The organism is Zoogloea sp. LCSB751 (assembly GCF_002028455.1).
Taxonomy (GTDB): Bacteria; Pseudomonadota; Gammaproteobacteria; order Burkholderiales; family Rhodocyclaceae; genus Zoogloea.
The window spans coordinates 57672-170885 of sequence record NZ_MWUM01000005.1 but is presented as its reverse complement, the minus strand read 5'-3'; the positions used below and the strand labels follow the sequence as shown (position 1 = coordinate 170885).

Annotated in this window: 110 protein-coding genes, 1 tRNA gene, 1 other RNA gene and 1 pseudogene (2 of these 113 running past the window's edge); 84 read left to right on the top strand and 29 right to left on the bottom strand. The window is 65.5% G+C overall.

The window, feature by feature from the left end:
- The 8 genes in view from B4920_RS07945 to B4920_RS07910 are tightly spaced (at most 31 nt apart) and all read left to right on the top strand, a layout consistent with a single transcriptional unit that may run on beyond the window.
- Positions 1–573, top strand: the final stretch of a protein-coding gene (locus B4920_RS07945) for a flagellar hook-length control protein FliK (protein WP_079434083.1). It extends 642 nt beyond the left edge of the window; the window shows 573 of its 1215 coding nt (coding positions 643–1215); the start codon falls outside the window, past its left edge; it ends in the stop codon at positions 571–573.
- A 5-nt stretch (positions 574–578) separates the two neighbouring features.
- Positions 579–1037, top strand: a complete 459-nt coding sequence (locus tag B4920_RS07940) for a flagellar basal body-associated FliL family protein (protein ID WP_216819805.1) — start codon at positions 579–581, stop codon at positions 1035–1037.
- Between the two features lie 5 nt (positions 1038–1042).
- A complete protein-coding gene (locus B4920_RS07935; protein WP_079434082.1) occupies positions 1043–1738 on the top strand; it encodes a FliA/WhiG family RNA polymerase sigma factor in 696 nt (231 codons plus the stop codon).
- A gap of 25 nt (positions 1739–1763) precedes the next feature.
- Positions 1764–2672: a flagellar motor stator protein MotA gene (gene motA, locus B4920_RS07930; RefSeq protein WP_079434081.1), complete on the top strand. Its 909-nt coding sequence runs from the start codon at positions 1764–1766 to the stop codon at positions 2670–2672.
- Complete coding sequence (locus B4920_RS07925) at positions 2665–3648, top strand: flagellar motor protein MotB (protein WP_079434080.1); 984 nt, start codon at positions 2665–2667, stop codon at positions 3646–3648. The genes motA and B4920_RS07925 overlap by 8 nt, the downstream gene beginning before the upstream one ends.
- Before the next feature lie 31 nt (positions 3649–3679).
- Positions 3680–3964 (top strand): flagellar biosynthesis anti-sigma factor FlgM, encoded by a 285-nt coding sequence (gene flgM, locus B4920_RS07920; protein ID WP_079434079.1) that lies wholly within the window; start codon positions 3680–3682, stop codon positions 3962–3964.
- Positions 3964–4410, top strand: a complete 447-nt coding sequence (locus tag B4920_RS07915) for a flagellar export chaperone FlgN (RefSeq protein ID WP_079434078.1) — start codon at positions 3964–3966, stop codon at positions 4408–4410. The genes flgM and B4920_RS07915 overlap by 1 nt, the downstream gene beginning before the upstream one ends.
- Positions 4397–5134 carry a glycoside hydrolase family 73 protein gene (locus B4920_RS07910; RefSeq protein ID WP_216819803.1) on the top strand — a complete coding sequence of 246 codons (738 nt, stop codon included), beginning with the start codon at positions 4397–4399 and terminating at the stop codon, positions 5132–5134. Before B4920_RS07915 ends, B4920_RS07910 begins: the two co-directional genes overlap by 14 nt.
- Here B4920_RS07910 and flgA read toward each other — a convergent pair.
- Positions 5119–5841, bottom strand: coding sequence for a flagellar basal body P-ring formation chaperone FlgA (gene flgA / locus B4920_RS07905; protein WP_161493260.1), 723 nt, complete (start codon positions 5839–5841; stop codon positions 5119–5121). The genes B4920_RS07910 and flgA overlap by 16 nt on opposite strands.
- Between flgA and flgB the strand changes: the two genes are divergently transcribed.
- The 14 genes from flgB to B4920_RS07835 all read left to right on the top strand — a co-directional run bounded on the left by flgB (position 5840) and on the right by B4920_RS07835 (position 17365).
- Positions 5840–6199: a flagellar basal body rod protein FlgB gene (gene flgB, locus B4920_RS07900; protein WP_079434186.1), complete on the top strand. Its 360-nt coding sequence runs from the start codon at positions 5840–5842 to the stop codon at positions 6197–6199. The genes flgA and flgB overlap by 2 nt on opposite strands.
- Before the next feature lie 3 nt (positions 6200–6202).
- Positions 6203–6622, top strand: a complete 420-nt coding sequence (gene flgC, locus B4920_RS07895) for a flagellar basal body rod protein FlgC (RefSeq protein WP_079434075.1) — start codon at positions 6203–6205, stop codon at positions 6620–6622.
- 1 nt (position 6623) lies between these two features.
- The gene (locus B4920_RS07890) at positions 6624–7283 is read left to right on the top strand and encodes a flagellar hook capping FlgD N-terminal domain-containing protein (RefSeq protein ID WP_079434074.1); all 660 of its coding nucleotides are present in this window, start codon (positions 6624–6626) and stop codon (positions 7281–7283) included.
- A 47-nt stretch (positions 7284–7330) separates the two neighbouring features.
- Positions 7331–8518, top strand: a complete 1188-nt coding sequence (locus B4920_RS07885) for a flagellar hook protein FlgE (RefSeq protein WP_079434073.1) — start codon at positions 7331–7333, stop codon at positions 8516–8518.
- A 3-nt stretch (positions 8519–8521) separates the two neighbouring features.
- Positions 8522–9247 carry a flagellar basal body rod protein FlgF gene (locus tag B4920_RS07880; protein ID WP_079434072.1) on the top strand — a complete coding sequence of 242 codons (726 nt, stop codon included), beginning with the start codon at positions 8522–8524 and terminating at the stop codon, positions 9245–9247.
- An 11-nt stretch (positions 9248–9258) separates the two neighbouring features.
- Entirely contained in the window at positions 9259–10050 is a 792-nt protein-coding gene (gene flgG, locus B4920_RS07875) for a flagellar basal-body rod protein FlgG (protein ID WP_173862652.1), read from the top strand.
- Position 10051: 1 nt separating this feature from the next.
- Complete coding sequence (gene flgH, locus B4920_RS07870) at positions 10052–10741, top strand: flagellar basal body L-ring protein FlgH (protein ID WP_079434071.1); 690 nt, start codon at positions 10052–10054, stop codon at positions 10739–10741.
- Between the two features lie 10 nt (positions 10742–10751).
- Entirely contained in the window at positions 10752–11858 is a 1107-nt protein-coding gene (locus B4920_RS07865) for a flagellar basal body P-ring protein FlgI (RefSeq protein ID WP_079434070.1), read from the top strand.
- Positions 11859–11867: 9 nt separating this feature from the next.
- Positions 11868–12290, top strand: a complete 423-nt coding sequence (locus B4920_RS07860; protein ID WP_088179413.1) for a flagellar biosynthesis protein FlgJ — start codon at positions 11868–11870, stop codon at positions 12288–12290.
- A gap of 68 nt (positions 12291–12358) precedes the next feature.
- Positions 12359–13735 carry a flagellar hook-associated protein FlgK gene (gene flgK / locus B4920_RS07855; protein ID WP_079434069.1) on the top strand — a complete coding sequence of 459 codons (1377 nt, stop codon included), beginning with the start codon at positions 12359–12361 and terminating at the stop codon, positions 13733–13735.
- A 3-nt stretch (positions 13736–13738) separates the two neighbouring features.
- Positions 13739–14203, top strand: coding sequence for a PilZ domain-containing protein (locus B4920_RS07850; RefSeq protein ID WP_079434068.1), 465 nt, complete (start codon positions 13739–13741; stop codon positions 14201–14203).
- A gap of 8 nt (positions 14204–14211) precedes the next feature.
- On the top strand, positions 14212–15123 hold the full coding sequence (flgL, locus tag B4920_RS07845) for a flagellar hook-associated protein FlgL (protein ID WP_079434067.1): 912 nt from the start codon (positions 14212–14214) through the stop codon (positions 15121–15123).
- Positions 15124–15138: 15 nt separating this feature from the next.
- Positions 15139–16161 carry a hypothetical protein gene (locus tag B4920_RS07840; RefSeq protein WP_139379452.1) on the top strand — a complete coding sequence of 341 codons (1023 nt, stop codon included), beginning with the start codon at positions 15139–15141 and terminating at the stop codon, positions 16159–16161.
- A 292-nt stretch (positions 16162–16453) separates the two neighbouring features.
- Positions 16454–17365 carry a flagellin gene (locus tag B4920_RS07835; protein ID WP_079434065.1) on the top strand — a complete coding sequence of 304 codons (912 nt, stop codon included), beginning with the start codon at positions 16454–16456 and terminating at the stop codon, positions 17363–17365.
- Positions 17366–17472: 107 nt separating this feature from the next.
- Here the strand turns inward: B4920_RS07835 and B4920_RS07830 are convergent, their stop codons facing one another.
- A complete protein-coding gene (locus tag B4920_RS07830) occupies positions 17473–17970 on the bottom strand; it encodes a hypothetical protein (RefSeq protein ID WP_079434064.1) in 498 nt (165 codons plus the stop codon).
- Between the two features lie 166 nt (positions 17971–18136).
- Between B4920_RS07830 and B4920_RS07825 the strand changes: the two genes are divergently transcribed.
- Complete coding sequence (locus B4920_RS07825) at positions 18137–18550, top strand: hypothetical protein (protein ID WP_079434063.1); 414 nt, start codon at positions 18137–18139, stop codon at positions 18548–18550.
- Positions 18551–18656: 106 nt separating this feature from the next.
- On the opposite strand, the gene B4920_RS07820 is transcribed toward B4920_RS07825, so the two are convergent.
- From B4920_RS07820 to B4920_RS28715, 7 genes are all read right to left on the bottom strand, one after another.
- Positions 18657–19298: a redoxin domain-containing protein gene (locus B4920_RS07820; protein WP_079434062.1), complete on the bottom strand. Its 642-nt coding sequence runs from the start codon at positions 19296–19298 to the stop codon at positions 18657–18659.
- A gap of 5 nt (positions 19299–19303) precedes the next feature.
- A complete protein-coding gene (locus B4920_RS07815; protein WP_216819801.1) occupies positions 19304–21472 on the bottom strand; it encodes a protein-disulfide reductase DsbD in 2169 nt (722 codons plus the stop codon).
- 62 nt (positions 21473–21534) lie between these two features.
- A complete protein-coding gene (locus B4920_RS30830; protein WP_079434060.1) occupies positions 21535–22221 on the bottom strand; it encodes a lectin in 687 nt (228 codons plus the stop codon).
- A gap of 34 nt (positions 22222–22255) precedes the next feature.
- Positions 22256–23836 (bottom strand): PepSY domain-containing protein, encoded by a 1581-nt coding sequence (locus B4920_RS07805; protein ID WP_216819799.1) that lies wholly within the window; start codon positions 23834–23836, stop codon positions 22256–22258.
- Positions 23837–24097: 261 nt separating this feature from the next.
- Positions 24098–26914 carry a TonB-dependent receptor gene (locus tag B4920_RS07800; RefSeq protein WP_079434059.1) on the bottom strand — a complete coding sequence of 939 codons (2817 nt, stop codon included), beginning with the start codon at positions 26912–26914 and terminating at the stop codon, positions 24098–24100.
- Positions 26915–27223: 309 nt separating this feature from the next.
- Positions 27224–30088, bottom strand: coding sequence for a TonB-dependent receptor (locus tag B4920_RS07795; protein ID WP_079434058.1), 2865 nt, complete (start codon positions 30086–30088; stop codon positions 27224–27226).
- 231 nt (positions 30089–30319) lie between these two features.
- Positions 30320–30550, bottom strand: a complete 231-nt coding sequence (locus tag B4920_RS28715) for a hypothetical protein (protein WP_139379451.1) — start codon at positions 30548–30550, stop codon at positions 30320–30322.
- Positions 30551–30866: 316 nt separating this feature from the next.
- Between B4920_RS28715 and B4920_RS07790 the strand changes: the two genes are divergently transcribed.
- The 14 genes from B4920_RS07790 (at position 30867) to B4920_RS07730 (ending at position 45683) form a co-directional block, all read left to right on the top strand.
- A complete protein-coding gene (locus tag B4920_RS07790; protein WP_216819798.1) occupies positions 30867–33098 on the top strand; it encodes a DUF1549 and DUF1553 domain-containing protein in 2232 nt (743 codons plus the stop codon).
- Positions 33099–33133: 35 nt separating this feature from the next.
- Positions 33134–34588 carry a DUF1501 domain-containing protein gene (locus B4920_RS07785; protein WP_173862651.1) on the top strand — a complete coding sequence of 485 codons (1455 nt, stop codon included), beginning with the start codon at positions 33134–33136 and terminating at the stop codon, positions 34586–34588.
- Positions 34589–34704: 116 nt separating this feature from the next.
- Positions 34705–35289, top strand: coding sequence for a peroxiredoxin (locus tag B4920_RS07780; protein WP_079434056.1), 585 nt, complete (start codon positions 34705–34707; stop codon positions 35287–35289).
- Between the two features lie 10 nt (positions 35290–35299).
- Positions 35300–36037 carry a c-type cytochrome gene (locus B4920_RS07775; RefSeq protein WP_216819796.1) on the top strand — a complete coding sequence of 246 codons (738 nt, stop codon included), beginning with the start codon at positions 35300–35302 and terminating at the stop codon, positions 36035–36037.
- A 215-nt stretch (positions 36038–36252) separates the two neighbouring features.
- Positions 36253–36396 carry a hypothetical protein gene (locus B4920_RS29475; protein ID WP_161493259.1) on the top strand — a complete coding sequence of 48 codons (144 nt, stop codon included), beginning with the start codon at positions 36253–36255 and terminating at the stop codon, positions 36394–36396.
- A 66-nt stretch (positions 36397–36462) separates the two neighbouring features.
- Positions 36463–38928 carry a DUF1549 and DUF1553 domain-containing protein gene (locus B4920_RS07770; protein WP_216819794.1) on the top strand — a complete coding sequence of 822 codons (2466 nt, stop codon included), beginning with the start codon at positions 36463–36465 and terminating at the stop codon, positions 38926–38928.
- Between the two features lie 36 nt (positions 38929–38964).
- Complete coding sequence (locus B4920_RS07765; protein ID WP_079434054.1) at positions 38965–40410, top strand: DUF1501 domain-containing protein; 1446 nt, start codon at positions 38965–38967, stop codon at positions 40408–40410.
- A 67-nt stretch (positions 40411–40477) separates the two neighbouring features.
- Positions 40478–40861, top strand: coding sequence for a cytochrome c (locus B4920_RS07760; protein WP_079434053.1), 384 nt, complete (start codon positions 40478–40480; stop codon positions 40859–40861).
- 4 nt (positions 40862–40865) lie between these two features.
- Positions 40866–41444 carry a peroxiredoxin gene (locus B4920_RS07755; protein WP_079434052.1) on the top strand — a complete coding sequence of 193 codons (579 nt, stop codon included), beginning with the start codon at positions 40866–40868 and terminating at the stop codon, positions 41442–41444.
- Positions 41441–41851, top strand: coding sequence for a hypothetical protein (locus B4920_RS07750; RefSeq protein ID WP_079434051.1), 411 nt, complete (start codon positions 41441–41443; stop codon positions 41849–41851). Before B4920_RS07755 ends, B4920_RS07750 begins: the two co-directional genes overlap by 4 nt.
- Positions 41852–41856: 5 nt before the next feature.
- Entirely contained in the window at positions 41857–42492 is a 636-nt protein-coding gene (locus B4920_RS07745) for a cytochrome c (protein ID WP_079434050.1), read from the top strand.
- Positions 42493–42526: 34 nt separating this feature from the next.
- Positions 42527–43009, top strand: a complete 483-nt coding sequence (locus B4920_RS07740; RefSeq protein ID WP_079434049.1) for a (2Fe-2S)-binding protein — start codon at positions 42527–42529, stop codon at positions 43007–43009.
- Between the two features lie 8 nt (positions 43010–43017).
- Complete coding sequence (locus tag B4920_RS07735; RefSeq protein ID WP_079434048.1) at positions 43018–45264, top strand: molybdopterin cofactor-binding domain-containing protein; 2247 nt, start codon at positions 43018–43020, stop codon at positions 45262–45264.
- Positions 45265–45299: 35 nt separating this feature from the next.
- Positions 45300–45683, top strand: a complete 384-nt coding sequence (locus B4920_RS07730) for a DUF6491 family protein (protein ID WP_079434047.1) — start codon at positions 45300–45302, stop codon at positions 45681–45683.
- A 68-nt stretch (positions 45684–45751) separates the two neighbouring features.
- Here the strand turns inward: B4920_RS07730 and B4920_RS07725 are convergent, their stop codons facing one another.
- The gene (locus B4920_RS07725) at positions 45752–46453 is read right to left on the bottom strand and encodes a PEP-CTERM sorting domain-containing protein (RefSeq protein WP_079434046.1); all 702 of its coding nucleotides are present in this window, start codon (positions 46451–46453) and stop codon (positions 45752–45754) included.
- Between the two features lie 12 nt (positions 46454–46465).
- Positions 46466–49519: an ExeM/NucH family extracellular endonuclease gene (locus B4920_RS07720; RefSeq protein ID WP_079434045.1), complete on the bottom strand. Its 3054-nt coding sequence runs from the start codon at positions 49517–49519 to the stop codon at positions 46466–46468.
- 221 nt (positions 49520–49740) lie between these two features.
- Between B4920_RS07720 and gspG the strand changes: the two genes are divergently transcribed.
- Genes gspG through B4920_RS07665 form a run of 12 tightly spaced genes read left to right on the top strand, consistent with a single transcriptional unit; the run spans position 49741 to position 59490 of the window.
- A complete protein-coding gene (gspG, locus tag B4920_RS07715) occupies positions 49741–50187 on the top strand; it encodes a type II secretion system major pseudopilin GspG (protein ID WP_079434044.1) in 447 nt (148 codons plus the stop codon).
- A gap of 3 nt (positions 50188–50190) precedes the next feature.
- Positions 50191–51366, top strand: a complete 1176-nt coding sequence (locus B4920_RS30380; protein ID WP_079434043.1) for a type II secretion system F family protein — start codon at positions 50191–50193, stop codon at positions 51364–51366.
- On the top strand, positions 51363–52889 hold the full coding sequence (locus tag B4920_RS07705) for a GspE/PulE family protein (protein ID WP_254050872.1): 1527 nt from the start codon (positions 51363–51365) through the stop codon (positions 52887–52889). Before B4920_RS30380 ends, B4920_RS07705 begins: the two co-directional genes overlap by 4 nt.
- The gene (locus tag B4920_RS28395; RefSeq protein WP_088179411.1) at positions 52870–53577 is read left to right on the top strand and encodes a hypothetical protein; all 708 of its coding nucleotides are present in this window, start codon (positions 52870–52872) and stop codon (positions 53575–53577) included. The genes B4920_RS07705 and B4920_RS28395 overlap by 20 nt, the downstream gene beginning before the upstream one ends.
- Positions 53574–54119 carry a PilN domain-containing protein gene (locus B4920_RS07700; protein ID WP_079434041.1) on the top strand — a complete coding sequence of 182 codons (546 nt, stop codon included), beginning with the start codon at positions 53574–53576 and terminating at the stop codon, positions 54117–54119. The genes B4920_RS28395 and B4920_RS07700 overlap by 4 nt, the downstream gene beginning before the upstream one ends.
- A complete protein-coding gene (locus B4920_RS07695) occupies positions 54116–54682 on the top strand; it encodes a hypothetical protein (protein WP_079434040.1) in 567 nt (188 codons plus the stop codon). Before B4920_RS07700 ends, B4920_RS07695 begins: the two co-directional genes overlap by 4 nt.
- Positions 54679–55152 carry a hypothetical protein gene (locus B4920_RS07690; protein WP_079434039.1) on the top strand — a complete coding sequence of 158 codons (474 nt, stop codon included), beginning with the start codon at positions 54679–54681 and terminating at the stop codon, positions 55150–55152. The genes B4920_RS07695 and B4920_RS07690 overlap by 4 nt, the downstream gene beginning before the upstream one ends.
- Positions 55149–57386: a secretin N-terminal domain-containing protein gene (locus B4920_RS07685; protein WP_079434038.1), complete on the top strand. Its 2238-nt coding sequence runs from the start codon at positions 55149–55151 to the stop codon at positions 57384–57386. Before B4920_RS07690 ends, B4920_RS07685 begins: the two co-directional genes overlap by 4 nt.
- Before the next feature lie 23 nt (positions 57387–57409).
- Positions 57410–57877 (top strand): prepilin-type N-terminal cleavage/methylation domain-containing protein, encoded by a 468-nt coding sequence (locus B4920_RS07680; protein ID WP_173862650.1) that lies wholly within the window; start codon positions 57410–57412, stop codon positions 57875–57877.
- 5 nt (positions 57878–57882) lie between these two features.
- Positions 57883–58257 (top strand): type II secretion system protein, encoded by a 375-nt coding sequence (locus tag B4920_RS07675; RefSeq protein ID WP_079434180.1) that lies wholly within the window; start codon positions 57883–57885, stop codon positions 58255–58257.
- Positions 58254–58760 (top strand): type II secretion system protein, encoded by a 507-nt coding sequence (locus B4920_RS07670; protein WP_079434036.1) that lies wholly within the window; start codon positions 58254–58256, stop codon positions 58758–58760. The genes B4920_RS07675 and B4920_RS07670 overlap by 4 nt, the downstream gene beginning before the upstream one ends.
- A 10-nt stretch (positions 58761–58770) precedes the next feature.
- Positions 58771–59490, top strand: coding sequence for a LuxR C-terminal-related transcriptional regulator (locus tag B4920_RS07665; protein ID WP_079434035.1), 720 nt, complete (start codon positions 58771–58773; stop codon positions 59488–59490).
- Between the two features lie 20 nt (positions 59491–59510).
- On the opposite strand, the pseudogene B4920_RS07660 reads toward B4920_RS07665, so the two are convergent.
- The 6 genes and pseudogenes from B4920_RS07660 to B4920_RS07635 form a co-directional block, all read right to left on the bottom strand.
- Positions 59511–59945, bottom strand: a pseudogene (locus B4920_RS07660) (Wadjet anti-phage system protein JetD domain-containing protein); the annotation flags it as partial.
- A gap of 751 nt (positions 59946–60696) precedes the next feature.
- Positions 60697–61060: a transfer-messenger RNA gene (ssrA, locus tag B4920_RS07655) on the bottom strand.
- Between the two features lie 59 nt (positions 61061–61119).
- Positions 61120–61776 carry a phosphoglycolate phosphatase gene (gene gph, locus B4920_RS07650; protein ID WP_079434033.1) on the bottom strand — a complete coding sequence of 219 codons (657 nt, stop codon included), beginning with the start codon at positions 61774–61776 and terminating at the stop codon, positions 61120–61122.
- Positions 61769–62476 carry a bifunctional 2-polyprenyl-6-hydroxyphenol methylase/3-demethylubiquinol 3-O-methyltransferase UbiG gene (ubiG, locus tag B4920_RS07645; protein ID WP_079434032.1) on the bottom strand — a complete coding sequence of 236 codons (708 nt, stop codon included), beginning with the start codon at positions 62474–62476 and terminating at the stop codon, positions 61769–61771. The genes gph and ubiG overlap by 8 nt, the downstream gene beginning before the upstream one ends.
- A 119-nt stretch (positions 62477–62595) precedes the next feature.
- Positions 62596–63330: an OmpA family protein gene (locus B4920_RS07640; RefSeq protein WP_079434031.1), complete on the bottom strand. Its 735-nt coding sequence runs from the start codon at positions 63328–63330 to the stop codon at positions 62596–62598.
- Between the two features lie 89 nt (positions 63331–63419).
- Positions 63420–64739: a TRZ/ATZ family hydrolase gene (locus tag B4920_RS07635; RefSeq protein WP_079434030.1), complete on the bottom strand. Its 1320-nt coding sequence runs from the start codon at positions 64737–64739 to the stop codon at positions 63420–63422.
- Positions 64740–64946: 207 nt separating this feature from the next.
- On the opposite strand from B4920_RS07635, the gene gyrA reads away from it, so the two are divergent.
- From gyrA to B4920_RS07520, 23 genes are all read left to right on the top strand, one after another.
- Positions 64947–67538: a DNA gyrase subunit A gene (gene gyrA, locus B4920_RS07630; protein ID WP_079434029.1), complete on the top strand. Its 2592-nt coding sequence runs from the start codon at positions 64947–64949 to the stop codon at positions 67536–67538.
- Positions 67539–67562: 24 nt separating this feature from the next.
- Positions 67563–68645: a 3-phosphoserine/phosphohydroxythreonine transaminase gene (gene serC, locus B4920_RS07625; RefSeq protein WP_079434028.1), complete on the top strand. Its 1083-nt coding sequence runs from the start codon at positions 67563–67565 to the stop codon at positions 68643–68645.
- A 22-nt stretch (positions 68646–68667) separates the two neighbouring features.
- Positions 68668–69759 (top strand): prephenate dehydratase, encoded by a 1092-nt coding sequence (pheA, locus tag B4920_RS07620; RefSeq protein WP_079434027.1) that lies wholly within the window; start codon positions 68668–68670, stop codon positions 69757–69759.
- A gap of 16 nt (positions 69760–69775) precedes the next feature.
- Positions 69776–70873 carry a histidinol-phosphate transaminase gene (gene hisC / locus B4920_RS07615; protein ID WP_079434026.1) on the top strand — a complete coding sequence of 366 codons (1098 nt, stop codon included), beginning with the start codon at positions 69776–69778 and terminating at the stop codon, positions 70871–70873.
- A 13-nt stretch (positions 70874–70886) separates the two neighbouring features.
- Complete coding sequence (locus B4920_RS07610) at positions 70887–71780, top strand: prephenate dehydrogenase/arogenate dehydrogenase family protein (RefSeq protein WP_088179419.1); 894 nt, start codon at positions 70887–70889, stop codon at positions 71778–71780.
- Positions 71781–71795: 15 nt separating this feature from the next.
- Entirely contained in the window at positions 71796–73757 is a 1962-nt protein-coding gene (locus B4920_RS07605; RefSeq protein WP_079434024.1) for a bifunctional 3-phosphoshikimate 1-carboxyvinyltransferase/cytidylate kinase, read from the top strand.
- 96 nt (positions 73758–73853) lie between these two features.
- Positions 73854–75560: a 30S ribosomal protein S1 gene (rpsA, locus tag B4920_RS07600; protein ID WP_079434023.1), complete on the top strand. Its 1707-nt coding sequence runs from the start codon at positions 73854–73856 to the stop codon at positions 75558–75560.
- A gap of 11 nt (positions 75561–75571) precedes the next feature.
- A complete protein-coding gene (locus tag B4920_RS07595) occupies positions 75572–75856 on the top strand; it encodes an integration host factor subunit beta (RefSeq protein WP_079434022.1) in 285 nt (94 codons plus the stop codon).
- Between the two features lie 101 nt (positions 75857–75957).
- Positions 75958–76266 (top strand): lipopolysaccharide assembly protein LapA domain-containing protein, encoded by a 309-nt coding sequence (locus B4920_RS07590; protein ID WP_079434021.1) that lies wholly within the window; start codon positions 75958–75960, stop codon positions 76264–76266.
- A 5-nt stretch (positions 76267–76271) separates the two neighbouring features.
- A complete protein-coding gene (gene lapB, locus B4920_RS07585; RefSeq protein ID WP_079434020.1) occupies positions 76272–77447 on the top strand; it encodes a lipopolysaccharide assembly protein LapB in 1176 nt (391 codons plus the stop codon).
- A 57-nt stretch (positions 77448–77504) separates the two neighbouring features.
- The gene (locus B4920_RS07580; protein WP_079434019.1) at positions 77505–78827 is read left to right on the top strand and encodes a UDP-glucose/GDP-mannose dehydrogenase family protein; all 1323 of its coding nucleotides are present in this window, start codon (positions 77505–77507) and stop codon (positions 78825–78827) included.
- Between the two features lie 170 nt (positions 78828–78997).
- Positions 78998–79888 (top strand): cysteine synthase CysM, encoded by an 891-nt coding sequence (gene cysM / locus B4920_RS07575; protein WP_079434018.1) that lies wholly within the window; start codon positions 78998–79000, stop codon positions 79886–79888.
- A gap of 8 nt (positions 79889–79896) precedes the next feature.
- Positions 79897–80700, top strand: coding sequence for a 3'-5' exonuclease (locus B4920_RS07570; protein ID WP_079434179.1), 804 nt, complete (start codon positions 79897–79899; stop codon positions 80698–80700).
- A 47-nt stretch (positions 80701–80747) separates the two neighbouring features.
- Positions 80748–80824, top strand: a tRNA-Val gene (locus B4920_RS07565).
- Positions 80825–80974: 150 nt separating this feature from the next.
- Positions 80975–82891 carry a threonine--tRNA ligase gene (thrS, locus tag B4920_RS07560; protein WP_079434017.1) on the top strand — a complete coding sequence of 639 codons (1917 nt, stop codon included), beginning with the start codon at positions 80975–80977 and terminating at the stop codon, positions 82889–82891.
- Positions 82892–82920: 29 nt separating this feature from the next.
- Positions 82921–83442, top strand: a complete 522-nt coding sequence (gene infC / locus B4920_RS07555; RefSeq protein ID WP_079434016.1) for a translation initiation factor IF-3 — start codon at positions 82921–82923, stop codon at positions 83440–83442.
- A gap of 131 nt (positions 83443–83573) precedes the next feature.
- Positions 83574–83771 carry a 50S ribosomal protein L35 gene (rpmI, locus tag B4920_RS07550; RefSeq protein ID WP_079434015.1) on the top strand — a complete coding sequence of 66 codons (198 nt, stop codon included), beginning with the start codon at positions 83574–83576 and terminating at the stop codon, positions 83769–83771.
- Positions 83772–83785: 14 nt separating this feature from the next.
- The gene (gene rplT / locus B4920_RS07545) at positions 83786–84145 is read left to right on the top strand and encodes a 50S ribosomal protein L20 (RefSeq protein ID WP_079434014.1); all 360 of its coding nucleotides are present in this window, start codon (positions 83786–83788) and stop codon (positions 84143–84145) included.
- A gap of 71 nt (positions 84146–84216) precedes the next feature.
- Positions 84217–85248: a phenylalanine--tRNA ligase subunit alpha gene (gene pheS / locus B4920_RS07540; RefSeq protein WP_079434013.1), complete on the top strand. Its 1032-nt coding sequence runs from the start codon at positions 84217–84219 to the stop codon at positions 85246–85248.
- A 3-nt stretch (positions 85249–85251) separates the two neighbouring features.
- Positions 85252–87630 (top strand): phenylalanine--tRNA ligase subunit beta, encoded by a 2379-nt coding sequence (pheT, locus tag B4920_RS07535; protein ID WP_079434012.1) that lies wholly within the window; start codon positions 85252–85254, stop codon positions 87628–87630.
- A 6-nt stretch (positions 87631–87636) separates the two neighbouring features.
- Complete coding sequence (locus B4920_RS07530; RefSeq protein WP_173862649.1) at positions 87637–87942, top strand: integration host factor subunit alpha; 306 nt, start codon at positions 87637–87639, stop codon at positions 87940–87942.
- The gene (locus tag B4920_RS07525) at positions 87929–88306 is read left to right on the top strand and encodes a MerR family transcriptional regulator (protein WP_079434011.1); all 378 of its coding nucleotides are present in this window, start codon (positions 87929–87931) and stop codon (positions 88304–88306) included. Before B4920_RS07530 ends, B4920_RS07525 begins: the two co-directional genes overlap by 14 nt.
- A gap of 90 nt (positions 88307–88396) precedes the next feature.
- A complete protein-coding gene (locus tag B4920_RS07520) occupies positions 88397–89158 on the top strand; it encodes a proteasome-type protease (RefSeq protein WP_079434010.1) in 762 nt (253 codons plus the stop codon).
- A 13-nt stretch (positions 89159–89171) separates the two neighbouring features.
- Here B4920_RS07520 and rsgA read toward each other — a convergent pair whose 3' ends face one another.
- On the bottom strand, positions 89172–90065 hold the full coding sequence (rsgA, locus tag B4920_RS07515) for a ribosome small subunit-dependent GTPase A (protein WP_079434009.1): 894 nt from the start codon (positions 90063–90065) through the stop codon (positions 89172–89174).
- Positions 90062–91318 (bottom strand): M48 family metallopeptidase, encoded by a 1257-nt coding sequence (locus B4920_RS07510; protein ID WP_079434008.1) that lies wholly within the window; start codon positions 91316–91318, stop codon positions 90062–90064. Before B4920_RS07510 ends, rsgA begins: the two co-directional genes overlap by 4 nt.
- 84 nt (positions 91319–91402) lie before the next feature.
- On the opposite strand from B4920_RS07510, the gene orn reads away from it, so the two are divergent.
- On the top strand, positions 91403–91948 hold the full coding sequence (orn, locus tag B4920_RS07505) for an oligoribonuclease (RefSeq protein ID WP_079434007.1): 546 nt from the start codon (positions 91403–91405) through the stop codon (positions 91946–91948).
- Between the two features lie 86 nt (positions 91949–92034).
- Here orn and B4920_RS07500 read toward each other — a convergent pair whose 3' ends face one another.
- Positions 92035–92799, bottom strand: a complete 765-nt coding sequence (locus tag B4920_RS07500; protein ID WP_161493258.1) for a sulfite exporter TauE/SafE family protein — start codon at positions 92797–92799, stop codon at positions 92035–92037.
- A gap of 107 nt (positions 92800–92906) precedes the next feature.
- Between B4920_RS07500 and B4920_RS07495 the strand changes: the two genes are divergently transcribed.
- Positions 92907–93818, top strand: a complete 912-nt coding sequence (locus tag B4920_RS07495; RefSeq protein WP_079434005.1) for a LysR family transcriptional regulator — start codon at positions 92907–92909, stop codon at positions 93816–93818.
- A gap of 4 nt (positions 93819–93822) precedes the next feature.
- Here the strand turns inward: B4920_RS07495 and B4920_RS07490 are convergent, their stop codons facing one another.
- Both B4920_RS07490 and B4920_RS07485 read right to left on the bottom strand, forming a co-directional pair.
- Positions 93823–94458 (bottom strand): hypothetical protein, encoded by a 636-nt coding sequence (locus B4920_RS07490; RefSeq protein ID WP_079434004.1) that lies wholly within the window; start codon positions 94456–94458, stop codon positions 93823–93825.
- The gene (locus tag B4920_RS07485; protein WP_079434003.1) at positions 94455–96365 is read right to left on the bottom strand and encodes a DUF294 nucleotidyltransferase-like domain-containing protein; all 1911 of its coding nucleotides are present in this window, start codon (positions 96363–96365) and stop codon (positions 94455–94457) included. Before B4920_RS07485 ends, B4920_RS07490 begins: the two co-directional genes overlap by 4 nt.
- Positions 96366–96536: 171 nt before the next feature.
- Here B4920_RS07485 and B4920_RS07480 point away from each other — a divergent pair, with 171 nt between their 5' ends.
- On the top strand, positions 96537–97214 hold the full coding sequence (locus tag B4920_RS07480) for an alpha/beta hydrolase (RefSeq protein WP_079434002.1): 678 nt from the start codon (positions 96537–96539) through the stop codon (positions 97212–97214).
- A gap of 9 nt (positions 97215–97223) precedes the next feature.
- On the opposite strand, the gene B4920_RS07475 is transcribed toward B4920_RS07480, so the two are convergent.
- Positions 97224–98120 carry a LysR substrate-binding domain-containing protein gene (locus B4920_RS07475; protein WP_079434001.1) on the bottom strand — a complete coding sequence of 299 codons (897 nt, stop codon included), beginning with the start codon at positions 98118–98120 and terminating at the stop codon, positions 97224–97226.
- Between the two features lie 131 nt (positions 98121–98251).
- On the opposite strand from B4920_RS07475, the gene B4920_RS07470 reads away from it, so the two are divergent.
- Positions 98252–99766: an acetyl-CoA hydrolase/transferase family protein gene (locus tag B4920_RS07470; protein ID WP_079434000.1), complete on the top strand. Its 1515-nt coding sequence runs from the start codon at positions 98252–98254 to the stop codon at positions 99764–99766.
- A 167-nt stretch (positions 99767–99933) separates the two neighbouring features.
- Here the strand turns inward: B4920_RS07470 and B4920_RS07465 are convergent, their stop codons facing one another.
- The gene (locus B4920_RS07465) at positions 99934–101424 is read right to left on the bottom strand and encodes a PLP-dependent aminotransferase family protein (RefSeq protein WP_079433999.1); all 1491 of its coding nucleotides are present in this window, start codon (positions 101422–101424) and stop codon (positions 99934–99936) included.
- Between the two features lie 110 nt (positions 101425–101534).
- Here B4920_RS07465 and B4920_RS07460 point away from each other — a divergent pair, with 110 nt between their 5' ends.
- Together B4920_RS07460 and B4920_RS29895 are read left to right on the top strand one after the other, a co-directional pair.
- Complete coding sequence (locus tag B4920_RS07460) at positions 101535–102785, top strand: benzoate/H(+) symporter BenE family transporter (protein WP_079433998.1); 1251 nt, start codon at positions 101535–101537, stop codon at positions 102783–102785.
- A complete protein-coding gene (locus tag B4920_RS29895; protein ID WP_216819793.1) occupies positions 102785–103030 on the top strand; it encodes a hypothetical protein in 246 nt (81 codons plus the stop codon). The genes B4920_RS07460 and B4920_RS29895 overlap by 1 nt, the downstream gene beginning before the upstream one ends.
- A 57-nt stretch (positions 103031–103087) precedes the next feature.
- Here B4920_RS29895 and selD read toward each other — a convergent pair whose 3' ends face one another.
- Positions 103088–104137, bottom strand: coding sequence for a selenide, water dikinase SelD (selD, locus tag B4920_RS07450; RefSeq protein WP_079433997.1), 1050 nt, complete (start codon positions 104135–104137; stop codon positions 103088–103090).
- Between the two features lie 33 nt (positions 104138–104170).
- Here selD and mnmH point away from each other — a divergent pair, with 33 nt between their 5' ends.
- Entirely contained in the window at positions 104171–105256 is a 1086-nt protein-coding gene (gene mnmH / locus B4920_RS07445) for a tRNA 2-selenouridine(34) synthase MnmH (RefSeq protein ID WP_079433996.1), read from the top strand.
- A gap of 24 nt (positions 105257–105280) precedes the next feature.
- On the opposite strand, the gene B4920_RS07440 is transcribed toward mnmH, so the two are convergent.
- The 4 genes from B4920_RS07440 to B4920_RS07425 all read right to left on the bottom strand — a co-directional run bounded on the left by B4920_RS07440 (position 105281) and on the right by B4920_RS07425 (position 108523).
- Entirely contained in the window at positions 105281–106033 is a 753-nt protein-coding gene (locus B4920_RS07440) for a response regulator (RefSeq protein ID WP_079433995.1), read from the bottom strand.
- A gap of 104 nt (positions 106034–106137) precedes the next feature.
- Positions 106138–107556: a PhoH family protein gene (locus tag B4920_RS07435; RefSeq protein WP_079433994.1), complete on the bottom strand. Its 1419-nt coding sequence runs from the start codon at positions 107554–107556 to the stop codon at positions 106138–106140.
- Positions 107557–107604: 48 nt separating this feature from the next.
- The gene (locus B4920_RS07430) at positions 107605–108060 is read right to left on the bottom strand and encodes a peroxiredoxin (RefSeq protein WP_079433993.1); all 456 of its coding nucleotides are present in this window, start codon (positions 108058–108060) and stop codon (positions 107605–107607) included.
- An 85-nt stretch (positions 108061–108145) separates the two neighbouring features.
- On the bottom strand, positions 108146–108523 hold the full coding sequence (locus tag B4920_RS07425; RefSeq protein WP_079433992.1) for an Mth938-like domain-containing protein: 378 nt from the start codon (positions 108521–108523) through the stop codon (positions 108146–108148).
- 217 nt (positions 108524–108740) lie between these two features.
- On the opposite strand from B4920_RS07425, the gene B4920_RS07420 reads away from it, so the two are divergent.
- From B4920_RS07420 to B4920_RS07400, 5 genes are all read left to right on the top strand, one after another.
- Entirely contained in the window at positions 108741–109967 is a 1227-nt protein-coding gene (locus tag B4920_RS07420; RefSeq protein ID WP_173862648.1) for a pyridoxal phosphate-dependent aminotransferase, read from the top strand.
- Positions 109968–110064: 97 nt separating this feature from the next.
- Complete coding sequence (locus B4920_RS07415; protein ID WP_079433990.1) at positions 110065–111372, top strand: homoserine dehydrogenase; 1308 nt, start codon at positions 110065–110067, stop codon at positions 111370–111372.
- A 100-nt stretch (positions 111373–111472) separates the two neighbouring features.
- Positions 111473–112360, top strand: a complete 888-nt coding sequence (locus tag B4920_RS07410) for a M23 family metallopeptidase (RefSeq protein ID WP_139379450.1) — start codon at positions 111473–111475, stop codon at positions 112358–112360.
- The gene (locus B4920_RS07405; protein WP_139379449.1) at positions 112357–112854 is read left to right on the top strand and encodes a hypothetical protein; all 498 of its coding nucleotides are present in this window, start codon (positions 112357–112359) and stop codon (positions 112852–112854) included. Before B4920_RS07410 ends, B4920_RS07405 begins: the two co-directional genes overlap by 4 nt.
- Before the next feature lie 180 nt (positions 112855–113034).
- Positions 113035–113214, top strand: the beginning of a protein-coding gene (locus tag B4920_RS07400) for a hypothetical protein (protein WP_079433987.1). It continues 966 nt past the right edge of the window; 180 of the gene's 1146 nt are visible here — the first part of the coding sequence; its start codon is at positions 113035–113037; its stop codon lies off the right edge, out of view.

Below are 113214 nucleotides of genomic sequence, written 5' to 3'. Positions count from 1 at the left end.
GCCGTGGCGGGCGTCGTGGGCGGAGACGCCGGGCGCCAGCCGCCGGCCGACGGGGCGGATCGACAAGTCCTGGCGGCAGCGCTGCCCGTCGCTCCGGCCGATGCCGGTGCGGCGCCGCGCAGCCCGGATGCGCCGCTGCGGCTACCCAACGGGGACGCGGGCCAGTGGCGCCAGCCCCTCATGCAAGCCCTCGGCGAGCGTCTGCAGTTCGCCTCCGAACGGGGCATCGACAGCGCCGTGATCCGCCTCGAGCCGCCGCGCATGGGCAGCATCGAGATCGCCATCCGCCAGCAGGACGGCGCCCTGCAGGTCAATCTCAGCGCCACCCACAACGAGGTGCTGCGCCAGTTGCAGGACATCGGCGACAGCCTGCGCCACAGCCTCGGCCAGCGCCATGCCGGCGACGTGTCGGTGCAGGTCGCCGACACGGTGGCATCCCGCCCGGGGCAGGGCGACGGGGAACGCCAGCGGCAGCGCCAGCCGCAGTCCGAACAGGCCCCCGGCCGCGGGCTCGGCGATGCCGAGGCTGACGGCGGCAATCAGGGCTTCCGCCTGGCCCGGAATGAGGAATGAATGAGATGAGCAAACTGAATCGATCGCTCCTGCTGGTCGGTGCGCTGCTGCTGACGGCAGGTATCGGCGCCGGCGCGGCATGGTGGACCCTGCGCCCGCAGGACAGCACCGCGGCCGCCGCCGCAGCGCCGGCCGCCGATCCGCAGGATTACCGCTACATCAACCTGGAGAAGGTGATCGTCATGCTGCGCGGCAACGCCGGCGAGCCGATGAGCCACTACCTGGCGATGGACCTGGTCTTCAAGACCCCGCTCAAGAGCGAGAAGAGCACCAAGGAGCACCTGCCGCTGTTGCGCAGCGTGGCGGTGATGGAGCTGTCCCGCTACTCCCACGAGAAGGCGTCGACGATGACCCTCGAGGAATTCGCCGCCAACATCAACCGCGCCTTCAACGACCGTTACGCCCGTGAGCACGGCGACAAGCCCTTCGTCGAGGCGATGGTCAGCAAGCTGATCATCGAGTAGCAGCCATGGACATGTACGTGGGCTACGCCGAGCTGCACAGCGGCGCCGTCGAGCAGCACTACCTGCTGCAGTACGTGCCGCTGGTGAAGCGCATCGTGCGCCAGCTGCGCTCCCAGGTCGGGGCGGCGATGGAGCGCGAGGACATGGAGCAGATCGGTCTGCTCGGCCTGCTCGACTGCCTGCGCCGCTACGGCACGCCCGACGAGAAATTCGCGGCCTATGCATCGATGCGGGTGCGCGGCGCGATCCTCGACGAGCTGCGCCGCCAGGACTGGCGGCCGCGCAGCGTGCGCCAGGAAAGTCACCGCCTGCGCGACGGGATCCGCGCCCTGTACCGCCGTATCGGGCGCGAGCCGACCGACGCGGAGGTGATGCAGGCCCTCGAGCTGACGCCGGAGGCCTACCAGGAATTCCTGCTCGCCGAGAACGCCGAGGTGCTGGTCAGCTTCGACGAGGTGCTGCAGGAGATGGGCAGCCTGTCCGCCGACGGGCCGTCGCCGGAGGCCCAGCTGGTGCGCCGGCGCAGCATCGAGCAGGCGCTGCGGACCCTCGACGAGCGCGAGCAGCGGGTGATCCAGCTGTACTACGAATTCGACCTCAGCCTGAAGGAAATCGCAGCCGTGCTCGACCTCACCGAAGCACGGGTCTGCCAGATCAACAAGGGTGCGCTCCGCAAGATGCGGGTGTGCCTGCAACACTGAACGCCAGCCCGGCGGAGCGACGCACATGCAACAACTCATCGGAATCGCCATCGTTCTCGGCACCGTCTTCGGGGGCTTCGTGCTCGGCGGCGGCCTCCTGCAGGTCATCTGGCAACCGGTCGAACTGCTGATCATCGGCGGTGCGGCCTTCGGCGCCCTGGTGCTCGGCAACCCGCGCCACGTGCTGGCCGAGACCTGGCTGCAGATCCGCCAGATCGTCACCAGCCGCAAGCAGGGGCGGGAGTTCCAGCGCCAGCTGCTGCTGCTCATGTACGAGCTGCTGCAGACGGCGGCCGGCGGCCTCAAGGCCCTCGACGCCCACGTCGAGGAGCCCCACAACAGCCCGCTGTTCCGCAACTACCCGCTGATCCTCGAAGAGCCCAAGCTGCTGGCCTTCATCGTGGACAACTTCCGCCTGATGGCGATGGGCAAGATCAACGCCCACGAGCTGGAGGGCGTGCTCGAACAGGAGCTGGAATCCATCCACGACGAACTCGGCCAGCCGGCCAAGTCCCTGTCGAAGATCGCCGAGGCGATGCCGGGCTTCGGCATCCTGGCCGCGGTGCTGGGCATCGTGATGGCGATGAACACCGTCGGTGAGGGCGCCAACTCGGCCGAGATCGCCGAGCGCGTGGCGGCGGCGATGGTCGGCACCTTCATCGGCATCTTCTTCTGCTACGGCCTGCTCGACCCTATTGCCAACATGATGAAGCAGGTCGTCACGCGGGAGCTGTCGGCCCTCGAATGCGTCAAGGTGGTGCTGGTCACCCACGTGTCCGGCAAGCCGGCCCTGTTGTCCATCGACGCCGGCCGGCGTCTGGTGCAGCTCAACATCAAGCCGAGCTTTGCCGAACTGGAGAGCTGGATCACGGCCCTCAGCGGCGATCCGGACGCGGTGATGCAGCGTCGCGGCGGAGCGCGCGCGAATGCCTAGCCTGGCCGACAAGAAGCACGGCGAAGCCGTCGTCAAGCGGGTCTCCCGCAAGCACGACGAGGAAGCCCATGGCAGCGCCTGGAAAGTCGCCTTCGCCGACTTTTGCCTGGCGCTGATGTGCCTGTTCCTGGTGCTGTGGGTGATGGCCGCGCGCAATGCCGAGCAGCTGGCGGACATCACGCGCACGGCCACCGGCGAACTCCTGGAGGAGGGCGCCGGCCGCCGCCCGGAGGCGGTGGGCGGGCCGCGCGGCAGCCTGATCGAGCGCATGCCGATCCCCGACCATGGGGACGATCCCAAAGGCAAGCTGCGCTCCACCGGTGACGGCAAGCTCGGGCGGGAGGTCCCATTGTCGAAGACCCGTTTCGAGACTGCCTCCGACATGCAGGAGCTGGCCGAGGTGGTGAAGCGTCTGAGCGCCGAGACCGGCCTGGCCGGCAACCTGCTCACCGAGGTCACCCAGCAAGGCCTGCGTGTGATGCTGCACGACACCGACCAGCGCGGCATGTTCGCTCGCGGTTCGGCGCTGCCCAGCGAACCCTTCCGTGCGCTGCTGCGCAAGATGGGGCCGCTGTTCGCGCGCATCGAGAACCAGATGCTGATCCTCGGCCACACGGACGCCATGCCGTATGCCGAGGTGGGGCCGTCGGCCTATTCCAACTGGACCCTGTCCAACGAGCGGGCCATGCGTGCGCGCCTCAACCTGCTGGCCGGCGGCATGCGCCAGGACAGCGTGCTGCAGGTGGTGGGCATGGCCGACCGTGCTCCCCTCGACCCGAGCAATCCCCGCGCGGCGGTAAACCGCCGCATCGAACTGCTGATCCTGAGCAGCGAACAGGCCCGCAGCCTGTCCGCCACCTTCGGCATGCCTGCCGCAGTGGCGCCCCTGATCGACGGCGTCAATGTCGGCCTGCCCCGCGCCGCCGCCCGCGAGGGCGCCGATGCCCGCAGCCTGCTCGACGGCGCCGCCCGCTAAGCCCATGCGAACCAAACCCAGAGAGTCCCGTATGAAGATATCCGGTCCTTCCGTCCCCATGACCTCCGCCGCGGCGACTTCCGAAGTCGCGCCGGTCAGCAACGTGCCGGCCGTCACGCCTGCGGCCAGCGCTGCCGAGCAGGCCCCGCTGCAGTCGGCCGGCCTGCTGCAGGCCAAGGCGGCCCTGCAGTCCCTGCCCGAGATCGACCAGGCCAAGGTGGACGCCCTGCGCGAAGCCCTGGCCAAGGGCGAGCTGCCCTTCGACGCGGGCAAGCTGGCCGGCCTGATCGACCGCTACCACGGCAGCCGCTCGTGATGCAGCGCGTCACGCTCGCCCAGACCCTGGTCCGCCTCGCCGCCGGTGTGCGGGCGGACATGGCCGACTACGGGCTGCTGCAGGAGCGGCTCGAGGCCCAGTTCGACGCGGCCCTGCACCACGATACCGGACGGCTGGCCCGGCTCGCCGACGAGATCGTCGCGCTGTGCGGGACGCTCGACGCGCGGCGCGGGGAGCGCACCCGGCTGATCGGCGTCTTCGCCAGCGCCCTGAAGGGCACGCCGGCGGCGGACGCGGTTCCGGCCCTGCTGGCCCATCTGCCGGAGGGCCAGCGCGGTGCGGCCGCGGCCGACTGGGCCGACCTGTGCCTGCTGGTACGCGAGTGCAAGGCCCTCAATGTGCGCAATTGCCGGCTGCTGATGGACCAGCACGACATCATGCAGCGGGTGCTCAACGATGGAGACGGCATCTATGCTCCGGCCTGACGCCGCTTTCCAGGCCGGCGCGGCCGGCCTGTCCGGTTTCGCCGATGACATCGCACTGCCCACCGGCGGTGCCGGTCAGGGCGATTTCGCGGCGCTGATGCGCGACGTGAACCGGGAGGTGACGGACTTCATCGAGAACGGCGGCGGCGACAGCGCCGCCGTCGCCGGCCTGAATGCGGCGGCCCGCGCCTACCTGGCCCGTCAGGGCATGGCAACGGCCGCCGAGCCGGCAAGCGCGGCGGTTCAGGAGGAGGGGCTGCCGGCGGACAGCCGCGCCTTCCTCAGCGCCATCGCCCCGCTGGCGGCAGAGACCGGGCGCCGCCTCGGCGTGTCGCCGGACATCCTGGCCGCCCAGGCGGCGCTGGAGTCCGGCTGGGGCCAGCGGCCGATCCGCCAGTCCGACGGCCGCGACAGCCACAACCTGTTCGGCATCAAGGCCGGCGGGGCTTGGCAGGGCGACAGCGCGAGCGTCGTGACGATCGAGTACGAAGGCGGCGCGAAGCTGACCCGGACCGAGCGCTTCCGCAGTTACGCCAATCCGGGCGAGGCCTTCCGCGACTTCGGCCGCCTGCTGCTCGACAACCCCCGCTACAAGGGTGCCCTCAACGCTGGCGGCGACGTCGCCGCCTACGCCCGCGGCCTGGCCCAGGGCGGCTACGCGACCGATCCCCAGTACGGGGCCAAGCTGGCGCGCATCGCCAGCCGGCTTCAGTCGGGAGAGTGAACGATGCCGACCGGCTCCACCTCGTTCGCACCCGTCACCCGCGCCCGGATCACCCGGCCGGTGGCGCTGTTGCGCACGCCGATGACGTCGTCGCGCCGTCCGGTCTCGGTGGCTTCGCCGGTCGAGCTGACCAGGATGCCCTGGTTGCGCGCCACGATGGTGACGGTGGCGCCGCGGCGCACCAGCACCGCCGGGGCCAGCGCGCGGCGGTCCACCAGCTGTCCCGGCCGCAGCGTGCGCCGGCTGGCCATGCCGACGAGTGCTGCCGGGTCGGACAGCGCGTCCTGCAGGTTCATCAGCGTGCGCCGCTCCAGCCGCAGGTCGTCCGCGACGATGGGCTGGCCGCTGTTGAGCTGGCTGGCGGCGACCACCACCTGGGCGCTGACTTCGGCGCGCAGCGTGTATGTCTCGCTCCAGCCGGCCGTCGCACAGCTGGCGACGAAGCGCATGCGCGACGGGAACTGGGTGTCGGCGGGTTCGACGTTGACGGGTTTGGGGCAGGGCTGGGCCTTCGCCGGGCTGCCGCTCACCTCGACGGTGAATTGCGCTTCCACCAGCCCGGCCCGTGCCGCTTCGGCAGCCAGGAACTGGCGCGCCGCGCGCAGCACGTCGCCGGCCGTGTCGGCCCGGGCCGGCAAGCTGCCGGCGGCCAGCGCGGCGGCCAGCAGGGAATTGATTACGGATCTAATTGTGGGGGGAAAACGCATGGGTATCGATTTCGACAAGGCTCTCGGAGTCCACGCCGACACGCTGAAGCTGCGTGCCGAGCGGACGAGGATTCTGGCATCCAACATCGCCAATGAAAACACACCGGGCTACCAGGCGCGGGACATCGACTTCTCGTCCAGCCTCCGCGAGGCCCTCACGGGGCAGGGCGGCGTGCCGGGCGGAGAGGGCGCCGATCTGCGCTACCGGGTGCCCAACCAGGCCACCGCCGACGGCAACACCGTCGAGCTGGGCGTCGAGCAGGCGGCGTTCTCCCAGAACGCGTCGGATTTCCAGACCAGCCTGAGCTTTATCAACATGAAACTCAAGGGCCTGGCCCGAGTCATCGAGGGGCAATAAGACATGTCGTTCAGAAGCATTGCGCAGATCGCCGGGGCGGCCATGACCGCCCAGAGCCTGCGCCTCAACACGGTGGCCAGCAACCTGGCCAACGCCCAGACCGCCGCGGCCAGCGAGGACAAGACCTACCACGCCCGCAAGCCGGTCTTCGCCACCCTCTACCAGGGCGGCATGGACGGCCAGCCGGCGTCCGCCGGCGTGCGCGTGCTCGACGTGGTGCAGAGCAGCGAGCCGGTGCGCAAGGTGTACGAGCCGGGCAATCCCCAGGCCAACGAGGACGGCATGGTGTTCTATCCCAACGTCAATTCGGTGGCCGAGATGACCGACATGATGGAGGCCTCCCGCGCCTTCGAGACCAACGTGGAAGTGCTCGGCCGCGTGAAGGGCATGCAGCAGGCCCTGCTGCGCATGGGGGAGAGCTGAGATGAGCGCCGTTTTCAATGCCTCCACCGGCGCGACCGGCGCCTCCGCCGACAGCACCGCCGTCAAGAGCAACGGCCTCGGTGTGAGCGACGACATGTTCATGACCCTGCTGGTGGCCCAGATCAAGAACCAGGATCCGCTCAATCCGCAGGACGCCTCCCAGTTCGTGACCCAGCTGAGCCAGCTCAGCCAGACCTCCGCGCTGCAATCTCTGGTCAGTCAGGGCAAGAGCGCCGCGACGCAGATGGACAGCCTGCAGACCCTGCTGCTCGGCGCCCGCGTCGGCAGCGACGTGGCGGTGCGCAGCGACAGCGTGGAGCTCGGCGCACAGACGCTCAACGGACGCTTCGAGCTGGCCAGCGGCAGCAGCGCGACGAACCTGGTGCTGACCGACTCGCTGGGCCAGACGCACAGCGTGGCCCTCGGCAGCCGCGGCGTGGGCATCAACACCTTCAGCCTCGATCCGGCCAGCCTGGGCCTGGCGCCCGGCCGCTACGCAATTGCCGTCAAGACCGACGGCGGTGAGACGCCGGCGGTGGACATCACCGGCAAGCTCGAAAGCGTCCGCGTTTCCGGCAGCGCGGGCGTGGTCCTGAAGGTCGCCAACGTCGGCGAGATCGGCTCGTCGGCGATCACCGGTTTCAACAGTCCCACGGGTTGAGTTTTCCGACCGAGCCCACCGAATAGCCCTGTCACAAGGAATCCATCATGAGCTTCGAAATCGCCCTGTCCGGCATCAACGCGGTCAATACCCAGCTGGACACCATCAGTAACAACATCGCCAACTCGGGCACTTACGGCTTCAAGTCCAGCCGTGCCAACTTCGCGTCGGAGTACGCCGGCTCCCAGTCCACCGGCACCACCGTTTCGTCCCAGACCCAGAGCATCAACGTCGGTGGCGGCGTACTGAGCACCGGACGCGGCATGGACGCGGCAATCCTCGGGCGCGGCTTCTTCGTCAGCAAGGACGTCTCCGGCCAGTCCGTCTATAGCCGCGTCGGCGTCTTCTCGGTGAACAAGGACGGCTACGTGGTCGACGGTTCGGGGCGCCGCGTACAGGGCTATGCGGCCATCGCCGGCAGCGCCACGCTGGGCGCCATGGGTGACCTGCAGGTGCCGGCCGGCCAGGTGGCGGCGAAGGCCACCGACAAGCTGCAATACGTGGCCAACATGTCAGCCGACTGGAGCACGCCGGCCGTGGCGCCCTTCGACCCGACCGACCCCCAGTCCTTCAATGGTTCCATGGTGTCGGTGGTGTATGACTCCCTCGGCACCCAGCACAGCGTGACCCAGTATTTCGTCAAGTTGGCCACCAACCAGGTGGTCGTCCATTACGGCTTCGACGGCACCGTGCAGCCCACCACCACGACGCTGCAGTTCGACCCCGCCGGCCAGCTCACCAGCCCGGCCGCCGCCGTTGCGCTGCCCCTCGGCACGCCCACCGGTGCGGCGCCGCTGACGGTGAACATCGATTACGCCGGCACCACCCAGTTCGCCGGCGAGGCCACCACCACGGCCAACGCCGCCAACGGCTACGCCTCCGGCACGCTGACCAGCGTCCAGATCGCCGACGACGGCGGCATCATGGTCCAGTACAGCAACGGCCAGAAGCAGCGCACCGGCACCCTCGCGCTGGCGACCTTCCCCGACGAAGGGGCGCTGACGCCGGCCGGCGGCACCAGCTGGGCGATGTCCAACGATTCCGGCACGCCGCTGTTCTTCACCCCCGGCAGCGGCATGGCCGGCAAGTTGACGTCCGGCGCGCTGGAGCAGTCCAACGTCGAGCTGACCGGCGAGCTGGTCAACCTAATGACCGCCCAGCGCAACTACCAGGCCAACACCAAGGTGATCTCGGCGCAGAGCCAGATGATGCAGAACCTGATGCAGGCGATCTAAGCCATGGATGCGCTGATCTACACCATCATGAGCGGCGCCGAGCGCGCCCTGCACGCCCAGCAGGTGCGCGCCAACAATCTGGCCAATGCCGACACCAGCGGCTTCCGCGCCGACCTGGAGCTGGCCACCAGCCAGGCGGTGCCCGGCTTCGGCTACGACAGCCGCCACTTCAGCCAGCTGCAGGCCAACAGCCTCACCATGCGCGGCGGTGGCGTACGCGAAACCGGCCGCGACCTCGACGTGGCGATCGGCGGCGACGGCCTGCTGGCGGTGCGCTGGCAGGGCGGCGAGGCCTACACCCGCGCCGGCAATCTGGCCATCGACGGCGAGGGGGCGCTGAGCGTGAATGGCCACCCGGTGCTCGGCGACGGCGGCCCGATCGTGCTGCCGCCGCACAGCCAGGTGGAGATCGGCAAGGACGGCACGATCTCGGTGCTGTCGCCCGGCCAGCGCGACCTGCAGCCGGTGGACCGCCTGAAGCTGGTGCGTGCCGACGCCGCCCAGCTCACCAAGAACGAGGCCGGCCTGATCGTCGCCCGCAACGGCGCCGCCTTGCCGGCCGACGAGGCGGTGACGGTGAGCAGCGGCCACCTGGAAAGCAGCAACGTCTCCGCGGTGGAGGAAATGGTCGCCACCATGAGCCTCAACCGGGAGTTCGAAATCCAGATGCGCCTGCTCAAGTCGGCCGATTCGATGGCCGCCAGCGGTAATCACCTGATCTCGGAATAAAGGAAGAAACCATGAATCCCGCCATGTGGATCAGCAAGACCGGCGTGCAGGCCCAGGATGCCAAGCTGCAGGCCATCGCCAACAACATCGCCAACGTGAACACGGTCGGCTTCAAGCGCGACCGGGTGGTCATGGAAGACATGTTCTACCAGGTGGACCGCCAGCCCGGCACCCAGGGCAACAATGCCGCGGCGAGTTCGCCGGTGGGCGTGCAACTGGGCAACGGCACGCGCCTGGTCGGCACCCAGAAGGTGTTCACCACCGGCAACCTGCAGACCACCAGCCAGTCGCTGGATGTGGCCATCCTCGGCAAGGGCTTCTTCCGCGTGCTGCAGCCCAGCGGCGAGATCGGCTACACCCGTGCCGGCCAGCTGCAGGTCAATGCCGAAGGCCTGCTGGTGAATGCCCAGGGTCGCCCGCTGCAGCCCGAGATCACCATTCCCGCCGACGCCACCTCGGTGACCATCGGCGACACCGGCACGGTCTCCATCACCCAGTCCGGCTCTTCCACCGCCAGGGAAGTCGGGCAGATCACCCTGTCCAACTTCGTCAATCCGGCCGGCTTGCTGGCCCTTGGCGAGAACCTCTACCAGGAGACCACCGCCAGCGGTGCGCCGACCGAGGCCAACCCCGGCGAGGAGGGTCTCGGCAAGCTCAAGCAGGGCGCGCTGGAAGGTTCCAACGTGCAGGTCGTCGAGGAAATGGTGGATATGATCGCCGCACAGCGGACCTACGAGATGAACACCAAGGTTCTGTCCGCGGCCGACAACATGATGCAGTACCTGTCCCAGGCGACCCGCTGAGATGGCCGCCGCCCGCGCTCCGTCCTGCCTCCGGAACGGACTGGCCGCCTGTGCCGCCGGCCTGCTGGCCGCGTGCGCGGCGATCCAGCCGGCGCAGATTCCGCCCCTCGACGACGACGCCCGCCCCAACATTCCGGCGCCGATGCCGCGCAAGGCGCGGGCCGGCGGGGTCTTCTCCAGCGAGCTGCCGTGGGCCATCACCGCCGACAGCCGGGCCTTCCGTCCCGGCGACCTGCTGACCGTGCAGCTGGAGGAAACCACCCAGGCCAGCAAGTCGGCGGATACCGCCATCGACAAGAAGAGCGGGGCGACGGTGGCGCCAATGACCCTGTTCGGCAAGGCAGTCAAGAGCACCGGCCTCGGTTTCGACGCCAACCGCAATTTCGCCGGCAACGCCTCGAGCCGCCAGCAGAACACTCTGCAGGGGGCGATCACCGTCATCGTGCAGGAGGTGCTGCCGAATGGCCTGTTGCGCGTCAGCGGCGAGAAGAGCCTCTATCTGAACCAGGGCGAGGAGCTGGTCCGCCTGGCCGGCTACGTGCGGGCGTCGGACATCGACACCGAGAACCGGGTCTCGTCCCTGCGCATCGCCAACGCGCGCATCGCCTACTCGGGGCGCGGCACGCTGGCCGACGCCAACGAGCCGGGCTGGCTGACCCGCTTCTTCTACAGCCCCTGGAGTCCTTTCTGAAAGCCCGCCCATGAATGCCTGTCTGCGCCTGCTCGGCCTTGCCGCCGCGCTGCTCCTTCCCGTTTCTGCGGTGCATGCCGCCCAGGCCCTCGGCCAGCTGGTCAGCGTCGAGGGTGTGCGCGAGAACCAGTTGCTCGGCTATGGCCTCGTCGTCGGCCTGCAGGGCAGCGGCGACAGTACCCAGGTCAAGTTTTCCGGCCAGTCGGTGAGCAACATGCTCAAGCAGTTCGGCATCAAGCCGCCGGAGGGCAACGCCTCGCGGCTGAAGAACGTGGCGACGGTGATGGTCAGCGCGGTCTTCCCGCCCGGCTACCGCCGCGGCCAGCAGCTCGACATCACGGTGTCGTCGATGGGCGACGCCAAGAGCCTGCGCGGCGGCATGCTGTTGCTGACGCCGCTGCGCGCCGCCGACGGCGAGATCTACGCGCTGGCCCAGGGCCAGCTGGTGGTCGGCGGGGTGACGGCGCAGGGCGCCAGCGGCTCCAGCGTGACGGTCAACAGCCCGACTTCCGGGCGCATTCCCAACGGGGCCACCGTCGAGCGGGAGATCGAGACCGATTTCGACACCCAGCCGACGATCCGCCTGAGCCTCAAGCGCCCCCATTTCCGCACCGCGACCAACATCGTCGAAGCCATCAACCGCCGCTACGGTCAGCTCGCGACGACCCGTGACGCGACCAGTGTGGACGTCATCGCACCGCCCGACCCGACCCGCCGGGTGGCTTTCGTGGCCGACCTGGAGGTGCTGCCGGTGGACATCGGCGAGAGTCGCCCGAAGGTCATCTTCAACTCGCGCACCGGCACCGTGGTGATCTCGGAAGGGGTGCGTGTGCGCGCCGCGGCGATCTCCCATGGATCGCTGAAGGTCATCATCTCGGAGATGCCGCAGGTCAGCCAGCCGGGCCCCTTCGGCCGTGGCCAGACGACGGTGGTGCCCCAGTCCCAGGTGAAGGTGGAGCAGAGCGGCGGGCACATGTTCAAGTGGCCGTCGGGCGTCAGCCTGCAGGCCATCATCGACACGGTGAACAGCATCGGCGCCAACCCCGACGACGTGATGGCGATCCTGCAGGCCCTCGACCAGGCCGGCGCCATCGACGGCGAACTGATCGTCATCTAGGAGAGGCCCGTGAAACTCGATCCAGCCAATTTTTCGTCTGCCGCCCCGACGGCCTCCGAGCGTGTCCTCGACATGCCGCGTGGCGCCGGTGGGGAAGACGCCGAGCGCGCCCGCGTGGTGGCCGCCGCCGAGAAGTTCGAGTCCTTCTTCATTGCCGACATGCTCAAGCAGATGCGTAGCGTGACGCGGGAGATGGCCGACGAGGACAGCCTGTTCCAGAACCGCATCAACCAGGACATGCTGGAAATCGCCGACGGCAAGCTGGCCGATGTGCTGGCCGGGCAGCGCGCCTTCGGCGTTGCCGACGCGATCCTCGCCCAGCTGCTGCCCGAGGCACGCAGCCCGGCGGCGGGTGGCCGGGCAGGGGCGTCGTCCGCCGCCGCTCCGGCGCCGGCCGCTACGCCCGCGACCCCGTTTAAGTCGCGGCCCTGAGGGGTCGCCTTTCCGTCAGGAAGGGGGCTGTCGCATTCCCGGCACCCCGATACAGGAAAAACCTGCCCATGAGCATCATCAACAACGCACTGTCCGGCAGCCTGGCCGCCCAGGTCGCGCTCAATGCGACCAGCCAGAACGTCGCCAATGTCATGACGCCCGGCTACACCCGGCAGGGTGCGCTGCTGGCCTCCATCAAGCCGGCCAACAGCGGCCTGTCCGCCGGCAACGGCGTGGCGGTGTCGGCGCTGACGCGCTTCGCCGACAGCTACAAGAGCCAGCAGATGTGGCGGGCGGCGTCCGGCCTCGGCCAGTACAACGTGGCCCAGCCCTACCTGACCCAGCTGGAACAGGTGATGGGGGACGAGACCTCCGGTCTCAACAGCGGGCTGGACGCCTTCTTCAGCGCCCTCAACGCGGCCAGCGTGGACCCCACGTCGAGTCCGTTGCGCCAGCAGGTGATCACCACCGGCGAGGCGTTGGCCCAGCGTTTCAACAGCCTCAACCAGGTCCTGTCCAACCAGCGGGCGTCGGTGCAGCAGCAGCGCACAGCGGCGGTGGGCCAGATCAACACCCTGTCGATGGACGTGGCCGCGCTGAACAAGCAGATCGCCGCCGCCAGGGCGACCGGGGTTAACGCCTCCGGCCTGATCGACGAGCGGGATCTGAAGATCGACTCGCTGGCCGATCTGGTGGGCGTGCAGGTGGTGGACCAGAACGACGGTACGCGCAGCGTGTCGCTGCGCTCCGGCCAGCCGCTGGTCGTCGGCGCCCTTGCCGCCACGCTGGGTGTGGCGTCGCTCGCCAACGGTTCGCAGGTCATGAGCCTGAGCTTCGCGCGGGAGAGCTTCAAGCTGCCCGGCAGCGGCCTGGGCGGGCAGCTCGGCGGCCTTGAGGAGCTGGAGCGCGGTGTGCTGGTGCCGACCATGCAGTCGGTCACCGACATGGCCGGCCAGATGGCGACGGCCTTCAACACCCAGCTGACGGCCGGCTACGCCATGAACGGCAGTCCGGGCACGCCCCTGTTCATCTTCGATGCGAGCAGCGTGACCGGCATGCTGCGGGTGGATCCCAGCGTGGTTGGCCAGGATCTCGGTTTCTCCAGCGATGCCAGCCTGCCGGGCGACAGCGCCAACCTGAAGATGCTGATCGCCGTCCAGCAGGCGCCGCTGACATTGGCCTCGCTGGGAACGGTGAGCCTCGGCGATGCGGCGACGCAGCTGGTCGGCAAACTGGGCATGGTCAGCCAGCAGAACCAGACCTCCCTCAAGACGGCCCAGACGGTGCGCAGCCAGAGCGAGGACAGCTGGGCGTCCACCAGCGGTGTGAACCAGGACGAAGAGGCGATGAACCTGGTCCAGTACCAGCAGATGTACAAGTCGAACATGAAGGTCATCGCGGTGGCCAACGAGCTGTTCGACGCGACGTTGTCGATGCTGGGCTGAGCGATGGCCGGGCTTGCCCCTTTGCCCGCCGATGCGGAGGCCGGCCCGGGCCTCGGCGACGAGGCCTTCATCCAGCGGCGCCGCTATGCACGCGTGCATGCGCCGGTCGGCCTGCCCTTCATGGCCGAGTTCAGCCTGGGCGGGCGGCTCCGCGTCCTGGGCGTGGACAATATCGCCCGGGGCGGCATCGGCCTGCGCGCTTCGCCGACGCAGGCCGCGCTGCTCTACGTCGGGCGGCGCCTGCCGCGGGTGTGGCTGGAGCTCGGTGCGGGGCGCGGTTTCCTGGCCGCGCTCGAAGTCCGTTCGCGGCGGGTTCTGCAGACTTTCCTGCTCGGCCAGCAATACGTGGTCGGGTGCCGCTTTACGGGTCTGTCGGCGCCGGCGGAAGCCATCGTCGAGCATGCTCTCGCCGAGCTGGAGCGCCGCCAGGGCGCGGCGGAGAAGACCGGATCCCTTGAAAACCAGTGAGGCCAGCGATGCGCATTTCCACCACCCAGTACCACAGCACGATGAGCAGCACGCTGCAGACGGCTTCGTCCCGGCTCGAAACGATCATGCAGCAGATGTCCACGGGGAAGAAGCTGCTGCGCCCCTCCGACGATCCGATCACCGACGTCCGCCTGTCCCGGCTGAACCGGGAGGAGGCTGCGGTCAAGCAGTACCGGGACAACATCGGCGCGCTGAAGGTGCGTCTGCGCCAGAACGAAACCAGCCTGGACAGCATGAACGCCGACCTTCAGGATGCCCGCGACCTGATGGTGTGGGCCCTTGACGGCTCGAACACCTCGGAAGACGTGGCCGCCATGTCCGCCTCGCTGAAGGCCATCGGCGACAGCCTGTTCTACGGCGCCAACGCCAAGGATCAGGAAGGGCGCTATCTGTTCTCCGGAACCAAGACCGCCACCCAGCCGATCGCCTACGACCCGACCCAGCCCGTGGGCACGCGCTACAGCTACCAGGGCAATCTCGGGCAGCAGCAGGTGGTGGTCGGCAACGGTGTGACGCAGGACGTCAATGTGACGGTGCAGGAGATGGCCGGCACGCTGAACCAGCTCGACCAGGCGGTCGGCCTGCTGGCCACGCCGGGTGTCAGCGTCAACGATCCGGCGACGCGGGCCCAATTGACGGCCACCCTGGGGGCCATCGACGATACGAAGGCGAAGTTCGGCAGCAAGATCGCCCACCTGGGCGGCATGCAGAACATTCTCGAGACCCTGGACGGCAATTTCGCCAATGTCAGCCTTTCCAACCAGCAGGCGCTGATCGATCTGGGCCAGCTCGACTACGGCGACGCGGTGATCAAGCTCAACGGCTACACGGAGGCCGCCCAGGCGACCCAGAAGGCCTATGCGCGGGTCAGCCAGCTGTCCCTCTTCGACGCGATCTGATCGATGCCGGCAGCCATGCAGATTTCCGCTGTACAGACCCGCGGCGCGACGGCGGCCGGCTCCGCCATCGGTGCCGCCGCACGCCCGGCCAGCGCCGCGACGGCGGGGCGGGACGTGCGGCTGCGGTCGGCCGCGCTGTCGTCCACGCCGCCCGGCGGCGGGCTTGAACTACGCGACGGCTTCAACCGGCAGGCCTCGGCCCTGCAGCAGAGCAAGGCATTCGCCGGCCGCGCGCAGGCGCAGCTCGGCGAGCTGAAGCGCGGCCTGGGGGATGCGCTGGCCGGACAGCAGCTCGCCGACTCCCGGCTGCAGCAGGTATTGCGGCGCTTCACCGACTTCTGGCAAACCCGCCCAGCCGCCACCGCCGGCAGCGTGGACGGCGCCCTGCGCCTGGTCGAGGCCGGCCAGGCCCGTCAGGGCTTCCGGCTGCGCGGGCTCGATACGCCGGCGCTGGCCGTGGGCGAGGCGGAGAAGCTGCAGTTTTCCGTGCGCGGCCGCCTGTCGCCCCCGGTGTCCATCGAGCCCGGCCTGTCGCCGGTGACGCTCGGCCGGCGCCTCGATCTGGCCCTGGCGCCGCTGGGCGTGCGCGTGGCCGCCGATGCCGACGCTGTGCTGCAGTTCAGCGCTCCCGAGGCGGACTGGCCGGCGGTGCGCGACAGCCTGCAGGTCAAGGGCGAAGGGCGGCGCTACCCGACCGGCCAGTTCAGCCGCGTGCGTATCGACGCCGACGCGGCGGCGATCCGGCTCGACAGCTGGAAGACCGACAGCCCGGCGGCCCTGCGCCAGACCCTGCGTGACGTGGTGCTGGCCGGGCAGCAGCTGGAGGCGCTGCAGCGCAGCGCCGACACGGCCCTGGATCGCCTGGCGACCCAGGCCGGAAGTCCGGCGGCGGCCGAACAGGCCCAGCGCGCCGAAGGCCTGGCCGTGCATTTCGAGGCGCAGGCCCGGACGGCCTCCTTCGCCGTCCTGGCCGATGTGCTGCCGGCTACCCGCGGCCTCACCCGCGAACGCGTCACGGCCCTGCTGGGTCTGGACTGAATCCTTCCCTGCCGGCCGCGGCGCCCGTCGCGGCCCATCCCCTCCAGCCCGTTCGGGCAGATCCATTCCCGACCCGTTGGGGCGAATTCATTCGCCCGCAGTCGGTCGATCAAAGTCCGCGGGCGAATGAATTCGCCCCAATGGTTTTGATATGGCCGCGGGCGTTTTTTCTTTCACGATCGAAAAAAATTTTCCAGATTGATTTAAGGACCCGCGCAGCGAGGTCGCCTTTGACTGGTGAGGGCGCAGGAAACGGTGCCCGGAATGAACAACCTCAATTAGGAGTCTTGCCATGCTCAGCCTGAACACCAACCTTGCCTCCCTGACTTCGCAAAGTGCTCTCAGCGCGACGCAGAAGAACCTGTCCACCTCGATGGCCCGCCTGGGTACCGGCTACCGCATCAATTCCGCGATGGACGACGCTGCCGGCCTGCAGATCGCCACCCGTCTGGACGCCCAGACCCGCGGCATGGCGGTGGCTCAGCGCAACGCGCAGAACGGCATCTCGCTGATGCAGACCGCCGAAGGCGCCTTCAAGGAAGTCACCGACATCCTGATGCGCATGAAGGACCTGGCGACCCAGGCTGCTGACGCGACCTCCAGCGCCGCCGACAAGACGTCCATGCAGTCCGAGTACGATGCGCTGGGCCGCGAACTCACCAATGTCATGAAGAACACCACTTTCGGTGGTCAGAAGCTGTTCGATGTGGGTACCAATGCCGCTGCGGTTACCGGCGGCACCAGCATGTTCGGCAAGACCGGTGGCGTGACCTTCCAGATCGGCGCCAGCGCCTCTGAAACGATGAACACCGATATGTCCGCGGCAGTGTCCCAGCTGACCAACGATGCGGGCGATCTGGGCTCCGTCAGTGCAGCCTACAAGACCACCGCGACTGCTGCGACGGTCGGCACTGAGCTGACCGCCAGCGCCAACGCGACGATCACCGGTCTGGATACCGCTCTGGCTTCGGTCAGCACCGTGCGTTCCGCCCTCGGCGCGGCCTCCAACCGCCTCGACCACGTTTATAACAACCTGGCCAACATGAGCACCAACACCTCGGCTGCCAAGGGCCGCATCATGGACGTGGATTACGCGACCGAAACCGCCAACATGACCTCCAAGCAGATGCTGATGCAAGCCGGCACCTCGATGCTGAAGCAGTCCAACAGCATGTCCCAGATGGTCATGTCGCTGATGCAGTAAGCATCCGGAACAGGATGACGGAGGCCCCCGCCTGGCGGGGGCGATGCACGACCCGATGGCGGCAGTCCGGCGCCATCGGGTTTTTTTGCGTGTCGGTGCGGGGCTCGTCAGTCGGTGGCGAGCTGCCAGCCAGGGTGCTGGAAGTAGACGCCGTAGGATTGCAGGGCCTGGCGCAGGCGCGCTGCGCCGGCATGCCGCCGGAGCGGGCTCTTGCCGCGCATCATCTCGGCGCCGCCGAGCAGGTCGGCGATGACGACGTGCAACACTTCATCGGCTTCCGGTGCCAGCCGGCAGTGCTCGACGGCGTAGGCGACCTTCTGCTCGACGCTGGCGGCGAGGGCCGCGTAGTCGCGCTTGCTGAAGCGCTCCCGGTGAATGGCCGGCAGCGCCTGGGCCAGGGATCGATTGATGTCGTCCATCGCCTGGCGCAGTGTGGCGTCCGTTTCCCATTGGCTGCCGGCATTCAGATGCAGCCCGGCGGCCGGTGCGGCGCTGCCATGGTGGTCGTGGTGGTGATGGGCGTCGGCGGCGAAGGACGCCTGGCCTGGGGCGGCCAGCAGTGTGAGGGCGCTGATTGCCAGGGTGAGCCACGGTCGGGTCTGCATGTCTTTTCTTCCACTTGGTCGGGCGAGGTTTCGGCATTGTCGGCCAGACTGGCGACCAGGGCTTTAACCGGTATCAAGGGTGGCCCGGATCCCGCGTCATCGCGCCTTGCCGGCCCGGCATTGCTATAGTTCGGGCCCGAACATGCATCAATCAGTGAGACGAGAAATGGCCCAGCAGGTGAGCAAGGTTTTCCAACACATCGACTTCGCGATCTGGCACGTGCCCCAGGCCGGCGGCTACGTGTATGAGGCCGCCGGCGTGGAGCTCGACGACGACAGCTATCAGGACAGCCCTTTCGAGGACAGCTACGAAGCCGCGCTGGAGGCGGCCTGCGAACTCTACGACGTGGAGATCGGCAGCCTGGGCGCCGAGCTGCCGGTGGTGTATGCCAACCGTCTGTTCAGCGTGTATGCGACGCCGGATGGGGAGTTCCTGTTCCACTTCGCTAGTGAAGACAGTGAGGCGCCGACGCTGGCCAGCTACGCCGGCCTGCCGGGGCCGCTGTTCGAGACGCGCGAAGAGGCCATCATCGCCGCCTTCGAGCAGGATCTGGAGCGCCGCAGCGAGCGGGCGGACTGAGCGTTCCGCGAGCTGATTCCCGTTGTGGCGGAGTCAGGTGCTGAACGGAAGAGGGGCGGGGCGCCGGGTGGTCGGCGGCCCGCCCCTTTTTTTGCTGGAGCGTGGCTCAGTCGGCGTATTTCACCGAGCAGCCGTAGGGCTTGGTGCTGGCGTGGGCCACCGGGCGGCCGGCGCCGAGGTCGGCGAGGGCCAGCTTGACGTAGTTGTCGGCCTTGGCAATGTCATCCTTGCGGGTGGACGGAATGCTGTCGATGCCGCCCTTGTACACCAGCTTGCCGGCCGGATCGACGATGAACAGGTGCGGCGTGGTCTGGGCGCCATAGAGCTTGCCGAGCTTGCCGTCCGGGTCGAGCACCACGGCGCTTGGCGCGGCGTTGCGGAAGCCGTTGATCTTGATCGCCGAGGCGCCTTCGACGTGGCCCTGCTTGCCGGGCGCGGAGGAGATCACCTGCAGCCACACCACGCCCTTGCCGGTGGCGTCCTTCTGCAGTTGCGGGATGTTGCCACTCTCGTAGTGCTTCACGACGAAGGGACAATCGTGATTGCTCCATTCGAGCACCACCGTCTTGCCCTTGTAGGCGGCCAGGCTGACCGGCTTGCCGTCGGCGCCCTGGGCGGTGAAGGCCGGGGCCGGCTGGCCGATTTCGGCGTTGGCGTGGGCACTGCCGACGGCGGCCAGCGGCAGGGTGGCGACGGCGAGCTTGAACAGGCTGCGGCGGGAGAGCGTGCGGGCGAGGGCGAAGGGCATCGTGATTACTCCTTGGCGAGTTTGGGGGAAGCGGTGGCCGGCCCGGCCGCGGCGATGGCGGACAGGACCGTGCTGGGGGTGAGCAGCTGGGGCAGCACTTGCGGCGCGCTGCCAGCGCCGGCCGGGTAGAGCAGGTACAGCGGCACGCCGCTGCGCCCGAACTCGGCCAGGTGGGCGGAGATCTGTGGATCCTGGTTGGTCCAGTCGCCCTTCAGGTAGGTGATGCCGGCCTGCCGGAAGGCGTCCGTCACGCTGGCGTCGCTGAGGGCGACCTTCTCGTTGGCCAGGCAGGTGATGCACCAGGCGGCGGTGAAATTGACGAACACCGGCTTGCCGGCGGCGCGCAGTTCGTCGAAGCGGGCTTTGCTGTAGGGTTCCCAGGCGTGCTTGCCGGCCGTGGCGGTGGCCGGGGCGGCCGCATTGGCGACGCTCGACTGAACGCCGGCGTAGCCGCCGCCCAGTGCCGCCACCAGCGTCAGCAGGGCCACCCCGGTGCCGCCGTGGCGGGCGAACACGTGGGCGTTGCGGCTGCTGTCGTAGAGCCAGGCGGCGAAGGCGATGGCCAGCATGCCGCCCAGCGCGATGGCGATGGCGTTGGGGCCGGCCTGCTGGGCCAGCACCCACACCAGCCACACGGCGGCGGCGTACATCGGGAAGGCCAGCGCCTGCTTGACCCGCTCCATCCACACGCCGGGGCGCGGCAGCGCACGCTGCAGCGCCGGCCAGAAGCACAGCAGCAGGTAGGGCAGGGCGAGGCCCAGGCCGAGGCTCAGGAACACCGCCAGCAGCACCGGCGCCGACTGGCCCAGCGCAAAGCCGAGGGCGGCGCCCATGAAGGGGGCGGTGCACGGGGTGGCGACCACGGTGGCCAGCACGCCGGTGAAGAAGCTGCCGGCATAGCCCGGCTTGTCGGCCAGGGAGGTGCCGATGCCGGCCGCCGAACTGCCCAGCGTGAATACGCCGGACAGGCTGAGGCCGACGGTGAACATCAGGTAGGCCACCGCCAGCACGAAAGGCGGCGACTGGAACTGGAAGCCCCAGCCGACCTGGGCGCCGCCGGCCTTGAGGGCGATCAGCACGGCGCCGAGGGCGGCAAAGCTGGACAGCACACCGGCGGTATAGGCGAGGCCCTGCAGGCGGACCTGGGCACGGTCGTGGCCGGCATGGCGCAGTACGGACAAGGCCTTGATGGAGAGCACCGGGAAGACGCAGGGCATCAGGTTGAGGATCAGCCCGCCGGCGAGGGCCAGCAGCACGGCCATGCCGACGCCCAGGTCGGCACTCTCGGCGGTTTGCGGCGCCGCCGCGATGGCGCCTGCCGCCGCAGAAACCGGCGTTGCGACGCGATAACCCTGAACACGGCCGTTGCCGTCACGGATGCTCAGCACGCCGCTGAGGGTTTCGGCGTCCTTGAGGGGTTCGTCGCCGGGCTTGATGCGGATTTCAATGGCGTTGCCGACGACGGTGACCGGCTGCGGCGCGTCGTGGGCGGTCTTGCCCCACTGGTCGGCATAGAACCACAGCTCGCCCGGAGGATGGGCGGCGAGGGCGGCAGCAGCGATGCGCAGCGTGATGGCGTCCTTGCCGGCGCGGGCTTCGATGGGCCACGGGCTCTCGATGGGGAGGCTGGTGCGGGCCTGTTCAATGAGCGGGCTGCCGGGGCCGACGCTGCTGCCTGCAGCCTGCACGGGGAGTGTCAGCTCCAGCTCGACCTGTTGCGGGATGCAGGTTTCCTGGCACACCAGCCAGTCCACCGTGGCCTTCACCGGGAAGCGTCCGCCGGCCTGAAGATCGGCTGGTGCCTTGACGGTGGCGAGCAGCGTGACTTCGTTTTCGTAGCCGTAGTTGACGACCGGGCCGAGCTTGAAGCGCCCGGGCGTCGGCCACTGGATGTCGCCGGCGCGGGCCCCTTCCGGCAGCGTCCAGCCGATCTGCGTGGCGAGGCCGGAGTCGCCCGGATTGACCCAGTAGGTGTGCCAGTGGGGAATGATCTTCTGGCGCACGCCGAGCTGGATTTCGTCGCCGGGGCGGATGGCGGCGGCGGAGGCGACCAGTTCGGCTTCGACCTGCGGCGTGCTGGCACGGGAGGACGCAGCGAAGCCGGTGTTGGCGGCGAGGCCCAGGGCCAGCACGGTCAGGCCGGAAGCGAAGCTCGCGAATGAGAAGGGGCGCATGGCGGTCATCGGGCGGGGACGGGCCCCGCGCTTGGGCCCCGGCAAGGCCGGGGCGGGGTGGGTCAGTTGGTGGCGAAACAGTAGAAGTAGCCGGCACCGCCGGTGCTGATCAGGTTCTCCTGGCTGCAGCCGCGGCTGCCGTGGGTGGAGTTCCACGACACGTTGCCGCCGGTGGCGCCGCGGTTGGTGCGGTCGGAGTGGCCCAGCTGCACGCTGCCTTCGCCGCTGCTCGTGTAGTTCTTGCAGGTGTGGTCGGCGGCGTCGCTGTAGGCGCGGCCGTCGGGCTTGGAGCCGGTGATGATGTCGTGCTGGTTCGGGGTTTCGCCGACGCCCTTGATCGGCTCGCCCTTTTCGGTCAGCGCGGTGGTGCGGTGCAGGTTGCTGCCGAGCTGGCCGAGCTCGACGGTGTCGCCGTGCAGGTGGGCCACGTCGTTGGCGACGATGGCGTTCTTGGCGTTGGCCCACGGGCCCTTGCCGATGCGGTCGCGGGCATTGACGGCCGGCTGGCCGTTGGCGGCCTGGGTGCTCAGGTAGGCGTGCCAGGTGCGGTTGCCGGCACCGACCGCGGCGGCCAGCTTCTGGCAGTGGGCATCGGCGCCGGCCAGGCCGCCCAGGTCGGCACCCTTGCCGAGACCGACGCTGGTGACGAAGAAGCCGAGGGGCAGCTTGGGCGCCTCGGCGGCCTGCTGGGCGATGGCGGCGCCGGCGGCGAGGACGAGGGCGGCGGCGATGAGGGTGGTGCGCTTCATGTGGAGTTTCCTGCGGTGGTTGTAAAAGCGGTGTTCAGCTCGCCGGGCTGTCGGTGGCCAGACGTGGCTGGCCGGCGGTCTGGGGCTTGCCGGGCTTGGCCTTGGGCTTCGGCTTGTCGGTCTCGAAGGTGCGGCGCAGGCGCTTCCAGCCGATCACCAGGCTGCTGGCCCCAAGCACTACGCCGAGCAGCACCCAGACCAGCATCCAGGCGTCCCACACGGGGCGCTGGTAGAGCACGCCGAAGTCCCAGTGGTGCAGCGCGGAGTACAGCCAGCGATAGACGCGGCGGCTGTCGTCCTGGCGCAGCAGCAGGCGGCCGTCCTGCGGGTCGATGTAGAGCCGCGTGGCGCTCTTGTCGTCCAGGTCGACGCGGACCACCGGCAGCGGACGCTCGACGGCGCCCTGGTGGTGGCGCGGGTAGTAGTAGCTGTCGTAGTCGTTGACGATGCTCTGGGTGGCGACCTTGCTGCCGGGAGCAAGCCGTTCGGCGGCCCGGGCGAGGGTGGTGGCGTCGAAGGCGCTGACCGTGGCATCCACGTTGTGCGGCGTACGGCTGCCGTCGGCGGCCTGGGCGACGAGGACGGCCTTGTCGCCGAGACGGCGCCAGGCCAGTTCGACGACGCGGCGGCTCTCGTCGGCGGTGACGAAGGCCGACGGGCGCCAGTCGCGCATCGCGGCCGGTAGCTCGGCGCCCTGGTAGCGGGCCAGCTCCTCGCGGTTGGGGGCGGCCGGGGAGAACAGCTGGAAGGGGTTGTTGCTCAGGTAGCCGCTGAGGGCCCACAGCAGCGCGGCGCTGCCGCCGAGCAGGCCGGCCCAGAAGTGGTACTTGAACCAGAACTCCCGGTAGGGCTGCTTGCGCCCCTGGCTGTAGGTGGGGCGGCCGCCCCAGCCCGGGCGCCAGCGCTGCCAGCCGATGATGAGGCCGGTGAGGCAGGCGGCAAAGGCGATGAAGCCGAGCCAGGCCAGCACGGTGCGGCGGGTGTCGGCGCTGAGGCCGGCGGTTTCGAGGGGGCGCAGCAGGTGGATCCAGTTGCCGGTCCAGTACAGCGCGCGGTCGAAACGGGTGGAGTCGCGTACTACTTCGCCGGTGCGTGCGGAGATCAGCAGCTCGCGCCCGCTGTCGCCGACGGCGAAGCGGTGGAAGGGACGCAGCGCTTCGTGGTTGCGCACGGCGCTGTCCTGGATGCCGGTGTCGAGATAGGTTGGCGCGGTGCTGACGGGCGCGCTGTCGGCGGCCAGCCATTGGGCGGCGATGCGGGCGGCTTCGTCGGCGGAAGTCTCGTGCACGCGGCCGTCCACGGCAGATAGGGCGAAGCGTGCGCCACGGTTGTCTTCGACCAGCCACAGGGGCTGGCCGGCCTGGCGGACCAGTCGGGCGTCGGTGGCGATGGCATTGGCCTGTGGGCGTTGTGCGGTGCTGCGCGTCCAGGCTTCACCCAGGCTCAGCCAGCCGAATTCGGGGTTGAGCAGCTCGCGGTGGGCCAGCTGCTCGGACTTGCCCAGCGCCGACGGGCCGGCGTACATGATGACCAGACCGGACAGGAACCAGACGAACATGAACAGGGCCAGGCCAATGCCCGCCCAGCGGTGGATCTGATACAGGAGACGTTTCACCGGGATGCCTTTCTTGTGACGGACGACAGGAGCCGGAAACGAAGTTCCGGAATGACGCCGGAGTGGCGATCCCGGTTGACAGGCAATCTTGATGCCATTCCCTTTTTAGGAAAGTGGTCTTTGTTATCAAGGGCTTGGAGTTCAGTAGCAAAATGGCTGCTGGATTCGGCGCATTCCGCTGCTGAATTCAAAGCACTCGTAGTCAAAAAAGCCCCCCGGGTGGCCCCGGGGGAAATCTCGAGATGACGAGGAGGTTCCTGCTTACAGCTTGCCGGTGAACATCAGGCCCACCCAGCGCGGTACTGCCGGGGTGAAGCTGTTCCAGGTGCTGGCCAGCGGCGTGCTGTCACCGAAGGCGTTCTTCACCAGCAGGCTCACGTCGTAGGCTTTGTCGGCACGACCGATGCCGATGGCCAGGTCAGTGATGCTGTAGTCGGAAATCCACGAGTAGCTGGACAGGGAGTTGTCCGAGTTGGCGCGGCTGTAATAGACGGTGTTGAAGCTGGCGTGGAATTCCTTGTCGCCGAACACCGGGCGGCGATAGTCGGCTCCGATGTTGAAGTTCCACTTGGAGGCACCCGGCAGGGTCTGGCCGCTCAGGTCCTTGTAGGCGGGGGCGCCAGGGTAGTTCTCCTCGTTGGGCAGGGCCGCGTTGGTGAAGTCCTTGTAGCGGGCATCGTTGTAGGCGCCGGAGAAGCGCAGGGTCACGTTGCGGATGCCGGCATACACGCCATCCACTTCGATGCCCTTGGCCTGCACTTTCGGCACGTTGCCGGTGGCGGAGGTGTAGTAGTTGGTGCCGTCGTTGTTCAGGTTGGTGGTGTATTGGTCAAGCACGCGCACCGACTGTTGGTAGTCGCGGATGTTCATCAGGTACAGCGCGGTGTTGAAGATCAGCGTCTTGTCGAGCAGGGTGGACTTCAGGCCCAGTTCGAAGGAGTTGGTCTTCTCGGCCTTGACCAGGTTGGAGACACCGTTGGTCAGCTGGGAGATGCCGGCCTTTTCACCATACTGCCAGGAGAAGTAGGTGGTCAGGTTCGGATTGACCTTGTAGGACGGGCTGACCACGAACGCCGGTTGGGTGTCGCGGTAGGACTCGGCCTGGGTCTGGTTGAACAGTACGCCCACCTGGGTCGCGCGGATCGCCTTGGCATCGGCGACCTGGCGCTTCTGCTCGGCGGTCAGGCTGTTGTAGGCGGAGCCCGGGCTGTTCGGATTGACGGCGACGCCGAAGTACTTGTTGGCGACCTTGTCGGCCAGCGCGAGCTGGGCCGCGGAGTTGGCGGCGGCGAGCACGCCGGTGCTGTTGGAGGAGAAACCACCCAACTGCACGCCGTTGACGGCGACCGGGTTGAGTTCGGCGCCGTTGCCGTAATCGCGGATGAAGCTGGAGCCGGTGTTGGAGCGGTCTTCGCGGGTCAGGCGCAGGCCGGTGGTCAGGGTCAGCGGCTCGCTCAGGTGCCAGTTGGCCTGGGCGAAGACGGCCGAGCTGGTGTTCTTGATGTTCTGCAGGCCGGTGGGGGAGTTGTAGGCCATCACCACGCGGTCCAGCGAGTTCTGCATCAGCAGCTGGCCGGCGGCGCTGGTGTTGAGGCGGTTGTACTGGGCGGTGCTGGCGAACCAGGCGCCGGCGTCGTTACCCCATTCGCGCTGGTATTCCGAACTGTTGGAGACGTTGATGTAGTACAGGCCGGCCTGGTAATCCACGAGGCCGCCGGTCTTGGAGCTGATCCGCAGTTCCTGGGTGCGCTGCTTGTAGTCGTTCCAGAAGCCGCCAGCGTTGCGGTAGATGTCGAAAGGCGTGCCGTCGTCGTTCACCGCGTTGAAGTGGTAGTCCTTGTAGGCGGTGATGGAGGTCAGGGTGTGGTTGCCGACGTTCCAGTTCAGCTCCAGCGAGGCGCCGTGGCTGCCGGTGACGAGGGGGCGCACGGTGTCGTTGTTGACCGCCCGGTGGCCGCCGCCATACAGGTAGTCGTTGGCGTAGTTGTAGGTGTTCTGCTGCTTGAACCAGGAGCGGGCCAGGCGGGTGGAGGCGTCGGTGCCGAGGGCGTTGACGGCGCCGTTGGAATAGAGCGTCGGGGTCGGCGTGTTGATGGTCCGGCCGTTGGTGGTTTCACCGGCGCGGGGTTGCAGCTCGACGGCCAGACGGGCGTTGAAGTCCTGGGTGGGGGTCAGCAGGAACTGGACGCGGCCGGAGACGCGGTCGATGTTCTGGTAGGTGATGTCCTTGTTGTCCAGGTTGCGGATGTCGCCTTCGCCCTTGTCCACCACGAAGGAGCCGCGCCAGGCCAGCAGGTCGTCGACGATCGGGCCGCCGCCGGCGAACTTGCCGGTCACCCGGTCGTTCTGGCCGAGGGTGATGGAGTAGTCGGCGCTGGGCGTGAAGGAGGGTTTGCGGGTGGTGATGTTGACCACCCCGAGGCTGGTGTTCTTGCCGAGCAGGGTGCCCTGCGGGCCGCGGGTGACTTCGACCGCTTCGATGTCGTGGTAGGTGAAGCTGGAGGTCAGCGCGTTGTAGGCGTAATTGACGCCGTCGACGATGACGCCGACGCTGGGATCCTGGGCTTCGGTCTGGCCCTGCTTGCCGATGCCGCGGATGGACAGGCTGGAGGTGCGCTGGTTGCCCTGATTCCAGGAAATGTTGCCGAGGCGCTGGGTGATGGCCTTGATGTCGTCGGCGCCGGTGCGGTCGAGTTCGCGGCCGGTGACGACGGCGACGGACAGCGGCACGTCCTGCAGGCGTTCGATGCGGTTACGGGAACGGATCACCACCGAGTCGAGGGCGACGGGTTCTTCCCTGAGGGGCGCGGCCGCGGGTTCGGCGGCTACCGGGGCGGATGCGGCGGGAGCGCTGCCGCCTTCTTTCTTCTGCAGTTCCTGCTGGGCCTTTTCAAGGGCCTGTTTGAGGCGGGTGATTTCCGATTGCAGTTCGGCGCTGGATTTTTCCTGGGCGTGCACCGCACCGCTGGCGAGCACCGAAACGGCGGCAATGGCGGCGGCGACGGGCGACAGGCGGAAACGGGCAGCTTCGTTGCGACGGGCGGCTGGGCGCGGTCGAACCTGGGTATTGCTGGTCATGACGGTACGGTTCCTCTTGGAAATATTCGAGGACCCATTCCGCAATAGCTATGCCACGCCAGCGAATTGGACTTATAAGAAATAAGGAAATCCATATTCCTGCCAATAAGTCGTGGAAAAACAGTGATTTTTTTGTCAGCTTTGGTGTGATTGACGTTATGACGGATAAGGATTGTGAAAATGGTGTAAGCAAATGCAAAACAGCGGAGTTGCTGATTAGGCAGCAGCTACGCATTCAGATTGTTTGTTGCGATGCAGCTGTACCCACCCCGTGGCGGGGTGGGCGTTTTTCAGATTATTCCATTCAAATCAGAGCTTGCCGCTGAAGACGATGCCGTACCAGCGGGGGTAGGGATAGGGCGTGTAGCTGGCCCAGCCCTGCTCGTGAGCAGTGTCGTTGAAGGCGTTCTTGGCGATGAAGGTCACGTCGTAATTGCCCCTGACGTGGCCGAGGCCGATGGCCAGGTCGGTGGTGGCATGGTCGGGCACCCACGCATAGTTGGAGATCAGCTCGTCGGTGTTGGCCTTGCCGGTGTAGGCGGTGGTGAAGCTGGCGTGGAAGACCTTGTCGCCGAGCACCGGGCGGCGGTATTCGCCGCTCAAGTTGGCCTGCCAGTACGGCGCTTCGCCCAGCCGCGTGCCACTGCGGTCGATGAAGGGGTTGGACAGGTAGGCCAGTTCGGACGGCTTGCCGGCGTTCTTGAAGTCCTTGTAGCGGGCATCGTTGTAGGACGCCGCCAGGCGGAAGCTCGTGAAGGGGATGCCGTTGTAGGTCGCGTCTACTTCAACGCCGGAGACCTGCACCTTGTTCACATTGCCCTGCACGCTGGCATACGCGGTCGGATTGGCGATGCCGTTCTTGATATTGTCCTGGGTGGCAAAGTCATCCACCGCGACAACCGTCTGCTGGTAATCCTTGATGTCCATCAGGAATACGTCGGCATTGAGGGTGAGCGTCTTGTTGAGCAGGAAGCTCTTGACCCCCAGCTCGTAGGCGTTGGTGCGCTCAGGTTTGACGGTGGTCGGAATGCCATTGACCACCAGGGCCGAGCCGGACTTCTCGCCGTATTGCCAGCTCGCGTAGGCGGTGATGTCGTCGTTGATCTTGTACTTCGGGCTCAGCACCGCGGAGTGGAGCTGGTCCTTGTAGTCGCTGCGCACGTTGTTGACCAGCGTGGCGATCTGCGATGCGCGGATCGCCTTGGCTGCGGCCACCTGGGCCTTCTGGGCGACGCTCAGCTCGGCATAGCTGGAGACGCCGAAGTACTTCTGGGCGACAGCGTTGGCCTGGGCCAGCTGGGCTGCGCTGTTGGTGCCGGCAAGGTTGCCGGCGGTTCCGTTGGCGACGCTGGCCGTGGTGTAGGCCACGGAGCTGAAGCCGCCGAGGGACTGGGTGTTGCCGGCGCCGTCGATGCGGACGGAGACCGGGTTCAGCGCGGTGCCGTAGCCCAAGTTGTTGAGGGCGTTGAACTGGGTGGTGGAGCGGGCTTCGGTGCCGATGCGCAGGCCGGCGGTGACGGTCAGGTTGTCGGTGACGTGGACGTTGGCCTGGCCGTAGATGGCCTTGCTGAAGGTCTTGATGTACTGCTCGCCCCACTTGTAGAGGCCGCTCAGCGAGTCGGTGGCCAGCGATCGACCTGCGCCAACGTTGGTGCCAGCGTTGGTGATGAGGGTGCCGTACTGAGCGTTGTTGGCGAACCAGGCGCCGGCGTCGGCGCCGTAGCCGGAGCGGGATTCGACCTCGTCCTCGGTGCGCAGCAGGAAGATGCCGGTCTGGTAGTCGACGAGCTTGTTCGGCTTGCCGGTCAGGCGGAATTCCTGGCTGGTCTGGTTGTAGAACACGCTGCCGCCGCCGAGCTTGCTGATGTCGAAGGGCGTGCCTTCGTCGTTACGGGCCTGGAAGGTGTATTGGCGGAAGCCGGTGATCGACGTGAGGGTGTGGGTGTCGTTGAGATTGTAGTTGAGCTCGGCAACGGCGCCGCTGCTGGACGCGATCTGGCCCTGCGTTTCGTTCTGGTAGACCTTGCCTTCGCGAGTGATGCTGTTGATGAAGGTGTTGTAGTCGAAATTGCGGCCGGCGAACCAGCTGCGGTTGAGGCGCGTGCGGTTGCCGGTGCCGCTGGGGTCCACCAGCGTACCGTTGGCGTAGTACAGCGGCGTGTCCACGAAGTTGGTCAGGCCGTTCTGCAGCTGCGGCGCGCGCGGTTGGATGTCCAGGCTCAGCTTGGCGTTGAAGTCCGGCGACGGGGTCAGCAGGAACTGGGTGCGGGCGCTGACCCGGTTGCGGTTGTACATGGTGTCGAGTTGCTTGTTCGAGTCTTCAGCGACGGTGTAATAGCCTCGCTGGTTGTCCACCACAAAGGAGCCGCGCCAGGCCAGCAGATCGTCGATGATCGGGCCGCCGAGGGCGCCCTTCAGTATCACGGTTTCCCGCTGGCCGTAGGTGATCTCCAAGTCGGAGCTGGGCGTGAAGGACGGGGCCTTGCTGGTAATGGTGAGGGCACCTGCGCTGGCGCCCTTGCCCTGCAGCGTACCCTGCGGGCCACGGGCCACTTCCACCGACTGGATGTCGTAGAAGTCGAAGTTGCCGAGCTGGGACAGGCCGTAGGGCACGCCGTCGACGATGATGCCGACGCTGGGGTCCTGTGTTTCGGTGAAGCCACGCCGGCCGAGGCCGCGGATCGACAGGGACGAGCCGCGGGTGTTGTTCTGGTTGAAGGTGATGTTGCCGAGACGCTTGGTGATGGCTTCGAAATCGGAGGCCTGTTCGCGCGCCAGTTCTCCACCGGAAACCACGGAAACCGACACGGGCACGTCGTGGAGCTTTTCCAGCTGGCGACGGCTGCGGATCACCACCGAATCCAGGGCTTGGGGCTTGACGGCTTCTGCTGCCTCCTCCTGGGTCGGTGCTGCAACCGCAGCAGGGAGGGCGGAGGGGGTGACTGCGCCGGAGGTGCCGCGTGACTTCTCGAGTTCCTTTTTGAGTTGCTGGATTTCCGCGTTGGCTCGGTTCAGTTCGCTTTGCAGCTCGTTGGCGGACTTTTCGCCTGCCGCATGGAGGGGCGCAGATGAAATCGCGAGACCGGCAATCAGGAAAGCGGCAATCGGCTTGAGACGGAATGAAGACGGAGACAGGGAAGAAGGCGTGGATGGTCGGTGGAATCGATCAGTCATGGCGGAGACTCTCTTTTTTAGCTGAGATGTAAATGGACGCAATGCCTTGAGCAACCGCTGTGCCAATCGAACTTTCCGGTTTTCTATTTGTCCGGCTGTTAATTAGATGAATCCTTGTGACTGTTTTGACAGGGTAAATGCAAGTCTTTTTGGGTATTCATAAATAATATTTAGCTTATTAGTAAAAGATATGTTGTTGGCTTGTGTGCAATTCTGACTCTTTGGTTGTGATTATTTGAACAGGTCTTGCCCGGCTGTTGGCGTCTGGCATCGGTCCGGGTATTCCTGTTTTTTCGTTAATTCCTGTGTGGATGCACGCACGCGCTGCGTGCTGGGCAGCAGCATGCCTGTAAAGCGTGTTGCCGCTTCAACATTAGCCACCGAAGGGGCTTTGCGAGCGTCGCCGGTTCGAATCTTTTTGTTGTTAAAAGATCCTTTGTAAACATTTGGTTGCAAGTGCATGCGACTCTTTTGAGGGGCGTTTTGGGCGTTGGCACGCTTGATGCGACTGAAATGGTCGCTGCGTGCGGAGTTTTCTTTCGGGTGTTGTTGCCGGTCTGGGGCTCCGTGGCGCTTTGTCTATTTGCAGAAATAGCATCGGGTGGCGGCCGGCTTGTTCGCCAATACGATGCTTTCCGGTTGTTCTTAAATGGCCTTAGGGGGTTGGTTGATGTTAAAAAGAAAAGGAATCTATATCGCTGTCGCCTTGGCGGTCAGTGCCTCTGCTATTCATGCGGAAGGAGATACGAAGGCTGCTCCGGCGGCGGCAGCCAAGGCAGTGCCGAATGGCTGGGCCTATCAGCCGGTGAAGCAGCAGCAGCCTCCTGCGGTCAAGCAGCAGAAGTGGGTGCGCACGCCCGTTGATGCATTTGTGCTGTCCCGTCTTGAGGAAAAAGGTATCAAGCCGTCGACGGAAGCCGATCGTGCCACCTTCATCCGCCGCGCCACCATTGATGCTTGGGGCTTGCTGCCCACGCCGGAAGAGGTCAAGGCCTTCGTCAATGACAAGTCGCCCAATGCCTACGAGAAGCTGGTGGATCGCCTGCTGGCCTCCCATCACTTCGGCGAGCGTCAGGCTCGGCGCTGGCTCGATCTGGCGCGTTATGCCGACAGCTCCGGTTTCCAGAATGACGCGACCCGTCCCAACAACTGGCGTTATCGCGATTATGTGATCAAGGCGTTCAACGACGACAAGCCTTTCGATCGCTTCATTCGCGAACAGGTCGCCGGCGACGAATTGTGGCCGGACAGCCAAGAGGCCAAGATCGCCACCGGCTTCATTGCCGGCTATCCGGACAACGCCAACTCCCGCGACCTGGTGCAGCGCAAGTACCAGATCTCCACCGATATCACCGACACCATCGGCGAGACCTTCCTCGCGTCGACCATCGGTTGCGCCCGCTGCCACAATCACAAGTCCGACAAGGTCAGCCAGAAGGAATACTTCCAGCTGCAGGCCTTCCTGGCCAATACGTCCTTCGATCAGCGTACGCCGCTCGCCAAGGGCACCGAAACTCCGTGGGACAAGAAGTTCGCAGAGCAGCAGGCCAAGTACCGCGAGGCGACCAAGGAAATCCGCGACAAGCAGGCCGCCATCCTGAAGCCTTATCGCGAAGCGGCCATCAAGTATCAGAAGGAACGCTATCTCACCGATAGTCGTGAATCGATCTTCAAGCCCGAAAGCGAATGGAATGCCCTCGACCGTTGGGTGAATTTCCGTCACAAGACTGTTTTCAATCCGGACACCGACACCGCCGGCTATCTGCGCCTGACTGCTGAGAACAAGGAGCACCAGGATTATTCGCCCGATCGCGCGGCAGCCTGGAAGGAATACCAGAAGCTGCAGGCCGAATTGCGCAAGTTCGACAATCTGCGTCCGATCGGTGGGTCGGTGAATATCACCGCCGCCACCGAACTGGGGCACTCCGATTCGCCGCCGACCTTCGTGCGCTTTGGCGGTATCCACGAGCGTCCGACCGAGGAAGTCCAGCCGGGCATCCCGACCCTGTGGGGCGGCGACAAGCTCGAGATCAAGCCGACCGCGACTTCGTCCGGCCGTCGCACTGCCTACGCCAACTGGCTGGCCAGTCCGAACAATCCGCTGACCCCGCGCGTCTATGCGAATCGCGTGTGGAGCCAGTACTTCGACAAGGGCATCGTGCCGACCGTCGCCGACTTTGGTCGTGCCGGTGAGAAACCGACCAATCCGGAGCTGCTCGACTACCTGGCCAGCTCGTTCGTGAAGAACGGCTGGAGCGTCAAGAAGCTGCACAAGGAGATCCTGCTGTCGGCGGTGTATCGCCAGTCTTCCGAAGAGCGTGCGGACGTTGCCAAGCTCGACCCGAAGAACGAGCTGCTGGCCGTTTATCCGCGCAAGCGTCTCGAAGCTGAAGAAATCCGCGATGCGCTGCTGTACGCGTCCGGTCAGCTGACCGATGTGGTTGGTGGCCCGGCGGTGTTCCCGCCGATCGCCAAGGTGCTGGAAGGCGGCCAGGCCGACTTCGACGGCAACCGTCAATGGACCGTGTCCAAGGACAAGGCCGACTGGAACCGTCGCAGCATCTACATCTTCAGCCGCCGCAGCCTGCCGTATCCGCTGCTGCAGAACTTCGACCCCGCCAATCCTTCGCAGGCTCACCACAAGCGTGACGTGACCACCACCCCGCTGCAGGCGCTGACCCTGTTCAACAGCGACATCGTGGTGAATTGGTCGCAGGCGCTGGCCGGCCGGATCATCAACGAAGCGGGCAAGGACCAAGCCGCCCAGCTCAGCCGTCTGTACCAGATCCTCTTCTCCCGCGAGCCGAACAAGACCGAACTCGCCGCACTCAAGGAATTCCTGGTGAAGGAAGAGGCCATCGTGCAGAAGAAAGTGGCTGACGGGAAGTTCGAAGCCGCTGTACCGACCGGCCTGAAGGACCCGAGCGTCATCAATCCGGTGCGCGGCGCAGCCTTCGTGGATCTGGTGCATACCGTCGCGAACTCCAACGACTTTGCTTACCGCTTCTGATTGACCCCCAACATCTGACGACAAGGAAAAAAATTATGAGCATCAACCGTCGCGATTTTCTGCTCAAGACCGGTCTCGGGCTGGGTGGCGCTGCTGCCGCCGGCGGCTTCATCCCCGGTCTCGGCTACATCAATGCAGCCACCGCTGCCGAACTGATCGACCCGCTGGCCGCCAAGCAGCCGCACTTCCCGGGCAAGATCAAGTCCGTGATCTGGCTGCACCAGAACGGCGCCCCCTCCACGCTGGATCTTTACGATTACAAGCCGGAACTTGAGCGTCTCGCCGGTACGCCGGTGCCGGCGTCCTTCCTGAAGGGCATCAAGACCTCCACCCAGGGTGGTGTCAGCAAGCTCTTCGCTTCGAAGCAGCGTACGTGGAAGCAATACGGTCAGAGCGGTGCATGGTTCTCCAACCTGCTGCCCAACCTGGCTCAGCACGCCGACACGCTGACCTTCGTGAAGTCCAGTGTGACCGTCGGTGCGACCCATGACATCTCCATCCTCAAGCTCAACACCGGCGACCTGAATCCGGGCCGTCCGTCGCTGGGCGCATGGATCACCTATGCCCTGGGTTCCTTGAACCCGGATCTGCCGCCGTACGTGGTGCTCTACAACGGTGAGCAGGAGCCCAGCGCGGGCTCGGTGAACTGGAGCTCCGGCTTCCTGCCGGCGGTGTATCAAGGCACGGCGTTCCGTCCGGGCGAATCCCCCATCCTCTACCTGGAGCGCCCGGACCTGCGTTCCGCATCCCAGCAGCGCGCTTCGCTGGACCTGCTGAAGCAGCTCAACCGTTTTGGCGGCGACCGTCGTCCGTCCGACACCGAGCTGCGTGCCCGCCTGGAGTCCTACGAACTGGCCGACCGCATGCAGACGGCGGCGCCGGCGGCGGTGGATCTCTCCAAGGAGTCCGAGGCCACCCTCAAACTGTACGGCATCGACGACCCGACCAGCGAGAGCTACGGCAAGGTGCTGCTGCGCGCCCGCCGTCTGGTGGAGCGCGGCGTGCGCTTCGTGCAGGTGGTGTCCGGCTACCCCAGCAACATCTCCGACCAGGAGCGCCGCAGCTGGGATGCCCACAGCGATCTGGACGGCAACCACGCCACCCAGGCACGCATGGTGGACAAGCCCATTGCCGGTCTGCTGACCGACCTGAAGGCTCTCGGCCTGCTCGACACCACGCTGGTGGTGTGGGCCTCCGAGTTCTCCCGCACCTCGTGGGGCGAGAGCGGCACCGGCCGCGACCACAATCCGTGGGGCTACACCCAGTGGCTCGCCGGCGGCGGCCTGAAGGCCGGTTTCACCTACGGTGAGACCGACGACATCGGCCTGCAGGTGGCGGACAAGGAAAAGGGCGTGGATACCTATGACCTGCATGCCACCGTGCTGCACCTGATGGGTCTCGACCACCTCAAGACCACCTTCCTGAACAACGGCCGTTCCGAGCGTCCGACCGTTGTTTACGGCAAGGTCGTCAAGGAACTGCTGGCCTAAGGGCTGGTGGTATCAGGCGGGGGCCGGCAGAACCGGCTCCCGCCTTTTTCCAGCAGAGCGGGTCGGCGCGCTGTGCTATTCGAAGAAAAATCATAATTCCCCAATTGGATTCAGCAATGAAGCGATCTCTTCTGTCCGGCCTGCTGCTCGCCAGCGTGTTTGCGATGCCCGCGACCGCGGCCCTCAACGAGGGCGACAAGGCGCCGGAATTCAGTACCCAGGCTTCGCTGGCCGGCAAGGCATTCAATTATTCGTTCCGCGATGCCCTCAAGAAGGGGCCGGTGGTGGTCTATTTCTACCCGTCGGCCTTCACGGGCGGCTGCAACCTGCAGGCCCACACCTTTGCGGAGAACATCGACAAGTTTTCCGCGGCGGGTGCGACGGTGATCGGCGTGTCCCTCGACAGCATCAAGCGGCTCAATGCCTTCTCGGCGGATCCCCAGTACTGCGCCAGCAAGGTCGCGGTGGCTTCCGATCCGGATGGCAAGATCGCCAAGTCCTTCAATCTTGCGGTGGCCGACGTGCCGGCAGGGCGCAAGGACACGCGCGGCGAGGACATCGATCACGGCCGTGTGGATCGTGTGACCTTCGTGGTCAAGCCGGATGGCCAGGTCGCTGCGACGATTGGTGGTGTGGCACCCGTCGAGAACGTCGAGAAGGCCCTCGAAACGGTGACGCGCCTGGCGTCCGCGCGGCGTTGAGGGTGATCGTTTGAGTTTTAGAGTTCGTAAGACCCCGGGCCTGGCCTGGGGGGCAGGGGGCTGCGCTGCGCTGTTGGTTGCGGTCTTCCTGTCCGGGCCGGTGTTGGCCCAGGCGGTAAAGAGCAAGGGGAAGTCGGTAGGGGGGGCGGTTCCCATCGTGGCCGCCCCCGCTCCGCGTACCGGCGATCCGGTTGCCGGCGCCCGTAAGTCGGACGATGAACGCTGCCAGGAATGCCACGGTGTCGACGGGCATGGGTTTGACCAGAGTGCCAGCTCGGAAGGGCGGCACCCCAAGCTGGGCGGCTTGCCCGCCGACTACATCGTCAAGCAGATCGCGGATTTCCGCAGTGGTGCGCGCAAGCATGACGTGATGACAGTGATGGCGCGGACGGTCGATCCTGCTGACATTGTGGATATCGCAGCCTATTTCTCCAGCCAGAAACCCATGAAGGGCGATGGCAAGGGGGACAACCCGGTGGGAAGGGCGCTGTTCGAGAAGGGTGATCCCGCCCGCGGCGTGGCTGCCTGCGTGTCCTGCCACGGTCCGGCGGGGAAGGGCATCGCAGCTCTTGGGGCGGCATCGCCTCCCATCGGTGGCCAGGAGTGGCGTTACCTGGAAAAGCAGTTGCTCGACTGGCGCAGCGGCGACCGCGGCAACAGCACCGACGGCGTGATGAACCGCATCGCCAAGTCCTTGAGCGACGAAGAGGTCAAAGCGCTGGCGGACTACCTGGCGGGGCAGCTCTGAAGCTGCCGCTGTACAGGGTGGTTCATGCTCTGTTGGCGGTGCAGCATTTGCGTTGTCCAGGGTGCTGGCAGGGCAACAGATAGGCTTGCTGATCCGGCTTGTCGGGGCCGGCGGCAGCGCCTTTTCTTTGCGTCGGGAGAATTTGTAAGCGATTGAAAAATTAAATTCTTGATTCCCATCCAATGACCTTGGAATGCATGCCCGGATAGGGCGGCATGGATTCTGCTGACAGTCTGGATGCCGATGCGCAGGTGTCGGTTCATCCAATCTGTCATTGGAAGGTTTGGGCAATGAAGAGTCTGAAATTGGCCATGTCGCCGACGCCGGCATTGATGGCGACCGCTCCGGCTGCCCGCTGAACCGAATGCAGATTTTCTATGCGTCGGTTCGGTGAGGAGTCGACGCAGGCACATGGAGTTGAAACGATGAAGAGAAAAGCCGCATCCCTGGCTGTGGCCTGGAGCCTGGTCGGGGTTATGAGTCTGGAGTCGGTGGCCGTGCTGGCCGCCGAAACCGCATCCGCCGAACAGGCGCGCTCTGCCCGTTCGGCGCAAAGTCAGCAGCACTGGGCCTATCAGCCCGTTGCACGGCCGGCCACGCCGGCCGTGAAGGACGGCAAGTGGGTACGCAGCCCGATCGACGCCCTCATCCTGTCCCAGCTCGAAGCCAAGGGCATCAAACCGTCCGCCGATGCAGACCGGGCCACGCTGATCCGTCGCGTCACGCTGGATACCTGGGGCATCATTCCGACCCCGGAAGAGGTCAAGGCTTTCGTCAATGACAAGTCGCCCAACGCCTACGAGAAGCTGGTCGACCGCCTGCTCGCCTCGCCGCGCTACGGCGAGCGCTGGGGCCGCCGCTGGCTGGACCTGACCCGCCACGCCGACAGCGACGGCTACAACACCGACGGCACCCGGCCCAACATGTGGCGCTACCGGGACTACGTCATCAAGGCCTTCAACGACGACAAGCCCTACGACGTCTTCATCAAGGAACAACTGGCTGGCGACGAGCTGTGGCCTGACCGTAAGGACGCCCTGGTGGCGACCGGCTTTCTGCGCAACTTCCCGGACGAGATCAATGCCCGCGATCTCAACCTGAAGAAGCAGGAGATCGCCAACGACCTGACCGACACGGTCAGCTCGGTGTTCCTGGCCACCACCGCCAACTGCGCCCAGTGCCACAACCACAAGTTCGACAAGTTCAGCCAGAAAGAGTACTACCAGCTCCAGGCCTACTTCGTGAACACCAGCTTCCGTGACGACGTCACCCCGCTGTCCGGCAAGGAGCTGGCCGACTACTCGGCCAAGCTCGCCAAGTGGGAAGAAGCGACCAAGGACGTTCGCGCCAAACAGGAAGCCCTGCTCAAGCCCTACATCGACAAGCTGGAGGCGGACCGCCTGCTCGGCTTCGTGCCGGAGACCCGCGAGTCCATCACCAAGCCGGAGAAGGAACGCAACGCCTACGACCGCTGGATCTACCACCGCAACCTGTGGACCATGTCCGGCCGCACCCGCAATGCGGCCAACCAGATGAAGGAAAAGGACAAGGCCCAGTATGCGGAGTACGAGAAGCTGCAGGCCGAGCTGAAGAAGTTCGACGACCTCAAGCCGAAGGATCCGGGCAACATTTCCACCGCCACGGAGCTCGGCCACAGCGATTCGCCGTCCACCTTCGTGCTCTTCAAGGGTATCTACGACCGCAAGCTGGAAGAAGTCCAGCCCGGCCTGCCGGCTGCCCTGTCCGGCGGCCAGAATCCGCAGATCGTCGCCACCGCTGCCTCGTCCGGCCGGCGCACCGCGCTCGCCAACTGGATCGCCAGCCCGTCCAACCCGCTCACCGCGCGGGTCTTTGCGAACCGGGTGTGGAACAACTACTTCGGCCGCGGTCTGGTGGATACCGTCAATGACTTCGGCAAGATGGGCCAGAAGCCGGTCAATCCGGCGCTGCTCGACTACCTGGCCGACAGCTTCGTGAAGAACGGCTGGAGTGTGAAGAAGCTGCAGCGGGAGATCCTGCTGTCCAGCGTCTATCGCCAGTCGTCCGACCATCGCGAAGAACTGGTCAGCGTCGATCCGGAGAACAAGCTGCTGGCCTATTTCCCGCGCCAGCGCCTGGACGCGGAGCAGGTGCGCGACTCCCTGCTCTACGCCGCCGGGCTGCTCGAAGAAAAGATCGGCGGTCCGTCGGTATTCCCGCCGGTGCCGGTCAATTTCGACAACCGTAACGCGTGGAAGGTCTCCGACAGCCTGGCCGATCAGCACCGTCGCAGCGCCTACATCTTTGTGCGTCGCAATACGCCGTATCCGCTGCTCGACACTTTCGACTGGGCCAACCCGCAGCTGGTCCATGGCCGCCGTGAAGTCACGACCACCGCCCCGCAGGCGCTGGCCCTGGTCAATAGCGACCTGGTCTTCGAGTGGTCCAAGGCGCTGGCTGGCCGGGTGATTCGCGAGGTCGGACAGAACGACAGCGCACGCCTCGACCGCCTTTACCAGATCGCCTTCGGCCGTACGCCGGACAAGGCCGAGAAGGAGTCCCTGCTGGCCTTCCTCGACAAGCAGGAGAAGGTCGTCGCCGGTCAGCTCGCCGGTGGCAAGAAGCCGGTGTCGCCGGTTGGTGACAAGGACGCGGGTGTCGTCCGCGAAAAGGTCGACGGTCTCTTCAAGACCCTCTACGGACGTAGCCCCGACAAGTTCGAACGGGCCACCCTGCTGTCCTACCTGGATACCCAGCAGGCCAAGCTGAGCAAGGCTTCCGATGACGGCGACGACAGCGCCGGCGGCGCCAGGGCGGTGACCAAGGACAGGACCAGCCCGGCCCGCAGCGCCGCCTTCGTGGAGCTGGTCCATGCCGTGGTGAACTCCAACGAATTCCTCTATCGCCTGTAAGCGCTACATCGAGAACAAGGCAGGAACACATACATCATGACTCACGATCACAACGCCCGTCGTCGCTTCCTCGTCAATGCCGGCTATGGCATCGGCGCCTTCGCCTTCAGCGGCGTGCTGCCCGGTGGCGGCTTCATCTCCTCGGTGCAGGCCGCGGAGTACCTCGACCCACTGTCCCCCAAGCAGCCCCACCACACGCCCAAGGCCAAGGCGGTGATCTGGCTCCACATGGCCGGTGCGCCGTCCACCCTCGACCTGTTCGACTACAAGCCCGAACTGGTCAAGCTGCACGGCCAGCCGCTGCCGGATTCCTTCTCCAAGAACCTCAAGACGGCCACCGACGGCGGTGTCGGCGCCCTCTACGCCACCAAGCGCACCTGGAAGCAATACGGTGAGAGCGGTGCCTGGTTCTCCGACCTGGTGCCCAACCTGGCCCAGCACGCCGACAAGATCTGCTTCCTGAAGGGCAGCAAGACCGAGGGCTCGACCCACGTCATCGCCTCTCTCAAGCTGCACACCAGCGGCCTGGTGCCGGGCCGCCCGGCCCTCGGCTCGTGGATCCAGTACGGCCTTGGCACCAACAACCCCGACCTGCCGGCCTTCGTGGTGCTCGCCAACGGCCGCAGCACTGGCGGCGGCGGTCGTGGTCAGGTGATCTGGAGCTCCGGTTTCCTGCCGGCGGTGTACCAGGGCACGGCCTTCCGCCAGGGCGATTCGCCGATCATGTACCTCGACCGCCCGGCCGGCGTGTCCGACTTGGAACAGCGCAACACGCTGGAGCTGCTGAAGACCCTCAACCAGCGCACCACCGCGCGCTTTCCGGCGGATACCGAGCTGGAAGCCCGCCTGCGCTCCTACGACTTGGCCTACCGCATGCAGAAGTCCGCGCCGGACGCGGTGGACCTGTCCAAGGAAACCGAGGCCACCAAGAAGCTCTACGGCCTCGACGACAAATCCACGGTGGAATACGGCACCAACCTGCTGCGTGCCCGCCGCCTGGTGGAGAAGGGCGTGCGCTTCGTGCATGTGATCTCCGGTTCGCCGGACGACAGCCTGCCCGACTGGGATGCCCACAACAACATCGAGAAAAACCACGGCACGATGGCCAAGCTGGTGGACAAGCCGATCGCCGGCCTGCTCGCCGATCTGGAAGCCCGCGGCCTGTTGAAGGACACGCTGGTGGTGTGGACCTCCGAGTTCGGCCGTACGCCTTACGGCCAGACCGGTGACGGCCGCGACCACAACCCGTGGGGCTTCACCTCGTGGATCGCCGGCGGTGGCATCAAGGCCGGCTACACCCACGGCGCCACCGACGAGATCGGCCTGCGGGCGGCGAGCGGCATCGTCGACACCTACGACCTGCAGGCCACGCTGCTGCACCAGCTGGGCCTCGACCACCGCAAGCTGACCTTCCAGTACCAGGGCCGCCAGGAGAAGGCGACGACCGTCTTCGGCGACGTGGTGCCGGAAATCATTACCTGACCGGCAACGGGGGGCGAGGGCAGGGGCCCTCGCCATGCCCGCCGGCATTCACCCTGAGCTTCAACCCATGTACAAGAAAAGACTGTTTCGCCTTGCCCTGACCAGCCTGCTCGCCACAACCGCGCTCACCGCCTCCGGGGCGGTGGATGAGGACTTCATGCGCACCGTGGAGGACACCTTCAAGAGCGCGGATGCCGCCATCGGCATCAAGGACGCCAAGACTGCCACCGCCGACGCCAAGGAGCTGGAGAAGCTCTTCAAGGAAGTGGTGGACCATTACGTGAAGAAGGGCGATGCCGAGGACGGCGTGAAAATGTCCCAGAAGAGCATCGACCTGTCCGCGCGCATCGTGACCACTGTCGCCGCCAAGGATTTCGACAGCGCCGCCGCCGCATCCGCCGAACTCGGCCGGACCTGCAAGGCCTGCCACAATGTCTACAAGCAGGACTGATCCCATGAAAACCCTCGCGATCGGCGCCTTGCTCGCCGCCCTGGCCGTGCCCGCCGCTGCTGCTCTCAAGGAAGGCGACGCTGCGCCGGACTTCAAGGCCCAGGCCTCGCTGGCCGGCAAGGCCTTTTCCTATTCCCTGAAGGACGCCCTCAGGAAGGGGCCGGTGGTGGTGTATTTCTACCCGTCGGCCTACACCAACGGCTGCAATCTGCAGGCCCACACCTTTGCGGAGAATATGGGCAAGTTCAACGCTGCCGGCGCCACAGTGGTCGGCGTGTCCCTGGACAGCATCGGCCGCCTCAACGAATTCTCGGCCGATCCCGAGTTCTGCGCCGGCAAGCTGCCGGTGGCGTCGGACGCCGACGGCCGCATCGCCAAGACCTTCGACATTGCCGTGCGCGAGGCGCGTAGCGGGGCGAAGGACACCCGTGGCAAGGACATCGACCACGGCTTCTCCGAACGCACCACCTTCGTGATCCGGCAGGACGGCCGCATTGCTGCCACGGTGGCCGGTCTCCAGCCGGTCGCCAACGTGGACAAGGCCCTTGAAGTGGTGCAGGCCCTGGCGGGCGGGCAGCGTTGAGCTTCGCGCTGTCCCGCCTGCTGTCGGTTGCCGCGCTGAGTGCCGGGGCTTTGTGCGCCGGCGGCGCCACGGCCGACAGCATTCTCGAGTTCGACGTGTGGATGCAGAAGATCGACCGCCACAGCCAGTCGGTGCTGCTCGCCCTCAAACGCAAGGACGCTGCGTCAGCCACCGCCGAGGCCCGTGAGCTGGAACGCCTGTACGGTTTGATGGAACGCTTCTACGAAGCCCGCGGCGAGCACGACGATCCGCTGCTGCTGTCCTGGGATGGGCGCCAGCGGGCGGCCCGTGCGGCGAGTCTGGTCGAAGGTGGTGACTTCGACGCGGCCTACGAGTCGGCGTTGGGCATCGCCCGCGATTGCCGGGCCTGCCACGACCGCTTCAAACCGATCCGGCCGCTGGGGTGAGCGCGATGCGGCTTGTGTTTTCACTCCGGGTGCTGCTGCTCGGCGCGCTGTGCGTGGCCGGCGGCGCGGCCGCCGCGGAGCGCATCGGCGACCCGCTGGCCGGCAAGGCCTGGTCCGACGAGAACGTCTGCAAGGAATGCCACAATCCCGACGGCAACAGCACGGTGGCCGAGTACCCGCGCCTGGGCGGCCAGCAGGCGGCCTATCTGTACAAGCAGCTGCGCGACTTCCGCGACGGGCGCCGCCGCAACGTCATCATGCAGGCGCTGACGCAGGAGCTGGGCGACGCGGAGCTGGCCAACGTGTCCGCCCATTTCGCCGCTCAGCCCGTCATGGCGGGCGCCACGGCGGGCGCCCGGCCCGTCAGCGCGCTGGGGCGCAGCCTCTTCGAGCAGGGCGACAGCGCGCGTGGCATTCCGGCCTGCAGCGCCTGCCACGGGGCCGACGGCAAGGGGCGGTTGGCTGGCAGCCTGGCCTACCCGGCCATCGGCGGCCAGCACCGCTTCTATCTGCGCGGTCAGTTGCAGGACTGGCGCAGCGACACCCGCCGCAACAGCCCGGACGGCGTCATGAACCAGATCGCCAAGGCGCTGGGCGACAAGGACATCGAAGCGCTGGCGGACTATCTTTCAGGTTTGTAGGGCGCGCTTTCAACCATCCGGATCGAATCAATCCATGAGCAAATACACCCTCTCCATCAACGGTCGCAGCCGCAGCGTCGAGGCCGCGCCGGAAACGCCGCTGCTGTGGGTCCTGCGCGACAGCCTGTCGCTGCTCGGCACCAAGTTCGGCTGTGGCATCGGCCAGTGCGGCGCGTGCACGATTCATCTCAACGGCGTGCCGACCCGCGCCTGCATGACGCCGGTGTCCACTGTCGGTCGCAAGCAGGTCACCACCATCGAAGGGCTCGATCCGCAGGGCGAGCACCCGCTGCAGCGGGCCTGGAAGGAGCTCGACGTGCCCCAGTGCGGCTACTGCCAGGCTGGCCAGATCATGACCGCCGCGGTGCTGTTGAAGGAGAACCCTCGCCCCAGTGACGAGGACATCGATGGCGCGATGGCAGGCAACCTGTGCCGCTGCGGCACCTATCTGCGCATCCGCAAGGGTATTCACCGGGCTGCCGAACTGGCCGCCGCCGACAAGAAGCTTCGCAAATGAGGTCGCCAATGAACGCCCCCGATCTCGCCAGCGCCGGCCGCCGCAACTTCCTCCGCCAGTCCGCCTTGGCCAGTGGCGGCCTCGTGCTGGGTTTTTACCTGAACGGCACGACCCAGGCCGTCGAGCGGCTCGAAAAGCCCGCTGCCGGTGGTGCCGGGTTCAAGCCCAACGCCTTCATCCGCATCGGCCACGACGGCGTCGTGACGCTGGTGTCCAAGCAGCCGGAGATCGGCCAGGGCATCAAGACCTCCCTGCCGACGGTGATCGCCGAGGAGCTGGAGGTCAGCTGGAAGGACGTGCGCATCGTGCAGGGCGACCTGGACCCGGCCTACGGCCGCCAGAGCGCCGGCGGCTCCACGTCCACGCCGACCAACTATGAAGACTTCCGCCGTCTCGGCGCCGCGGCCCGGCTGATGCTGGTGGAAGCGGCCGCCCGTAGCTGGAAGGTGCCGGTCGGCGAGTGCTTCGCGGGAGATTCGGCCGTGCATCACCGCCCATCGAAGCGCAGGCTGGGCTACGGCCAGCTGGTGGACGCGGCGGCAGCGCTGCCGGTGCCCGACCCGAAGAACGTGCAGGTCAAGGACCCGAAGGACTTCAAGCTGCTCGGCAAGCGTATCGGCGGCGTGGATAACCACCAGGTCGTCACCGGCCAGCCGTTGTTCGGCATCGATACGCAGCTGCCGGGCATGCTCTACGCGGTTTATGAGAAGAGCCCGGTGTTCGGCGGCAAGGTCCGCTCGGCCAATCTTGACGCGATCAAGGCGCTGCCGGGTGTGAAGGACGCCTTCGTGATCGCCGGCACGGACGAGCTGCGTGGCTTGCTGCCGGGCGTGGCGATCGTCGCCGAATCCACCTGGGCCGCGTGGAGCGCCCGCAAGCAACTGCAGGTGGACTGGGACGAAGGGCGCTTCGCCAACCAGAGCTGGGCCGGCTTCGTCGCCGAGGCTCAGCGTCTTTCCGGGCAAGCCGGTGGAACCGTGCTGCGCCGGGATGGCGACGTGGGCGCCGCGCTGGCTGGCGCTGCAAAAACTGTCGAGGCGGCTTACAGCTATCCCTTCATCTCCCACGCCAGCTTCGAGCCGCAGAACTGCACGGCTCACTATAAGGACGGTGTGCTCGAACTGTGGGCGCCGACCCAGAACCCGGCCGCCGGCCAGGAGCTGGTCACCGCCACGCTGGGCATTCCGAAGGACAAGATCGTTCTGCACGTCACGCGCAGCGGTGGCGGCTTCGGGCGGCGCCTGTCGGCGGATTACATCGTCGAGGCGGCGGCCATCGCCCAACGCGTCAATGCGCCGGTCAAGCTGACGTGGACGCGGGAGGACGACCTGCGCCACGACCATTTCCGGCCGGCCGGCTTCCACTTCCTGCGCGGCGGCGTCGATGCAAAGGGCAAGCTGGTCGCCTGGCACAACCACTTCGTGACCTTTGCCAACCCGGTGACCCGCGACGGCAAGACCAGCTTGGTGCCGGGCAGCGGCGGCAGCCTGTCGGGCGACGAGTTTCCCGGCCGCTGGATCGACAACTGCCTGCTGGAACAGTCGGCTATCGAATGCGGCGTGCCGATGGGGCCCTGGCGGGCGCCGGGCAGCTGCGTGTTCGCGTGGGTCTTCCACAGCTTCATCGATGAGCTGGCCCATGCCGCCGGGCGCGATCCGCTGGAGTTCCGCCTCGACATCCTCGGTGACAAGGCCATCGTCGCCGGCACGGGTGAGCGGGGTACGCCCTACGATGTCAGCCGCATGCGCCAGGTGTTGCTGCATGTGGCGGAGAAGGCCGGCTGGGGCAAGAAGAAATTCCCCAAAGGCCAGGGCCAGGGCATTGCCTTCCATTTCAGCCACCGGGGCTATATCGCCCAGGTGGCCGAGGTGACGGTAGCCAAGGACGGCACTTTGAAGGTGGACCGGGTGGTGGTGGCCACCGACATCGGCGCGCAGATCGTCAACCTGTCCGGCGCCGAGAACCAGGTCGAAGGCTCGGTGGTGGATGGTCTCGGCACGCTGATGTTCCCCGAGCTCAACATCGAGCGCGGGCGCATCGTGCAGGGCAATTTCAACGAGTATCCGCTGATCCGCATCGCCGATGCGCCGCCGAAGATCGAGGTGCATTTCGTGAAGACCGACTACCCGGTCACTGGCCTCGGCGAGCCGGCGCTGCCGCCGCTGGCCCCGGCCGTCTGCAACGCGATCTTCGCCGCCACCGGCAAGCGCGTCCGCCAGTTCCCGCTGTCGCGGACCGACCTGCGCTGGGGCTGAGGGTCTTTCGCAACATGTCCTGAAGGAGGGTTCCGATGCGTTACGTGATCCTGCTCGTGTGGCTGGCCGTCGTCGGCGTGATCATCGGCTGGCTCGGTCTGGCGGCGGCGGAGGACGAGGCCGGCAAGAGCGAGCCGACCAATGCGCCGGAACTCTCCATTTCGGCGGTCAACGGCCGCGGCGTCCGCGACTGGATCGCCGAGGACGACAGCACGCTGCTGATCCAGGACAACTTCCGCAAGTGGTACAAGGTCCGCCTGATGGCGCCGTCGCGGCATCTGCTCCACGCCGAGAGCATCGGTTTCGTTACCGGGCCGTCGGGCATCCTCGACAACACCGGTGCGGTGGTGGTGCGTGGGCAGAAGACGCCAGTCGTGTCGATCACCGCCAGCGAAGGGCCGAAGCGCCAGCGCCGCTGAAGGGCGCGGCTTCGGGTGGTCCGGCCATACCGACGGTGGACGTCGGCATGGCCTGGTCGTGGGACGTCTTACTTCTGCAGCTTGCGGCGCGCGAGCAGGGCCAGGGCGCCGAGGCCCAGCGCCAGGCTGCCGGGCTCGGGCACCTGGTTGGCACTATTCAGGCGGATGTTGGCGAGGCTCAGCGACGAAGTGCCGACGTAGTCGTTCACATCGACGATGCCGAAAGCCAGATCCACGTTGCCATCGGCGCCGAAGGTGGTGCTGAAGTGGCTGCCGGTGGCGCCGCCGAACACGTCGGCCAGCGTGAACAGCGACTGGCCGATGAGCACGAAGGCGTAGTCGTTCATGCCGCTGAGCGGGTCTTCCTGGCTGGAGAACAGCCAGTCGAAGCTCAGCGTGTCGCCGGCCTTGACCGCCAGGGTCTGCTTCAGCGCCGAGCCTTCGAAGGCCCAGCTGCCGGCCGCCGGATCCGGATCGAGGCCGCCGAGGGGCAAGCCGACGAAGCTCTCCACACCGCCGGCCACGCCGACCGGTGCAGAGGAGGTGCCGGAGACGTTGAAGGCCCCGGCGCCGGCCGGTGCGTCATCCACGTCCAGCGAGGCGGTGGTGAGGGTGGCGCCATTCACCGCTGCCACGTCGCCGAGGGCGGACCAGCCGGTGAGGCCAGCCGCGAAGTTGCCATTCACCACCGCGGCGTGGGCAGGCGCGGCCAGGACGCCGGCGGCCAGCAGGGTGGCGGCGCAGCGGGAAATCAGGGTATGCAGTTTCATTGATGGTATTCCTTAGTTGGTGCGGTTCTGCTGGACGATGAAGTCACGGCGCAGGTCGATGGCGCTGACCGGCACGCCCTTCAGCAGTACCAGCGGGCGGGGCAGGGCGCTGCCGGCGTCGCCGTCGCTGTCGAACTGAACGCTGGTGCCGGCGGCGGTCTGAACCAGCTTCAGCACGCCGCGGCCCAGGTTGTCGGAGGTCACGCCGAGCTGGCTGACGTCGATGCGGTCGCTGCCCGGCGCGAAGTCGGTGATGGTGTCGCCGGCTTCGCGCAGGCTGCGATACACGAAGACGTCGGCACCGCCGCCGCCGGTCAGGGTGTCGGCGCCGTCGCCGCCGACGATGACGTCGTCGCCGGGTGTGCCGACCAGGGTGTCACGGCCGGCCGTGCCGTCGAGCTTCTTTACCAGTTGCAGGCCGATCACCACCGGGTCGTGGTCCGACGAGCGGTAGGGCGTGGCGGAGTACAGGTCCGGTTGGCAGGTCGGGCAGGCGGGCTGCTTGAACTCCAGGTTGTAGTCGAGGAAGGAGGGCTCGTCGGCGTTGATGTGCCAGTGGCCGACGCTGCCCATCTGGGTGGTCAGGGAGGCGGTGGTCAGCGCGTGGTCGATGTAGCCCAGCTCGCCGTCGAAGACGTAGGAATAGGCATTGCTCTCGTAGGCGGCGATCTGGTTCACCAGGCCGCCGGCGGTGAGGGCGTTGATCGGGTCTTCCTTGCCGTAGGCGTTCATGTCGCCGATCAGCACCACGTCGTCGTCGCCGGCCTTGCTCTTGACCTGCTCGACGAAGGACAGCAGGCGGGCGGCCTGCTGCAGGCGGCGGGCGTTGTAGCAGCCCTGACCGTCGCCCTGGTCGAGGTCGGCGCCGCTGGCGTCGGTACAGCCCTTCGACTTGAGGTGGTTGACGATCACCGAGAACTTCTCGCCGTTGAGGGCGGCGAAGGTCTGGGCCAGCGGCGGGCGGCTATTCACGGCGTCCGGATCGGACAGTGACGCACCGACGCGGGTGACGCTGGCCGGCTTGTAGATCAGTGCGACCTTGATCTCGTCCGTACCGGTGCCGGTGGAGGGATCGGGTACCGCCGCGTAGGTGCCGGCACCCATCGCCGCGTTGAGGCCATTCACCAGGTCCTGGATGGCGCTGGTGCTGCCGTAGCCGTCGTTCTCGATCTCCATCAGGCCGACCACGTCGGCGTTGATGGCCTTGATCGCGCCGATGATCTTGGTGCGCTGGCGCTCGAACTCGGCGGCGGTCGTGGCGCCGCGAGCGGTCGGGAAGCCGCCGCCGGTGCCATTGCCGTTGAAGTAGTTGAGCACGTTGAAGCTGGCCACCTTCACGTTGCCGCCGACGCTGGCCGGCGTGGTGGTGCGCGGGTTGGCGCGGGTGAAGCTCACCGCCTCGGTGGGGTGCAGGCGGTAGTCGATGGCGGCCGGGCTGCTGGCGTTGATCGGGCCCTGGTCGAGCACGCCGACCAGCGGGCCGTTCACCGTGTCGCCGGCGCGCACGGTGTTGCCGGCACCGATGTAGGGCGTCGGGCTGGGGTTCTGCAGGGACGAGCCGTCGTCCAGCACCAGCAGGCGGCGCTGGTTCTCGTCGGCCAGCGCGACGGCTTCCGGCGTGCCGGCGGCGTAGCGGTTGGTGGCCTTCTCGATGCGGCCGTTGGCCGCCAGGGTGAGCTGGCCGTAGCGGCCGAGGAAGTAATTCTGGGCGACGCTCAGCGGGCTGACGATGCGCACCAGCATGCCTTCGTAACGCTCCAGGTCGCCATTCACGGCTTCCGGCAGGCTGACGTCTACCGGCTGGACGCTGTTGCCGGTGGATAGCACGGTGACGGCGCTCGGGGTGGTCAGCTCGGTCAGGCCGTTGAACTCGGCCACCGTGCCCTTGACGGTGATGCGGTTGCCCACCGCCACGCCGGCCGGCATGGTGGCGTTGTTCACGTACACGAAGATGCCGTCGGAGGTCGCCGGGTTGCCGTCACCGCTGGGGTCCTGCAGGTAGAAGCCCTTCAGGTTAGGGAAGACCGCGGTGATCACGCCGCCGGTGGTGAGGGTCTCGCCCGTGCGCGGGCTGGTCGGGCCGCTGCCCTGGATCTCATAGACCGGGGTGAGGGCCGGCGCGGCGCCGACGCTCACGTCCACCGTGCAGCTGGCACTCTGGGATTCGTTGTTGCTGAACTGCACCTGCACCGGGTAGTTGCCCACGGCCAGGCCGGCGGCGGCCTGCAGCGTCACGCTGGCGGTGCCGCCGTCGGCGTCCGCCGGGGTGACCGGGCCGAGGCTGATGCCGGCAACCGGCGCGCCGACGATGACAGCGCCGGTGACGATGCTGTCCGCATCGGTGGCGGTGAGCGTCACACTGCCGGCGCTGCCGACCTGCACGGCGAGCGGGCTGCAGCTCGTCACGATGGCAGCGTTCACCGGCGCGGACACGCACTGGTTGAGGGGCGAACTGCTGTTGCGCGGCGACGGCGTGCCGGTCGCGAAATCGGTGCCGTTCTGGTCGGTGTCGCTGCAGCCACCGTTGGCGCGGAACAGGGCGGAGCTGCCGTTGGCAGCCGGCGCGGTGGCCGAGCCTTCCTTGAAGTTGGCGCTGCCGTAGCCGACCAGGTCGGCGATCTGTGCGCTCTGCTCGGCGGAGCACGGCGTGCTGCCGCCGTTACAGGCCAGGCCGGTGCCCACGTTGGCGAGGATCACCTTGCCGGCGCTGGCCGACAGGTTGAGGTTGCCGGTGGCGTCCGGTGTCGGTACGGCCGTGCCCGCGGTGGCGGTGGCCAGGCGTACCAGCAGGTACTGGCCGGGCTGCAGGGTGCCGTTTACGGCGGCGACGCCGTTGCCGCTGAAGTTGCCCGTGCCGGTGGCGCTGGCGTACTGCACCGACCAGTTGGACAGGGTGACCGCCGTGGCGCCACGGTTGAACAGCTCCACGTAGTCGGCGTTGTAGATGTTGCCGTTGCCGCCGTAGATCTGGCTGATGACGACGTCGGACGCAGCCGTGGCCAGGCCGCTGGCAGAGAGCAGGCCGACGGCGCAAAGGGCCGTGGCGAGACGATGGGGTGTGGGCATTGGGGCTCCGTGTTCTTTCTTGAGAGAGCCCGCCACTCTAGGCACCGCAGGCTACAGGGATCGCTTCGCCGGAACCGCCAAAACTGGGCTGACCGGATCAGGCCGGGCGAATGATCGTGTAATGAAAATGGTGTATGCCATAAGACGGCTTGTAGTTGAAATGGATCCTGTCGCCGGTCTTTCAAATTCCTGTCATGGAGCATGGCTAGCCTTTGCCGGCTATGCCTACGCCTGACCTTCGTCCCGTCCGTTCCTATCGTTCACATCGTCCGCGGGGGTTCACACTTCTCGAACTACTGGTGGTGATGACCATCATCGGCCTGCTGGCGGGCTACGTGGGGCCCAAGTTCTTCGCCCACATCGGCAAGTCCGAGATCAAGGCGGCGCGTGCGCAGATCGACGGGCTGGAGAAGGCGCTGGACCAGTACCGCCTCGATGTGGGCCGCTACCCAACGACCGAGGAAGGCCTGCGCGCCCTCACCGAGAAGCCGGCCGATGCGGCCCGCTGGGCCGGGCCGTACCTCAAGAAGGCGGTGCCCGATGATCCCTGGGGCAAGCCCTACCAGTACCAGCAGCCGGGCGAGCACGGGGAGTTCGACCTGTATTCCTTCGGCCGCGACGGCCAGCCCGGTGGCAGCGGCGAGGCCGCCGACGTCGTCAACTGGTAAGCCATGCGTTTCCGTATTCGCGCCCTCGGGGCTGCATCGTCCGTGGTGGACATCGAGGTCGATGCCGCCGATGAAGCCGCCGCCCGCGCGCTGGCCGCCGAGCGCCGCCTGGCGGTGCTGTCGGTCGCCCCGCTGGGGCGGCCGGCCCGCGCTGCGCGCTTCCCGCTGATGCTGTTCAACCAGGAACTGGTGGCCTTGCTGCGGGCCGGTATTCCGCTGGCCGACGCGCTGGCCGCCCTCGCCGAGAAGGAGGCCCGTCCGGCCCTGCGCGCGGTGGTGGACGCCCTCGGCCATGGGCTGCGCGAAGGCCGCAGTCTGTCCGCCGCGCTGGAAGCCCAGCCCGCCGCCTTCCCACCGCTCTACGTGGCCACCGTGCGCGCCGCCGAGCACACCAGCGACCTGGAGCCGGCCCTGTCCCGCTACGTGGCCTACCAGCGCCAGCTCGACGCAATCCGCGGCACGCTGGTTGCAGCGGCGGTGTACCCGGCCTTGCTGCTGGTGGTTGGGGGCGCGGTCATGCTGTTCCTGCTGCTCTTCGTGGTGCCGCGCTTCGCGCAGGTCTTCGAGAGCGTCGGTGGCGAATTGCCGTGGATGTCGCGTCTGCTGCTCGACTGGGGACAATTGATGGAAGCCCACGGCGGGCTGATCGGCGGCGTCATCGTCGCCGGGCTCGGCGGGCTGGGGGCGCTGGCGGTCCGTGCCGAGAGCCGCGCGGCGGCGTTGCGTCTGGCCTGGCGCCTGCCGCGCCTCGGTGAGCGGCTGCGCGTCTTCGAGCTGGCCCGTCTGTACCGCACGCTGGGCATGCTGCTGCGCGGCGGCATCCCCGCGGTGGCAGCGATGGGCATGGTCGAGGGCCTGCTGTCGCCGGTGCTGCGCCCCGGCCTGCTGGCCAGCCGGGCGGCGGTGCGCGAAGGGCAGGGCTTCACTGCCACGCTGCAGGCGCATGGTCTCGCCACGCCGGTGGCGCTGCGCATGCTGGCGGTGGGGGAGAAGGCCGGCAACCTGGGCGACATGCTGGAGCGCGCCGCCGACTTCCACGACCAGGACAACGCCCGCTGGCTCGAACTGATGGCCCGCCTGGCCGGGCCGCTGCTGATGCTGGTCATCGCGGTCGGCGTCGGCGTGGTGCTGGTGATGCTCTACCTGCCGATCTTCCAGGTGGCGGAGAGCATCCAGTGATTGCCTCCATCGGCCACGCCGAGCTTTTCGCGCTGCAGCCCGAGTTCGCTGCGCTGTCCTTCGACGACGCGCTGCGCCGCGACGCCTTCGCCGGCCGTAGCGACGACGGGCGGTTGCTGATCGCCGTCGCCGACCCGCAGGACACCGACCTGCTCGACGGCCTCGGCGGCCGCCTCGCCGAACCCTTCGCGCTGCGCCTGGCGCGCCGCGACGACCTGGCCGCCTGCCTGGCCCGCCACGCGGAATCCGGCCGCGTCGTCGCCGGTGTGCTCGGCGAGGCCGCCGCGGCCCGCGTGGACGACGGCGAGGACTTGTCCCTGCGGCGCATCGCCAGCGACGCCAGCCCGGTGGTCAAGCTGGTCAACTCCACCCTCTACGACGCCATCCAACAGGGGGCCAGCGACATCCACCTGGAGAGCGTGCCCGGCGGGCTAGTCGTCAAGTACCGGGTGGACGGCGTGCTGACCCGCGCCGGCGGCGCCCAGGGCAGCGAGCTGGCCGAGCAGGTGCTGTCGCGCCTCAAGGTGCTGGCCGAGCTGGACATCGCCGAGCGGCGCGTGCCCCAGGACGGACGCTTCAAGGTCCATGCCGCCGGCCGCCCGATCGACTTCCGGGTCTCCATCATGCCCAGCATCCATGGCGAGGACGCCGTGCTGCGCCTGCTCGACAAGGAACACCTGACCCGCGAGATGACGGCGCTGACCCTCGAAACCCTCGGCTTCGACGCGGCCACCCGCGCCACGCTGCGCCGCCTGGCCATGGAGCCCTACGGCATGCTGCTGGTCACCGGGCCGACCGGCTCGGGCAAGACCACCAGCCTCTACGCCGTGCTGTCGGAAACCCACTCGGGGCAGGAGAAGGTCGTCACCATCGAGGACCCGGTGGAGTACCAGCTGCCCGGCGTGCTGCAGATTCCGGTTAACGAGAAGAAGGGCCTGGGTTTTGCCCGCGGCCTGCGCTCCATCCTGCGCCACGACCCGGACAAGATCATGGTCGGCGAGATCCGCGACCCGGAGACCGCCGAGATCGCCGTGCAGGCCGCGCTGACCGGCCACCTGGTATTCACCACCGTGCATGCCAACAGCGTCTTCGACGTGATCGGCCGCTTCATGCACATGGGCATCGACCCCTACAACCTGGTGGCCGCCCTCAACGGTGTGGTGGCCCAGCGCCTGATCCGCATGAACTGCCCGGCCTGCAGTGCCGACTGCACGCCCGACGCCGCGCTGCTCGCCGACTCCGGCTTGGGCGGGAGTGGGGCGGCAGGCGGCTACCGCTTCCGCGCCGGTAGCGGCTGCGGCGCCTGCCGTGGTTCCGGCTACCGGGGCCGGCGGGCCATTGCCGAAGTGCTGATCCTCGACGACGAGCTGCGCGATCTGATCATTGCCCGCGCGCCGCTGCGCGAGCTGAAGGCGGCGGCCCGTCGGCGCGGCTTCGCCAGCCTGCGCGACGCAGGCCTGGCCCTGGTCCGCGACGGCCTCACCACTTTGCAGGAGCTGAACCGTGTCACTTTCGTGGCCTGAGCGCGCGACGCTGCACATCGGGCCGGACGCGCTGCGCCTGCAGTGCCGGGCCGGCGCGATCGAGCGGCCCCTTATCGATGCCGACTGGGGCGCAGCGCTGGCCGCCTTGCCGGTCTTGCCGCGTTTTTCCCGCCTGCGCGTCAGGATTGCCGACCGCTACGTGCGCTATTTGCGGGTGGCCTGGCCGCCGGGTCTGTCCGCAGAGGAGCGACGGGTTTTTGTCGAATATCGATTCGTTGAGGTTTTCGGTGCCGGGCCTTGGGCTGTGCTCACCGACCGCAACGCTGCCGGGCCGCAGTGCCTCGCGGCGGCGCTGCCTCTATCCCTGCGCGACGCGCTGCGGGACTGGGCGCGGACGCGCCGGTTGAGTTTGCGGGCGGTGGAGCCGGCCTTTCTGGCCGACTTCAACGAGGGTCGTCGCCGGCTCCGTGGCGACGGGGCGTTTGCCCGGCAGGAGCGCGGGCGCGTCACCATCGGGTTGTGGGCGGCCGGCGCCTGGCGGGCCTTGCGCAGCCTGCCGGTGGGCGAGGCGGACGGCCGCGCCGCGGTGGACGGCCTGGTCGCGCTGCTCGCCACGCTGCCGGAGGCACCGGCCGCCGGCACCTTCCACGTGGCCGGCGTGCAGCCGGCGGATGCGCCGCTGCCGTCAGGCTGGACCCACGCCGACTGCGCGGAGGCCCGTCCGTGAGTCGCGCCGTGCCGGCAGCCGTGGATCTGGACTTCAGCGGCCGCCGCCGACCGCCCGGCGCGCTCGGCTGGTTGATGCTGGCCTGCGGGGGGCTCGCCGCGCTCGGTGTGCTGCATGAGTTCGACGTGGCCGAGACCCGCCTCGCCGAAGCCCGTCATGCCTATGAACGGGCGCGCCGGCAGAGCGCCGTGACCCGCCCGGTCCGACCACCGGAGCCACCACTCACAGACCCTGAGCGCCGCGCGGCTCTCGGCGTGGCAGCTGGCCTCGGGCGCGACTGGAATACCTTGCTGGCGGCTCTCGAAAGCGCCGCCGACGATCCGGGCCTGGCCCTGCTGGAGCTGGACCAGGACGGCGCCAAGGGGCGCCTCAAGCTCAGCGGCGAGGCCCGCAATCTGCCCGAGGTGTTCGCCTTCGTGAAGCGCCTTGAAGCCATTCCGGCGCTGCGTGACGTGCGTCTTGTGAGTTACGCCTTCCGCCAGGACGGACCGATCCAGGTGGTCGGCTTCGACCTACAGGCCCGCTGGGAGGCGCAGCCGTGACGGCGCTGCGTCTGGCCGTCGGTCTGGCCACCTTGCGGGCGGACGCGCAGCGGGTCCTGCGCGGGGCCGGCTGGGCTGGTGTGCTCGGCGTGGCGCTGACGGTCTTCGCGCTGGCCTTCGACGCCAGCGGCAACCGGCCACTTGCCGACGAGACCGACACGCTGGAGCGCCAGACCCGCAGCCTGCTGCGTCAGCAACGCCACACGGTGCCGCCGCCGCTCACTGAACGGGCGCGTGTCGACGCCTACTACGCTGCCTTCCCGGCCAGCGACGGCCTGCCCGACCTGCTGGTGCGCATCCACGGTTACGCGCTGGCCCGCGGCCTGGCCGCCGACAAGGCCGACTACCGTTCCACGCCGGTGGCCGGCACGCCGCTGGAGCAGGTGGCGCTGGAGCTGCCGCTGCACGGCCGCTACGCCGCGCTGCGCTTGTGGCTCGGCGACCTGCTGGCCGAACTGCCGGAGGTCGCCATCGATGGGCTGCTTCTGAAACGTGCCGACATCGGCGCCGAGGAGCTGGACGCACGGGCGCGGCTGGTGATCTTCCTGCGGGGGCGCTCGTGAAGCGCGCCCACGGACTGATCCTCGCGCTGGGCGCCGTGCTCGTCGCTGCCTGGTGGGCTGCCGGGCTGGACGACGCGGGTGAGGGTGGCCCGCGACCGGTGCGCAAGGCCGGCCGGGCGCGTCGCGTTGCGATGCCGGCCACGCCGCTCGGCGAGCTGCGCCTCGCCGCGCGTCCGCTGGCCGATGCCCCGCCGGGCGAACTCTTCCCGGCGCGGAGCTTCCTGCCGCCACCACCGCCGCCGGTCGAGACCAAGCCCGTCGCGCCGCCGCTGCCTTACCGCTACGGCGGCGCGCTGGAGGACGGCGGAGCGCCGGCAGCCTTCCTGCTCGAACGGGACGAAGTCCGCGCGGTGCGCCCCGGCGACGTGCTCGACGGCCGCTACCGGGTGACGGCGGTGAGCCGCCAGCGCATCGACTTCCTGTACCTGCCCCTCAATGAAGCCCAGAGCCTGAACACAGGCAATCCATGAAGCCACGACGTCCGTTCCGCACCCTGTTCGCCGGGGCCGCACTTGCCCTCGTAGTTGCCCTGTTGACCGCCTGCGCCGCCAACCCCGCCCTGGAAGAAAGCCGCCAGGCCTTTGCCAGCGGTACGCCGGAGGCGGCCCTGCGCGAGCTGCAGCAGAAGATTGCCGCCGACCCCGCCAACCTGGCGCTGCGCAGCTACTACCTGCGCCAGCGCGACCGCCTGACCCTGCGCCAGCTGGCCGTAGCCGAAGAGGCGCGGGCCGGCGGGCGTTTCGAGGACGCCGAGGCGGCACTGGTGGTGGCGCGCCAGTACGACCCCAATCATCCGCGGGTGGCTGCCGGGCTGGATCTGATCGCTGCTCAACGCAAGCGCAACCGGACGGCTGCCGAGGCCGAGAAGCGCCTGGAGGCACGGGACTTCGCCGGTGCAGAGCAGGCCGCCCGCAGCGTGCTGGCCGCCGAGCCCGGCCATGCGGTGGCGCGTGGCGTGATGCGTCGGCTCGACGAGCGTACTGTCGCCCGCGACCCGCTGCCGCTGGCGCTGAAAGGGCCGCTGGCCAAGCCGATCACCCTCGAATTCCGCGACGCGCCGCTGCGTGGCGTGCTGGAGGTGCTGTCGCGGGAGTCCGGCCTCAACTTCGTGCTCGACAAGGACGTGCGGCCCGACACCAAGGTGTCGATCTTCGTGCGCCGCAGCAGCATCGACGACGTGCTCAAGCTGCTGGCGGCGACCCAGCAGCTTGAACGCAAGCTCCTCAACGACAACTCGATCCTGATCTACCCCAACACCCCGGCCAAGCAGAAGGACTACCAGGAGCTGGTGACGCGCAGCTTCTACCTCGCCAACGCGGCGCCCAAGCAGGCCATGGAACTGATCAAGCAGATGGTCAAGACCAAGGACCTGTTCGTGGAGGAGCGCCTCAACCTGCTGGTGATGAAGGACACCCCGGACGCGGTGCGCCTCGCCGAGCGCCTGATCGCCGGCCTCGACCTGGCCGAGCCGGAGGTGATGCTGGAAGTGGAGGTGCTGGAGATCAGCCGCAACAAGCTGCTCGAACTGGGCCTGCGTTTCCCCGACCAGATTGGCTACGGCCTGCTGCAGCCCAACACCACCAGCGCGGTGACCACCACCACCGGCACCACCATCACCGAGAACCTGGGCGGCCAGCTGCTCAGCGGCAACGTGAACCTGCGCAACACCGGCGCGATGGTGCCCTACGTGGCCAACCCCGGCCTGCTGCTCAACCTGAAGGACCAGGACGGGGATTCCAACATCCTCGCCAACCCGCGCATCCGCGTGAAGAACCGGGACAAGGCGCGCATCCACATCGGCGAGAAGCTGCCGGTGTTCACCACCACCTCCACCGCCAACGTGGGCGTGTCGGCCTCGGTGAATTACCTGGACGTGGGCCTCAAGCTGGAGGTGGAGCCTTCGGTGCACCTGGACGAGGAGGTGGCGATCAAGGTGAACCTGGAGGTCAGCAGCGTGGTGAAGGAAGTCCTTGGCCCGTCCAACTCCCTGGCCTACCAGGTCGGCACGCGCAGCGCCGCCACGTCCCTGCGCCTGAAAGACGGCGAGACCCAGGTGCTGGCCGGGCTCATCAGCGACGAGGAGCGCAGTGCCGCCAACCGCCTGCCGGGTCTCGGCGATCTGCCAGGGCTCGGGCGGCTGTTCAGCAGCCAGCGCGACGTGGCCAACAAGACCGAGATCGTGCTGTTGATCACCCCGCGGGTGCTGCGCAACCTCAACCAGCCGGCGCTCGCCAGTGCGACCTTCGGCGCCGGGACGGAGTCGGCGGTCGGTGCCGCGCCGCTGCTGCTCGCACCCGTGGCGGGGCCGGCCGCCGGACCTCCGCGGGCCGAGGCGGCGCCTGCGGCGCTGCCGGTGGTGGCGATGTCGGCCGAGGTGTCCGCTGGCGAACTGCAGTTGGTCGCCCCGGAGCAGGTCCGTCCCGGCGAGGCCTTCGCGGTGCGCGTCAGCGGCGCAGTGGGGGAAGGGCGCCCGTTGCTGCTGGCCTACGACACGACGCTGGTCGAACCCCTCGACCAGCCCGGCGAGGGCGGCGACGCGCTGGCCCTGCGCTTGTCGGGTGGCAGCGTGGACGCGCGCTTCCGGGCCCGCGCCAAGGCCGCCGGCAATACCGTCTTCAGCCTGCTGGCGAGCGACCCGCGCAGCGGCGGATCGGTACAGCCGCTGAGCAACCCCGCACCGTTGCGGGTGCGTATCGCGCCGTGAGCCCCGGTGAGCGCCCTGCAGCCATGAACCGCCGCGGCTTCACGTTGATCGAGATGGTCGTCACCGTGGCGGTGGTGGCGGTGCTTGCCGCCATCGCGGTGCCGGTCGCCCAGCTCACAGCCCAGCGCGCCAAGGAAAGCGAACTGCGCCTGGCCCTGCGCCAGCTCCGCGAAGGCATCGACACCTACAAGCGCTATAGCGACGAGGGCCGTATCGCCCGCGCCACCGATGGCAGCGGCTATCCGGAGAAGCTGGAAGAGCTGGTGCGCGGCATCCCGGATGCCCGCGCTCCCGGCCAGGCGCGCATCTACATCCTGCGGCGGATTCCGCGGGACCCCTTCGACACCAGCGGCCAGGACGCCGCGGCCGGCTGGGGCCTGCGCAGCTACGCCAGCCCGCCCGACGCGCCGCGGGAAGGGCGCGACGTGTACGACGTGTATTCCCGCGCGCCAGGCTCCGGGCTCAACGGCGTGCCTTACCGGGAATGGTGACGGACATGCGGAACCGTGGCCGCCGTGGCTTCACGCTGATCGAACTGCTGGTGGTGATGGCCATCGTCGCGCTGCTCATCTCGATCGCCGCGCCGCGTTACTTCGTACACCTGGAGCGGGCGCGGGAGGCTGCGCTGGCCGAGACGCTGGCGGTCACCCGCGACGCCATCGACAAGTTCCACGGCGACACCGGGCGTTACCCGCAGGACCTGGCCGAGCTGGTGGACCGCCGCTACCTGCGCGCCGCGCCGGTGGACCCACTCACCGAGCGCCGGGATGGCTGGCAGTTGGTGGCCCCGCCCGGCGGCACCGGGGTGTGGGACCTGCGCAGCAGCGCCCCCGGTACGGCCCGCGACGGGCGCCCGTTCGGCGAGCTATGACAGCACACGGACGCCAGCGCGGCGTCACTTACCTCCTGATGCTGTTCGCGGTGGCAGCGCTGGGCTTCGGCCTGGCCCACTTCGGCGGCCTGTGGGCAACAGCAGCCCAGCGGGGGCGGGAGGCCGAACTGTTGTTCATCGGCGGTGAATTCGCCCGTGCGCTGGCCAGCTACCAGGCGGCCCTGCCCGACGATCCGGCTCCGGGGCCGGCGACGCTGGACGCGCTGCTCATCGACCCGCGTGTGCCCTTCGTCCGGCGCCACCTGCGCCGCGTGTACCGTGACCCGATGACCGGGGCGGCGGACTGGGTCTTGGAGCGGCAGGACGGCCGCATCGTCGGGCTGCGCAGCCGCTCCGAGCGTGAGGTGCTGCGCAGCGACGGCCTGCCGGAGTGGGTCAGCTCCAGTGGCGTGGCCGCTGCGGGCCTGCGCTACCGCGATTGGCTGTTTCGCCCGACGGACGTGATGACCCGAGGCCGCCCACTGCCGGCGCCGGGTCGATGAGGGCACGACGATGATGCTGCTCACCGACCTCGACCGGGAGCGCCTGCCGCTGGTGCTGGATGAGGCCATCCGCATCCGGCGCAGCCACCAGTTCTACCTGTGGGCGCAGGGCGGGCTGCAGAGCTTCCTGCCCCACGAAACCCTGATCTGCCTGAGCCGCTGGCCGGGCGGCGGCCGCGCCGAGGTGTTTTCCCGTCTGCCGCTGCCGGGAGGGGCGGAGGAGGGCGTGCGGGAGGCGGGTGAAGCCCTGTGTCTGGCGCTCTCACGCCACTGGAGCGCCCATGACAGGCTGCCCTGTTGCATTGATCCCACGACGGACTGCCCGCTCATGGTGACGGTGCTGGGATCGAAAGTGGGCGGGCCCGGCCTGCTCCATGCCTGCGACCTGTCAGCGGAAAGCGGGACGAGCGTTTTCGTGTTCCTGGGGCTCGCCGGCACACCGGGCGAACGGGAGCGCTACTTCGCCCGCCTGCTGCTGCCTTATCTTGCCAACGCCCTCGCCAGCCTGCCGCCCTCGGGTTTGTCGAAGACGCTTGAGTCCGATCTTTCGCCACGCCAGCGCCAGGTACTGGCCGGAATCCGCTGCGGCCTGTCCAACCGGGAAATTGCGGCCGAACTGGGCCTGAGCCCCCAGACCGTCAAGAACCATGTCCAGCAGCTGCTCGACAAACTGAAGGTGTCGAACCGCACCGAGGCTGCGCTGTGCTCCGTCATCACCAGGCCGGAATGAAGTGCAGACGGGCTGGCGTGCTATGTCGAGCTAATGTGCGTGAGCCTGTCGCCGAGCCACCGGTAGCCGACGTGCTCCTGTTCCAGGCGCAGTCCGGGCTGAAGATGATCGAAGCGGAGCGTGTCGTAGAGCGTGGCCTCCTCGGCCGTGAGGCGTGGAAGCTCGTGCTGCGTGGGGGCGGGTTCCTTGCCCCAGTGCAGGCGGTGGGCCAGAAGGGTCTCCCGGTCCATCAGGAACGAAGCCGCGTGGGGAAGGTATTGGCGCAACTGATCGAGGATGGCGAAGCCGTGGGTGTCGAGGTCGCCCCAGTAGTGCACGTTGCAGCCCTGCAGCCAGGTGGCGGGGGCCAGTGTTTCCCAGCCGTAGCCGGCGCCGAAGACGACGATCGCCTTCGCCACGGGCGGGAAGGCCAGAAAGTTGGTCTCGTTCTCGGTGATGAATACCCGCCTGACGGGGAGGGCAAGGCGGCCTTCCTCTCGTCACCGCCGGGATGAAGCGCTCGCCGTACAGGATGGCGAACTGGTTCATTACGGCTTTCCAGTATGTGATCGCGCTCTTCTTCTCGTTAGTCGTGGTGTGTAGTTCGTGCAGCAGCTGAAGTATTCCTTCGGTGTATGGAAGTGGGGAAGATTCTCGCCTCTTACCCACGCTCCGGTGTCGCGACGGTAGCGGTGTGATGGGCGGTGAATTCAACCTGCTTGTGGCGCCGGATGGTCAGAGCGGTTTGCAGTTGTGCTGCCATGTGGTCGTTCCTTGTAGAAGGCGATGCGTCCCGATCCAGTTCGGAAACCACGGTCCGCGATCCGCAGAGGCTGCATCCAAGCCTACAGGGGACCGTTATTGGACTGCGTTGATTTCATGAGAATTCTTCCGGAACGAAAGTTGGCAGAAAACCAGTGTCAGTCGAGGAAAGAAAACCGCTGCTTCTTCCATTGGAGTTGACGCGGGAAACTCAGGTTTTCTCCGTTCAGGCTCTGCCCGCGTCACGCCGCTTCCGGGCGTCGCGCAGGGTGAGCTCGGGATAGAGACGCTCACGGCCAGCATCTTGCGTTTTCCGTCAAAGCGGTAGTCGAAGTGCCATCGCTTACCGCCATGAGTTACCGGCTTGCAATAGCTCATACCGGACTACTCCGGACGTAAAAAAGGCCGAGAACCCTGATATTGCTAGGTTTCTCGGCCTTTTCCGGAACATCCCGGACTCGATTCTGGTGGAGCCGGGGGGAATCGAACCCCCGTCCGCAAGTCCTCTACAGTCAGTTCTACATACTTAGCCGACTTATTTGGATTTAACCCGGAGTTTAGCCAATCGGCAGGCCGACTACGGGCGAGTCACCTAGAGTTTCGCGCGGGACCAAGTAACCCGATCCGTTGCTAGTTCCTGTAAATGACACTGCATTGGGTTTGACCCCACCTGACCCAGGAACGAATCAGTGCAGTGGCTTAGGCCTTAAGCGGCCAGAGCGAAACGCTCGTCGTTGGCGTTTGTAGTTTTCCAGTGGATTTACGAGGTAACTGGTCCTCGGTATGCCCTGATCTGCTTTGCAACCCACGTCGAAGCCAGGTCGGCCCCTGTTTGTTACATCTTTTAGTTCCAGCCTGAGCTGGAAAGTTCCGCATGTTAACACAAACTCAGGTAGTGCTGAGCAGCGGCAGGATTTCGAGCGGATGCTGGATGATCACGTCGGCTTCCCACGCCTGGATCGACACGCCATTGCCGAGATAGCCGTAGGCGGCGGCCACCGTTTTCATGCCGGCGGCGCGACCGGCCGTGATGTCGCGGATGTCGTCGCCGACGTAGAGGCAATCCAGCGGATTGGTTCCCGAGACCTGGCAGGCGTGCAGCAGCGGATCGGGATGGGGCTTGGCGCGGGCGGCCGTGTCTCCACCCACGATGCAGCGACTGCGCTGGGCAAGCCCGAGTGTTTCGATGATCGGGCGTGCGAAGCGCTCGGCTTTATTGGTGACCACCCCCCAGGCGATGCCATGGGTGTCCAGGGCATCGAGGAGTTCGGCCATGCCCGCAAAGAGTTGCGTTTCGATGCAGAGGGTGTTTGCGTACAGATCGAGAAAGCGTTTGGCCAACGGTGGGTAGTCGGCCATGTCCGGCGTCAGTCCGAAGCCGATGCCGAGCAGCCCCCGCACGCCATTGGAAACCATCGGACGCAATTGCTCGAACGGCGTTTCGGGCAGGCCGTGTTCGGCCTGGAGGCGATGCAGGGTACCGATGAGGTCCGGCGCCGTGTCGGCGAGGGTGCCGTCCAGGTCGAAAAATACGGCTTCAGCCACGCTTGGAGGTCCGCATCAGGTAGTTCACGTCGGTATTGGAGCCGAGGGAATAGACCTGGCTGAGCGGGTTGTAATGCATGCCGGTCAGGTCTTCCACGTCGAGTCCGGCTTCGCGTACGTAGCGGGCGAGTTCGGACGGTTTGATGAACTTGGCGTACTCGTGGGTGCCCTTGGGCAGCAGGTTTAGGATGTACTCCGCACCGACAACCGCCATCAGGTAGGACTTGAGATTGCGGTTGAGGGTGGAGAAGAACACCTTGCCGCCGGGCTTGACCAGCGCGGCGCAGGCACGGATGGTGCTGGCCGGGTCCGGGACGTGTTCGAGCATTTCCATGCAGGTCACGACATCGAAAGCTTCGGGGTTCTCGCGCGCGATCTCTTCGGCAGAAATATGCCGGTAATCGACCGTGTGGCCGCTTTCGTAGAGATGCAGGCGGGCGACGCCGAGGGCCTTTTCGGAGAGGTCGACGCCGGTGACCTGAGCACCGCGAGCCGCCATGGATTCGGCCAGGATGCCGCCGCCACAGCCGATGTCGATGATGCGCTTGCCCGCCAGTCCGGCGGCGGCGTCGATCCAGTCGAGGCGCAAGGGGTTGATCTGGTGGAGGGGTTTGAACTCGGACTCTGGGTCCCACCAGCGGTGGGCAAGGTCACTGAATTTCTGCAGTTCGGCGGGATCGGCGTTCATGGAGTCGGACATCAGCAATAAGTCGGTGAGCAGATTGGAATTGTATGCGAGAGGCCGACCCGGGCTCAAAAACAAAAAGCCCTGCAACGCAGGGCTTTTTGCTGACTGGCGCGGAACCAGCGAATCGGCGATTACTTGGTGCCGATGACTTCGATTTCCACGCGACGGTCCGGCTGCAGGCACTCGACCAGCTTCTTGTTCTTGCCGGATTCCTTGCCGAGGTTCTTGCAGGCGTTGCCGGTGACGGGCTGCTTTTCGCCCTTGCCTTCGGTGTACACACGGTTGGCTTCGACGCCCTTGCTGACCAGGTAGCTCTTCACAGCGGCAGCGCGCTTTTCGGAGAGCTTCTGGTTGTAGGTGTCGCTACCGATGCGGTCAGTGTGGCCGACAGCCAGGATGACTTCCAGCTTGACGTCCTTGGACTTGGCAGCCAGATCGTCGAGCTTGGTCTTGCCGGCGGGCAGCAGGACGGCCTTGTCGAATTCGAAGAGGGCGTCGGCGGCCAGCTTGACCTTTTCGGAGACGGGAGCCGGGGCAGCAACCGGAGCCGGAGCGCTCTTGGCAGCAGCAGCGGGGGCGGCAGCGGTCTTAACGCACTTGTCCTGGGGCACGACGTCCTTGTCGCACTCGCAGCCAACCGGCAGATCGCCAGCCAGGGTGGTGGAGGCAGCCGCGGGCGTCCAGTAACCGGTACGCCAGCAGAGGTCGTGGCCGCTACGGGCAACAACGGAACGGGCGTCAATCACGTAAGGAACTTCGCCTTTCGTATCCACGACGACATCTTTGGCGAAGCTGGCGGAGGCGGACAGGCCGAGCGCGGCCATTGCGGCGGCAATCAGCAGTTGTTTTTTGGCTTGTTTGATCATCGTTTTCCTCGTCGCAAGGCAAAGGGGTAGAACCGGAAGTTACTTGCTCGCCGCGCTTATGCCATAGGCACTTAGGCAGCATATCCAATTCATTGGCGGAACTTATTCTGCCATAGCCGAGCGGCGCTAAATAGCTCAGTGTTGGTTATTTGCAACAGTTTTCCGCTGGTCAGGCGTTGTTCGCCAGCGACCCATACATCCGATACGGAGCGTCGTCCGAGCACGTATACCAGATGCGAAACCGGGTCGAAGCACGGGAGTTCATCCGCTTCGTCTACGCGTACGGCGCATATGTCGGCGGCCTTGCCGGGAAGCAGTGAGCCGATCGTCGAGTCCAGTCCGAGTGCCCGCGCACCCAGAAGCGTTGCCATGCGCAGGGCCTGGTGGGCTGGCAGGGTGGAGGCGTCGCCGCTGCTCAACTTGGCGAGCAGGCTGGCCTGGTGCATCTCGCGGAACAGGTCGAGGCGGTTGTTGCTGGCGGCGCCGTCGCTGCCGAGTCCCACCGTGATGCCCCTGTCCAGCAAGGTGGCAACCGGGGCCGCGCCGCTGGCGAGCTTCATGTTCGAGGTCGGGCAGTGGGCGACCGCGCAATGATGCAGGGCCAGGCGTTCGATGTCCTCGTGGTCGAGGTGTACGGCGTGCACACCGATCAGGTTGGGGCCCAGTAGTCCGAGGGCGTCGAGGCGTGCCAGGGGACGTTGCCCGCAATCGCGCAGACTGTCGGAGATTTCGGTGGCGGTTTCATGGATGTGGATGTGGACAGGAAGGTCGAGTTCCCCTGCCAGGGCGCCCACCCGTTCGAAAGTGCGGTCGGAAACGGTGTAGGGCGCATGGGGTGCCAGCGCGAAGCGAATCCTCGGGTGGTCGCGCCATCGGTCGTGGGCAGCGAGCCCCTTGGATAAGTAGTCGTCCGCGTCCGCCGCATATTGGGACGGGAATTCAAGCACGGTGATGCCGAGCACGGCGCGCAGGCCGAGGCGGTCGAAGGCCTCGGCGGCGGCCTCCGGGAAGAAATACATGTCGTTGCAGGTAGTGATGCCACCGCGCAGCATTTCGGCGCCGGCCAGCAGGCTGCCGTCGCGCACGAAGGCGGGTGAAACATGGCGTGCCTCGGTTGGCCAGATGGCTTCCTGCAGCCAGCGCATCAGCGGAAGGTCGTCGGCCAGGCCGCGCATCAGGGTCATTGCCGCGTGGCAATGCAGATTGACGAGGCCAGGGATCAGGATATGTTCGGGTAATTGGACGCAGTTCTGGGCTGAGAATCGTGTGCGGGCTTCGCTGGTCGGCAGTACGTCGACAATCCGGCCGTCGCGGATGGCGATCGTATGGTGTTCCAGGGTGGTGTCGTCGGGCTCGACCGGGATGACCCAGCGAGCTTCGATGAGCAGGTCGACCTCGATAGGCGTCATGGCTGTTCCCGTTCTATCTCTATTAAGCAAACGCACCCTCGCGCCGTACCTGTCGAAGGGCTATCGATTAGAGCATAGGCATGCCGACCGTCACAATTGGCCGCAGTGGTGCCGCAGTGGGGCATTGCGGGCGGGAGTTGGCCCCTCGTGGCGTGCTAAACTCGCGGCTTTTCGTCTTTTCGACGAACTGTCGATTCCCGCGGTGCCATGATCCCGTTCGCCAAAGAAACTCTCCCTATCAGCCTCGAAGACGAGATGCGTCACGCCTACCTGGATTACGCGATGAGCGTGATCGTCGGGCGGGCCCTGCCGGATGTGCGTGACGGCCTCAAGCCTGTGCACCGGCGCGTGCTGTTTGCGATGCACGAGCTGGGCAACGACTGGAACAAGGCTTACAAGAAGTCTGCCCGTATCGTCGGCGACGTGATCGGTAAGTATCACCCTCACGGCGACCAGTCCGTTTACGACACCATCGTGCGCATGGCGCAGAATTTTTCTCTGCGCTACATGCTGGTGGATGGTCAGGGCAACTTCGGCTCGGTGGATGGCGACAGTGCGGCGGCCATGCGTTACACCGAAATCCGCATGGCCAAGATCGGCCACGAGCTGCTGGCCGACATCGACAAGGAAACGGTCGACTTCGGGCCGAACTACGATGGCTCGGAGAAGGAGCCGCTGGTGCTGCCGGCGCGCATCCCGAACCTGCTGATCAATGGTTCCGGCGGTATTGCCGTCGGTATGGCGACCAATATCCCGCCGCATAACCTCAGCGAAGTCGTCGACGCCTGCCTGCGCCTGCTGCAGGAGCCGGACGTTTCCATCGAAGAGCTGATCAAGATCGTGCCGGCGCCGGACTTCCCGACCGCGGGCCTGATCTACGGCCTGTCCGGCGTGCACGAGGGTTATCGCACCGGCCGAGGCCGCGTGGTGATGCGTGCTCGGACCCACTTCGAGGACATCGGCAAGGGCGACCGCCAGGCAATCATCGTCGATGAGATTCCTTACCAAGTTAACAAGAAGACCCTGCTCGAGAAGATTGCCGAGCTGGTGAACGAAAAGAAGATCGAGGGCATCAGCGAGATCCGCGACGAGTCGGACAAGTCCGGTATGCGCGTGGTCATCGAGCTGAAGCGCAACGAAGTCCCTGACGTGGTGCTGAACAACCTGTTCAAGCAGACCCAGCTGCAGGATACCTTCGGCATGAACATGGTGGCGCTGGTGGACGGCAAGCCGCGCCTGCTGAACCTGCGGCAGATGGTGGAGTGCTTCCTGGCACACCGCCGCGAAGTGGTCACCCGCCGCACGATCTTCGAATTGCGCAAGGCCCGTGAGCGTGGCCACATCCTCGAAGGCCTGGCCGTTGCGCTGTCTAACGTGGACGAGATCATTGCGCTGATCAAGGCCGCGCCGACGCCGCCGGAAGCCAAGAAAGCGCTGATGGGGCGCGAGTGGCGTTCGGCGCTGGTGGAGGAAATGCTGGTGCGTGCCGCTGCCGACAGTTTCCGCCCTGAAGGCCTGGCGCCGGAGTTCGGCCTGTCCGCCCAGGGCTACCGCCTGTCCGACGCCCAGGCGCAGGCCATCCTCGAGCTGCGCCTGCAGCGCCTGACCGGCCTGGAGCAGGACAAGATCGTTACCGAGTACAAGGAAGTGATGGCCAACATCGCCGACCTGCTCGACATCCTGGCCCGCCCGGAGCGGATCACCGCGATCATCGGCGACGAGCTGACGCTCATCAAGCAGCAGTTTGGCGACCCGCGGCGCTCCGAGGTGGTGATGAACACTGCCGACATCAATATCGAAGACCTGATCGCCCCGCAGGACATGGTGGTGACCCTGTCCCATACCGGTTACTTCAAGCGTCAGCCGCTTACTGACTACCGGGCCCAGAAGCGCGGCGGTCGTGGCAAGCAGGCGGCGGCGGTGAAGGACGACGATTTCGTCGACCAGCTCTTCGTCGCCAATACCCACGACCACATCCTGTGCTTCTCCAACCGCGGCCGCCTGTACTGGCTCAAGGTGTACGAAGTGCCGGAAGGCACCCGGAACTCCCGCGGCAAGCCGATCGTCAACCTTTTCCCGCTGCTCGAAGGCGAGAAGATCACCGCCGTGCTGCCGGTCAAGGAGTTCGACGAAGGGCATTTCATCTTCATGGCCACTGCCGAGGGCACGGTCAAGAAGACGCCGCTCACCGACTTCTCCAACCCGCGCAAGGCCGGCATCATTGCCGTGGGCCTTGACGAGGGCGACTACCTGGTCGGGGTGGCGATCACCGACGGCAAGCATGACGTGATGCTCTTCTCCGACGCCGGCAAGGCGGTGCGCTTCAGCGAGAACGACGTGCGCCCGATGGGCCGCCAGGCCCGCGGTGTGCGGGGCATGACGCTGGAAGACGGCCAGACCGTGATCGCCATGCTGGTGGCCGAAAACGAAGAACAGAGCGTGCTGACTGCCACCGAGAACGGTTTCGGCAAGCGGACGCCGATCGGCGAGTACACCCGCCACGGCCGTGGCACCAAGGGCATGATCGCCATCCAGACCTCTGACCGTAACGGTAAGGTGGTGGCGGCAACCCTGGTGACCGAGAAGGATCAGATCATGCTGATCACCACCGCTGGCGTGCTGGTGCGCACCCGCGTGGCGGAGATCCGCGAGATGGGCCGTGCCACCCAGGGGGTGACGCTGATCTCGGTGGACGAGGGCAGCAAGCTGTCGGGCGTGCAGAAGATCCTCGAAGGCGACGAGGAAGAGCAGGACGTGGTTGGTGAGGCTGGGGCCGAAGGCGCTGAACCGGAAGCCTGAGTGAACTGAGTAAGGATTCAGACGATGCGGATTTTCAATTTCTCGGCGGGGCCGGCGGTGTTGCCGGGCAATGTGCTCGAACAAGTGCGCGACGAGTTGCTCGACTGGCATGGGCGTGGCATGAGCATCATGGAGATGAGCCACCGGGGCAAGGATTTCACCGGCGTGATCGACGAGGCCGAGGCGGACCTGCGCACCCTGATGGGCATTCCGTCCAACTACAAGGTACTGTTCCTGCAGGGGGGCGCGACACAGCAATTCGCGCAGATTCCGATGAATCTGCTGGATGGGCGTTCCGCCGACTACATCGTGACCGGCTCCTGGTCCAAGAAGGCCTACAAGGAAGCCCTGCGTTTCGGCGCCGTGCGCTTGGCCGGTTCGGCCGAGGCCGATGGTTTTGCCCGGGTGCCGACGGCCGGGGAGTTGAAGCTCGACCCGCAGGCCGCTTATCTGCACGTCTGTACCAATGAAACCATCCACGGGGTCGAGATGTTCGACCTGCCGGTCGCGCCGGAGGGCGTGCCGCTGGTCGCGGACATGAGTTCCCACATCCTGTCGCGCCCGATGGACGTGTCTCGCTACGGTCTGATCTATGCCGGCGCGCAGAAGAACATCGGCCCGGCCGGGCTGGTCATCGTCATCGTCCGCGAAGACCTGCTCTGCAAGGCTTCGGCGATCACCCCGAGCGTGATGAACTACGCGACGATGGCGGAAAACGGCTCCATGCTCAATACGCCGCCGACCTTCGGTATCTACCTGGCCGGGCTGGTTTTCAAGGACCTGATTGCCCAGGGCGGCCTGGAGGCGGTGGAGCGGGCCAATGTTGCCAAGGCGCAGCTCGTTTACGATGCCATCGAGGCCAGTGGCGGTTTCTACCGCAATCCAGTGCAGGGCCCGTTCCGTTCCCGCATGAACGTGCCGTTCACGTTGGCCAACCCGGAGCTGGACGCCGCCTTCCTGGCCGAGGCGGCCGAACGGCAACTGTCCGGCCTGAAGGGGCACAAGTCGGTGGGTGGCATGCGTGCGTCGATTTACAACGCCATGACGGTGGACGGTGTGCGGGCTCTGGTGGATCTGATGCAGGATTTCGCCGCGCGCAAGGCGTGAGCGTTACGGACGAGGAGAAGGCATGAACGACGAGATGCTGCGTGAGCTCGGCGTGGTGCGCGAGCAGATCGACGCCATCGATGCACAGATGCTGGCGCTGCTCAACCAGCGGGCCCAGTGTGCTCAGCACGTGGGCGAGATCAAGGCCAAGTATGGCGATGCCGGTTACATTTACCGGCCGGAGCGAGAGGCACAGGTGTTGCGGCGCGTCCAGTCGCTCAATGAGGGGCCGCTGCCGAACGAGAGTGTCACTTTCTTCTTCCGGGAGGTGATGTCGGCCTGTCTGTCGCTGGAAAATCCGCTGGGCGTTGCCTTCCTGGGGCCGCTCGGCACGTTCTCCGAGAGCGCGGCGGTCAAGCAGTTCGGGCATGCCGCCCGTCTGGCGCCGCAGACCACCATCGATGACGTCTTCCGTGAAGTGGAAGCCGGACATGCAGACTATGGCGTGGCGCCGGTGGAAAACTCGACCGAAGGTGCGGTCGGCCGAACCCTTGATCTGCTGCTGGGCTCCCAGCTGAAGATTTGCGGCGAGGTGGTGCTGCGCATCCATCAGAACCTGTTGACCCGCGAGACGGAGCTGTCGGCGATCCGCAAGGTGTATTCCCACGCCCAGTCTTTGGCCCAGTGCCATGAATGGCTGAACAGCAACTTGCCGGGTGTCCCGCGTATTTCGGTTGGCAGCAATGCGGAGGCGGCCCGCCTGGCCTCCCTCGAGCCCGGTGTGGCGGCGATCGCGGGTGAGGCTGCGTCCGAGCGTTACGATCTGCCGCGGCTCGTCGAGAGCATTGAAGACGAGCCCAACAACACCACGCGCTTTCTGGTGCTCGGTCGTCATGACGCAGGGCGGACCGGTGCCGACAAGACTTCGCTGATCATGTCTGCAGCCAACCGGCCGGGCGCGGTGCACGAACTTCTCGCTCCGCTGGCTGATGCCGGGGTTTCGATGACCCGCCTTGAATCCCGTCCGGCCCGCGCGGCCTTGTGGGAATACGTGTTCTATGTGGATATCGATGGCCATCGCGATGATCCGGCTGTGAAGGCCGCCCTCGATGATCTGGCACGAAACGCCGCCTATCTGAAGATCCTGGGTTCCTATCCCCAGGCCGTGTACTGATTCCCAGGAGTTGTTCATGTCTTTGTGCGATCTGGCGCCTGCCCACATCCGGGCCATTTCTCCCTACCAGCCCGGCAAGCCGATTTCCGAGTTGGCCAGGGAAATGGGGTTGGCCGAAGAGTCCATCGTCAAGCTGGCCTCCAACGAAAACCCGCTGGGTGTTGGTGATAAGGCCCGTGAGGCGATGCTCAAGGCAGTGGCGGACATCGCCCGCTATCCGGACGGCAATGGTTATGAACTGAAGGACGCGCTGCATCGCCGTTATGGCGTGGGTCATGATCAGGTCGTGCTGGGCAATGGCTCCAACGATGTGCTCGAACTGGCGGCTCGCGCCTTCCTCGGGCCGGGCGTCGATGCCGTTTATTCACAACATGCTTTTGCGGTCTATCCGCTGGCGACGCAGGAGGCGGGTGCGCGGGGCATCGAGGTGCCGGCTAAGCACTTCGGTCACGACCTCGATGCCATGCTGGCCGCAATCACGCCGGCGACCCGGGTGCTGTTCATCGCCAACCCCAACAATCCGACCGGCACTTTTCTGCCCGGTGCGGCGATCGAGGCCTTTCTCGCGCGGGTGCCCGACCACGTGCTGGTGGTCCTCGACGAGGCATACACCGAATATCTGTCGCCGGAGCAGCGTTACGACGCCATTGCATGGCTCAAGCGTTTCCCGAACCTGCTGATCAGCCGTACCTTCTCCAAGGCTTATGGTCTGGCTGGGCTGCGCGTTGGCTATGGTCTGGCCAGTCCGGCGGTTATCGACCTGCTGAACCGGGTGCGCCAGCCTTTCAATGTGTGCAGCCTCGGCCTGGTTGCGGCTGCTGCGGCCTTGTTCGACGACGAATTCCTGGCGCGTAGCTACGAGCTCAACCGCGCTGGCATGGCCCAGCTGACCGCCGGTTTCGCGGAGCTTGGCCTGGACTGGATCCCGTCCGCCGGCAATTTCGTTACCTTCAAGGTAGGTAACGGCGCGGCTGTCAATCAGGCGCTGCTCAAGCAAGGCGTGATCGTTCGTCCGATCGGTGCTTATGGAATGCCGGAGTGGCTGCGGGTTTCCATCGGTCTGGAGAGCGAGAGCGCGCGCTTCCTCGAGGCCCTGCCGGTGGCGTTGGGCTGAGATGGGGCCGGCTGTGAAGACGATCGACAAGCTGGTGGTTTGCGGTGTCGGTCTGATTGGCGGTTCGGTGGCGCTGGCCCTGCGGCAGGCGCGGCTGGTCAATCGCATCGTCGGTGTTGGCCGGCGGCCCGAGCCGCTCGCCATGGCGCGCCAACTGGGCGTCATCGACGAAATTTCCACCGACTGGGCTGACGCCCTCGACGGCGCCGATATGGTGCTGCTGGCGATGCCGGTCGGTCAGATGGATGCGGTGGCTGCGGCGATGGCTCCCCACCTGTCGGCCGGAACCATCGTGACGGACGCGGGCAGCACCAAGCGCGACGTGATCGAGGCCATCTACCGCCATCTGGGGGGGCATCTCGCCAACGTGGTGCCGGCGCATCCTATCGCCGGTGCGGAAAAGAGCGGTCCGGCTGCCGCCCGCGCCGAGTTGTATCGCGGCCGCAAAGTAGTGGTGACGCCGCTACCCGAGAATTCCCCCGAGGCGGTGGCGCGAGTCCGCGAGCTGTGGGCCGCTTGTGGTGCGGTGCTGCACGAGATGAGTCCGCAAGAGCACGACCGGGTCTTTGCCGCGGTCAGCCATTTGCCGCATCTGCTGGCGTTTGGTCTCGTGCATGATCTGGCCGGGCGTGCCAACGCCGAGCAGTTGTTCAGCTATGCGGCGAGCGGTTTCCGGGATTTCACCCGCGTGGCGGGCAGTCATCCGGAAATGTGGCGGGACATCTGTGTTGCCAACCGGCATTCGCTGCTGGCCGAACTGGACGCCTACCTGTCCGAGCTGGCCTATCTGCGCGCACTGTTGGTGGCCGGTGACGGGCCGTCCCTCGAAAAGGTCTTCGACGAGGCCAGTCGCGCCCGCAACGCATGGGCGGACAAAGCATTTCCCGCGACGCCTTCGGGCGAGTAATCAAAAGGAGTTTTCATGGAATTCATCGACCTGCCTCCGATGCAGAAGGCCGCGGGCACGGTGCGCCTGCCAGGCTCCAAGAGCATTTCGAATCGCGTGCTGCTGTTGGCGGCGCTCGCCGAAGGCGACACGCTGGTGGAGGATCTGCTGGACTCCGACGACACGCGGGTGATGCGCGATGCGATCGCCGCCCTCGGCGTGACGTTGACGGAGGAGGGCGAGGCGCTGCGCGTGCAGGGCTGTGGCGGCCGTTTCAGCAATCTGCGGGCCGACATCTTCGTCGGCAATTCCGGGTTGAGCATCCGAACGCTGGTGCCGGCCATCGTGACGAGTCTGTCCGGCTGTGCCGACGAGGCTGCCGAGGTGCGCCTGTCCGGCGTGCCGCGCATGCACGAGCGGCCGATCGGCGACTTGGTGGACGGTCTCAAGCAACTGGGTGCCAAGGTCGAGTGGCTGGGGCAGGAGGGCTATCCGCCGCTGGCGCTCAAGCCGGCGCTACTGGGTGCCGAGCGGGTCAGCGTGCGCGGCAACGTGTCGAGCCAGTTTCTGACCGGGCTGCTGCAAGCTGCTCCGCTGGTGGCGCGGGACAAGCCGCTGGTCATCGAAGTCGAGGGCGAGCTGATCAGTCGCCCCTATGTGGAAATCACCCTCAACCTGATGGAGCGCTTCGGTGTCTTCGTGCAGCGCGAAGGCTGGAGCCGCTTCATTGTGCCGGCGGGGCAGCGCTACATGTCCCCCGGGCGTATTGCTGTAGAGGGCGATGCTTCGACAGCCAGTTATTTTCTCGCTGCCGGTGCGCTGGGGGGCGGGCCGGTCCGTGTCGTCGGTGCAGGGCGGCGCAGCATCCAGGGGGACGTGAAGTTTGCCGATGCGCTGGCGAAGATGGGGGCGCAGATCGTCTGGGGCGACGACTGGATCGAGGCGCGTGCGCCGGCGTCCGGTGGCCTGAAGGCCTTCGATCTCGATCTGAACCACATTCCTGATGCGGCGATGACGCTGGCGGTGGCGGCGCTGTTTGCGGATGGTCCGAGCGTGCTGCGCAATATCGGCAGTTGGCGGGTCAAGGAAACCGATCGCATCGCCGCGATGGCGGCCGAATTGCGCAAGCTTGGTGCAACGGTGGAGGAGTATCCGGAGAGCATCAAGATCATTCCGCCCGCGCAGCTCAAGCCGGCGGTGATCGATACCTATGACGATCACCGGGTGGCCATGTGTTTCTCGCTGGCAACCCTGGATGGGCCCTATGTGCGGATCAACGATCCGAAGTGTGTGAACAAGACCTTCCCTGGCTACTTCACGACCTTTGCTGGTATCGCGACGCCGGTTCCGGTGGTCGCCATCGACGGTCCGTCGGCGTCCGGCAAGGGCACCGTGGCGGCGCGGGCGGCAGAAGCCCTGGGTTTCGATCATCTGGACAGTGGCGCGCTATATCGGCTGGTTGCGCTGGCCGCCTTGCGGCAGGGCGTTGCACTGGACGACGAGAGCAGTCTGGAAGCCATTGCGGCGGCATTGCCGGCGCGTTTCGACGGCGATCGCGTGCTGCTGGATGGTAACGATGTGACCGAGGCGATCCGCAGTGAAGAGTGTTCCGCCGGTGCGTCCAAGGTCGCCGTGCTGCCGGCCGTGCGCGACGCGCTGTTCTGGCGCCAGCGGGCGTACCGCAAGTCACCCGGGCTGGTGGCGGAAGGGCGCGACATGGGGTCGGTGGTTTTCCCCGACGCGGGGCTGAAGATCTTCCTGACGGCTTCTGCGGAGACGCGGGCGGAGCGCCGCTATAAGCAGTTGATCGATAAAGGAATGGCTGCTAACATGACAGATCTGCTCAAAGATCTGCATGAACGTGATGCGCGGGATTCCCAGCGCGCCGTTGCTCCTTTGAGGAAGGGCGAGGATGTCGTTCTGCTCGACACTTCCGGGTTGACCGCCGAGCAGGCGGTCGATTTCGTCATCGAGCGGGCTGCTTCATTTCGCCCCTGATTGTTTGCTGTAAAGGATCTTCCCGAACCATGAGGGGCGGGAAGGTATGTTCAACCAGGAGCCGTTTTACGACGGTTGTAAGGTTCTTTTTTCAATATGTCCACTGCCACCCCTGTTTCCTTCGAGGAAAGCTTTGCCGCCCTGTTCGAGGAGTCCCTCAATCGTCAGGAGATGCGTGCCGGCGAAGTGATCACCGCTGAAGTCGTGCGGATCGATCAGAACTTCGTTGTCGTCAACGCTGGCCTCAAGTCCGAGAGCTACATCCCAATCGACGAGTTCCGCAGCGATCGCGGCGAAGTGACCGCTCAGGTCGGCGACTACGTGCAGGTTGCCATCGAGCAGCTCGAAGACGGCTACGGTGAAACCCGCCTGTCCCGCGACAAGGCCAAGCGCATCGCCGCCTGGAACGACCTCGACAAGGCGCTCAACGACGCCATCCTGGTCAAGGGTGTGATCACCGGCAAGGTCAAGGGTGGCCTGACTGTCATGGTCAACGGCATCCGTGCATTCCTGCCGGGCTCCCTGGTGGACATGCGTCCGGTCAAGGACACCACGCCGTTCGAAGGCAAGGAATTCGAATTCCGCGTCATCAAGCTTGACCGCAAGCGCAACAACGTTGTCGTTTCCCGTCGCGCCGTGCTGGAAGCCTCCATGGGTGAAGAGCGTCAGAAGCTTCTCGAAACCCTCAAGGAAGGCACCGTCGTCAAGGGTATCGTCAAGAACATCACCGACTACGGCGCATTCGTGGATCTGGGTGGTATCGACGGCCTGCTGCACATCACCGATCTGGCCTGGCGCCGCGTTCGTCACCCGTCGGAAGTCCTGTCCGTCGGCGACGAACTCGAAGCCAAGGTCCTCAAGTTCGACCAAGAGAAGAACCGCGTCTCCCTGGGTCTCAAGCAGCTCGGCGAAGATCCGTGGGTCGGCATCTCCCGCCGCTACCCGCAGGGTACCCGTCTGTTCGGTAAGGTTACCAACATCACCGACTACGGCGCATTCGTTGAAGTCGAGCAGGGCATCGAAGGCCTGGTGCACGTGTCCGAAATGGACTGGACCAACAAGAACATCCACCCGACCAAGGTTGTCCAGCTGGGCGACGAAGTCGAGGTGATGATTCTGGAAATCGACGAAGACCGTCGTCGTATCTCCCTGGGCATGAAGCAGTGCATGTCCAACCCGTGGGACGATTTCGCCATCAACCACAAGAAGGGCGACAAGGTCCGCGGCCAGATCAAGTCCCTTACCGACTTTGGCGTGTTCATTGGTCTGGAAGGCGGCATCGACGGTCTGGTTCACCTGTCCGACCTGTCCTGGTCCCTGACCGGCGAAGAAGCTGTGCGCCAGTACAAGAAAGGCGACGAAGTCGAGGCCGTGGTGCTGAACATCGACGTCGAGAAGGAGCGTATCTCCCTCGGCATCAAGCAGCTCGACGGAGATCCGTTCACCAACTTCATCGCTACCCACGACAAGAACACCCTCGTGAATGGCACCGTGAAGTCCGTGGATGCCCGTGGTGCTGTGATCGCCCTGAACAGCGATGTCGAAGGCTACCTGCGTGCGTCCGAGTTCTCCCGTGACCGTGTGGATGACCTGTCCCTGCTGCTGAAGGTCGGTGAATCCGTCGAGGCTCTGATCGTCAACGTCGATCGCAAGACCCGCGGTATCAATCTGTCCATCCGCGCCAAGGATCAGGTCGAGCAGAACGAAGCTCTGAACAAGCTGGCTTCTGACAGCGCTTCCGCCGCCAGCGGCACCACCAACCTCGGTGCGTTGCTGAAGGCCAAGCTCAACGAGCAGAAGTAAGCGGTTCGAGCATGACCAAGTCGGAGCTCATCGCCCGGCTGGCGGAGCGTTTTCCCCAGTTGGTTGCGAAGGACGCCGAGTTCGCGGTCAAGATGATTCTCGATGCGATGACTGATGCCCTGTCGCGGGGCGATCGCATCGAGATCCGCGGCTTTGGCAGCTTTGCCTTGAACTACCGCCCCCCTCGCGTTGGGCGTAATCCCAAGTCGGGTGAAAAGGTGCAAGTGCCGGAGAAGTATGTTCCGCATTTCAAGGCAGGCAAAGAGTTGCGGGAACGTGTCGACATGATGGGGTGATCCCATTTGCGATGCTTTCTCATCCGGTGGCCAAAAGCTCGAGCAAGAAGGCGGCGTAAGCCGCCTTCTTTTTTTTGTCTGCGTCGGGGATAATTTCAGCCATGCGTGCTCTCATATGGCTTATCCGACTCTTCCTCTTCTTGGTGCTGTTCGGTTTTGCACTCAAGAACGACGAAGTGGTCGTCCTGCATTTCTTCTTCGGTGGTCAGTGGCAGGTGCCGCTGGTGCTGGTCATTCTGCTTTTTGTCGTCATTGGCGTTCTGATCGGCGTGACGGCATCGCTGACGACCGTCTATCGCCAGCATCGCGAGATCGCCCATCTCCGCGGCAAGGCGGGTTCCGGTTGTGTTCCGGAGGTGCGCAGTAGCGCTCCAGTGGTTAGCGGCCCCGATCTTCCCGAGAGCTACTAGTCCCTATGGAATTCGAACTCTGGTGGCTGTTGGCCTTCCCCCTGTTTTTTGTATTGGGGTGGCTGGCGGCTCGAATCGATATCAAGCATCTGGTCAAGGAGTCACGCGCGTTGCCGCGGACTTACCTGACTGGGCTCAATTTTCTACTTAACGAACAGCCGGACAAGGCGATCGATGCCTTCATCGAGGCGGTGAAGATCGACAACCAGACCGTCGAGTTGCATTTCGCACTCGGCAGCCTGTTTCGTCGTCGGGGGGAGACCGACCGGGCCATCCGCATGCACCAGAACCTGGTCGATCGTGACGACTTGTCCGAGGATCAGCGTCTGCAGGCGCTTTCCGAATTGGGGCTCGATTTTCTGAAGGCGGGGCTGCTGGATCGTGCCGAGGCGGTTTTTCTGCAACTGCGCGGTAGTCGAGTCAACGACTTTGCGCTGAAGAACCTGCTGGATATCTATCAGCAGGAGAAGGATTGGCGTAAGGCGATCGATACCGCAATGGCTTTGCCCGAACATGAAAGCGTGCTGTGGGAGAAAGAGGTTTCGAACTTCCACTGCGAACTCGCCGCCGCCGATCTGGCCAACTCCCGGTTTGACGATGCCGAGGGGAGCGTCAGCCGAGCGCTTGAAATGAACCGGAAATCGGTACGTGCGAGCATGTTGCTTGGCGATCTGCACGCGGCGCGGGGAGATGATCGAGGCGCGTTGGAAGCCTGGAAGCGGGTCGAGAGTCAGAATCCGGTTTATCTCGCACTGGTAGCCGAACGGATCATGGATGCCTATCGGCGCCTGGGCGAGCTGGAGCAGGGGATGCAGCTGTTGCGTAGCTATCTCGATCAGTATCCGTCTCTTGACCTGTTGGATGCCTTGTTCCAGTGGGAGCTGCAGCAGGAAGGGCCGCAGGCCGCGTATAGCCTCGTGCGCGATGAACTGCGCCGGAATCCCACATTGCTGGGGCTCGACAAGTTGCTGGAGGCGGCGCTCCTTACTGCGCCGGTGGCCCAGCGAACCGACATCGAGCTGGTCAAAGGGCTGGTTCATGGCCATACCCGGCGTGTGGCCCGTTATCGCTGCGAAGCCTGTGGTTTCAAGGCGCGGCAGTTTTATTGGCGTTGTCCTGCCTGTGGCGGTTGGGAAACCTATCCTCCAAAACGGACCGAGGAATTCGATCTGGCCCCATAGCGTCGTTGAAGGAGCGCAGTTGGCACGTTTTCTGGATTCTTCATTGGAAATGAGCGTATGAAAATCACTGTAGTCGGTACTGGGTACGTGGGCTTGGTGTCGGGAGCCTGTCTGGCCGAGATGGGCAACGATGTGCTGTGTCTCGACCTGGATCCCGAGAAGATCCGGATTCTCGAGGAGGGTGGGATTCCCATTCACGAGCCGGGCCTGGATCAGGTTGTTGCGCGCAACGTGGCCGCAGGTCGCCTGCACTTCACGACGGATGTCCAGGCCGCCGTGCAGTTCGGCACCATTCAGTTCATCGCTGTCGGTACGCCGCCGGACGAGGATGGTTCCGCGGACTTGCAGTACGTGCTGTCGGCGGCTCGTGCCATTGGCCGGCACATGACGGACTACAAGGTAATCGTGGACAAGAGCACGGTGCCGGTGGGTACCGCGGATAAGGTCAAGGCCGCCGTACAAACTGAGCTCGACGCTCGCGGCGAGGCCATCCCCTACAGCGTCGTGTCCAATCCGGAGTTCCTGAAGGAAGGTGCGGCAGTCGATGATTTCATGCGTCCGGATCGCATCGTGGTGGGGGCTGAAGACGATCAGGCGATCTTCCTGATGAAGGCCTTGTACGCGCCCTTCCAGCGTAACCACGAAAAGCTGCTGATCATGGATCTGCGCAGCGCCGAGCTGACCAAGTATGCCGCGAACGCGATGTTGGCCACCCGCATCAGCTTCATGAATGAACTGGCCCTGCTGGCGGAGTCCCTTGGTGCAGACATCGAGCTGGTTCGTCAGGGCATCGGCAGCGATCCGCGCATTGGTTATCACTTCCTGTACGCCGGATGTGGTTACGGTGGTTCCTGCTTCCCCAAAGACGTCAAGGCGCTCATCAAGACCGGTGCGGACGAAGGGCATGCGCTACGCGTGCTGAATGCCGTTGAGGATGCCAATGACGCGCAGAAGCTCACGTTGGTGAACAAGATCGTCGCCCATTTCGGCGAAGACTTGTCCGGGCGCAATTTTGCCATCTGGGGGCTCGCCTTCAAACCGAATACCGACGACATGCGCGAGGCGCCCAGTCGGGTGATCATCGCCGAGCTGTTCCGTCGCGGTGCGACGGTGACGGCCTACGATCCGGTGGCGATGGACGAGACCCGCCGGATTTTCGGCGACGAGCCGCGCCTGCGGTATGCAGAGCGTCCGATGCAAGCCCTCGACGAGGCGGATGCACTGGTGATCGTGACCGAGTGGAAGGAGTTCCGCAGTCCGGATTTCTCGGTCATCAAGGAAAAGCTGAAGACGCCAATCATCTTCGATGGGCGTAATATCTTCGATCCGAAGTTGCCGCGTCAGGCCGGCCTTACCTACCTGAGCATCGGCCGGCCTTAAGTCTGGCGCAAAGCTGACAAATTGTTCGGGGGCTTCCGTCGGAAGCCCCTTTTCCATCTGACGGTGCTGTTGTGCCAGCGGTGTCGAGAGGGTGGCTTAGGGTTTGCTTGTCTGGGTTTAAGCGGCGTTCGATATGATCGCTTCAATCCGGCATCCCATTGGACGGAATCATGGAATTCAAAACACTCGAGGACTACGTGGGCCAGACCCCGCTGGTCCGTCTCAAGCGCATCACGGCCGGCCGCAACAACGTCATCCTGGCCAAACTGGAAGGCAACAACCCGGCGGGTTCGGTGAAGGACAGGCCGGCGCTGTCGATGATCCTGAGGGCTGAGCTGCGGGGTGACATCCGGCCTGGCGATACATTGATCGAAGCGACCAGCGGTAACACCGGTATTGCGTTGGCAATGGCCGCGGCGATCCGCGGCTACGGCATGATCTTGGTCATGCCTGAGAACCAGAGTATCGAGCGTCGGCAGACCATGCGGGCCTTTGGCGCCGAATTGGTGTTGACCCCCAAGGAGGGCGGCATGGAGCTCGCCCGTGATGTGGCTGAGAAAATGCGTGACGAAGGTCGTGGCGTAATCCTCGATCAGTTCGCCAACCAGGACAATCCCCAGGCGCACATCGATGGGACCGGTCCGGAGATCTGGCAACAGACCGGCGGAACAATCACGCATTTCATCAGCAGCATGGGGACTACCGGGACCATCATGGGGGTGTCCACCTACCTGAAGACGCAGAACCCGGCGATCCAGATCATCGGTTGTCAGCCGACCGACGGAGCTCAGATCCCCGGCATTCGTAAATGGCCGGAAGCCTATCTGCCACGCATCTACGACAAGAGCAAGGTTGATCACCTGGAGTATGTGGCCCAGGCCGACGCCGAGGAAATGACCCGTCGCCTGGCCAGGGAAGAGGGGATCTTCGCTGGCATCTCGTCCGGTGGCGCCATGCACGTCGCCCTGCGCCTGGCCGAGCAGGTCGAGAATGCGGTCATCGTCTCGATTGTCTGCGACCGGGGCGACCGTTATCTGTCGACTGGAGTGTTTCCTGCCTGATGGCTGCGATGGCCACAACCCTGGTTTTCGACATCGAAACGATCCCGGATGTCGCCGGGATTCGTGCCCTTCATGGTCTGCCGGCCGAGCTGCCAGATGAAGAGGTGGCCGAGTTCGCCTTTCAGCAACGGCGGGCGGCGAACGGGACGGATTTCCTGCCTCATCATCTGCAGCGTGTCGTCACGATTTCCTGTGTATTGCGCGATGCGAGCCAGTTTCGGGTGTTTTCTCTGTCGGAGCCGGAATGCACGGAAGGGCAGTTGATCCAGCGCTTCTTCGATGGTGTCGAGCGTTTCACGCCGCAGATCGTGTCGTGGAATGGCGGCGGTTTTGACCTGCCGGTCCTCCACTATCGGGGGATGTTGCACGGTGTTGCAGCACCTCGCTATTGGGATCTGGGGGATGGGGATTTTCACGACTCCCGCGACTTCAAGTGGAACAACTACATCAGCCGCTACCATACCCGTCATCTGGATCTTATGGATCTGCTTGCGCTCTATCAGCCTCGGGCCAATGCGCCGCTGGATGATCTGGCCAAGCTGATGGGCTTTCCGGGCAAGCTGGGCATGGATGGTTCCGCTGTCTGGAAAGGCTATTGCGAGGGGCGGATCGGCGAGATCCGTGATTACTGCGAGACCGACGTCGTTAACACCTATCTGGTGTTCCTGCGCTTTCAGTTGATGCGCGGGGCGCTCGACAAGGCGCAGTACGAAGCAGAGATTGCTTTCGTGCGGGAGTCTCTCGCGCGGGTGGCGGCTCCCCACTGGCAGCGTTTTCTGGAGGCTTGGCCGCAGGTGGACGTTGGGGAGTAAAAATAGTGTTGACAGTTTCTGAGGCTCGTCTATAATGCGGGCTTCTTAGGCGCGTAGCTCAGCTGGTTAGAGCACCACCTTGACATGGTGGGGGTCGTTGGTTCGAGTCCAATCGCGCCTACCAAACACCTAAGAGGAAAACGCAATGTTTCGAACTTGCAGCGTCCTGGACTAAGTATCGTCGAGTCTGCTGTAAGGCGTTTTTCGGTAGAGAAAAAAGTGCGGCTCGGCCGCACTTTTTTTTTGCCCAGATTTTTCCTTTGAGCGAGCCATCATGCCCAACATCACCTTGCCCGACGGTTCTGTTCGCAGCTTCGAACAGCCTGTAACCATAGCCCAGGTTGCGGCGTCGATTGGTACCGGCCTTGCCAAGGCAGCTCTTGCTGGCAAGATCGAAGGCAAACTGGTCGATACCTCGTTCTTGATCGAATCCGATGTGTCGCTGTCCATCGTCACCGACAAGGATCCTGATGGTCTCGAGACTATCCGTCACTCGACCGCCCATCTGCTGGCCTACGCGGTCAAGGAGCTGTTCCCCGAGGCTCAGGTCACCATCGGGCCAGTGATCGACAACGGCTTCTATTACGACTTTTCTTATAAGCGTCCCTTTACGCCTGAGGATCTCGAAAAAATCGAGGTTCGCATGCAGGAACTAGCGAAGCGTGACATCCCTGTCGAGCGCAGCGTCCTGCCGCGGGATGAAGCAGTGGCTTATTTCAAGTCAATTGGCGAGCACTACAAGGCAGAGATCATCGCATCGATCCCGGAAGATCAGGATGTCTCCCTGTATCGGGAGGGTGATTTCACCGATCTGTGTCGCGGTCCGCACGTGCCATCCACCGGCAAGCTGAAGGTCTTCAAGCTGATGAAGGTGGCGGGTGCCTATTGGCGTGGCGACTCCAAGAACGAGATGCTGCAGCGCATCTACGGTACCGCTTGGGCCAAAAAGGAAGATCAGGAAGCCTACCTGCACATGCTGGAAGAGGCCGAGAAGCGGGATCATCGCCGTCTGGGCAAGCAGCTCGACCTGTTTCACCTGCAGGACGAGGCGCCGGGCATGGTGTTCTGGCATCCGAATGGCTGGACGCTGTGGCAGCAGATCGAGCAGTACATGCGCCGTGTGTTGACCGAGGCTGGCTATCAGGAAGTCAAGACGCCGCTGGTCATGGATCGTCAGCTTTGGGAGCGTTCCGGCCACTGGGACAACTATCGGGACAATATGTTCACGACCGAGTCGGAGAAGCGCGACTACGCGATCAAGCCGATGAACTGTCCGGGGCATGTGCAGATCTACAACCACGGTCTGCATTCCTATCGCGATCTGCCGCTGCGTCTCGCCGAGTTCGGCTCCTGCCACCGCAACGAACCTTCCGGTGCATTGCATGGTCTGATGCGTGTGCGTGGCTTTGTGCAGGACGATGCCCATATCTTCTGTACCGAAGATCAGATCGTCGCCGAGGTGACCGCCTTCAACGAACTGCTGTCCCGCGTTTACAAGGACTTTGGCTTTACCGATGTGGCGGTGAAGCTGTCCCTGCGTCCTGAGAAGCGGGCGGGTAGCGACGAAATCTGGGATAAGGCCGAAACCGGTTTGCGCGAGGCGCTGGCTGCTTCCGGCCATAAGTGGGAAGAGTTGCCGGGTGAGGGCGCTTTCTACGGTCCGAAGATCGAGTATCACGTGAAGGATGCGTTGGGTCGCTCCTGGCAGTGCGGTACGATGCAGCTCGACTTCGTGTTGCCCGAGCGCCTTGATGCCGAGTATGTGACGGAGGATAACTCCCGTCGTCGCCCGGTGATGTTGCATCGTGCAATCCTTGGTTCGCTCGAGCGCTTCATCGGTATCCTCATCGAAAACCACGCGGGCGCCTTGCCGCTGTGGCTCTCGCCGGTGCAGGCCGTTGTCCTGAATATCTCGGAGGCGCAGGCCGATTACGTGTCGGAAGTGGTGAAAACCCTGCGCGCGCGCGGCTTCCGCGTTGAGGCCGATTTGCGCAACGAGAAAATTACTTATAAAATACGCGAACATAGCGTACGTAAGCTGCCTTACATCCTTGTCGTGGGCGATAAGGAAAAAGCGGCAAATGTAGTGGCCGTGCGCGCCCGGGGTAATCAAGACCTCGGCCAACTGACCCTTGATTCGGTTGTTGAGCGTTGGCAGCACGAGGTTTCCTCGTTTGCCGGCACGGCCTGATTTTTTTGTTTTCATAGGAGATTTGAACCATCGCTCAGGATAAAAAGCTGCGCATCAACGGTGAAATTAGCGTGCCGGAAGTGCGCCTGACGGGTGAGGACGGTGAGCAGATCGGCATCGTTTCTCTGCGTGCTGCACTGGAAGCGGCTGAAGAGGCTGGTGTGGATCTTGTCGAGATCGCCCCGATGGCCAAGCCGCCCGTATGCCGCTTGATGGACTTCGGCAAGTACAAGTACGAAGAAGCCAAGCGGGCTCACGAAGCCAAGCAAAAGCAGAAGCAGATCCAGGTCAAGGAAGTAAAGCTCCGTCCGGGTACGGACGAGAACGACTACCAGATCAAGCTGCGCAACCTGATCAAGTTCCTGAACGATGGTGACAAGGCCAAGGTGACCCTCCGTTTTCGTGGTCGTGAAATGGCCCACCAAGAGTTCGGCATGCGCCAGCTCGAGCGGATCAAGGCTGACCTGGACGAAATCGCCCAGGTCGAGCAGATGCCGAAGATGGAAGGGCGCCAGATGATCATGGTCATCGCGCCGAAAAAGAAGCACTGAGAAATCCCGGAGTCGCGAGGCTCCGGAATACGGCGGGCAGCATAGTCCGTCGGCAACAAGTGGTGACGGGTTGTTGAAGCGTTTCCGAAAGTCGGAAGCCACCCGGGGCCATGACATAAGTGGAGTACTTCATGCCCAAGATGAAGACCAAGAGCGGGGCCGCCAAGCGGTTCAAGGTCCGCGCTTCCGGCAGCATCAAGCGTTCGCAGGCGTTCAAGCGCCACATCCTGACCAAGAAGACCACCAAGAGCAAGCGCCAGCTGCGCGGCATGACTGCCGTGCATGCTTCGGACGAAAAGTCCGTCCGCGCAATGTTGCCTTACGCTTGATTTAGGAGAACGCAATGCCCCGAGTTAAACGCGGTGTAACCGCTCGCGCACGTCACAAGAAAGTCCTCGATCAAGCCAAGGGCTATCGCGGCCGTCGCAAGAACGTATATCGGATCGCCAAGCAGGCGGTGATGAAGGCCGGTCAGTACGCTTACCGTGACCGTCGTCAACGCAAGCGTCAGTTCCGTGCTCTGTGGATCGCGCGTATCAACGCGGCCGCCCGTGAAGTTGGTCTGACCTACAGCCGCTTCATGAACGGTCTGAAGAAGGCCTCCATCGAAGTGGACCGTAAGGTTCTGGCCGATCTGGCTGTTTTCGACAAGCCCGCTTTTGCGGCGCTCGCCGAACAAGCCAAGGCCAAGCTCGCTGCGTAATCTTGCGCAGCACGAAAAAAGGAGGCCTGGCCTCCTTTTTTTTGTCCTGAACCCGGGATAAGACAGGAAAAATGGATCAACTCGATCAACTCGTCGCGCAAGCGGGCGCCGATTTCGCCGCCGCAGCAGACGGAGCTGCCCTGGAGGCCGCCAAGGCGCGCTACCTGGGCAAGGGCGGTTCCCTTACCGAACTGCTGAAGGGCCTCGGCAAACTCGATCCGGAAGCGCGCAAGACGGCCGGTGCCGAGATCAACAAGGCCAAGGCTGCCATCGAAGCGCAGCTCAACGCACGTCGCGATGCGCTGCAACAGGCGGCGCTTGAAGCCCAACTGGCTGCTGAAGCGCTGGATGTGACCCTGCCTGGCCGTGGCGCCGGCCTTGGAGGTCTCCACCCTGTGGTTCGTACGCTGGAGCGTGTCGAGCAGCTGTTCCGCTCCATCGGCTTCGACGTGGCTGAAGGGCCCGAGATCGAGACCGATTTCTACAATTTCACGGCATTGAACACCCCGGCCAATCACCCGGCCCGTTCGATGCACGACACCTTCTATCTGGAGAACGGTGAGGGCGTGCTGCTGCGCACCCATACCAGTCCGGTCCAGATCCGCGCCATGCAGGCCCACGTCGAGGTTTACAAGGATCGCGATACCATGCCCGAGCTGCGCGTGATCGCGCCGGGCCGTGTTTACCGCGTCGACTCCGATGCTACCCACTCCCCGATGTTCCATCAGGTTGAAGGCCTGTGGATCGGCGAATCGGTGAGCTTTGCCGACCTGAAGGGCGTGGTAGCGGATTTCCTGCGCCGCTTCTTCGAAAGCGATGACCTGCAGGTGCGTTTCCGTCCGTCCTTCTTCCCGTTCACCGAGCCGTCCGCCGAGATCGACGTGGCCTTCATGAGCGGTGCCCTCAAGGGGCGTTGGCTGGAGATTGCGGGCTGCGGGATGATGCATCCCAATGTATTGCGCTCCGGTGGCATCGACCCCGAGCGTTACACCGGCTTTGCTTTCGGCATGGGGCCCGACCGGCTGACCATGCTGCGGTATGGCGTCAATGACCTTCGCCTGTTCTTCGAAGGCGATCTTCGTTTCCTCGGTCAATTCAGGTAAGCCATGCAATTCTCAGAACTCTGGTTGCGCAGCTTCGTCAGTCCGGACCTTGATTCGGACGCGCTCGGGCATTTGCTCACGATGGCGGGGCTGGAAGTGGAAGAGCAGGACGGCGTGGCCGCCCAGTTTTCCAAGGTGGTGGTCGCGCAGATCGTCGAGGCCGAAAAGCATCCGAACGCCGACAAACTGCGCGTCTGCAAAGTGGATGCGGGGCAGGGCGAATTGCTGCAGATCGTCTGCGGTGCGCCGAATGCGGCGGCCGGCATCAAGATCCCGTGCGCACTGGTTGGCGCCGACCTGGCCGGCTTTGGCATCAAGGCGGCCAAGCTGCGCGGCGTCGAATCCTTCGGCATGCTGTGCTCCGCCAAGGAACTGGGTATCTCCGAAGAGAGCAACGGCCTGCTGGTACTGCCGGAAGATGCGCCCGTCGGCACGGACCTGCGCGAATACCTCGACCTCAACGACACGCTGTTCACCATCAAGCTGACGCCGAACCGCGCAGACTGCCTGAGCCTGACCGGCATCGCCCGTGAAGTGGCGGCGCTGACCGGCAAGCCGCTCAGCCTGCCGGCGAGCGAGCCCGTGGTGCCCGCACACGACGCCGTGCGTGCCATCGTGCTCGACGCGCCGGAAGCCTGCCCGCGTTACGCCGGCCGGATCATCCGTGGTGTCGATGCCAAGGCTGCGACGCCCGACTGGATGAAGCAGCGCCTGGCCCGCAGCGGCATCCGCTCGATCAGCGCGCTGGTGGACGTCACCAACTACGTGATGCTCGAACTGGGCCAGCCGCTGCATGCCTTCGACGAGGCCAGGTTGAACGGCGCAATCCATGTGCGCTTACCGCAAGCAGGCGAGCAGGTGCTGCTGCTCAACGGCCAGACCGTCACGCCGGCTGCCGACACCCTGCTGATCGCCGACGAGTCCCGCGCGCTGGCGCTGGCCGGCATCATGGGCAGCGAGGAAAGCGGCATCACCCTGGAAACTACCGATCTGTTCCTGGAAAGCGCTTTCTTCGCGCCGGAGGCGATCGCCGGACGTGCGCGCGCCTACGGCTTCTCGTCCGATGCGTCCTACCGCTTCGAGCGTGGCGTCGACTTCGCGCTGGCCAGCCAGGCCATCGAGCGGGCGACCCAACTGATCCTGGACATCTGCGGTGGTGCCGCCGGTCCGGTGAACGAAGTCGTCGATGCCGCCAAGCTGCCCGCCCGTGCGCCGATCCGCCTGCGTGCCGCCCGTGTGCGTCGCGTGCTGGGCATTCAGCTGACGGCGGACCACGTCGCCGAGATGTTCACCCGCCTGAATCTCCAGGTGGCCCGTGACGGCGAGGATTTCGTCGTGACGCCGCCGTCCTATCGCTTCGACCTGGAGATCGAGGAAGACCTCATCGAGGAAATCGCGCGCCTGCACGGCTACGACAACATCCCGACCGTCGCCCCGAAGGGCCCGATCAGCATGCTGCCGCGTCCCGAAGCCCGCCGCGACACCATGTCTGTTCGGCGGCTGATTGCCGGCCGTGAGTACCAGGAAGTCATCAACTTCGCCTTCGTCGAAGAAGCCTGGGAGAAGGACTTCAGCGGAAATGCCGACCCGGTCCGCCTGGCCAACCCGATCGCCAGCCAGATGAGCGTGATGCGCTCCAGCCTGATCGGTGGTCTGGTGTCCAACGTGGTCACCAACCGCAAGCGCCAGACTAACCGCGTCCGCGTTTTCGAGATCGGCCGCTGCTTTGCGAAGGACGCTGCCGGCAAGCCGGTGGAGGGCTACCACCAGCCGCTGCGCGTCGCCGCACTGGCCGCCGGCCTGGCCAAGGCCGAGCAATGGGGCGAGTCCAACCGCAACGTGGATTTCTACGACGTCAAGGCGGACCTGGAAGCCCTGCTGTTCCCGCGTGTCGCCGAGTTCGAGCGGGCCTCGCATCCGGCCCTGCATCCCGGCCGTTCTGCACATGTGCTGCTTGATGGCCGTGAAATCGGCTTCATTGGGGAACTGCACCCGATCTGGGTACAGCGCTATGAGCTGGGCACCGCGCCGGTGGTTTTCGAGATCGAACTCGAGGCGCTGCTTGGCACGCTGACGCCGGCCTATAAGGAGCTGTCCCGCTTCCCGGCGGTGACCCGTGATCTGGCGCTGGTCGTCGAGCAGAACGTGACGGCGGCAAGTCTGTTGAAGGGCCTTCAGCAGGTCGCGCCGGCCATCGTTCAGCGCATCGAACTGTTCGACCAGTACCAGGGCAAGGGTATCGAGCCAAACCGGAAAAGCCTTGCTTTCCGTGTAGTTATGCAAGAAACTCAGCGGACTCTGGAGGACGCTGAAGTGGATGCCGCGATGACTGCCCTGACCCGCCACGCCGAGGAAAACCTCGGTGCGAAGCTGAGGGCCTGAGTCATCATGGGTATGACACTTACCAAGGCAGAACTCGCCGATATGCTCTTTGAACAGGTGGGGCTCAACAAGCGTGAGGCCAAGGACATGGTCGAGTGCTTCTTCGAGGAGATCCGCCTGGCACTGGAGCGGGGGGATTGCGTCAAGCTCTCCGGCTTCGGCAACTTCCAGCTTCGCGAGAAGCCTCAGCGTCCCGGTCGCAACCCCAAGACTGGCGAAGAAATCCCCATCACCGCCCGGCGCGTGGTGACTTTTCACGCCAGCCAGAAGCTCAAGGCCAATGTGGAGCAACTGAGCGATGTCGCAAAGTGAAGTTCCGGCGATAGCCGAATTGCCGCCGATTCCCGCCAAGCGCTACTTCACCATCGGTGAAGTCAGTGACCTGTGCGGGGTCAAACCCCATGTGCTGCGATACTGGGAGCAGGAATTCACCCAGCTGCGGCCGGTCAAGCGGGGCGGCAACCGGCGCTACTATCAGCATCACGAGGTGCTGCTGATTCGCCGGATTCGCGAACTGTTGTACCGGGATGGTTTCACCATCTCCGGTGCGCGCAACCAGCTCGGTGAGCTGGGGGCACGCAAGCTCGAAGACGTGGAAGAAGCCGCCGGCCTGCGCGGGCAACTGGGTGATATCCGCGCCGAGATCAAGTCGATTCTCGAAGAACTGCGTCGCTGAAGCGCGGCAGTCTTTCGCGCGCTCTCCACGCTTCTTTCATATTCCCGGCGGTCCGTCATCCGGACCGCCTTTTTTCTTGGGATCTTCCCCATGACTTATTGTGTCAGCATGTTGCTCGATGCCGGTATGGTTTTCCTATCGGATTCCCGTACCAATGCGGGTGTCGATCACATCAATACCTTCCGCAAGATGAGCATCTTCCAGCGCCCCGGGGAGCGGGTGATGGTCCTGATGAGCTCGGGCAACCTGGCGATCACGCAGCAGCTGGTGTCGATGCTGCGGGAGGCGATGGCCGCCCAGGATGGGCGGGAGAACCTGTGGTCGGTGCCGAACATGTTCGAGGCGGCCCGTCACGTGGGTGATACGCTGCGCGAGGTACATCGGCGGGACGCGGAAGCGCTGCAGAGCTTCGGCATCGATTTCACTGCTGCATTGATTCTCGGCGGGCAGATCGGCAAGGAAGCGCCGCGCCTGTTCCACGTCTATGCGGCCGGTAATTTCATCGAGGCCACGCCGGATACGCCGTACTTCCAGATCGGTGAGTCCAAGTACGGCAAGCCCATCATCGATCGCGTCGTGAAGAGCCAGACCAGCCTGGACGAGGCGGCCAAGCTGGCACTGATTTCCATGGATTCGACGATCCGTTCGAACCTGTCGGTGGGCGTGCCCCTCGATCTAGCGATTCTCAAGACCGACGAACTGCAGATTTCGTCCCACGTCAGCATCGACGCGAAGAACGAATATTTCGCGATGATCCGCAATCGCTGGAGCGAAGCCCTCGGTCATGCCTTCGACGAACTACCCAATCCGGACTGGCTCAGTAAGGAGGCAGCCCCGACGGGCGACGCCTAGCTCCGGGTATTACCTACCACCCCTGGGCCATGCGCCGGCCCTGCTCGCATTCGTTGCGGAACTGCAGGAACTGGCGCAGGCGTCGGGGATCGATCCGGCCGCTGTCGGCGGCCTCGCGCAGCGCGCATCCCGGTTCCGCATCGTGGCGGCAGTCGCGGAAGCGACACTCGCCGCGGTAAGGGCGAAACTCCCGGAAGCTGTCCTCGAGCTCCTCTCCGCTTAGGTGTACCAGCCCGAAAGTCTGCATGCCGGGGCTGTCGATGATGCCGCCGCCTTCCGGCAGCGGGTAGAGGCGGGCGAAGGTGGTGGTGTGCTTGCCGGTGTCGAGCACTTCAGATATCTCGCGCGTTTCGGCCCGTGCCTCGGGGATCAGCGCATTGGTGAGCGTCGATTTGCCCATGCCGGATTGCCCCACCAGCAGGCTGGTTTCACCGACCAGGCGGGTGCGCAGCAACTCCACGTCACTCAGCGCGGATAACTCCAGCACCGGGTAGCCCAGCGCGACGAAGGGCGCCAGTTGAGCGCGGGCTGCATCGAGGCTGGCTACGATGTCGGTCTTGTTCAGCACGATCAGCGTCTTGAGGTGCTGGCTTTCCGCCGCGCACAGGCAACGCGACAGGAACTCGTCGGAGAAGCTGGGTTCCGTTGCCACCACCAGCACGACCTGGGTCGCGTTGGCCGCGATCAGCTTCTGGCGCCAGGCATCCGAGCGATAGAGCAGGCTGCTGCGCTCGATCAATTTCTCGATGACACCCTGGCCGGGGCCGGTCGGAACGTACTGCACCCGGTCCCCACAGGCGAAAAGGCTCTTCTTGCCCCGCGGTACGCACAGGAAAACTTCACCGTCGTCGGAGCGGACCTCGTACTGCCGCCCGAAGGCGGCCATCAGTGTGCCGACGGCCTTCATCGGGCACGCCCCCCCTGCAGGCGCGCAATGCGGATCGCCGCAGGCGGGTGGGAGTCATAGACGCTGGAGTAGAGCGGATCGGGGGTCAACGTCGAGGCGTTGTCCCGGTACAGTTTGACCAGTGCGCTGACCAACTCTCCGGCCGGTGCCTGGCTGGCCGCATAGGCATCTGCCTGGAATTCGTGGCGTCGCGACCACATGCTCATCAGCGGGGTCAGCGGGAAGGTGAACACCGGCAATACCAGCGCGAACAATACCAGCGTGGCGGCCGTGCCGCCCTCCTGCACGCCCAGGGCGTTGAAGAACCAGTCCTGGCCGGCGAGATGGCCGAGCAACGCAAAAAAAGCCAGGCTGCCGGCTCCGATCACGGCCAGCCGCTTCCACAGATGGTGGTGGTGATAGTGGCCGAGTTCGTGGGCCAGCACTGCTTCTACTTCCGTGGGGGCCAGTTTTTCCAGCAGGGTATCGAAGAAGACGATCCGCTTGGCCGCGCCGAAGCCGGTGAAGTAGGCATTGCCATGGGCGGAGCGCTTGGAGCCGTCCATCACGAACAGCCCGGACAAGCGAAAGCCGCAGCGTTCCATCAAGCCTTCGATGCGATTTTTCAGGGGGCCGTCCTCAAGGGGCTGGAACTTGTTGAAGAGCGGGGCAATGAAGGTTGGGTAGACGAGCAGCACAAGCAGGTTGAAGCCAAGCCAGAAGGCCCACACGTACAGCCACCACAGCGGGCCCATCGCCGCCATCAGCCACAGCACGAAGGCGATCAGCGGCAGGCCGATGACGGCGGAGAGGACGATGCCCTTCAGCGTGTCGGCGACGAACAGGGCAGGGGTCAGCCGGTTGAAGCCGAAGCGGGCTTCGAGCCCGAAGCTGCGATAGACGGTGAGCGGCAGGTCCACCAGCCATGAGACGGAAGCGACCACCGCGATGAAGGTCACGCCGTGCTGCAGCGTACCGGGCGTGAATACGGCGGCGCTCAGTTCGAACAGGGTCTGCAGGCCGCCACCGAGAGTCAGACCCAGCAGCAGGGCCGCGGAAATCAGCAGGTCGACGATGCCGAGTTTGACCCGGGCCACCGTGTAGTCGGCGGCTTTCTGATGGGCATCGAGAGCAATGCTCGCCGAAAAGGCTGCTGGAACCGCCGCCCGATGAGCGGCTACGTGGCGGATCTGGCGGCCAGCCAGCCACAGGCGGGTGAGCAGGCCGGCGCCGAGGGCAACGAGGAACAGGGCGGTGAAGCTGCTGGAAGTCATCGGCTAAGAAAGGAAACTGCGGGAAGGTGTGACGGGAAGCGGCAAGTGCGTAAAATCGCGCCTTTACCGAAAAGCGAGCCGATTATGGCACAGGACCAGAATCACCTCATCTGGCTGGACATGGAAATGACCGGCCTGAATCCCGACAGCGACCGCATCATCGAGATGGCGATGGTCGTCACCAACGGCAATCTCGACGTGGTGGCGGAAGGCCCGGTCATCGCGGTGCATCAGCCGGATGCCGTGCTCGACGGTATGGACGAGTGGAACAAGAATACCCACGGCCGTTCCGGCCTGATCGACCGGGTCAAGGCGTCCACCATCGGCGAAGCGGAGGCCGAGGCGATCTACCTGGACTTCATGAAGCAGTACATCCCGTCGCGTACCTCGCCGATGTGCGGCAACTCCATCGGGCAGGATCGCCGCTTCATGGCCCGTTACATGCCCAAGCTGGAAGACTGGTTCCACTACCGCAACCTGGACGTGTCCACCCTCAAGGAACTGGCCCGCCGCTGGCGTCCGGATGTCTACAAGGGTCTCGAGAAGAAGGGTGCCCACCAGGCCCTGGCCGACATTCACGAGTCGATCGCCGAACTGCGCTACTACCGGGACAACTTCCTGAAGGTGTAAGTGTGATGTCCCGCGTGGCCTCGCCGCTGATGTGCAAGGTCTACGGCTGACTGAATTCCCGCGGTGTTCGCCGCGGGAACTGCCACTCACGAAATCTGCTGCAGGCCCTTGCCGATCAAGGCCAGGCCGGAGGCGATCAGGAACAGGTTCAGCAGCCTCGCAAAACCCGCTCCGCTCAAGCGTTTGTCCACATGCCGGCCTAGCGCCATGCCCAGATAGGCGGCCGGCAGCAGCACCAGCGCGGTGAGCAGCAGGCGTCCGTCGATGAGGCCGGCGGCCACGCACAAGGCGATCCGCCAGCCGGTGGACAGGGCGATCATGACCGCCTGGGTGGCCCGATAGGCTTCCCGTCGGGGCAGATGGGCCTGCAGGTAAGTGGCATAGACGAAGCCGCCGCTGCCGAACAGCCCGCCCAATACACCCCCGAATCCCCCGTACAGCCAGGCAGCACCTTGCCCCGGCGCGGCAGACCCGCGACGTCCGCGCAGTTCGCGCAAGCCGTAGCCGGCCACGAAAAGGCCGAGCAGCATCGCCAGGATGCCCAGCGGCAGATGGGCCAGCAGGCTCACTCCGAGCAACTGGCCGGCCAGCATGCCGGGCACCAGGCGCCCCAGGCTGCTCCGGTCGATCAGGTGGCGTGCCTGGTAGCCCCGCTGCAGCGAGCCCGCGGCGTCGAGCAGGGCCAGCAGGGGCACGATGCGGCTGACCGGCATCACCCAGGCCAGTGGCGTGCTGGCGATGAGTGCGGAGCCGAAGCCGAGTAGCGCGAAGATTGCGTAGGCGATGACCAGAATCGCAAAGGCTGCTGCCAGGGCGGCAATATCGGTGGTGCTGAAGAGCAGGGTGGGCATCCAGTTTTCCATGATCGCTGTGTGCGGAATCGACGTGCATGGAATTCTGGAATTGGCCAAGGTATAACGCCAATATCAGTTTATTCGTCCAGCCATGACTTTCTGGAATGCTTAGCCTGCGTCAGATCCGCTACTTCCTGGCCGTTGCCGAAACCGGCAATCTTTCCCAGGCGGCCGCCGGGCTCTTCGTCGCGCAACCGGCGCTCAGCCGGCAGATCGCGCAGATGGAGGAGGAGCTGGGTTTTCCGTTGTTCGTCCGCGAGGCACGCGGCGTGAGTCTCACGCCGGCCGGCGCGCTGTTCCGCGAGCGTATCGGGGAGGTGGCCCAGGCCATCGACGAAGCCGCGGAGGATGCGCGCTGCCTGGCCCGCGGGGAATCAGGGGTGCTGCGGCTGCTGCATTCGAGCTCGATCCCTATCGGCGGTCCGCTGCTGGCCAGCCTGCAGGCATTTGCGGAGGCGGCGCCCGCGGCGCGGGTGGATCTGGACCGGGTGTCGTCAGAGGTGCAGGTGGTCGAGATCGCCGCCGGCCGGGCCGACATCGGTGTGGCGCGGATGCCGGTGCTGCGCCGGGATCCGGCCGTGCAGTTCGTTCCGCTGGCGAGGGAGCGGCTGGTCGTTGCGATCCCCGCTGCCCATCCCCTTGCCGACCGGCAGAGCCTTCGGCTCGCTGATCTGGCCGAGGTGCCCTTCGTGTCGGCGGTGCACCGGGAGCGCGGCGGGCTGGCCCGGCGGATGACGGATCTGTGTCTGCAGCGGGGCTTCGTGCCGCGGATGGGCAATGTCATTTCCCGCAAAACCTCGATGCTCAGCCTGGTGGCGGCCGGCTTCGGCATTGCGGTGATTCCGGAGTGCATGGCCGCCCTGGTGCCAGCCGGCGCACGGGTGCAGCCGCTCGACGACAGCGATGCGACCGCTGAAGCGGCCATTCTGTTGCCGCAAGGCCCGTCACCGCTGGCCCGGCGCTTTGCGGCCTTGTGTGAGGAGCGCTGGCGGCAGGCCCTGGTTTTGCCGGGATAGCCGTTCAGCTCCCGCGCAGCCATTTTCGGCTGGTCTGGCTTTCGAGCAGATCCTGCGGAGTGGTGAGCCCCTGGGCCTTGGCGCGGGCCAGTGCCACCTGGTGGAGCTGGGCTACGGCCAACGCTTCCAGCACCGCATCGTGGCGGTCCAGCCGGTCGATGCCGAAGGCGCCCAGCCAGGCGTCCATGCGGGCTTGGCCGGCGATCCGCTCGGGGTAGAGGCTGGGCATGATCACCATCAGGTCCAGCCATTCCAGCGCTGGTACGTTGCCCAGGTTCTGCTCGAAACCCCGTTCGAGAATGCCCTGGTTGAAGGGGGCGTTGTACACCACCAGCGGCGCCCTGGCGACGAAATGCAGCAGGCCCAGCAATGCGTCGGCGGGCGCCGTGCCCAGTTCGGCACGAAAGCTCTCGGCCGGGTGCAACAAGCCCCGGTTGATGGCGACGGCACCCACCCCCAGCAAACGCTGGCCACCGCCATCCATCGGCCGGCTTTCCGCATTGATGATCACGTAGCGCGTCTCGAAATGGCTGCGCCCCAGGTCCGGGGCCGGTCGGGTCGTGATCGCCGCCAGGCTGGCCTGTTGTTCGGGACTGAGGTCCGGTCCGCTACCGGGCAGGAGTCGGGAGAGCCAGCTCATATTTGGTAGTCCAGCTTGAGTCGCAGTTGGATCTTGCGGGCCTGGCGGAAGGCTTCCTTGAGGATGCGTCGGTCCAGCTCGTTGAGATCGTCCGGCTTCACCCGGTTGTCGCCCGGTGCACCGTGATCGGTATCCAGATGCTGATGGCGCAAGCGCAGCAGCTGGATGAAGTGGAAGCCATCGGCCATCGCGGAGAGTTCTTCCGCAGGCATGCCGATGCGGCCGCCTCCCTGGCGCAGGCGCTGCACGGTGCTGGTGGCCTCGACGCCGGTGCGCAGCGCGAGAACGCGGGCCGCGTCGACGAACAGGCGGGCGCCGAATTTTTTCAGGTCGATGGTGCCCGGGTACCTGGGGTCGTCGTCGGTGACGAAGTCGCGGATCTTGCCCAGCGGTGGCGATACATCAAGTGCATTGGTTGCCATGGCCTTCAGGAAAGCTGGATTGCCGCCGGTCATCGACAGCAACCAGTGGCGCAGCTTGTAGGCCAGCTTTTCGTCGCCGAGCAGTACGCGGAAGTCGAAGAAGATTGTGGCGTTGAGCAGGGCTTCAGGGTGCGGTTCGCGGATCCAGTTGCCGAAACGCTCCCGCCATTCGTCGATGGTGAGGCACAGGTCCGGATTGCTGGCCATGATGTTGCCTGTGCACAGTGGAAAGCCGCAGCTCGCCAGGTCGTTATTGACGTCGCGGGCGAACTCCAGCAGGCGCAGCTTGAGGGGTTCCTTGTCGGCCCATTCGGGCAGCACATAGATGATCCCGTTGTCCTGGTCGGTGGACAGGGTCTGCTCGTGGCGCCCTTCGGAGCCGAAGGCCAGCCAGGCGTACTCCACGCCGTAGAGGTCGTGGCGGTCCAGGTTGAGCTCGATGATGCGCCGCGTCAGCGCATCGTTGAGGGCCGAGATGAACTGGGTCAGCTGCTCGGCACCGATCCCCTGGGCGAGCAGGTTGAGGGCCAGCTGGCGGATGTCCTGGCTGGCCTGCTGCAGGGCCTGGACGTTGGCGGCGCTCTCGATGCTGGAACGGACCTGGCGCAGGCCGATGCGTTGCAGCGCAAACAGGTCGCGCTCGGAGATGACGCCCTTCAGCTTGTTTTCCGCGTCGACCACCAGGATGTGGCGCACACCGTGGGTGGCCATCTCGAGGGCCGCATCGTAGGCACTGGCATTGGTGCCCAGCGTGTGGGGCGGGGCGGTCATCACGTCGGCGATCGGCCGGGTCAGGTCGAAGCCGGGGAGCACGATGCGCTTCAGGATGTCGCTCTGGGTCAGCACACCGACCGGCTTGTCGTCGTCGCCGGCTACGGCCAGGCAGCCGACGCCGGCTTCCACCATCTTTTCGAGGGCGGTGCGGGTGCTGAGCCCGGGGGCGACGAAAACCGGTGCCTTCTTGAACAGATTGGACAGCGGGGTCGTCATCGTCTGCTGTTCGGCGGCCCGCTGGGAGAACTGGACCTGCAGTTGCTCCCGCGACTGGTTGAGCAGGCTGGCGATGTAGCGTGTACAGAAAAGCTGGAAGCTCGGACTGATTTCCTGCAGGCGCAGGAAATCGGCAGCCGGCAGTTGGAAACAGTAGCTGTCTTCCACCGCGATGTAGCCATTGGTGGACGGGCGTCCGGCCGAGATGGCGCCGATCGGGAAGCCTTCGCCAGGGCCGAGGGTCAGCGTGGCGTATTCGGTGACGGCGACACCACCCACCTGGCGCGCCTGCACCTTGCCCCGATAGACGATGTAGAAGAAGCTGGGCGGGCCGTCTTCCGGCATCAGGATTTCCGAATCCGCGGGGTAGAAGGCGGTGGCCAGGCGCTCTCCCAGGAAATGCAGGGCGTCGGCTTCCATCCGGTCGAAGGGCGGATGGCGGCGCAGGAAGTCGAGATTGGTGCGGATCAGGGTGTCGGGAGCGGTAGTGACCATAAGCGGTACGCAAGGCACGGATCAAGCTCATGAATCTACCTTGCCCTTGTCCCCCAGTCATGATCTTGCGCAATAAATCGTGACTTTCGTGCATGCGGCGGCGACAGCCCGCTTTGCTGCGAGCCTTACCCCGACCCGGCTACAATCGGCTTCGCCCCCAAAGGAGACACCATGACCGTTCCGCTTTTGCCTGCCGTTGAACTCCTGACCGCCCCGGAGCCGACCCACGCCGTGATCTGGCTGCATGGCCTGGGGGCCGATGGGCACGACTTCGAGCCGGTGGTGGAGGCGTTCGACATCGAGCGCCTGCCGCCGCTCCGCTTCGTCTTTCCTCATGCGCCGCTACGGGCGGTGACGATCAACGGCGGCTACGTGATGCGGGCCTGGTACGACATCGTCTCGTCCGATTTTTCGGAACGGCGGGAAGATCCGGCCGGGGTGCTGGAGTCGGCCGGCCAGGTGGCGGCGTTGATCGCCCGCGAGAACGCCCGAGGCATCCCCGACGAGCGCATCGTGCTGGCCGGCTTCTCCCAAGGCGGGGCCATCGCCCTGCATGCCGGCCTGCGTCATCCGCGGCGCCTGGCCGGCATCCTCGCCCTATCCACCTATGTGCCGCTGGCCGACACTCTGGAGGCGGAGGCCAGCCCCGCCAACCGGGACGTCCCGATCTTCATGGCCCACGGTCACGACGACCCGGTGATTCCCTACGCTTTCGGCAAGCGCTCCGGCGATCTGCTGGCATCGGCCGGCTACCCGCTTCAGTGGCACGGCTATGAGATGGAGCACAGCCTGAATCTGGACGAGGTCCGGGATATCGAGAGCTGGTTGCGTACGGTGTTGCAGGGCTGACTTCTCCGCTCAAGGAGTGGTGGGGAGCAGCACTTCTTCGCAGACCGCCAGCCACGCCCGGGCGGCGTGGGACAGGTAGCGACGGGGTTTCCAGATCAGTGCCACGTCCCAGTCGATGCCGGGGTCGGCCAGCGGGCGTACCACCAGTTCGTCTCCCACGTTGAGGCGGGCCAGCAGCGGCGCCGGCAGCAGCGTCGTGCCGAGGCCGGCTGCGGCCATCGCGACGAGAAAATCCCATTGCCCGCTCTGGGCCGCGATGCGTGGCGTCAGGTGGGCTTCGTCGAAAGCGGCGCGCAGGCGGCGGGTCAGCGAAAAATCGTCCGGTAGCAACACCAGCGGTTCATCGCGCAGGGCTGCGATGCCGACAGCCGCTTCCCCCGCCCAACTGACTTGGCGCGGGCCAACGACGAGGATGGGATAGCGTCCATAGCGGCGGCTCGTCAGTTCGAGGGCCGGTTCGGCGGGGAGGATGGTGACGCCCACCTCCAGTTCGCCACTGGCCACCTGTTGTTCGATTACCTGGCCACCATTTTCCTGAAGGGTCAGGCGCACGCCGGGGTAACGCTCGCAGAAGGCCTTCACCACCGGCGAGAACAGCAGGTTGATCATCGGCGGCATGCCTACCGTGAGCTCGCCGCGGGTGAGGGCCGTCAGGTCGGCCACTTCCCGGGACAGCTCCTGCATCACGCCGAGGGCCTCCTGGCCACGCGTGAACAAGATGCGCCCCACGTCGGTGAGGCGCAGTTGACGCCCTTCGCGGCTGAGCAGCGGCTGGCCGATCTCGTCCTCCAGCTGACGGATCATCTTGCTGACCGTGGACTGGGTGACGTGGAGTTTTTCGGCCGCCAGCGTGAAGCTGTTCTGGCGAACGGTCTCGATGAAATAGCGGAGGGCACGCAGGTCCATTGATCATGAAAAAAGCGACTTGTATCAAGTAGTTTAAGTCATCCAATGACTTATTTCCGACTTCTATACTTCAACGTGAACTTGCCCGTCGAGGCGAGCCCAACAAGATTAGAAGGATCGGAGAAATAAGTATGTCCATGGACCGTATTCGCCTGCAGCGCCTGCGAGAGCGCATCATGTCGCCGGAAGAGGCCGCCCTGTTGTTCAAGGACGGCATGACCGTCGGCATGAGCGGCTTCACCCGTGCCGGCGACTGCAAGGCGGTGCCCTTTGCGCTGGCCGAGCGCGCCACCCGCGAGCCGCTGAAAATCACCCTGATGACCGGCGCGTCCCTGGGCAACGATATCGACAAGGTGCTGACCGAAACCAACGTCATCGCCCGCCGTATTCCCTTCCAGTCCGATCCGACCCTGCGCCGCAAGATCAACGCCGGCGAAGTCGCCTTCATCGACCAACACCTGTCCGAGACCGTTGAGCAACTGCGCTCCGGTCAGATCGCGCCGGTCGATATCGCCGTCGTCGAAGCCACCGCCATCACCGAGAACGGCGGTATCGTGCCGACCACTTCGGTGGGCAACTCCGCCAGCTTCGCCGTGCTGGCCAAGAAGATCATCGTCGAGATCAACGTGAAGATGCCGGAAGGCCTTGAAGGCCTGCACGACATCTACATCCCGACCTACCGTCCGCACCGCTTGCCGATCCCGCTGATTTCCCCGGAACAGCGCATCGGTCTGCCCTATATCCCGGTCGATCCGGAAAAGATCGTCGCCATCGTGCTGACCGAGAAGGCCGACAGCCCGTCCAACGTGCTGCCGCCGGACAACGAAACCAACGCCATCGCCGGCCACCTGAACGAGTTCCTGTTCCACGAAGTGAAGGCTGGCCGCCTGTCGCCGTCCCTGCAGCCGCTGCAGGCCGGCATCGGCACCATCGCCAACGCGGTGCTGCACGGCATGCTGGATTCTCCGTTCCGCGACCTCAAGATGTACTCCGAAGTGCTGCAGGACAGCACCGTCGAGCTCCTCGACGACGGCCGTCTGACCTTCGCGTCGGCGTCCAGCATCACCCTGTCGAAGGGCGCCTACGAGCGCGTGCTGGGCGACATCGAGCGCTACAAGCAGCGCCTGGTGCTGCGTCCGCAGGAGATCAGCAACCATCCGGAAGTCATCCGCCGCCTGGGCCTGATCACCATCAACACGGCGCTGGAGTGCGACATCTACGGCAACGTGAACTCCACGCACGTGGGCGGCACGCACATGATGAACGGCATCGGTGGCTCCGGCGACTTCGCCCGCAACGCGCACCTGTCGGTGTTCGTCACCAAGTCGATTGCCAAGGACGGCAAGATCTCCAGCATCGTCCCGATGGTGTCCCACGTGGATCACACCGAGCACGACACCGACATCATCGTCACCGAGCATGGCCTGGCCGATCTGCGTGGCCTGGCGCCCCGCGAGCGGGCCCGCCAGATCATTGAAAACTGTACCGATCCGCTATACCGCGACGTGCTGCGCGACTACTTCCTGCGCGCCACCAAGCGCGGCGGCCACACCCCGCACCTGCTGCAGGAAGCCTTTGCCTGGCACCTGCGTTACGAGCAGAGCGGTTCGATGCTCGACAAGCAGCCGGAACCGGCTTTCGCGTAAACCATCAACCCCAAACCGGAGCGCGCGCAGGCCGCGCTCCCGGCTCCTTCGGCCGTCGATAATGCCCTTCGATCCGAAGTCCAGGTAGTACCGCCTGCATCTCCCCCAAGGCCAGCCCGCATTCCGCGTCCCTCTCCCCGCGGAATGCGGCGTTGGTTTTTTTGTGCCTACCTGCGATCCAGCGCACGCAGCACGTCCGCCAGTTTTCCGACCGCAATCTCCAGCTCGTTCGGCGCATGGGCGGCGAAGCCCATGAGGAAGCCGGCTTCACGATTGCCGGACGCATACAATGTGCTCAGGCCCAGCAGGTCGATACCGGCCCGACGGGCGGCTTCGACAGCTTCCTGCTCGGGAATGTCGCGGATGAGGATGCACGGCATCTGCATCCCCCCGGCCGGCACCCGCGCCTTCAGGAAGTCGGCCAGGTGCGTGCTGACCAGCCGCGCCAGCACGTTGCGTCGTTCGGCATAAACGGCGCGCATGGTGCGCACATGCGCGCCGAAATGTCCGCCCTCCATGAAGCGCGCCAGGGTGAGCTGCGGGATCGGCGCGCTGTGTCCATCCAGCAGGGTGCGCGCCACCGTCATCGGTCCCACGAGCTGTGGCGGCAGGACCATGTAGCCGATGCGCAGGCCGGGAAACAGCGATTTGGTGAAGGTGCCGATGTAGACCGTCCGCTCGTGCGGGTCCAGCCCCTGCACGCAGGCCTTGGGCTTGCCGGCATAGTGGAACTCGCTGTCGTAGTCGTCCTCGATGATCCAGGCTTGCTGTTTGTAAGCCCAGTCGATGATGGCCAGCCGTCTATCCAGCGCCAGCGTCGCCCCGCTTGGAAACTGATGCGAAGGGGTCAGGAATACGGCCTTGGCGGATGGTTCCGCATCGTACAGCTGTTCCACCCGCATGCCGTCGGTGTCCAGCGGTATGGGGACGCATTCCAGGCCGGCGGCGTCGAAGGCCTTGCGCGCACCGTGATAGACGGGATCTTCGATGAAGATCCGATCGCCGGCATCGAGCAGTACCGTGGCGCACAAGGTGAGGGCCTGCTGGGAGCTGGTCAGCACCAGCACACGTTCGGGCGTCGCCCCTGCGCCGCGTTCCAGATTGACATGATCGGCGATGGCTTGCCGTAGCGGTGCCATGCCCTGCGGCGGACTGTGCAGCAGGGCATGGGTGCCATGTTCCTTCAGTACCTGCCGCTCCAGACGCTCCCAGGTTTGGAGCGGAAAATTGCGGGTCTCCGGCAAGCCGGGTGCAAACGGGCGTGGCGCCAGGAAGTCGCGTACGCCGCCGCCCTGGTGGATGGCGCTGCCGCGCCGGCTCAGATTCGGTATTTCCCCGGTAGCCCCGGCTTGCCGTGCAATTCCTTCGTGCCTTGTCAGGCGCCGCGCCCGTTCCGATACGAAGCTGCCGCTGCCCACGCGTCGCTCGATGAAGCCTTCCGCATGCAGCTGGCTGTACGCCGTCTCAACCGTATCGCGGGAGACCCCCAGAGAGAGGGCCAGCGCGCGCGATGCGGGCAATGGCCTGCCCACATCGAGTGCGCCGTCGAGAATCAGTTGCCGGACGGCCCGCTGGATACGCGCATGCAAGGACAGGGCGCCATGCGCCGGGTCGCCGATCCAGGCTTTGACGGATTCGAGTTGGGCATGTTTGAACAATTGGTCTGTATCTGTCAGGAAAATTGGTGGGGAATTCCAAGCCATTCCGAGGATATAAAGATGTCATTCCTCAGGTCAATCACACCGTCTCCAGGAGTTGCATACAGACCATGTCATCCGCCAGCCCCCCTTCCTCAGTTCGTTGGAACGATCTCGCCCACCCCATCGTCGCCGGTTTGATATCGGTCATCGTCAACTATGGCGGCACCTTCATCCTTGTATTCCAGGCCGCCAAGGTGGCCGGCCTCAGCCCGGAGCTGACGGCTTCGTGGGTGTGGTCGATTTCGATCGGTGTGGGCGTGACGGGGATCATCCTGAGCTGGATGTTCCGGGAACCGATCATCACGGCCTGGTCCACACCGGCCGCCGCTTTTCTCGTCACGGCCTTGGCCACCACGTCCCACGCTGAAGCGGTGGGCGCGTACCTGATCTCGGCGGCGGCCTTCGTGGCGCTCGGGCTGTCGGGCTGTTTCGAGAGGGTGATCCGCTTGATCCCGCCGGGCGTGGCTGCTGGCCTGTTGGCCGGCATCCTGCTGCAGTTCGGTGTAAAGGCATTCGGCGGTATGAGCATCGACCCCGTGCTGGCCGGATTGCTGATCGCTACCTACGTGGTGCTCAAGCGCTTCACTGCGCGGTATGCGGTGGTGGGCATCCTGGTGCTCGGGCTGGCCTTCCTGCTCGTACAGAACCGGGTCGAGCTTTCCGGGCTGGAGCTGAAGCTCGCGACCCCCGTCCTCACCATGCCGGTGTTTTCGCTCAATGCGCTGCTGAGCGTCGCCTTGCCGCTGTTCCTGATCACGCTGACCGGTCAATACATGCCCGGCATGCTGGTGTTGCGCAACGACGGCTTCAAGACCAGCGCCAACCCCATTGTCACGGTCACCGGGCTGGGGTCGCTGCTGATGGCGCCGTTCGGTTCGCATGCCTTCAACATAGCCGCGATCACGGCAGCGATCTGTACCGGCAGGGAGGCGCATGACGAGCCATCCAAGCGCTGGATCGCCGGCATCGCTGCCGGTGTGTTCTACATCCTCGTCGGGGTGTTCGGGGTCACGCTGGCCGCGCTCTTCATGGCTTTCCCCGCCACCTTCATCACCACCCTGGCGGGGTTGGCACTGCTGGGCACCATTGGCGGCAGCCTCGCCAGCGCCATGGCGGATGCGAAGGTGCGAGAGGCTGCGCTGATCACTTTTCTGGCCGCGGCCGCCAACATCACGATGTTCGGTATCGGCGGTGCGTTCTGGGGGCTGCTGATCGGTCTGCTGGCGTACGCCGTGCTCAACGGGCGTCTGCCGCAACGGACGGCAGGGCAGATCCTGCAGCCAGCCGGCAGCGTGGCAGGCAAAGGCGTGCCCAGCTGATGGCCGGCACATTCGGCAGACAAACCCGGCACGGCCAGTATCCCCAGGCCGTCACCGGCGAGACCAAGGTGCAGGAGGCCTTCGGAAAGTGGGAGGCTACGCAGGACCTGGCCGACCTGCAGTGGCCGGTGATCGACCACCTGCCGGCCAACCAGGCCCGACTGGTGGCACGTCTTGCCGCCGGGTTCCAGGCGCTGGATAGCATGTGCACCCCGCGCGAGCTTCTTTCATGGCCAAGTGCGTGAAAGCATTGGCCACCGCCCCGTGATGCGGTGACCCCGACCCCGGCGTGGCGCTCCCGCTTACTTCTCCACCTGAACCTTGGCCGCGCCGGCATGCATGCGACCGATCACCGCCGCATCGGAGAAGCCGCCGTTGCGGAAGGTGGCGAGTACCGTGTCGACGGTGTCGGGGGAGCACGCCACCAGCAGGCCGCCGCTGGTCTGGGCGTCGGCCAGCACGCTGCGCTGCCATTCCTCGACCCCGTCGGCAAATTGCACGTCGTCGCCACAGCTGGCCAGGTTGCGGGCGATCGCGCCGGGGCCGATGCCCTGCTGCGCAAACGGAATTGCCGCCGGCATGACGGGCAGGGCGCTGGCTTCCACCGTTGCGCCGAGGCCCGCACCGCGGCACACCTCGAGCAGGTGGCCGAGCAGTCCAAATCCGGTGACGTCGGTCAGTGCATGCACGTCCGGCAGCTTGGCCAGCGCCGGACCGACCTTGTTGAGGCGGGTGGTGGTGGCGATCATCTGCGCGTAGCCGTCGGCGTCGAGGACGCCCTTCTTCATCGCCGAGCCGAGGATGCCGACGCCGAGGGGCTTGCCGAGCACCAGCACGTCGCCCTCGCGGGCGTCGCGGTTGCGTTTGATCACGTCGGGGTGGGCGATGCCGAGGGCCACCAGGCCGTAGATCGGCTCCGGCGAATCGATGCTGTGGCCGCCTGCCACCGGGATGCCCGCGTTGGCGCAGACCGCCGCGCCGCCTTCGAGGATGCGCCCGATCGCTGCCAGCGGCAGCTTGTTCACCGGCATGCCGACGATGGCCAGCGCCATGATCGGCGTGCCACCCATCGCATAGACGTCCGACAGGGCGTTGGTGGCGGCGATGCGTCCGAAGTCGTAGGGGTCGTCCACGATCGGCATGAAGAAGTCGGTGGTGGCGATCAGTGCCTGTTCGTCATTGAGGCGCCACACTGCAGCGTCGTCCGCGGTTTCGGTCCCCACAAGCAGGTTGGCAAAGGGCTGGGCGGCGGGCATGTGGGAGAGCATCTCGGTCAGCACGGCGGGGGCAATTTTGCAGCCGCATCCGCCGCCGTGAGACAATTCGGTGAGTCGCAGGGGGGCTTCGGTCATCTCTGATTCCTGTCTATTTCAGTCGTTTTCATCGTGTCCCATCCCGCCCCATTTTCTGCCAGCCTCGATCGTCTCGACGAGTTCGACGCAATCATAGACGTCCGTTCGCCGGCCGAATACGCCGAAGACCATATTCCCGGGGCGATCAACTGTCCGGTTCTGGATGACGAGGAACGTGCCCGGGTCGGGACGCTGTACAAGCAGGTGTCGCCTTTCGAGGCGCGCAAGATTGGGGCAGCGCTGGTGTCACGCAATATCGCGCAGCACATCGAGACGCATTTTCTCAATAAGCCGAAGGGCTGGAAACCTCTGATTTACTGCTGGCGCGGCGGCCAGCGCAGCGGTGCGATGACGCTGGTGCTCGGGCAGGTCGGCTGGGGCGCGCGGCGGCTCGAGGGGGGCTACAAGAGTTTCCGTGTGCGCGTGCTGGAGGATCTCGCGAGGCTTCCCGCGAGCCTGGGTTTTCGCATCTTGTGCGGTCCGACGGGCAGCGGCAAGACGGCGCTGCTGGAGGCGCTGGCGGCGGCCGGCGAGCAGGTCCTGGATCTTGAGGCGCTGGCCAACCACAAGGGCTCGGTGCTCGGGGCCGAGCCGAACAGCCAGCAGCCGTGCCAGAAGGCATTTGAAACGGCCCTGTGGGCGCAGTTGCGGACGTTCGATCCGGCGCGGCCGGTGTGGGCCGAGTCGGAGAGCCGGCGCATCGGTCGTCTGCATCTGCCCGTAGAACTCTTCGAGCGCCTGCGTGATGGCGACTGCCTGCGCATCGACGCCGCGTTGCCGGCGCGGGTGGCGCATCTACTGGACCGCTATGCCAGCCTGATTGCCGATCCGGCCGATTTCAACGCCAAGCTGGAGCGCCTGATCGGTCAGCATGGGCACAAACGGGTCGGCGAATGGCAGGCGATGGTGACGGCCGCTGAATGGCAGCCGCTGGCTGAGCAACTGATCGTCGATCACTACGACCCGGCCTACCGGCGTGGTGGCGCGGGTCTGTACCGGCGGGCCGAGCAGGCTGGCGTGTTGTCGGTCGCCACGCTGGATGCGGCCACCCTGGCCGGTGTCGCCCGCAGCCTGCAGGAGGGTGCCGCTCAGCAAGGCGGGCTGATCATATCCCCGTAAGGGCGAATGAATTCGCCCTTACGGTCAGGCTTCCAGGTGGCGGGAGACTTCGGCCAGGGTCGCCTCGAGGGCGGTGGCCAGTTCTTCAGCGAGCGTCAGCGCCTCGGGCAGGGATTGGCGAGAGGCCTGTTCGGTGCGCAGGGCCAGGGCCATCAAGGCGTTGGCCATGATATTGCCGGACGAGCTTTTGAGCGGATGGGCGATGGGCGCGATCGCCCCAATGTCGCCACAGGCTGCCGTGGCCCGCAGCGTCGCCACCGTCGGGGTCTGGCTCTGGATGAACACGCCGAGCAGACGGCGGATGAAATCGGCCTTGCCCGGAAAACGGGCCTCCAGGGCCTGCCAGTCGATCGTGCCGGCCGACCGTTCCACGGTGTGTCGGCGGATCAGGGTGACCAGGGCTTCGGGGTCGATGGGCTTGCTGATCTGCGCCGCCATGCCGGAGGCTCGGCAGCGCGCCAGTTCGTCGGCGCCCGAATTGGCTGTCTGGCCGATGATCGGCAGTGCCGGTGCATGGGCGTGGATGCGCCGTGCCGCTTCGTAGCCGTCCATCTCGGGCATCTGGATGTCCATCAGCACCAGCTGGAAGGCATCGGGAGCCGCGGTGGTGATGCGTTCGACAGCGGTGCGTCCGTTACCGACGATTTCCACGCGGGCACCCTCGTAGCTCAGGACGTCATCCAGCACGATCTGGTTGATCTCGTCGTCCTCCGCGGCGAGAACCGTGATCCCCGTCAGGCGGGGGGTGGGGGAAATGTCTTGTGTTGTCTCGTTCATCGGATTTTTCTCCCGGTGGCCGGGTCCGCGTTATTGTTGTGGAAGCCCCCGCTGGGGGGCGCGGAATGCGCTGGAGCAAGCAGCCCATCCCGCGTGCTGCGTACTTATAAGACTTCCGCCGCGTGGTCCGCAAGCCGCGAGCGTTCGCCGCGCTGCAACGTGATGTGGCCGGAGTGCGGCCAGCCCTTGAAACGGTCCACCACGTAGGTCAGGCCCGACGAACCCTCGGTGAGGTAGGGCGTGTCGATCTGCGCGATGTTGCCCAGGCACACCACCTTGGTGCCGGGGCCGGCACGGGTGATGAGGGTCTTCATCTGCTTCGGCGTCAGGTTCTGCGCCTCGTCGATGATCAGGAACTTGTTGATGAAGGTGCGCCCGCGCATGAAGTTGAGGGACTTGATCTTGATGCGGCTGCGGATCAGGTCGCGGGTGGCCGCGCGGCCCCATTCGCCGCCCTCGCCGGTGGTGCCGTTGAGCACGTCCAGGTTGTCTTCCAGGGCTCCCATCCACGGGGCCATCTTCTCTTCCTCGGTGCCCGGCAGGAAGCCGATGTCCTCGCCCACCGGCACGGTGACGCGGGTCATGATGATTTCGGAGTAGCGCTTGGTCTCCAGCACCTGGGTCAGGCTGGCGGCCAGCGTCAGCAGCGTCTTGCCCGTGCCGGCCTGGCCGAGCAGGGTGACGAAGTCGATCTCCGGGTTCATCAGCAGGTTGAGGGCGAAGTTCTGCTCCCGGTTGCGGGCGGTTATGCCCCACACGTTGTTCTTCTGGTGGGAGAAGTCGATGAGGGTCTCGAGGGTGACCGTCTTGCCGGCCTTCTCCTTGACCCATGCCTGCAGCGGCTGCTCGCCTTCCTGGAAGACGAACTCGTTGATCAGCATGTCCGGCGCGTCCGGACCCTTGATCTTGTAGTAAGTCCGCCCCTCCTGCTTCCACGACTCCATGTCCTTGCCGTTGGCGTCCCAGAAGGCGGTGTCGATCTCCTTGGTGCCGGTGTACAGCAGGTCGGTGTCTTCGAGGACCTTGTCGTTGAAGTAGTCCTGCGCCTCCAGGCCCAGCGCGCGGGCCTTGATGCGCATGTTGATGTCCTTCGAGACGAGGATCACCGAGCGCTTCCGGTCGAACTTCTCGAACAGGTGCATCACCACCGCGAGGATCTGATTGTCACCCTTCGCGGTGGGCAGCGCGGCTGGCAGCTGGCTGTTGATGGCTTCCGTCTGCAGGAACAGGCGGCCGCTGGCCAGCTCGCTGGAAGGGCCGACAAGGCTGATGCCGGCTTCGATGCCCTCCGGGCAGCTCTGCACGATCTCGTCGAGGGTGCGGCTGGCCTGGCGGGCGTTGCGGGCGACTTCCGACATGCCCTTCTTGTTGGAGTCGAGTTCCTCGAGGGTCATCATCGGCACGAAGATGTCGTGCTCCTCGAAGCGGTACAGGCTCGTCGGGTCGTGCATCAACACGTTGGTGTCGAGGACGAAAAGCTTGGTAGCGGGGGTCTTGGACTTCGCAGGGCGTCGGGTAGCCATGATGTCGGTCTTCTCGTCGGTCGTGGAAGGGGATGGAGCAGTCCTGCCTTACAAGGTCTTCACGTAGTCGAGCACCTCCTGGGCGTGGCCGGGGACCTTGACGCCACGCCACTCGCGGCGCAGCACGCCGGCGGCATCGATGACGAAGGTGCTGCGCTCGATGCCACGTACCTGTTTGCCGTACATGTTTTTCAGCTTCATGACACCGAACAGCGTACAGGCGGTCTCGTCCGGATCGGAGACCAGGTCGAAGGGCAGGGCCTGCTTGGCGCGGAAGTTGTCGTGGGACTTGAGGCCGTCCCGCGAGAGACCGAGCACGACGGCGCCGGCGGCCAGGAACTCGGGATGCAGGTCGCGGAACTGCTGGCTCTCGGTGGTGCAGCCGGGGGTGCTGTCCTTCGGGTAGAAATACAGCACCACCTTGTTGCCCTTCAGGGCGGAAAGGGTGAGCGTCTGCCCACCAGTGGCTGGCAGGCTGAAATCAGGGGCGTCCTGGTCGAGCATGGTTTCTCCGGAAAAGGGGGTATTCCGGCATCAGCCTAATCCCAAGACGCAGGCCTGGCAATGCATCCAGGCATATGAAGGGTATTCACTCCGGATCGAACAGAAGCGCCGCGGCCACGTTACGATGTTCCGCTACCAGGATGTTGTAGGTCCGGCAGGCGGAGCCCAGATCCATCACTTCCAGCCCGATGCGGGCGTCGATCAGCGCACGCATCAGGCGCGGTTGCGGAAAGCGCTGCTTCATGCCGGTGCCGAGGATCAGGATCTCGCAGCCCAGCGCCGCCAGGCGCTGGAAGGCGGCTTCGTCGAGCGCATCGAAACCGCCGGCGTGCCAGTCGGCTTCGATGCGCTGGGGCATCACGATCAGGCTGGATTCATAGCGGGTGTCGTCAATCTGTACGTGGCGGGCGTCGTAGCGGGCAATGGTGTTGTATTGCGTGCTCTTGTCGAGGTGGAGTTTCATGGGCGGCTTCTCTGCGGTGGGCACTCTTACTGATTGATTGGACGCGGATTTGCCCGGTCCGGGTGGCTTGGGTAACATTATAGCTTTGCGTCGCCGGGCACCCGACCGGGTTTCATCACCGATCGTCCCTGACGGGGCCATGACCATGAGCCGCCAAGCCAAATTGCGTGTTGCCACCGGGCAATCCGCTCTCATCAGTAAGGAAACGGAAACCGCCGTGCAACCAATCCGCAAGTCCGACAAGCTCGCCAACGTCTGTTACGACATCCGCGGCCCCGTGCTGCAAAAGGCGAAGCAGATGGAGGACGAGGGCCACAAGATCATCAAGCTGAACATCGGCAACCTGGCCGCGTTCGGCTTCGATTCCCCCGAAGAAATCCAGCTCGACATGATCCGCAACCTGCCCAACGCCGCAGGCTACTCGGACTCCAAGGGGATCTTCTCGGCCCGCAAGGCGATCATGCATTACACCCAGCAGAAGCGCATCAAGGGCGTGACGCTGGAAGACATCTACGTCGGCAATGGCGTTTCCGAACTGATCGTGATGGCCATGAACGCGCTGCTCAACAGCGGCGACGAAGTGCTCGTTCCGGCCCCCGACTATCCGCTGTGGACCGCCGCCGTGAGCCTGTCCGGCGGCACGCCGATCCACTACATGTGCGACGAAGCCAACGAGTGGCTGCCCGATCTGGCCGACATCCGCGCCAAGATCACCCCGCACACCCGCGCCATCGTCCTGATCAACCCGAACAACCCGACCGGTGCCGTCTATCCGGACGAAACGCTGAAGGCCATCGTCCAGATCGCCCGCGAGCACGGCCTGATCATCTACGCCGACGAGGTCTACGACAAGGTGCTGTACGACGGCATCGAGCACACCTCCATCGCCTCCCTGTCGGAAGACGTGCTGACCGTTACCTTCAACGGCCTGTCCAAGAACTACCGTTCCTGCGGCTACCGTGCCGGCTGGCTGGTGGTGTCTGGCGACAAGCGTCCGGCGGCCGACTACATCGAGGGCCTCAACATGCTGGCCTCGATGCGCCTGTGTGCCAATGTGCCCGGCCAGCATGCCATCCAGACCGCCCTCGGCGGCTACCAGAGCATCGAAGACCTGGTGGCTCCCGGCGGCCGCATGCGTCGCCAGCGCGACCTGGCCCACGAGCTGATCACCGCCATCCCGGGCGTCAGCTGCGTCAAGCCGAAGGCCACGCTGTACATGTTCCCGCGCCTCGACCCCAAGATCTACCCGATCGAGGACGACCAGCAGTTCATCGCCGAACTGCTGGAGGCCGAACGCGTGCTGCTGGTGCAGGGCACTGGTTTCAACTGGCCGAACCCCGACCATTTCCGGCTGGTCTTCCTTCCCCATGAGGAAGATCTCAGACTGGCCATCGCCCGCATCGCCCGCTTCCTGGAAAGCTACCGCAAGCGGCACGGCACCTGATGCCGGGAGAGGGAAGGGGGCCGAGCCGCCAAACATGCACTCCCAACCCTTCCTTTTCCCAGACTCTCAACCCTAGACCCTTACCTTCACCAGACACATGAAACCCATCAATGTTGGCCTCCTGGGCATCGGCACCGTAGGCGGTGGCACCTTTACCGTTCTCAAGCGCAACGAAGAAGAAATTACCCGCCGTGCCGGCCGGCCGATCCGCATTACCGCGGTGGCCGACAAGAACCTGGAACTGGCGAAGAGCGTGGCCGGCGCCGGCGTGCGCCTCACCGATGACGCCTTCTCGGTGGTCACCGACCCCGAGGTCGACATCGTCGTCGAGCTGATCGGCGGTTACGGCATCGCCAAGGAACTGGTGCTGAAGGCCATCGAGAACGGCAAGCACGTGGTCACCGCCAACAAGGCGCTGCTGGCCGTGCATGGCAACGAGATCTTTGCCGCCGCCCAGAAGAAGGGCGTGATGGTTGCGTTCGAAGCCGCCGTTGCCGGTGGCATCCCCATCATCAAGGCGCTGCGTGAAGGCCTCTCCGCCAACCGCATCCAGTGGCTGGCCGGCATCATCAACGGCACCACCAATTTCATCCTGTCCGAGATGCGCGACAAGGGCCTGCCCTTCGCCGACGTGCTCAAGGAAGCCCAGCGCCTCGGCTACGCCGAAGCCGATCCCACCTTCGACATCGAAGGCGTCGATGCTGCCCACAAGGCGACCCTGATGGCCTCCATCGCCTTCGGCGTGCCGGTCCAGTTCGACAAGGCCTACGTGGAAGGCATTACCAAACTCGAAGCGGCCGACATCAAGTACGCCGAGCAACTCGGCTACCGCATCAAGCTGCTGGGCATCGCCCGCCGCCGTCCGCAGGGCATCGAGCTGCGCGTGCATCCGACGCTGATCCCCGAGAAGCGCCTGATCGCCAACGTGGAAGGCGCCATGAACGCCGTGCTGGTGCAGGGCGACGCCGTCGGCGCCACGCTGTACTACGGCAAGGGCGCCGGTGCCGAGCCGACCGCCAGCGCCGTGATCGCCGATCTGGTGGACGTCACCCGCCTGCACACCGCCGATCCGGAACACCGCGTGCCGCACCTGGCCTTCCAGCCGGACCAGATCACCGACGTGCCGGTGCTGCCGATCGAGGAAGTCGAGACCAGCTACTACCTGCGCCTGCGCGTGCTCGACAAGCCGGGCGTGCTGGCCGACATCACCCGCATCCTGGCCGACCAGTCGATCTCCATCGACGCCATGCTGCAGCGTGAGCCGGAAGAGGGCGAGTCCCAGACCGACATCATCATCCTGACCCACCTGACCATCGAGAAGAACGTGGACACCGCCATCGCCAAGATCGAGAGCCTCGACTCCGTGACCGGCAAGGTGATCCGCCTGCGCCTCGAGAACCTCTGATCGGGTTTCGCGTTTCGCAAAAAAGAGCCACGCTATGTCGTGGCTTTTTTTTCGGGCCCGGCCAAGACGGCGGGGAGGCCGGCAGGGATGACAGCCGCGCGTGGCAGACTATGCTGAGTACTCGGGCTGTGGCGAAGGCATGGTGCATGCCGGCTGCGCGGCCCGCGAGGAGAGCTTCATGGATATCAGTGCGTCAGTGGGGGCGTGGGAGCGCGGCGCCCACAACCAGAAGGCCGATGTGATCACCGTTCAGACCTTGCTGACCGAGGCGGCCAGGCGACTGGCCAGGCCGGTGGTCGACCCCCAGGGCATCGACGGGGGCATTGCCCGGCCGCCGAAGGAGTCCGCCACGGTGGCGGCGATCAAGGCTTTCCAGATCCTGTCCGGTCTGGCGCCCAGCGGCCTGATCGCCGTGCAGAGCCAGGACTGGCAGCACTTGCTGATGGCCGCCGGCAATGTCGATGGCGGTAGGCCTGCAACAGGCGAAGAGTGCTTTCCGTTGGCGACCCTGCCCAGAACAGACTGGACCCAGGCGCCGCGGGCCTACGGGTCGAACCGCAGCAGTGGAGCCCGGGCCCATGCCGGCTGCGACCTTTACGCGTCCATCGGCACGAGCATCCATGCCGTCCGTGCCGGCGTGGTGCTCCGCGATCCCTACCCCTTCTATGCGGAAACCGATGCGCTGGAGATCGACCACGGGGATTTCCTGATCCGCTATGGCGAAATCCAGCCCGGCTCGCCGCTGCGCAAGGGCGACCGGGTGATCGCAGGCCAGTTCATCGCCAAGGTGGGGCGTCTGGTCGGCATCAGTGTGCCGAGCGCCATGCTGCACCTGGAAATGTATGCCGGCACCGCCAGTGGCCGCCTGACCGTGGCCGAGGATGAGTCCGCCCGGCGTGCAGATGGCGTACCCTTCCTGCGACGCGCCGATCTCATCGATCCGACCCCCTATCTCGACAGATGGAAGCTGCACCTGCCCAAGGCATGAATTATCGAACGCTCCTGTACGGCGGCCTGGCCGCCTTGTTGACACTCTCCGTTCCAAGCCACGCCGCCACACCCTGCCAGGCAGGCCCTCCTGCCGGTGCAAGTGTATTGCACGGTGATTTTGACGGCGACGGCACGGCCGACCGCCTGTGGGTGCGCCGCCAGTCGCGGGCCGCCATCCCCGCGCTGGCCTGGGACCCGTGGAACGCGCGCTTGCGTCGTAACGCCGGCGTGCCCTTCATGCTGGTGCTGGATCGCCGCGACGCCTGCACGCTGATCCAGAACCGCCGTTTCTTCTCCACCCCGATCTGGAACGAGGGCCCCCCACCGCTGCAGATCCTGCCCCAGGATGCGCCCCAGGCCGAGTCTTGGCGCACCTTTGCCCCGCGCTGGCGAGGCGATGGCATCCTGCTCGGTAGTGAGGCGGGCATCGACATCCTGCTGTACTGGGATGGGCGCCGCTTTCGGGTCGTGCATTCGAATGAAACGCCGTAGCAACAGGTGGCAAGGGCGCAAGAAGTCGCCCCAACGCATCGAACCCGCTTTCCCCTGCAGGAGCGAATCCATTCGCCCATCCCACCAAACGAACTGCATATTTCTTGGCACTTCGATGCGTCTCGTCTAACTTTGGATGACGCCGGCCTAGCGCGCCGGCACCAATCGGACGAGGGCGAGATGGCGACACGATTCAAATACGAGAACGATTTCCTGGTGGGCGGCCCGGCGGCGGGCAGCGTGACGCCGAGCTTCCAGCTGCGCGAGTACGCCCGGCCGGACGGCAGCGTGCATATCCATCGGGAGCTGGTCGGCTCCGTGCAGGTCCTGCGCGACGCCATCGGCATGCCGCTTAAAATC

Coding starts and splice junctions, on each gene's coding strand:
- flgB (WP_079434186.1), top strand. CDS start 5,840: ATGGGTATCGATTTCGACAAGGCTCTCGGAGTCCACGCCGACACGCTG.
- pheA (WP_079434027.1), top strand. CDS start 68,668: ATGAACGACGAGATGCTGCGTGAGCTCGGCGTGGTGCGCGAGCAGATC.
- B4920_RS07425 (WP_079433992.1), bottom strand. CDS start 108,523: ATGAAACTCCACCTCGACAAGAGCACGCAATACAACACCATTGCCCGC.
- B4920_RS07720 (WP_079434045.1), bottom strand. CDS start 49,519: ATGCCCACACCCCATCGTCTCGCCACGGCCCTTTGCGCCGTCGGCCTG.
- motA (WP_079434081.1), top strand. CDS start 1,764: ATGCAACAACTCATCGGAATCGCCATCGTTCTCGGCACCGTCTTCGGG.
- B4920_RS07665 (WP_079434035.1), top strand. CDS start 58,771: ATGATGCTGCTCACCGACCTCGACCGGGAGCGCCTGCCGCTGGTGCTG.
- B4920_RS07740 (WP_079434049.1), top strand. CDS start 42,527: ATGAGCAAATACACCCTCTCCATCAACGGTCGCAGCCGCAGCGTCGAG.
- B4920_RS07770 (WP_216819794.1), top strand. CDS start 36,463: ATGAAGAGAAAAGCCGCATCCCTGGCTGTGGCCTGGAGCCTGGTCGGG.
- rsgA (WP_079434009.1), bottom strand. CDS start 90,065: ATGAAGGCCGTCGGCACACTGATGGCCGCCTTCGGGCGGCAGTACGAG.
- flgG (WP_173862652.1), top strand. CDS start 9,259: ATGAATCCCGCCATGTGGATCAGCAAGACCGGCGTGCAGGCCCAGGAT.
- B4920_RS07510 (WP_079434008.1), bottom strand. CDS start 91,318: ATGACTTCCAGCAGCTTCACCGCCCTGTTCCTCGTTGCCCTCGGCGCC.
- B4920_RS30380 (WP_079434043.1), top strand. CDS start 50,191: ATGCGTTTCCGTATTCGCGCCCTCGGGGCTGCATCGTCCGTGGTGGAC.
- B4920_RS30830 (WP_079434060.1), bottom strand. CDS start 22,221: ATGAAGCGCACCACCCTCATCGCCGCCGCCCTCGTCCTCGCCGCCGGC.
- B4920_RS07470 (WP_079434000.1), top strand. CDS start 98,252: ATGTCCATGGACCGTATTCGCCTGCAGCGCCTGCGAGAGCGCATCATG.
- B4920_RS07795 (WP_079434058.1), bottom strand. CDS start 30,088: ATGACTGATCGATTCCACCGACCATCCACGCCTTCTTCCCTGTCTCCG.
- B4920_RS07415 (WP_079433990.1), top strand. CDS start 110,065: ATGAAACCCATCAATGTTGGCCTCCTGGGCATCGGCACCGTAGGCGGT.
- B4920_RS07880 (WP_079434072.1), top strand. CDS start 8,522: ATGGATGCGCTGATCTACACCATCATGAGCGGCGCCGAGCGCGCCCTG.
- hisC (WP_079434026.1), top strand. CDS start 69,776: ATGTCTTTGTGCGATCTGGCGCCTGCCCACATCCGGGCCATTTCTCCC.
- B4920_RS07800 (WP_079434059.1), bottom strand. CDS start 26,914: ATGACCAGCAATACCCAGGTTCGACCGCGCCCAGCCGCCCGTCGCAAC.
- B4920_RS07780 (WP_079434056.1), top strand. CDS start 34,705: ATGAAGCGATCTCTTCTGTCCGGCCTGCTGCTCGCCAGCGTGTTTGCG.
- thrS (WP_079434017.1), top strand. CDS start 80,975: ATGCCCAACATCACCTTGCCCGACGGTTCTGTTCGCAGCTTCGAACAG.
- flgC (WP_079434075.1), top strand. CDS start 6,203: ATGTCGTTCAGAAGCATTGCGCAGATCGCCGGGGCGGCCATGACCGCC.
- rpmI (WP_079434015.1), top strand. CDS start 83,574: ATGCCCAAGATGAAGACCAAGAGCGGGGCCGCCAAGCGGTTCAAGGTC.
- B4920_RS07825 (WP_079434063.1), top strand. CDS start 18,137: ATGGCCCAGCAGGTGAGCAAGGTTTTCCAACACATCGACTTCGCGATC.
- B4920_RS07460 (WP_079433998.1), top strand. CDS start 101,535: ATGTCATCCGCCAGCCCCCCTTCCTCAGTTCGTTGGAACGATCTCGCC.
- B4920_RS07640 (WP_079434031.1), bottom strand. CDS start 63,330: ATGATCAAACAAGCCAAAAAACAACTGCTGATTGCCGCCGCAATGGCC.
- B4920_RS07495 (WP_079434005.1), top strand. CDS start 92,907: ATGCTTAGCCTGCGTCAGATCCGCTACTTCCTGGCCGTTGCCGAAACC.
- B4920_RS07480 (WP_079434002.1), top strand. CDS start 96,537: ATGACCGTTCCGCTTTTGCCTGCCGTTGAACTCCTGACCGCCCCGGAG.
- B4920_RS07525 (WP_079434011.1), top strand. CDS start 87,929: ATGTCGCAAAGTGAAGTTCCGGCGATAGCCGAATTGCCGCCGATTCCC.
- pheT (WP_079434012.1), top strand. CDS start 85,252: ATGCAATTCTCAGAACTCTGGTTGCGCAGCTTCGTCAGTCCGGACCTT.
- B4920_RS07815 (WP_216819801.1), bottom strand. CDS start 21,472: ATGCGCCCCTTCTCATTCGCGAGCTTCGCTTCCGGCCTGACCGTGCTG.
- rplT (WP_079434014.1), top strand. CDS start 83,786: ATGCCCCGAGTTAAACGCGGTGTAACCGCTCGCGCACGTCACAAGAAA.
- B4920_RS07820 (WP_079434062.1), bottom strand. CDS start 19,298: ATGCCCTTCGCCCTCGCCCGCACGCTCTCCCGCCGCAGCCTGTTCAAG.
- B4920_RS07785 (WP_173862651.1), top strand. CDS start 33,134: ATGAGCATCAACCGTCGCGATTTTCTGCTCAAGACCGGTCTCGGGCTG.
- B4920_RS07580 (WP_079434019.1), top strand. CDS start 77,505: ATGAAAATCACTGTAGTCGGTACTGGGTACGTGGGCTTGGTGTCGGGA.
- flgM (WP_079434079.1), top strand. CDS start 3,680: ATGAAGATATCCGGTCCTTCCGTCCCCATGACCTCCGCCGCGGCGACT.
- B4920_RS07475 (WP_079434001.1), bottom strand. CDS start 98,120: ATGGACCTGCGTGCCCTCCGCTATTTCATCGAGACCGTTCGCCAGAAC.
- B4920_RS07735 (WP_079434048.1), top strand. CDS start 43,018: ATGAACGCCCCCGATCTCGCCAGCGCCGGCCGCCGCAACTTCCTCCGC.
- B4920_RS07635 (WP_079434030.1), bottom strand. CDS start 64,739: ATGACGCCTATCGAGGTCGACCTGCTCATCGAAGCTCGCTGGGTCATC.
- B4920_RS07570 (WP_079434179.1), top strand. CDS start 79,897: ATGGCCACAACCCTGGTTTTCGACATCGAAACGATCCCGGATGTCGCC.
- B4920_RS07910 (WP_216819803.1), top strand. CDS start 4,397: ATGCTCCGGCCTGACGCCGCTTTCCAGGCCGGCGCGGCCGGCCTGTCC.
- B4920_RS07935 (WP_079434082.1), top strand. CDS start 1,043: ATGGACATGTACGTGGGCTACGCCGAGCTGCACAGCGGCGCCGTCGAG.
- flgH (WP_079434071.1), top strand. CDS start 10,052: ATGGCCGCCGCCCGCGCTCCGTCCTGCCTCCGGAACGGACTGGCCGCC.
- cysM (WP_079434018.1), top strand. CDS start 78,998: ATGGAATTCAAAACACTCGAGGACTACGTGGGCCAGACCCCGCTGGTC.
- B4920_RS07745 (WP_079434050.1), top strand. CDS start 41,857: ATGCGGCTTGTGTTTTCACTCCGGGTGCTGCTGCTCGGCGCGCTGTGC.
- B4920_RS07405 (WP_139379449.1), top strand. CDS start 112,357: ATGAATTATCGAACGCTCCTGTACGGCGGCCTGGCCGCCTTGTTGACA.
- selD (WP_079433997.1), bottom strand. CDS start 104,137: ATGACCGAAGCCCCCCTGCGACTCACCGAATTGTCTCACGGCGGCGGA.
- lapB (WP_079434020.1), top strand. CDS start 76,272: ATGGAATTCGAACTCTGGTGGCTGTTGGCCTTCCCCCTGTTTTTTGTA.
- orn (WP_079434007.1), top strand. CDS start 91,403: ATGGCACAGGACCAGAATCACCTCATCTGGCTGGACATGGAAATGACC.
- B4920_RS07590 (WP_079434021.1), top strand. CDS start 75,958: ATGCGTGCTCTCATATGGCTTATCCGACTCTTCCTCTTCTTGGTGCTG.
- B4920_RS07680 (WP_173862650.1), top strand. CDS start 57,410: ATGAACCGCCGCGGCTTCACGTTGATCGAGATGGTCGTCACCGTGGCG.
- B4920_RS07885 (WP_079434073.1), top strand. CDS start 7,331: ATGAGCTTCGAAATCGCCCTGTCCGGCATCAACGCGGTCAATACCCAG.
- B4920_RS29895 (WP_216819793.1), top strand. CDS start 102,785: ATGGCCGGCACATTCGGCAGACAAACCCGGCACGGCCAGTATCCCCAG.
- ubiG (WP_079434032.1), bottom strand. CDS start 62,476: ATGTCCGACTCCATGAACGCCGATCCCGCCGAACTGCAGAAATTCAGT.
- B4920_RS07500 (WP_161493258.1), bottom strand. CDS start 92,799: ATGCCCACCCTGCTCTTCAGCACCACCGATATTGCCGCCCTGGCAGCA.
- B4920_RS07530 (WP_173862649.1), top strand. CDS start 87,637: ATGGGTATGACACTTACCAAGGCAGAACTCGCCGATATGCTCTTTGAA.
- B4920_RS07850 (WP_079434068.1), top strand. CDS start 13,739: ATGGCCGGGCTTGCCCCTTTGCCCGCCGATGCGGAGGCCGGCCCGGGC.
- B4920_RS07730 (WP_079434047.1), top strand. CDS start 45,300: ATGCGTTACGTGATCCTGCTCGTGTGGCTGGCCGTCGTCGGCGTGATC.
- flgA (WP_161493260.1), bottom strand. CDS start 5,841: ATGCGTTTTCCCCCCACAATTAGATCCGTAATCAATTCCCTGCTGGCC.
- B4920_RS07835 (WP_079434065.1), top strand. CDS start 16,454: ATGCTCAGCCTGAACACCAACCTTGCCTCCCTGACTTCGCAAAGTGCT.
- B4920_RS07435 (WP_079433994.1), bottom strand. CDS start 107,556: ATGGCTACCCGACGCCCTGCGAAGTCCAAGACCCCCGCTACCAAGCTT.
- B4920_RS07605 (WP_079434024.1), top strand. CDS start 71,796: ATGGAATTCATCGACCTGCCTCCGATGCAGAAGGCCGCGGGCACGGTG.
- B4920_RS07725 (WP_079434046.1), bottom strand. CDS start 46,453: ATGAAACTGCATACCCTGATTTCCCGCTGCGCCGCCACCCTGCTGGCC.
- flgL (WP_079434067.1), top strand. CDS start 14,212: ATGCGCATTTCCACCACCCAGTACCACAGCACGATGAGCAGCACGCTG.
- serC (WP_079434028.1), top strand. CDS start 67,563: ATGCGGATTTTCAATTTCTCGGCGGGGCCGGCGGTGTTGCCGGGCAAT.
- B4920_RS07685 (WP_079434038.1), top strand. CDS start 55,149: ATGAAGCCACGACGTCCGTTCCGCACCCTGTTCGCCGGGGCCGCACTT.
- B4920_RS07440 (WP_079433995.1), bottom strand. CDS start 106,033: ATGAACGAGACAACACAAGACATTTCCCCCACCCCCCGCCTGACGGGG.
- B4920_RS07490 (WP_079434004.1), bottom strand. CDS start 94,458: ATGAGCTGGCTCTCCCGACTCCTGCCCGGTAGCGGACCGGACCTCAGT.
- B4920_RS07865 (WP_079434070.1), top strand. CDS start 10,752: ATGAATGCCTGTCTGCGCCTGCTCGGCCTTGCCGCCGCGCTGCTCCTT.
- B4920_RS07760 (WP_079434053.1), top strand. CDS start 40,478: ATGTACAAGAAAAGACTGTTTCGCCTTGCCCTGACCAGCCTGCTCGCC.
- B4920_RS07915 (WP_079434078.1), top strand. CDS start 3,964: ATGCAGCGCGTCACGCTCGCCCAGACCCTGGTCCGCCTCGCCGCCGGT.
- B4920_RS07595 (WP_079434022.1), top strand. CDS start 75,572: ATGACCAAGTCGGAGCTCATCGCCCGGCTGGCGGAGCGTTTTCCCCAG.
- B4920_RS07485 (WP_079434003.1), bottom strand. CDS start 96,365: ATGGTCACTACCGCTCCCGACACCCTGATCCGCACCAATCTCGACTTC.
- gspG (WP_079434044.1), top strand. CDS start 49,741: ATGCCTACGCCTGACCTTCGTCCCGTCCGTTCCTATCGTTCACATCGT.
- flgK (WP_079434069.1), top strand. CDS start 12,359: ATGAGCATCATCAACAACGCACTGTCCGGCAGCCTGGCCGCCCAGGTC.
- B4920_RS07765 (WP_079434054.1), top strand. CDS start 38,965: ATGACTCACGATCACAACGCCCGTCGTCGCTTCCTCGTCAATGCCGGC.
- B4920_RS07430 (WP_079433993.1), bottom strand. CDS start 108,060: ATGCTCGACCAGGACGCCCCTGATTTCAGCCTGCCAGCCACTGGTGGG.
- B4920_RS07830 (WP_079434064.1), bottom strand. CDS start 17,970: ATGCAGACCCGACCGTGGCTCACCCTGGCAATCAGCGCCCTCACACTG.
- B4920_RS07940 (WP_216819805.1), top strand. CDS start 579: ATGAGCAAACTGAATCGATCGCTCCTGCTGGTCGGTGCGCTGCTGCTG.
- B4920_RS07890 (WP_079434074.1), top strand. CDS start 6,624: ATGAGCGCCGTTTTCAATGCCTCCACCGGCGCGACCGGCGCCTCCGCC.
- B4920_RS28715 (WP_139379451.1), bottom strand. CDS start 30,550: ATGCACTTGCAACCAAATGTTTACAAAGGATCTTTTAACAACAAAAAG.
- rpsA (WP_079434023.1), top strand. CDS start 73,854: ATGTCCACTGCCACCCCTGTTTCCTTCGAGGAAAGCTTTGCCGCCCTG.
- B4920_RS07755 (WP_079434052.1), top strand. CDS start 40,866: ATGAAAACCCTCGCGATCGGCGCCTTGCTCGCCGCCCTGGCCGTGCCC.
- pheS (WP_079434013.1), top strand. CDS start 84,217: ATGGATCAACTCGATCAACTCGTCGCGCAAGCGGGCGCCGATTTCGCC.
- B4920_RS07670 (WP_079434036.1), top strand. CDS start 58,254: ATGACAGCACACGGACGCCAGCGCGGCGTCACTTACCTCCTGATGCTG.
- B4920_RS07925 (WP_079434080.1), top strand. CDS start 2,665: ATGCCTAGCCTGGCCGACAAGAAGCACGGCGAAGCCGTCGTCAAGCGG.
- B4920_RS07675 (WP_079434180.1), top strand. CDS start 57,883: ATGCGGAACCGTGGCCGCCGTGGCTTCACGCTGATCGAACTGCTGGTG.
- B4920_RS29475 (WP_161493259.1), top strand. CDS start 36,253: ATGGATTCTGCTGACAGTCTGGATGCCGATGCGCAGGTGTCGGTTCAT.
- B4920_RS07840 (WP_139379452.1), top strand. CDS start 15,139: ATGCAGATTTCCGCTGTACAGACCCGCGGCGCGACGGCGGCCGGCTCC.
- B4920_RS07520 (WP_079434010.1), top strand. CDS start 88,397: ATGACTTATTGTGTCAGCATGTTGCTCGATGCCGGTATGGTTTTCCTA.
- gyrA (WP_079434029.1), top strand. CDS start 64,947: ATGATCCCGTTCGCCAAAGAAACTCTCCCTATCAGCCTCGAAGACGAG.